107 protein-coding genes, 2 tRNA genes and 3 rRNA genes (2 of these 112 only partly in view) are annotated in these 115343 nt (G+C 42.4%); 49 read left to right on the top strand and 63 right to left on the bottom strand.

Translation table 11 applies throughout. The features are described 5' to 3' along the window. From murC to gshB, 3 genes are all read right to left on the bottom strand, one after another. Positions 1 to 1143: the 5' portion of a UDP-N-acetylmuramate--L-alanine ligase gene (murC, locus tag MP622_RS14720; RefSeq protein ID WP_016168843.1), read on the bottom strand. Its footprint begins 306 nt before the window's first position; 1143 of the gene's 1449 nt are visible here — the first part of the coding sequence; the start codon lies at positions 1141 to 1143; its stop codon lies beyond the left edge, outside the window. A gap of 12 nt (positions 1144 to 1155) precedes the next feature. Continuing rightward, a complete protein-coding gene (gene murG / locus MP622_RS14715) occupies positions 1156 to 2253 on the bottom strand; it encodes an undecaprenyldiphospho-muramoylpentapeptide beta-N-acetylglucosaminyltransferase (protein WP_243791604.1) in 1098 nt (365 codons plus the stop codon). 306 nt (positions 2254 to 2559) lie between these two features. Then, positions 2560 to 3507 carry a glutathione synthase gene (gshB, locus tag MP622_RS14710; protein ID WP_243791602.1) on the bottom strand — a complete coding sequence of 316 codons (948 nt, stop codon included), beginning with the start codon at positions 3505 to 3507 and terminating at the stop codon, positions 2560 to 2562. 122 nt (positions 3508 to 3629) lie between these two features. Between gshB and MP622_RS14705 the strand changes: the two genes are divergently transcribed. Continuing rightward, a complete protein-coding gene (locus tag MP622_RS14705) occupies positions 3630 to 3842 on the top strand; it encodes a DUF3565 domain-containing protein (protein WP_243791601.1) in 213 nt (70 codons plus the stop codon). 67 nt (positions 3843 to 3909) lie between these two features. Here MP622_RS14705 and MP622_RS14700 read toward each other — a convergent pair whose 3' ends face one another. Then, positions 3910 to 4566, bottom strand: coding sequence for a DUF3761 domain-containing protein (locus tag MP622_RS14700; RefSeq protein ID WP_243791599.1), 657 nt, complete (start codon positions 4564 to 4566; stop codon positions 3910 to 3912). 543 nt (positions 4567 to 5109) lie between these two features. Beyond that, a complete protein-coding gene (locus MP622_RS14695; RefSeq protein ID WP_151505051.1) occupies positions 5110 to 5412 on the bottom strand; it encodes a hypothetical protein in 303 nt (100 codons plus the stop codon). 188 nt (positions 5413 to 5600) lie between these two features. Here MP622_RS14695 and imm45 point away from each other — a divergent pair, with 188 nt between their 5' ends. Then, entirely contained in the window at positions 5601 to 5918 is a 318-nt protein-coding gene (gene imm45 / locus MP622_RS14690; RefSeq protein ID WP_151505052.1) for an Imm45 family immunity protein, read from the top strand. 248 nt (positions 5919 to 6166) lie between these two features. On the opposite strand, the gene pyrE is transcribed toward imm45, so the two are convergent. After that, positions 6167 to 6817 (bottom strand): orotate phosphoribosyltransferase, encoded by a 651-nt coding sequence (pyrE, locus tag MP622_RS14685; RefSeq protein ID WP_131324326.1) that lies wholly within the window; start codon positions 6815 to 6817, stop codon positions 6167 to 6169. 40 nt (positions 6818 to 6857) lie between these two features. Here pyrE and MP622_RS14680 point away from each other — a divergent pair, with 40 nt between their 5' ends. Both MP622_RS14680 and MP622_RS14675 read left to right on the top strand, forming a co-directional pair. Then, complete coding sequence (locus MP622_RS14680; RefSeq protein ID WP_243791597.1) at positions 6858 to 7676, top strand: exodeoxyribonuclease III; 819 nt, start codon at positions 6858 to 6860, stop codon at positions 7674 to 7676. Between the two features lie 475 nt (positions 7677 to 8151). Next, positions 8152 to 8502 (top strand): arsenate reductase, encoded by a 351-nt coding sequence (locus MP622_RS14675; RefSeq protein WP_243791596.1) that lies wholly within the window; start codon positions 8152 to 8154, stop codon positions 8500 to 8502. Positions 8503 to 8570: 68 nt separating this feature from the next. Here the strand turns inward: MP622_RS14675 and MP622_RS14670 are convergent, their stop codons facing one another. Further along, positions 8571 to 9008, bottom strand: coding sequence for a DUF2147 domain-containing protein (locus MP622_RS14670; protein WP_016168852.1), 438 nt, complete (start codon positions 9006 to 9008; stop codon positions 8571 to 8573). A 157-nt stretch (positions 9009 to 9165) separates the two neighbouring features. On the opposite strand from MP622_RS14670, the gene MP622_RS14665 reads away from it, so the two are divergent. Continuing rightward, positions 9166 to 10077: an alpha/beta hydrolase gene (locus tag MP622_RS14665; protein ID WP_243791594.1), complete on the top strand. Its 912-nt coding sequence runs from the start codon at positions 9166 to 9168 to the stop codon at positions 10075 to 10077. 55 nt (positions 10078 to 10132) lie between these two features. Here the strand turns inward: MP622_RS14665 and MP622_RS14660 are convergent, their stop codons facing one another. Then, complete coding sequence (locus MP622_RS14660) at positions 10133 to 10699, bottom strand: NAD(P)H-dependent oxidoreductase (RefSeq protein WP_016168854.1); 567 nt, start codon at positions 10697 to 10699, stop codon at positions 10133 to 10135. Between the two features lie 237 nt (positions 10700 to 10936). Between MP622_RS14660 and MP622_RS14655 the strand changes: the two genes are divergently transcribed. Then, entirely contained in the window at positions 10937 to 12136 is a 1200-nt protein-coding gene (locus MP622_RS14655) for a GGDEF domain-containing protein (protein WP_243791592.1), read from the top strand. A 16-nt stretch (positions 12137 to 12152) separates the two neighbouring features. Here the strand turns inward: MP622_RS14655 and MP622_RS14650 are convergent, their stop codons facing one another. From MP622_RS14650 to MP622_RS14630, 5 genes are all read right to left on the bottom strand, one after another. Next, positions 12153 to 12833 (bottom strand): glutathione S-transferase family protein, encoded by a 681-nt coding sequence (locus MP622_RS14650; protein WP_243791590.1) that lies wholly within the window; start codon positions 12831 to 12833, stop codon positions 12153 to 12155. 2 nt (positions 12834 to 12835) lie between these two features. Next, positions 12836 to 14656, bottom strand: coding sequence for a protein-disulfide reductase DsbD (gene dsbD / locus MP622_RS14645; RefSeq protein ID WP_243791588.1), 1821 nt, complete (start codon positions 14654 to 14656; stop codon positions 12836 to 12838). A 17-nt stretch (positions 14657 to 14673) separates the two neighbouring features. Beyond that, positions 14674 to 15444 (bottom strand): transporter, encoded by a 771-nt coding sequence (locus MP622_RS14640; protein ID WP_243791586.1) that lies wholly within the window; start codon positions 15442 to 15444, stop codon positions 14674 to 14676. Positions 15445 to 15459: 15 nt separating this feature from the next. Next, on the bottom strand, positions 15460 to 16002 hold the full coding sequence (locus MP622_RS14635; protein WP_243791585.1) for an ankyrin repeat domain-containing protein: 543 nt from the start codon (positions 16000 to 16002) through the stop codon (positions 15460 to 15462). A gap of 142 nt (positions 16003 to 16144) precedes the next feature. Next, positions 16145 to 16522: an HPF/RaiA family ribosome-associated protein gene (locus MP622_RS14630; protein WP_016168860.1), complete on the bottom strand. Its 378-nt coding sequence runs from the start codon at positions 16520 to 16522 to the stop codon at positions 16145 to 16147. Between the two features lie 896 nt (positions 16523 to 17418). On the opposite strand from MP622_RS14630, the gene MP622_RS14625 reads away from it, so the two are divergent. After that, positions 17419 to 18144: an outer membrane protein OmpK gene (locus tag MP622_RS14625; RefSeq protein WP_243791583.1), complete on the top strand. Its 726-nt coding sequence runs from the start codon at positions 17419 to 17421 to the stop codon at positions 18142 to 18144. A gap of 72 nt (positions 18145 to 18216) precedes the next feature. On the opposite strand, the gene MP622_RS14620 is transcribed toward MP622_RS14625, so the two are convergent. Beyond that, the gene (locus MP622_RS14620; protein ID WP_044738865.1) at positions 18217 to 18717 is read right to left on the bottom strand and encodes a DUF1877 family protein; all 501 of its coding nucleotides are present in this window, start codon (positions 18715 to 18717) and stop codon (positions 18217 to 18219) included. A 226-nt stretch (positions 18718 to 18943) separates the two neighbouring features. Here MP622_RS14620 and MP622_RS14615 point away from each other — a divergent pair, with 226 nt between their 5' ends. Continuing rightward, on the top strand, positions 18944 to 19687 hold the full coding sequence (locus MP622_RS14615; RefSeq protein ID WP_243793554.1) for a hypothetical protein: 744 nt from the start codon (positions 18944 to 18946) through the stop codon (positions 19685 to 19687). 27 nt (positions 19688 to 19714) lie between these two features. On the opposite strand, the gene urtE is transcribed toward MP622_RS14615, so the two are convergent. The 8 genes from urtE to MP622_RS14575 all read right to left on the bottom strand — a co-directional run bounded on the left by urtE (position 19715) and on the right by MP622_RS14575 (position 28624). Then, positions 19715 to 20413 (bottom strand): urea ABC transporter ATP-binding subunit UrtE, encoded by a 699-nt coding sequence (gene urtE, locus MP622_RS14610; RefSeq protein ID WP_243791581.1) that lies wholly within the window; start codon positions 20411 to 20413, stop codon positions 19715 to 19717. A 10-nt stretch (positions 20414 to 20423) separates the two neighbouring features. Then, a complete protein-coding gene (urtD, locus tag MP622_RS14605; RefSeq protein ID WP_243791579.1) occupies positions 20424 to 21242 on the bottom strand; it encodes an urea ABC transporter ATP-binding protein UrtD in 819 nt (272 codons plus the stop codon). Beyond that, a complete protein-coding gene (urtC, locus tag MP622_RS14600) occupies positions 21239 to 22342 on the bottom strand; it encodes an urea ABC transporter permease subunit UrtC (RefSeq protein ID WP_243791563.1) in 1104 nt (367 codons plus the stop codon). Before urtC ends, urtD begins: the two co-directional genes overlap by 4 nt. Before the next feature lie 5 nt (positions 22343 to 22347). Continuing rightward, the gene (gene urtB, locus MP622_RS14595; RefSeq protein ID WP_243791561.1) at positions 22348 to 23973 is read right to left on the bottom strand and encodes an urea ABC transporter permease subunit UrtB; all 1626 of its coding nucleotides are present in this window, start codon (positions 23971 to 23973) and stop codon (positions 22348 to 22350) included. Between the two features lie 89 nt (positions 23974 to 24062). After that, positions 24063 to 25346, bottom strand: coding sequence for an urea ABC transporter substrate-binding protein (urtA, locus tag MP622_RS14590; protein WP_243791559.1), 1284 nt, complete (start codon positions 25344 to 25346; stop codon positions 24063 to 24065). A 241-nt stretch (positions 25347 to 25587) separates the two neighbouring features. After that, a complete protein-coding gene (locus tag MP622_RS14585; RefSeq protein ID WP_052662051.1) occupies positions 25588 to 26145 on the bottom strand; it encodes a DUF6714 family protein in 558 nt (185 codons plus the stop codon). Next, positions 26145 to 28025 carry a DNA topoisomerase IV subunit B gene (parE, locus tag MP622_RS14580; RefSeq protein WP_243791557.1) on the bottom strand — a complete coding sequence of 627 codons (1881 nt, stop codon included), beginning with the start codon at positions 28023 to 28025 and terminating at the stop codon, positions 26145 to 26147. The genes MP622_RS14585 and parE overlap by 1 nt, the downstream gene beginning before the upstream one ends. 14 nt (positions 28026 to 28039) lie before the next feature. Beyond that, positions 28040 to 28624 (bottom strand): YqiA/YcfP family alpha/beta fold hydrolase, encoded by a 585-nt coding sequence (locus tag MP622_RS14575; protein ID WP_016168871.1) that lies wholly within the window; start codon positions 28622 to 28624, stop codon positions 28040 to 28042. A gap of 244 nt (positions 28625 to 28868) precedes the next feature. Between MP622_RS14575 and MP622_RS14570 the strand changes: the two genes are divergently transcribed. Continuing rightward, a complete protein-coding gene (locus tag MP622_RS14570; protein WP_243791556.1) occupies positions 28869 to 30200 on the top strand; it encodes a GPI inositol-deacylase in 1332 nt (443 codons plus the stop codon). Between the two features lie 61 nt (positions 30201 to 30261). On the opposite strand, the gene MP622_RS14565 is transcribed toward MP622_RS14570, so the two are convergent. Both MP622_RS14565 and gshA read right to left on the bottom strand, forming a co-directional pair. Then, a complete protein-coding gene (locus tag MP622_RS14565) occupies positions 30262 to 30777 on the bottom strand; it encodes a disulfide bond formation protein B (protein WP_104441324.1) in 516 nt (171 codons plus the stop codon). An 18-nt stretch (positions 30778 to 30795) separates the two neighbouring features. After that, positions 30796 to 32373, bottom strand: coding sequence for a glutamate--cysteine ligase (gshA, locus tag MP622_RS14560; protein WP_243791554.1), 1578 nt, complete (start codon positions 32371 to 32373; stop codon positions 30796 to 30798). A 316-nt stretch (positions 32374 to 32689) separates the two neighbouring features. Here gshA and MP622_RS14555 point away from each other — a divergent pair, with 316 nt between their 5' ends. From MP622_RS14555 to MP622_RS14535, 5 genes are all read left to right on the top strand, one after another. Further along, entirely contained in the window at positions 32690 to 33229 is a 540-nt protein-coding gene (locus MP622_RS14555) for a DUF924 family protein (RefSeq protein ID WP_243791553.1), read from the top strand. A gap of 58 nt (positions 33230 to 33287) precedes the next feature. Next, positions 33288 to 33866 carry a hypothetical protein gene (locus MP622_RS14550; RefSeq protein WP_243791551.1) on the top strand — a complete coding sequence of 193 codons (579 nt, stop codon included), beginning with the start codon at positions 33288 to 33290 and terminating at the stop codon, positions 33864 to 33866. 15 nt (positions 33867 to 33881) lie between these two features. Beyond that, positions 33882 to 35186: a DUF445 domain-containing protein gene (locus MP622_RS14545; RefSeq protein WP_243791549.1), complete on the top strand. Its 1305-nt coding sequence runs from the start codon at positions 33882 to 33884 to the stop codon at positions 35184 to 35186. Positions 35187 to 35288: 102 nt separating this feature from the next. Further along, complete coding sequence (locus MP622_RS14540) at positions 35289 to 36443, top strand: methionine aminotransferase (protein ID WP_243791547.1); 1155 nt, start codon at positions 35289 to 35291, stop codon at positions 36441 to 36443. Between the two features lie 128 nt (positions 36444 to 36571). After that, positions 36572 to 37939, top strand: a complete 1368-nt coding sequence (locus tag MP622_RS14535; protein ID WP_016168879.1) for an MATE family efflux transporter — start codon at positions 36572 to 36574, stop codon at positions 37937 to 37939. A gap of 67 nt (positions 37940 to 38006) precedes the next feature. On the opposite strand, the gene MP622_RS14530 is transcribed toward MP622_RS14535, so the two are convergent. Further along, the gene (locus tag MP622_RS14530; protein ID WP_243791546.1) at positions 38007 to 38846 is read right to left on the bottom strand and encodes an SDR family NAD(P)-dependent oxidoreductase; all 840 of its coding nucleotides are present in this window, start codon (positions 38844 to 38846) and stop codon (positions 38007 to 38009) included. A 210-nt stretch (positions 38847 to 39056) separates the two neighbouring features. Here MP622_RS14530 and MP622_RS14525 point away from each other — a divergent pair, with 210 nt between their 5' ends. The 3 genes from MP622_RS14525 (at position 39057) to phoR (ending at position 42044) form a co-directional block, all read left to right on the top strand. Further along, on the top strand, positions 39057 to 39743 hold the full coding sequence (locus tag MP622_RS14525) for a TetR family transcriptional regulator (protein ID WP_016168881.1): 687 nt from the start codon (positions 39057 to 39059) through the stop codon (positions 39741 to 39743). 221 nt (positions 39744 to 39964) lie between these two features. Further along, positions 39965 to 40675 (top strand): phosphate regulon transcriptional regulator PhoB, encoded by a 711-nt coding sequence (gene phoB / locus MP622_RS14520; protein WP_016168882.1) that lies wholly within the window; start codon positions 39965 to 39967, stop codon positions 40673 to 40675. A 10-nt stretch (positions 40676 to 40685) separates the two neighbouring features. Further along, complete coding sequence (phoR, locus tag MP622_RS14515; protein ID WP_016168883.1) at positions 40686 to 42044, top strand: phosphate regulon sensor histidine kinase PhoR; 1359 nt, start codon at positions 40686 to 40688, stop codon at positions 42042 to 42044. An 87-nt stretch (positions 42045 to 42131) separates the two neighbouring features. Here phoR and asd read toward each other — a convergent pair whose 3' ends face one another. From asd to pncB, 3 genes are all read right to left on the bottom strand, one after another. After that, positions 42132 to 42983 carry an archaetidylserine decarboxylase gene (asd, locus tag MP622_RS14510; protein ID WP_016168884.1) on the bottom strand — a complete coding sequence of 284 codons (852 nt, stop codon included), beginning with the start codon at positions 42981 to 42983 and terminating at the stop codon, positions 42132 to 42134. Then, the gene (locus tag MP622_RS14505; protein WP_044738846.1) at positions 42980 to 43828 is read right to left on the bottom strand and encodes a sulfurtransferase; all 849 of its coding nucleotides are present in this window, start codon (positions 43826 to 43828) and stop codon (positions 42980 to 42982) included. The genes asd and MP622_RS14505 overlap by 4 nt, the downstream gene beginning before the upstream one ends. A 109-nt stretch (positions 43829 to 43937) precedes the next feature. After that, entirely contained in the window at positions 43938 to 45146 is a 1209-nt protein-coding gene (gene pncB / locus MP622_RS14500; RefSeq protein ID WP_243791544.1) for a nicotinate phosphoribosyltransferase, read from the bottom strand. A gap of 326 nt (positions 45147 to 45472) precedes the next feature. Between pncB and MP622_RS14495 the strand changes: the two genes are divergently transcribed. Further along, complete coding sequence (locus tag MP622_RS14495) at positions 45473 to 45829, top strand: hypothetical protein (protein WP_044738844.1); 357 nt, start codon at positions 45473 to 45475, stop codon at positions 45827 to 45829. 52 nt (positions 45830 to 45881) lie between these two features. On the opposite strand, the gene MP622_RS14490 is transcribed toward MP622_RS14495, so the two are convergent. After that, positions 45882 to 46076, bottom strand: coding sequence for a hypothetical protein (locus tag MP622_RS14490; protein WP_044738931.1), 195 nt, complete (start codon positions 46074 to 46076; stop codon positions 45882 to 45884). Between the two features lie 255 nt (positions 46077 to 46331). Between MP622_RS14490 and dtd the strand changes: the two genes are divergently transcribed. Further along, a complete protein-coding gene (gene dtd, locus MP622_RS14485; RefSeq protein ID WP_151505074.1) occupies positions 46332 to 46772 on the top strand; it encodes a D-aminoacyl-tRNA deacylase in 441 nt (146 codons plus the stop codon). Positions 46773 to 46836: 64 nt separating this feature from the next. On the opposite strand, the gene MP622_RS14480 is transcribed toward dtd, so the two are convergent. The 3 genes from MP622_RS14480 to serB all read right to left on the bottom strand — a co-directional run bounded on the left by MP622_RS14480 (position 46837) and on the right by serB (position 49652). Then, on the bottom strand, positions 46837 to 47316 hold the full coding sequence (locus MP622_RS14480) for an SCP2 sterol-binding domain-containing protein (protein ID WP_016168888.1): 480 nt from the start codon (positions 47314 to 47316) through the stop codon (positions 46837 to 46839). Positions 47317 to 47686: 370 nt separating this feature from the next. Next, entirely contained in the window at positions 47687 to 48019 is a 333-nt protein-coding gene (gene aciT / locus MP622_RS14475) for a ciprofloxacin tolerance protein AciT (RefSeq protein ID WP_016168889.1), read from the bottom strand. Between the two features lie 412 nt (positions 48020 to 48431). Beyond that, on the bottom strand, positions 48432 to 49652 hold the full coding sequence (gene serB / locus MP622_RS14470; protein ID WP_016168890.1) for a phosphoserine phosphatase SerB: 1221 nt from the start codon (positions 49650 to 49652) through the stop codon (positions 48432 to 48434). 77 nt (positions 49653 to 49729) lie between these two features. On the opposite strand from serB, the gene MP622_RS14465 reads away from it, so the two are divergent. Next, complete coding sequence (locus MP622_RS14465; protein WP_243791542.1) at positions 49730 to 50983, top strand: hypothetical protein; 1254 nt, start codon at positions 49730 to 49732, stop codon at positions 50981 to 50983. A 60-nt stretch (positions 50984 to 51043) separates the two neighbouring features. Here MP622_RS14465 and ppk1 read toward each other — a convergent pair whose 3' ends face one another. The 4 genes from ppk1 to mhpT all read right to left on the bottom strand — a co-directional run bounded on the left by ppk1 (position 51044) and on the right by mhpT (position 56341). Then, positions 51044 to 53107, bottom strand: a complete 2064-nt coding sequence (gene ppk1 / locus MP622_RS14460) for a polyphosphate kinase 1 (RefSeq protein ID WP_243791541.1) — start codon at positions 53105 to 53107, stop codon at positions 51044 to 51046. A gap of 168 nt (positions 53108 to 53275) precedes the next feature. Continuing rightward, positions 53276 to 54250: a bile acid:sodium symporter family protein gene (locus MP622_RS14455; protein ID WP_016168893.1), complete on the bottom strand. Its 975-nt coding sequence runs from the start codon at positions 54248 to 54250 to the stop codon at positions 53276 to 53278. Positions 54251 to 54303: 53 nt separating this feature from the next. After that, positions 54304 to 54939: a bifunctional nicotinamidase/pyrazinamidase gene (pncA, locus tag MP622_RS14450; RefSeq protein ID WP_026440923.1), complete on the bottom strand. Its 636-nt coding sequence runs from the start codon at positions 54937 to 54939 to the stop codon at positions 54304 to 54306. Between the two features lie 184 nt (positions 54940 to 55123). Then, complete coding sequence (gene mhpT / locus MP622_RS14445) at positions 55124 to 56341, bottom strand: 3-(3-hydroxy-phenyl)propionate transporter MhpT (RefSeq protein ID WP_243791539.1); 1218 nt, start codon at positions 56339 to 56341, stop codon at positions 55124 to 55126. A gap of 636 nt (positions 56342 to 56977) precedes the next feature. On the opposite strand from mhpT, the gene dapA reads away from it, so the two are divergent. From dapA to purC, 3 genes are read left to right on the top strand one after another with little or no spacing between them, the layout of a single operon-like run. Next, the gene (gene dapA, locus MP622_RS14440) at positions 56978 to 57877 is read left to right on the top strand and encodes a 4-hydroxy-tetrahydrodipicolinate synthase (RefSeq protein WP_243791537.1); all 900 of its coding nucleotides are present in this window, start codon (positions 56978 to 56980) and stop codon (positions 57875 to 57877) included. 13 nt (positions 57878 to 57890) lie between these two features. Next, positions 57891 to 58499, top strand: coding sequence for a lipoprotein-34 precursor (NlpB) (locus MP622_RS14435; protein WP_044738838.1), 609 nt, complete (start codon positions 57891 to 57893; stop codon positions 58497 to 58499). Between the two features lie 37 nt (positions 58500 to 58536). Further along, a complete protein-coding gene (gene purC, locus MP622_RS14430; RefSeq protein ID WP_016168898.1) occupies positions 58537 to 59256 on the top strand; it encodes a phosphoribosylaminoimidazolesuccinocarboxamide synthase in 720 nt (239 codons plus the stop codon). Positions 59257 to 59383: 127 nt separating this feature from the next. Here the strand turns inward: purC and MP622_RS14425 are convergent, their stop codons facing one another. Continuing rightward, positions 59384 to 59842 carry an Lrp/AsnC family transcriptional regulator gene (locus MP622_RS14425; protein WP_044738837.1) on the bottom strand — a complete coding sequence of 153 codons (459 nt, stop codon included), beginning with the start codon at positions 59840 to 59842 and terminating at the stop codon, positions 59384 to 59386. A 91-nt stretch (positions 59843 to 59933) separates the two neighbouring features. Here MP622_RS14425 and MP622_RS14420 point away from each other — a divergent pair, with 91 nt between their 5' ends. From MP622_RS14420 to MP622_RS14400, 5 genes are all read left to right on the top strand, one after another. Beyond that, positions 59934 to 60548, top strand: a complete 615-nt coding sequence (locus MP622_RS14420) for a LysE family translocator (protein ID WP_243791535.1) — start codon at positions 59934 to 59936, stop codon at positions 60546 to 60548. A 348-nt stretch (positions 60549 to 60896) separates the two neighbouring features. Then, positions 60897 to 61682 carry an ABC transporter substrate-binding protein gene (locus tag MP622_RS14415; protein ID WP_044738836.1) on the top strand — a complete coding sequence of 262 codons (786 nt, stop codon included), beginning with the start codon at positions 60897 to 60899 and terminating at the stop codon, positions 61680 to 61682. A 92-nt stretch (positions 61683 to 61774) separates the two neighbouring features. Next, entirely contained in the window at positions 61775 to 62464 is a 690-nt protein-coding gene (locus tag MP622_RS14410) for an ABC transporter permease (protein ID WP_151505098.1), read from the top strand. After that, positions 62461 to 63174, top strand: coding sequence for an ABC transporter permease (locus MP622_RS14405; protein ID WP_151505078.1), 714 nt, complete (start codon positions 62461 to 62463; stop codon positions 63172 to 63174). Before MP622_RS14410 ends, MP622_RS14405 begins: the two co-directional genes overlap by 4 nt. Positions 63175 to 63185: 11 nt before the next feature. Further along, entirely contained in the window at positions 63186 to 63962 is a 777-nt protein-coding gene (locus MP622_RS14400) for an ATP-binding cassette domain-containing protein (RefSeq protein ID WP_016168904.1), read from the top strand. A 225-nt stretch (positions 63963 to 64187) separates the two neighbouring features. On the opposite strand, the gene MP622_RS14395 is transcribed toward MP622_RS14400, so the two are convergent. From MP622_RS14395 to MP622_RS14385, 3 genes are all read right to left on the bottom strand, one after another. Further along, positions 64188 to 65462 carry a replication-associated recombination protein A gene (locus tag MP622_RS14395; protein WP_243791533.1) on the bottom strand — a complete coding sequence of 425 codons (1275 nt, stop codon included), beginning with the start codon at positions 65460 to 65462 and terminating at the stop codon, positions 64188 to 64190. 82 nt (positions 65463 to 65544) lie between these two features. Beyond that, positions 65545 to 66447 carry an alpha/beta hydrolase-fold protein gene (locus MP622_RS14390; RefSeq protein WP_243791531.1) on the bottom strand — a complete coding sequence of 301 codons (903 nt, stop codon included), beginning with the start codon at positions 66445 to 66447 and terminating at the stop codon, positions 65545 to 65547. 88 nt (positions 66448 to 66535) lie between these two features. Continuing rightward, on the bottom strand, positions 66536 to 66988 hold the full coding sequence (locus tag MP622_RS14385) for a YcgN family cysteine cluster protein (protein WP_243791529.1): 453 nt from the start codon (positions 66986 to 66988) through the stop codon (positions 66536 to 66538). Positions 66989 to 67176: 188 nt separating this feature from the next. On the opposite strand from MP622_RS14385, the gene MP622_RS14380 reads away from it, so the two are divergent. The 8 genes from MP622_RS14380 (at position 67177) to MP622_RS14345 (ending at position 72483) form a co-directional block, all read left to right on the top strand. Continuing rightward, entirely contained in the window at positions 67177 to 67335 is a 159-nt protein-coding gene (locus MP622_RS14380) for a DUF1328 domain-containing protein (protein ID WP_016168908.1), read from the top strand. A 291-nt stretch (positions 67336 to 67626) separates the two neighbouring features. Further along, positions 67627 to 68367: a dienelactone hydrolase family protein gene (locus MP622_RS14375; RefSeq protein WP_243791527.1), complete on the top strand. Its 741-nt coding sequence runs from the start codon at positions 67627 to 67629 to the stop codon at positions 68365 to 68367. 75 nt (positions 68368 to 68442) lie between these two features. Continuing rightward, positions 68443 to 68808 (top strand): HIT family protein, encoded by a 366-nt coding sequence (locus MP622_RS14370; protein WP_016168910.1) that lies wholly within the window; start codon positions 68443 to 68445, stop codon positions 68806 to 68808. Positions 68809 to 68931: 123 nt separating this feature from the next. After that, the gene (gene mutY / locus MP622_RS14365) at positions 68932 to 69960 is read left to right on the top strand and encodes an A/G-specific adenine glycosylase (protein ID WP_243791525.1); all 1029 of its coding nucleotides are present in this window, start codon (positions 68932 to 68934) and stop codon (positions 69958 to 69960) included. Between the two features lie 65 nt (positions 69961 to 70025). Further along, a complete protein-coding gene (locus tag MP622_RS14360; RefSeq protein ID WP_016168912.1) occupies positions 70026 to 70565 on the top strand; it encodes a M23 family metallopeptidase in 540 nt (179 codons plus the stop codon). 19 nt (positions 70566 to 70584) lie between these two features. Next, positions 70585 to 70830 carry a hypothetical protein gene (locus MP622_RS14355; RefSeq protein WP_151505082.1) on the top strand — a complete coding sequence of 82 codons (246 nt, stop codon included), beginning with the start codon at positions 70585 to 70587 and terminating at the stop codon, positions 70828 to 70830. A gap of 25 nt (positions 70831 to 70855) precedes the next feature. Then, entirely contained in the window at positions 70856 to 71419 is a 564-nt protein-coding gene (locus tag MP622_RS14350) for a DNA-3-methyladenine glycosylase I (RefSeq protein WP_243791523.1), read from the top strand. A 26-nt stretch (positions 71420 to 71445) separates the two neighbouring features. Next, positions 71446 to 72483, top strand: coding sequence for an NAD(P)-dependent alcohol dehydrogenase (locus MP622_RS14345; protein ID WP_016168915.1), 1038 nt, complete (start codon positions 71446 to 71448; stop codon positions 72481 to 72483). Here MP622_RS14345 and MP622_RS14340 read toward each other — a convergent pair. After that, positions 72453 to 73895: a PLP-dependent aminotransferase family protein gene (locus tag MP622_RS14340; protein ID WP_243791521.1), complete on the bottom strand. Its 1443-nt coding sequence runs from the start codon at positions 73893 to 73895 to the stop codon at positions 72453 to 72455. The two genes, MP622_RS14345 and MP622_RS14340, sit on opposite strands and share 31 nt — an antisense overlap. A gap of 98 nt (positions 73896 to 73993) precedes the next feature. On the opposite strand from MP622_RS14340, the gene MP622_RS14335 reads away from it, so the two are divergent. Further along, on the top strand, positions 73994 to 74395 hold the full coding sequence (locus tag MP622_RS14335) for a hypothetical protein (protein WP_243791519.1): 402 nt from the start codon (positions 73994 to 73996) through the stop codon (positions 74393 to 74395). Here the strand turns inward: MP622_RS14335 and MP622_RS14330 are convergent. Then, on the bottom strand, positions 74355 to 75245 hold the full coding sequence (locus MP622_RS14330) for a LysR family transcriptional regulator (RefSeq protein WP_243791517.1): 891 nt from the start codon (positions 75243 to 75245) through the stop codon (positions 74355 to 74357). The genes MP622_RS14335 and MP622_RS14330 overlap by 41 nt on opposite strands. 111 nt (positions 75246 to 75356) lie before the next feature. Here MP622_RS14330 and dkgB point away from each other — a divergent pair, with 111 nt between their 5' ends. Both dkgB and MP622_RS14320 read left to right on the top strand, forming a co-directional pair. Then, entirely contained in the window at positions 75357 to 76160 is an 804-nt protein-coding gene (dkgB, locus tag MP622_RS14325; RefSeq protein WP_243791515.1) for a 2,5-didehydrogluconate reductase DkgB, read from the top strand. A 9-nt stretch (positions 76161 to 76169) separates the two neighbouring features. After that, entirely contained in the window at positions 76170 to 77369 is a 1200-nt protein-coding gene (locus tag MP622_RS14320; RefSeq protein ID WP_243791513.1) for an MFS transporter, read from the top strand. Between the two features lie 28 nt (positions 77370 to 77397). Here MP622_RS14320 and MP622_RS14315 read toward each other — a convergent pair whose 3' ends face one another. Further along, on the bottom strand, positions 77398 to 78042 hold the full coding sequence (locus MP622_RS14315; protein ID WP_243791511.1) for an START domain-containing protein: 645 nt from the start codon (positions 78040 to 78042) through the stop codon (positions 77398 to 77400). A gap of 58 nt (positions 78043 to 78100) precedes the next feature. Beyond that, positions 78101 to 78922: a 4-hydroxy-tetrahydrodipicolinate reductase gene (gene dapB, locus MP622_RS14310; protein ID WP_243791509.1), complete on the bottom strand. Its 822-nt coding sequence runs from the start codon at positions 78920 to 78922 to the stop codon at positions 78101 to 78103. Between the two features lie 292 nt (positions 78923 to 79214). Between dapB and MP622_RS14305 the strand changes: the two genes are divergently transcribed. Then, positions 79215 to 79469 carry a hypothetical protein gene (locus MP622_RS14305; protein WP_052662049.1) on the top strand — a complete coding sequence of 85 codons (255 nt, stop codon included), beginning with the start codon at positions 79215 to 79217 and terminating at the stop codon, positions 79467 to 79469. A gap of 53 nt (positions 79470 to 79522) precedes the next feature. Here the strand turns inward: MP622_RS14305 and dnaJ are convergent, their stop codons facing one another. From dnaJ to MP622_RS14285, 4 genes are all read right to left on the bottom strand, one after another. Then, positions 79523 to 80638 carry a molecular chaperone DnaJ gene (gene dnaJ, locus MP622_RS14300; RefSeq protein WP_151505092.1) on the bottom strand — a complete coding sequence of 372 codons (1116 nt, stop codon included), beginning with the start codon at positions 80636 to 80638 and terminating at the stop codon, positions 79523 to 79525. 106 nt (positions 80639 to 80744) lie between these two features. Next, positions 80745 to 81119 carry a hypothetical protein gene (locus MP622_RS14295; RefSeq protein ID WP_016168925.1) on the bottom strand — a complete coding sequence of 125 codons (375 nt, stop codon included), beginning with the start codon at positions 81117 to 81119 and terminating at the stop codon, positions 80745 to 80747. Positions 81120 to 81260: 141 nt separating this feature from the next. Beyond that, on the bottom strand, positions 81261 to 84383 hold the full coding sequence (locus tag MP622_RS14290) for an efflux RND transporter permease subunit (protein ID WP_044738820.1): 3123 nt from the start codon (positions 84381 to 84383) through the stop codon (positions 81261 to 81263). Then, positions 84380 to 85501, bottom strand: a complete 1122-nt coding sequence (locus MP622_RS14285) for an efflux RND transporter periplasmic adaptor subunit (protein ID WP_243791507.1) — start codon at positions 85499 to 85501, stop codon at positions 84380 to 84382. The genes MP622_RS14290 and MP622_RS14285 overlap by 4 nt, the downstream gene beginning before the upstream one ends. 145 nt (positions 85502 to 85646) lie before the next feature. Between MP622_RS14285 and MP622_RS14280 the strand changes: the two genes are divergently transcribed. From MP622_RS14280 to MP622_RS14265, 4 genes are all read left to right on the top strand, one after another. Next, positions 85647 to 86270, top strand: coding sequence for a TetR/AcrR family transcriptional regulator (locus MP622_RS14280; RefSeq protein ID WP_016168928.1), 624 nt, complete (start codon positions 85647 to 85649; stop codon positions 86268 to 86270). Between the two features lie 147 nt (positions 86271 to 86417). Next, positions 86418 to 89108, top strand: a complete 2691-nt coding sequence (gene ppc, locus MP622_RS14275; protein WP_243791505.1) for a phosphoenolpyruvate carboxylase — start codon at positions 86418 to 86420, stop codon at positions 89106 to 89108. Positions 89109 to 89477: 369 nt separating this feature from the next. Then, positions 89478 to 90782: a solute carrier family 23 protein gene (locus tag MP622_RS14270; protein ID WP_243791503.1), complete on the top strand. Its 1305-nt coding sequence runs from the start codon at positions 89478 to 89480 to the stop codon at positions 90780 to 90782. A 119-nt stretch (positions 90783 to 90901) separates the two neighbouring features. Beyond that, positions 90902 to 91825, top strand: coding sequence for a LysR family transcriptional regulator (locus tag MP622_RS14265; protein WP_243793552.1), 924 nt, complete (start codon positions 90902 to 90904; stop codon positions 91823 to 91825). Here MP622_RS14265 and MP622_RS14260 read toward each other — a convergent pair. From MP622_RS14260 to MP622_RS14215, 10 genes are all read right to left on the bottom strand, one after another. Then, positions 91815 to 92540: a sulfite exporter TauE/SafE family protein gene (locus MP622_RS14260; protein WP_243791501.1), complete on the bottom strand. Its 726-nt coding sequence runs from the start codon at positions 92538 to 92540 to the stop codon at positions 91815 to 91817. The genes MP622_RS14265 and MP622_RS14260 overlap by 11 nt on opposite strands. A 166-nt stretch (positions 92541 to 92706) precedes the next feature. Then, on the bottom strand, positions 92707 to 93822 hold the full coding sequence (locus tag MP622_RS14255) for a PQQ-dependent sugar dehydrogenase (RefSeq protein WP_243793547.1): 1116 nt from the start codon (positions 93820 to 93822) through the stop codon (positions 92707 to 92709). 414 nt (positions 93823 to 94236) lie between these two features. Next, entirely contained in the window at positions 94237 to 95595 is a 1359-nt protein-coding gene (locus MP622_RS14250) for an MFS transporter (RefSeq protein WP_243791499.1), read from the bottom strand. Between the two features lie 354 nt (positions 95596 to 95949). Then, positions 95950 to 96064: ribosomal RNA gene (gene rrf, locus MP622_RS14245) — 5S ribosomal RNA — on the bottom strand. 207 nt (positions 96065 to 96271) lie between these two features. Next, a 23S ribosomal RNA gene (locus tag MP622_RS14240) occupies positions 96272 to 99163 on the bottom strand. Between the two features lie 384 nt (positions 99164 to 99547). After that, positions 99548 to 99623: transfer RNA gene (locus MP622_RS14235), tRNA-Ala, on the bottom strand. A gap of 48 nt (positions 99624 to 99671) precedes the next feature. Beyond that, positions 99672 to 99748 (bottom strand) — tRNA-Ile (locus MP622_RS14230). 61 nt (positions 99749 to 99809) lie between these two features. After that, positions 99810 to 101346, bottom strand: a 16S ribosomal RNA gene (locus MP622_RS14225). Together the 16S, 23S and 5S rRNA genes with 2 tRNA genes alongside form the textbook arrangement of a ribosomal RNA operon. A 282-nt stretch (positions 101347 to 101628) precedes the next feature. Beyond that, the gene (locus MP622_RS14220; protein ID WP_243791497.1) at positions 101629 to 101793 is read right to left on the bottom strand and encodes a hypothetical protein; all 165 of its coding nucleotides are present in this window, start codon (positions 101791 to 101793) and stop codon (positions 101629 to 101631) included. Positions 101794 to 101924: 131 nt separating this feature from the next. Continuing rightward, positions 101925 to 103856 (bottom strand): ATP-binding cassette domain-containing protein, encoded by a 1932-nt coding sequence (locus tag MP622_RS14215; RefSeq protein WP_243791496.1) that lies wholly within the window; start codon positions 103854 to 103856, stop codon positions 101925 to 101927. 229 nt (positions 103857 to 104085) lie between these two features. Here MP622_RS14215 and MP622_RS14210 point away from each other — a divergent pair, with 229 nt between their 5' ends. From MP622_RS14210 to erpA, 4 genes are all read left to right on the top strand, one after another. Further along, positions 104086 to 105048, top strand: a complete 963-nt coding sequence (locus tag MP622_RS14210) for a putative solute-binding protein (RefSeq protein ID WP_104442303.1) — start codon at positions 104086 to 104088, stop codon at positions 105046 to 105048. Positions 105049 to 105265: 217 nt separating this feature from the next. Continuing rightward, complete coding sequence (locus tag MP622_RS14205; RefSeq protein ID WP_243791494.1) at positions 105266 to 106276, top strand: putative solute-binding protein; 1011 nt, start codon at positions 105266 to 105268, stop codon at positions 106274 to 106276. 190 nt (positions 106277 to 106466) lie between these two features. Continuing rightward, positions 106467 to 107474 carry a putative solute-binding protein gene (locus MP622_RS14200; protein WP_243793545.1) on the top strand — a complete coding sequence of 336 codons (1008 nt, stop codon included), beginning with the start codon at positions 106467 to 106469 and terminating at the stop codon, positions 107472 to 107474. 126 nt (positions 107475 to 107600) lie between these two features. Continuing rightward, positions 107601 to 107936: an iron-sulfur cluster insertion protein ErpA gene (gene erpA / locus MP622_RS14195; RefSeq protein WP_016168939.1), complete on the top strand. Its 336-nt coding sequence runs from the start codon at positions 107601 to 107603 to the stop codon at positions 107934 to 107936. Positions 107937 to 107998: 62 nt separating this feature from the next. Here erpA and MP622_RS14190 read toward each other — a convergent pair whose 3' ends face one another. Then, positions 107999 to 109129: an anhydro-N-acetylmuramic acid kinase gene (locus MP622_RS14190; RefSeq protein ID WP_243791492.1), complete on the bottom strand. Its 1131-nt coding sequence runs from the start codon at positions 109127 to 109129 to the stop codon at positions 107999 to 108001. Between the two features lie 63 nt (positions 109130 to 109192). Here MP622_RS14190 and tyrS point away from each other — a divergent pair, with 63 nt between their 5' ends. Further along, a complete protein-coding gene (gene tyrS / locus MP622_RS14185; RefSeq protein ID WP_016168941.1) occupies positions 109193 to 110425 on the top strand; it encodes a tyrosine--tRNA ligase in 1233 nt (410 codons plus the stop codon). Positions 110426 to 110486: 61 nt separating this feature from the next. On the opposite strand, the gene MP622_RS14180 is transcribed toward tyrS, so the two are convergent. The 4 genes from MP622_RS14180 to dnaN all read right to left on the bottom strand — a co-directional run. Continuing rightward, the gene (locus tag MP622_RS14180) at positions 110487 to 110858 is read right to left on the bottom strand and encodes a hypothetical protein (RefSeq protein WP_016168942.1); all 372 of its coding nucleotides are present in this window, start codon (positions 110856 to 110858) and stop codon (positions 110487 to 110489) included. A 130-nt stretch (positions 110859 to 110988) separates the two neighbouring features. Then, positions 110989 to 113457, bottom strand: a complete 2469-nt coding sequence (gyrB, locus tag MP622_RS14175) for a DNA topoisomerase (ATP-hydrolyzing) subunit B (protein ID WP_243791490.1) — start codon at positions 113455 to 113457, stop codon at positions 110989 to 110991. A 43-nt stretch (positions 113458 to 113500) separates the two neighbouring features. Continuing rightward, positions 113501 to 114583 (bottom strand): DNA replication/repair protein RecF, encoded by a 1083-nt coding sequence (gene recF / locus MP622_RS14170; protein ID WP_243791488.1) that lies wholly within the window; start codon positions 114581 to 114583, stop codon positions 113501 to 113503. A 14-nt stretch (positions 114584 to 114597) separates the two neighbouring features. Continuing rightward, positions 114598 to 115343 carry the 3' portion of a DNA polymerase III subunit beta gene (dnaN, locus tag MP622_RS14165; protein ID WP_016168945.1) on the bottom strand. Its footprint extends 403 nt past the window's final position, so only the last 746 of its 1149 coding nucleotides appear in the window; its start codon lies beyond the right edge, outside the window; its stop codon occupies positions 114598 to 114600.

Below are 115343 nucleotides of genomic sequence, written 5' to 3'. Positions count from 1 at the left end.
ACGGTGCGGCTGGAACAACATAACCAAACGACGGTCTGGATGGCTAGCACGTGCTGCTTTAATGGTGGCTTCTACTTCTTTCGGGTGATGGCCATAGTCATCCACCAATTTTACGTTGCCTTCGCCCAATTCAAACTCACCCTGAACTTGGAAACGACGCCCCACACCACTGAAACCTTCTAATGCACGCGCAATCGCAGCATCAGATACCCCTTCATCAGTGGCAATACCAATCGCAGCCAGTGCATTTAAAATATTATGTAAACCAGGCAAATTAATCGTTAGACGCAAAGGCTCACGATCTTTACGCAATACGGTAAAGTGTGACTGCATCCCTTCTTGTACTACGTCTACTGCACGGATGTCATTGTCTTCATTAAATCCGTAGGTCACCAATGGACGACCAATACGTGGCATAATTTCACGGATGTTGGCATCATCACCGCACACCACTGCCAAACCGTAAAACGGCATTTTTTGTAAAAACTGGACAAAAGTGTCTTTGAGTACATCAAAGCTGCCACCATAGGTATCCATATGATCCGCATCGATGTTGGTCACAATGGTGGCCATAGGCTGTAAATGCAGGAAAGATGCGTCTGACTCGTCCGCTTCAGCCACAATAAAACGACTTGCACCCAATGCCGCATTAACACCAGTACGATTTAATAAACCACCAATCACATACGTTGGATCGAGGTTTTCTTCAGCCAACATACAAGTGACAAGACTGGTAGTTGTGGTTTTACCATGAGTTCCTGCAACGGCAATCCCATGACGGTAGCGCATCAATTCACCCAGCATTTCTGCACGGCGAACCACAGGTGTACGATGTTCAATAGCTGCCTTAATTTCAGGGTTCTCTGGGTCAATCGCCGTTGAAACCACCAAAACATTAGCACCTTGAATATTTTCAGCGGCATGCCCGATATAGACTTTAATGCCGTTTTCTTCAAGCTGTACCGTGGTTTTTGATGCCTTGATATCTGAACCAGATACTTTATAGCCTTGGTTTTTCAATACTTCAGCAATGCCGCACATCCCAGCACCACCAATACCCACGAAATGGATATGCTTAATACGACGCATTTCAGGGATTTTAATTAACTTTTTTGCTTGATCAGCAGGTGTAGATGGAGACATAGCTTACTCTAATCACAATTCTTGAATTAGCTCAACGACATGTTGAGTTGCATCGGGTTGAGCCTGTTGACGCGCTTTGACTGCCATTTCAGACAATAATGAACGATTCATTAACGGCACTAACAATTCTTTTAAACTTTCAGGCGTCATATTGGCTTGCGGACAAATTTTTGCAGCTCCAATATTCGCTAAAAACTTGGCATTCGCCGTTTGGTGATCATCCACAGCACTTGGCAACGGTACAAATATAGCCGCGACTCCTGCTGTAGCAATTTCTGTCACCGTTAACGCACCCGCACGACAGATAATGAGATCTGCATCTGAATAGGCTTGAGCCATATCTTCAATAAACGGGTGGACTTCGACTTCTAAACTCGTAGGCGCATTGGCATATTGTGCCTGTGTCGCCTCAGCATGGTTTTGACCACATTGATGATAGACACGAAGTGGCACATTTAATTGCTTTAAAGCTTCGGGTACACATTCATTTAGTGCTTTCGCCCCCAAAGAACCACCGACAATTAAAATGCGAAGTGGTTGATTGGCTTTTTCACGCTCTTGATAACGCCAAGACGGATTTAAAATTTCGGTAATTTCTTTGCGTACAGGATTGCCTGTGGTGACAATTTTGGCTTGTTCGGAAAATGTCTGCGGAAAGGCCTGACACACCGTAGTCGCTACGCGTGACAATTGGGTATTGGTAAATCCCGCGATAGCATTTTGCTCATGAATAAGCACAGGAATGCCCAAAACGCGTGCCGCCAAACCACCAGGCCCCGCCACGTAACCACCAAAACCAGCAACAGCATCAATATTCAACTGTTTCATATAGCGCATGGCGCTTAAGGTTGCTTTTAAAATTTTAAAAGGTGCCAATAACTTGCGTACCACACCATTGCCACGTACGCCTTGAATATCAATTTGATAAATTGGAATATTTTGATTTTTTAATAAGCGGTTTTCCATGCCTGTAGGTGTTGCCAACCAAGACACTTGTGTTCCTTGTTGTTGCAATTGTTTTGCAACGGCAAGTGCTGGAAAAACATGTCCACCAGTACCAGCGGCCATCATCATTACGCGTTTGGGCTTTGTTTGCTGTACATCAGTCACGGTTTAATTCTTCAGTTCAAAAAAATAGGCAAAAATTCATTTAAGTTAACAATTGTAATCACAAACGCAGAGGCGCGAAAGTTTATTTACTTTGTTTCACCAAGCGTTTCATTGTTTTTTTCTTCAGTTTTGTAAGTTTAAACAAGTTTTATTATTAATCTAGTATAAAAAACCGCTATCTTTGTTAAAAACCGCAAATCGCTTGTAGTTTTGGAAAGATCTTTTGCTTAATTTTGAGCCTCTAGCGTACTGCACAATCCTCAACCACACGCATGTGATCGAGGCATTGAGTATATTCAAATTTACTTAAACGCTTGGGTGGCCCGCCTCTAATACAGCAAATAAATCGTCCGCAATTTGAGTACCAAATTGGTTGTCAATTTCACGAATACACGTTGGGCTAGTCACATTAATTTCAGTCACGTAATTGCCAATCACATCTAGACCGACGAAAATCAGTCCTTTCTCACGTAAGAAAGGCCCTACTTTTTCTGCAATTTTACGGTCATTTTCAGTCAGCGGACGGGCTTCACCCAAGCCACCCGCAGCCAAGTTACCTCGAACTTCACCATTTTGTGGAATTCGCGCCAAGCAATACGGTACAGGCTCACCATTGATCATCAAAATACGCTTATCGCCTTCGACAATTTCAGGAATATAACGCTGTGCCATAATCGGCTGAGTACCATGGTTGGTTAAGATTTCAATGGTTGAACCAATATTCACACCATCTTGATAGAGGCGGAAAATTCCCATGCCGCCCATACCATCAAGTGGTTTTACAATCACATCACCTTGTTCTTTGATAAATTCACGAATTAAACCTTGCTGTGAAGTGACCAATGTCGGCACTTGCAACTCAGGGAACTGTGTAGCAAATAGTTTCTCGTTACAGTCACGCAAGCTTTGTGGTTTGTTAATAATCCACGCCCCTTCTCGTTCTGCCTGTTCTAAAATATAGGTGGTATAGACAAAGTTCATATCAAATGGCGGGTCTTTACGCATCAACACCACGTCATATGCCGCGATGGATTCTTTCTTCTTTTCACCCAATTCATAATAATGGTCGTAATCTTCAAACACCTTTAAAGGCGCAATTAAACCAAACGCTTTACCCTGCTCGATATATAAATCCTGTTGTAATGCATAACCCAGTTCATGCCCGCGACGGCTTGCCGCCCACAACATGGCCATAGTTGAGTCTTTTTTCAAATTGACACTTTCAATGGGGTCCATCACAACAAGTACGCGCATAATCAAAACTCTTGTTTAAAGATATAATCAGCTAGGAGTATAACGGAGATTATTCGGTTCTATTTCTGAATTTCAATTTTCGCTTATGGATAATTTTGTATAACTTCATTTAGGTTTCCGCTATGCAACAAGCCATTATTGGTTTTCATTTAGATGATGAACAGCATTGGGTGGCAGATTTAGCCTGCGGACATACTCAACATGTTCGCCACACTCCCCCTTGGCAAAATCGACCTTGGGTGATGACTGAACAAGGACGGCATGACAAGTTGGGCATGATGTTGGAGTGTAAAAAGTGTGATGAGAAAGATTTCGTAGATGAGATTTTATGTTAAATAGCCCCTCGATTGATCTGGGGCTATTTTTTTGTCTAGGATCAATATATCAAGAATTGAAACAATCTTATAACCAACTACTAACACCTCCATGTCTAGAACATGTTCCTCTTGTACTTTGGCTAAAAGACCAAGTGCCATCTCTACATTTAGCAGTTGCCCCATTAGGTTTCGTATTAGATTTTCTAGGACTAGGTACATAATTTCCTTTTGAATTTACATATCCCTTTCCACTGATTGTTCCAGAATTATAGCTAGTTGAATTAGCAGTATTTGTTTGTGGAGTAATACGATATTTATTTTCTAAATTATTACTACTCGAATAACTAGTTTTTTTCACCCAACAATTTTGAGTAAAGCAAACATGATTCAGGTCTATCCAATATTCATAGGTTTCATCTGCTGAAATATTAGCCCAGTCTCCTTTAGTATTAAAAATAAATACTTTTTGTCCTCTTACAATATGATTAATCGCTGTTGTTTTTTTGGGGGTTGGGAAAACTTCCGCTAAATCAACACTAATATACCCAATCATTTTTTCGCTTGAGGCTATAGGTTTATTATCAATTCCCTCAATTAAAATATCTATTGGATCAATCTGTGTGGGGGGGGGAATGGGTACAGATGGTTGAACTGGCTTTATAGGGATTGGCGCACACCCTATAAAACTTGAAAATAAAATAAGGAGGTATAAAGAAATAATAATCTTATAGATATTTTCCATAATAAAATTATTTAAAAAAGAACTAATTAATTAATAGATATTACTTTTTGTCAAATTTTATTTTTAACCAATGTAAAAAAGCCCGACATCCTGTCGGGCTTTTTCGTATCGGTGGTTTAGGTATAACTCCTGTCGTACCTCACGTCCTGGTGTCGCACTTATCATTATTGTTTTATGTGTTGGAACATCCTGTTCTCTATGTCCCCATCATATGAAAAATCCAAACAGTGGCCTAGACGCAATGCTCCCTAATTTATGTCAGCTTGAGCTTACAACATTGCTCAAAACTTACCCCAAGGTTTATCCGCAGAAATTGCGGATAGTTTCGGGACTGGATGTATTGAGTTATCAGGGAAAAGTCATAATTTGAATGTTTTTTGATCGATTCTATTGGCTGAAAGTGACAAATTCGTTCAATAAAAAGCCGACTTATTTCAAAGTCGGCTTTTTTGCATTTTTTGGCTAGAGCTAAAATTTTAAGTATTTGATATTTATATTAATATACAAATGCACTTCGTATAACGACCATTATGTTAAATGGATTTAATTTTGCTTAGCCTTATATTTATTAAATGCTTCAAGCATTCCCTCTTTCTTTTCTTTGGAGGCATCTGGATATGAGTAGAATCTTTCATAATCTTTTCTAAATTGGCTGCTTTCAATTCTTTTAGCTAAGCCATCAATAAAACCTTTTCCTTGAGTCTGATACTGCTGAATAGTTTGTTCATCTAGGCAGATAGTTTTCTCCCAAGAAATTGCACTCATATTTATAAGAACATTGAGATATATATTTTCGCTATCCTCATATAGTTCCCAAAAATAAGGTTCTATTTCTATAAGTCGCATTCTACTAGTATTCCTAAACTTTTAATTATTTCTAAAATTAACATAATACACCTTATATGAAATCAAAAAGATAAGTATAACTTATTGTTTTTACTGTATTTTTTAAAATTTAGTATAACGACCATTATGTTAAACAGCCAAGAAATACTATACTTTAATGTCTATTAAAAATAGTTGTAAGTCATAGAATGAAATGGTCTAAATTAATTGATTTCAATGAACAATATTTACAACGTGGATATCTTTTAAAATTCAAGGCTCATTATCCATTTGAAGAAGAAGTAATCATGATGGTATGTGAAGGCGGATGTTGTCAAAAAGGATTAATTACTATAAGTGGATATAAAGCAGGTATTAATATGTATGTTTTATTCCCTGAAGAGGCGAACCCTGATGGTGGTATATCAACTAAATGGCTTATAACTAATTGGACTAAATGGGTTTGGCCAGAAGGTGATGTAAACTCTGTATTAGTACGCTCTCAATTAACTTACGATGAAATATAGTTTAGTTACGCTAAAATTAACATAATGGTCGTTATACGAAGTTCTTTAAATTTTCATATAATAATCAACATCTTAGTCAAAGCCATTCTAGGGTTCAGCACACTAGAACGGCTTTTTATTGATTCTTCACGTTCCACGATTATGATTCAACCCATGTTTTACAAATTTAACGAGATCTACTCAACAATTTAATCCGCTGATAAATGAAAAAAGGAAGCCATCGCTTCCTTTTTCAATTCAATATAGACTTAGATACCGTATTTCACACGGTAGGCTTCCATTTTCGCCAAGGCTTCGCTTTCACCTTTGGCATCTAAATAATTCATTAAATCTTTCATGGTAATTAAGGCATGTACAGGAATTTCCAATTCTTTTTGTACTTCCTGAATCGCAGATAATTCACCCTGACCTTTTTCCTGACGGTCTAAAGCCACCAATACACCTGCAATTTGTGCACCTGCATTTTTCAAAATGGTGACCACTTCACGAATCGCTGTTCCTGCGGTAATCACGTCATCAATAATCCAGACCTTTTTGCCTGCAACCGATGCACCGACCAACACACCACCTTCACCGTGGTCTTTGGCTTCTTTACGGTTAAAGCCCCATGGCACGCTCACACCATGATTTTGCGACAATGCTACAGCCGTTGCTGCAACAAAAGGAATCCCTTTATATGCAGGGCCAAACACCACTTCAACATGGTCACACTGGGTTAATTTATCTGCATAACCAGAAGCCAACAGTGATAGAGCCTCACCATCATTCAATAAACCAGCATTAAAAAAATAAGGACTCACTCGGCCTGATTTTAAAGTAAACTCACCAAATTTAAGCACACCACGTGATAAAGCGAGTTCGATAAATGCTTGTGGGTTAAATTGAGCTGGCGTTGACATGAGGTGCTCCGAAATTCATACATTGAGGTTATGACTGCGCATGATACCAAAGAGTAGCTACCCAAGTGATCAAAAAATTTTACGAGTGGTTTCAATTAACGTAAATGGCTTACGTTCATCCGTGACCAAAGGCTTATTGGAATGGTTAGAAAAGTCCGATGCCGATGTGGTGTGTATGCAAGAAAGTCGCATCACTCATGCACAATGGACGGATAAATTTAAACCAGAAGGCTGGTACACACATTTATTCCCTGCGGAACGTGCGGGTTATGCAGGCACGGCCATTTATAGCCGTTTACCCTTTGTGTCTGTAACAGATGGTTTAGGTTTTGAACTGGCCGACTCTCAAGGGCGCTTTATCAGTGCGGAATTCGATTTAGGTTTAGATCACCCCGTACATATTTGCTCTTTGTATTTACCTTCAGGTTCGTCAGGTGACGAAGCACAAGCACGCAAAGATCATTTTTTAGAAAATTATCAACAGATTCTCAAACAATGGCGCGCTGAAAATAGATCCATCATTGTGTGTGGTGACTACAATATTGTGCATAAGCGCATTGATATTAAAAACTGGTCGGGCAATCAAAAATCTTCAGGCTGCTTACCGCATGAACGTGCATGGCTCGATCATATTTATGATGAACTCGGTTATGTCGATACCTTCCGCGAAGTTCGTAAAGAAGCTGAACTTTATTCTTGGTGGTCGAATCGTGGACAAGCCCGTGCCAAGAACGTCGGTTGGCGTATTGATTACCAAGCCTGTTCACCTGACTGGAAGTCACGTACAGTCAATGCTTGGGTCTATAAAGATGAATGGTTTAGTGACCATGCACCCGTCATTATTGACTATCAAATTTAAATAGTTTGCGCATTTGAGTGAACAAATGTTCACTCAATATTATCTTTTTGCTCACAGAACATGACGCATTTGTGGTCTTTTTATCCTAAGTCAGAAACGGCATCATAGCGGCACGGCACAGGGACATGTCAGGATGACAGCAAAGGGATAGGAAGCCGTAGGATGGAATAAAACACAACTCGTTTTGAGTTTGTTTTCAAGGATGTGACAATGGACGTTGTAATGAGACCCGCATAATCAGGATGATTAAATGCGGGTTTTCTCTTTTTTATTGCTTATTTTTATTTAAGCGCTGATGTTTTGATTGTTTTAACATTCTTGTTTTTCATGAATATAGCATGCCAAGTTTAGATTGCAATTCGATGACAATTCCCATGACATCAACATCTTTCGCCTAATTTTCCTGCAATGCTAGAGAAAGCAGATTTTTTTGTTTACCCTATGCTCAATCATTATCTTCAGGAATGTATTCTGTATGCTAAAAATTTATGGCATTAAAAACTGTAGCTCCATGAAAAAAGCCTTCGATTTGCTAACTGAACTGGGCTTGGCCTATGAATTTCATGATTATAAAAAGCAAGGGATTGATGCCGACACCTTAAAAACTTGGCTAGACCAAGTTGGACAAGAGCTGATTCTCAATAAAAAAGGCACCACTTGGCGTAAACTGACTGAAGCAGAACAACAACACGCCTTGGCTTCACAAGACCAATTAATCGAAACTCTGATGGCACAGCCGAGTTTAATCAAGCGCCCTGTTTTACAAACTGCTCAAGGTTATCTCGTCGGTTTTGATGAAGCGGCTTATCGAGCAATTCCTGCTTAAAAGGCACTTTTTAGATGTAAAAAAGCCTGATAGACAATCAGGCTTTTGATCACATCTTTTTTACCACTTTAGTTCATACGAACCCAAGTTTGGTTACGTCCTAATACAGCTACACCCAAATAACCACGGAGCTCAAGCTTTTTCCCACCCGAAGTCAGTTCACCTTTTAAGCTATAGGTTTTGCCATTTTTCGGGTCTAAAATCGTACCCTCATCATATTTTGTGCCGCCGACATTTTTCAGACCACGAACGATCGTTAGGCCTTTCAATGATTTGTTGTGATATGGACCTTCACATTTACTGCAAGCATTTTCTTCACCTGGTGTCAAAATGCTTTGAATGCTGGCAGTCAAAACACCATTTTTTTGCTCAGTAAATTTCACAACCGCACGTGGTTGCTTGGTTTTATCATCAATAGTTTTCCAAACTGTGCCATTTAATGGATCAGCCGCATTCGCAAGTACGGTTAATCCGAGCAATCCTAATGCAAGTGCAATTTTTTTCATTTTTGTTGATTTCCCTAGTCTGTCTGTAGACGTCTTTAAGTATTGTAAAGCCACAGCAAATTTGCAATTCTTGAATGTGACTGTTTAGTGTACCCTTGTAATTATTGTGGGTAAATATACTACTATTAGGCATAATTTATAACAAAATGGAAGAACCGTGAAGATATCAGCACCGTGGAAACAATTCATTACAGAAAGTCTTTTAAAAACGACCATCCGTACGCCGAGCCAATACAATCTCCCCCCAAATATACTGCGACATGGCTTAGAACAACTCTGTAAGATTTTCCCGACTCAGGCAGATGTCCAAGTTCGTCCTTTACGTTTAGGGCTATTGAATGCCGAAGAACTCAAACCACAAAAGGAATCGACCCAACTGATTTTTCATATTCACGGCGGTGTTTTTTTTCTAGGTTCACTAAATACACATCGTGCATTTTTGAGCCAGATCGCTGCACGAACTCAAATGCAGGTGTTACATGTCGATTATCCACTCTCACCAGAACACCCGTTCCCAGAAGCAATTGATGCACTGTTCAACACGTATTTAAATTTACTGGATCAAGGTATTCTAGCCAAAGATATTATTTTATCGGGTGATTCTTGCGGTGCAAACCTCGCAGTTGCTTTGGCAATTAAAATCCGCCAAGCACAACTCGAACAGGTCAGTGGTTTAATTTTGCTTTCCCCATTTTTAGATTTGACCCTGACCAGTGAATCACTGCGCTTTAATCAAAAGCATGATGCCTTACTTTCTATTGAAGCCCTCGAAGCAGGCATTGATTACTATTTACCTGCGGACATTGATCGTGGAGACCCACGTGTCTCGCCTTTATTCGATGATTTGACAGGTTTACCTCCGACACTGATTCAGGTCGGTTCTAAAGAGATTTTAATGGATGATGGGCAACGCTTTCAGCAACAAGCCGAGGCTGCAGGCGTTCAAGTTGAATTTAAAATTTATACGGGGATGTGGCATAACTTCCAAATGTTCAGCGCTTGGTTTGAAGAAGCCCAACAAGCTTTAGCAGATTTAGCCGCATTCGCGCACCGCCTAGATAAAGACTAAAGTGCCATAAAAAAGGTCAGCATCTGCTGACCTTTCCTGTTCTAAACCTGTAAGCTTAGATAAGTTTAACCTGTGCCAAAGCTGCTTCAATCGCTTTATTTTTAAGTTCTTCACCCATATTGACACCTTCAGCACGTACAACATCTACCTGCTCGACACCAGTAAAGTTAAACACGGTTTTCAAAAAGCCTTCTTGGAAATCCGCTGGACTATTGTCACCATAGACACCGCCACGACTGCTGGCAATATAAACCTGTTTATTGCCAGCCAAACCTACAGGACCATTTTCAGTATATTTAAAAGTTTTACCTGCAACACTAATACGGTCAATCCATGCTTTTAAGGTTGAAGCTAAACCAAAGTTGTACATTGCTGCACCTACAACGACCACATCTGCAGCTAAATACTGCTGGATGATCTGTTCACCTAAGGCTGCTTGCTCAGCATTTTGACCCATTAAGATTTCTGCAGTTAAATGTGGAATCGGCTGTGCGGCCAAATCCAAATACTCAACCTGTACATTGTCGTGCTTCGCTTGTAATTGCTCAACAATCGCTTGGCTTAACTGGCGCGAAACTGATGCTGTACCTAAAATGCTTGAGTCGATATGTAAAACTTTCATGATGCCACCGTAATTTTTGCTCTCTTGGAATAGAAGCAAGTTTAGGCCATCTATAAAAATAGAATAATTACCCATATTAATACACTATGTTCCATTTTTAGAACAAATTTAAATCTCCCTGAAAAAGAGAAATGTAACGCAATCAAAAGTTTGATTAAAATTTATGCTATGGTTAGCAAAAATAATTCTCGCTTTAAAACAACAAAGGAACTGTTGATGTCGAGGGAATAAAAATCAATGACAACCAACTCACCTCCCCCATCTCCAACCTCGCTTCAACATAGACTCAAGAAAATTGTGCTTGAATATGGGGTGATCATGAACTGGAATACATTAAATAAATGTATTCTGATGTTAATTTTAGGCTGTGTGACTCATCTGATTTGGATGTTCTGGAAAATTTTTATTTGGTTGAACCCCAGCCTGTGGAGCATGACCAATTTAGGACTCATTAAACAACAAATTGTACTGAATCTGATTTTTATCGTTGTGCTCGGTAGCCTGATTTATCCTTGCATTTATTGGCAACACAAAGCTTGGGTCAAACGTTTTGTACCTTATATTACCGTGTGGTGTTTTATTACCTCTTTATGCCGAGATGCATATCTAATTGGCGTACTCAGCCCTGCGACCTTAAGCTCTTTTGTCAGTTTACTCACGGTAGGTTTAATTTTATTTCCCCGTTCAGTTGTTTACAGCGCCTTAATTCCTTCAACTTTATATTTATTTGTTTGTGGTTATTTAAGTTTACATGGCATGTTGCCTTATGCCCCCATTTTCAATTTACCCAATGATACCTACGCCAATGCATTTTGGGTCGGAAGCATGCTGTATTTCATTACCCCTGTGGTCATGATCTGTCTGATCTTATTTGAAATTCTACTCAGTCAATGGCGCAATCGTGAACAGCTCATTCAACAACTCAGCAGAATTGATCCACTAACCAATACCTATAATCGGCGTAGTCTGAATCAATATTTAGAGCACATCCAGCGTAAGAAAAATCAAAGCTATGCATTGGTCTTGCTTGATCTGGATCATTTTAAGTCTATAAATGACTGTCATGGGCACCATAAAGGCGATGAAGCCTTGATTCTAGTCGGGCAATTGCTCAAGCAGCATTTACGTGAAACCGATATTGTGGGACGTTTTGGAGGAGAAGAGTTTTTATTGCTGCTGTATCACACCTCGCTCGAACAGGCTCAACACACGGCGGAACGCTGTCGCGCTGCAATTGAACATTTAGAATTGAAGGATGATAATGGCAACCGTATTGCGCTGACTGCCAGTTTTGGAATTTCAACCGCACAATCCCCTTTAACGCCCTTTCAGTTACTGACCCAAGCGGATAAAGCCTTATACTCAGCCAAAGCATCTGGACGTAATCAGGTGCATATTTTCCAAGCACAAATGGAAAATATGGCATCTATCAGCTAGCTTTCTTTGTTCTCACTTACTCAGCTTCGGTTTGATAGGCTTCCAAATAATTGACCCAACGCCCTTCCACCATCGCTGCTTCAACCCAAGCCTGTACTGCAGGATGTTGTAACATACTTTGCATATAACGCTGACTCGATGCAGACACAGGCAAAGCATAAGTTTTAAATCGCATCACGACAGGCGCATAAAATGCATCGGCAATACTGAATGTTCCACATAGGAAACCATCTGGATCTGGACGCTCTGCCCAAATTTGCTCAATGCGTGCTACATCCTGTCTTAACTCGCTATCTTCAGCCCAAAGCCGTTGACCCACTTCAGCTAATTGCGCCCGAATATTCATGCCACATAAGGTTCTTAATTGGCTAAAGCCACTGTGCATTTCCGCACTGATACTTCTGGCTCTGGCACGTTGTGCTTTATCCTTGGGCCAAAGCGCATACTCAGGATATTGCTCTGCCAAATATTCACAAATGGCCAAAGAATCCCATATTTTGACCTCTTGATCATACAAAATCGGCACTTTAGCATTGTCCGAAATAGCCAATAATTTTTGCTTAAATGCTCCAATGGAGCGTTCGCGATCAAAATAAATCATGTGCTCTTGAAAAGGAATTTCAAAGGCTTTGAGCACCAACCATGGGCGCATCGACCAGCTGGAATAATTTTTATTGGCAATATAAAGCTCTAACATGATTAAGGTCCTAGATCTTGTCCGAATTGTTTTAATTGTTGCAACAGCTCAGTTTCGCTAAATGCTCCTGTTAAACGGAGTCCGCGCACTTCCTGTTGTTGAGGGGTTAAAAATAAATAGGTCGGTGGACCTAAAATATCCCATTGATTTAATAATTGTTGATGACTGGTATCGTAATGACTTAAATCCAGCTTAATTAGCGTGTATGGACTGAGTGCTTGCTGAACTTGGGCTGATTTTAAAATGCGATGCTCAATCGGCTGACATGCCACGCACCAGTCTGCATAAACATCAATCACAATAGCGCGATCTTTCGGAGCTTGTGCCAAAATTTGCTGAAACTCTGCGGCGGTTTGCGCCACATGCCACTGCATCTGTTGTTGCCCCTGTTCTACGAAGAAACGCTGGCTTTGCTGATACTGGCTATAAAGCATATAAGGCACCACCAACAGCAAAATCACAAGATATAATGGACGTAAAGGCGATTGTTGCCATAGGGCACGATACAGCGCATAACCGATAAAGCTAAGACCCAATAACAGACTTAAACCCTGCATCCAGCTTTCTGAAAGCAAGGGGCGAATGAAATAAAGCGCTAAGGCCAACATCAGAAAGGCAAATAACACCTTAATCTGGTTCATCCATAAACCTGCTTTTGGCAAGGCTTTAGCCCCAAGAATACTGGCCAGCAATAAAGGTAGGCCCATACCAAAACCCAGCGTAAACAACAGTAAAGCACCTTGCCACTGATTCTGGGTTTGAGAAATAAATAACAAAGCGCCTGCCAGTGGTGCTGTCATACAAGGACCGACCAGCAAAGCGGAAATCATCCCCATAACTGCCGCGCCAATCAGGCTACCGCCTTTTTGCATCGACTGCCAATGATCTAAACGATGTACCACTGCATGTGGCAAACGTAATTCGAATAGTCCGAATAAATTGAGTGCAAACACCACGAACAGCAAACTAAACGCAATTAAAGTTGAGGGCTGTTGTAACCAACGCTGAAAGTTCAAACCTGCGGATGAGGCAACCAAGCCCAACATGGCATAGACCATCGCCATACTGCACACAAAGACCAAAGCAATCATCCATGCTTTGACTCCGCGCCGATCACGTACAATCAAGGAGCTGAGAATTGGGATCATAGGTAAAGAACATGGTGTAAATGCCAACAAAATGCCTAAACCCAAGAACAGCAATAAACCATAAATCGGTGAGCGCTGTGCCAATTGTGTAGACCAGCGTTGGTCCTGAGCAGTTTGTGATGCAGATGTTGCATTAGTCTGGTCTAAAGCATCTGTATTTTCTACGGTAGCACTGTTGTTATTCGAATTTAAATCTAACAATCGCTTAGGTGCTGTAAATTGATTCTGCAAAGCCACCAAACCATCTGCATCGGTTTTAAATTCAATGGTTTGTGGTGGATAACAAATACGGTCTTTGGCACAACCTTGCCAAGTCACTTGATACGTTTGCGAAGCCTGCGTTGGCACATTAAATTGTACCTGCTGATAATAAACTTGAGTTTGACCATAGTTATCATCATGCAAGTCCTCTGCCTTTGGCAGTTTTAAGGGCAAAACATGTTGCCCTTGCCGTACCTCAAATTTATGCTGATACAAATAATAATGTTCGGGGATATCCCAATGTAACTGCACTTCTTGTGCAGTTACAGATTCGACTTGAACAGGAAAAGCCTCTTCGGCCGATAATAAGGCTTGCTGCGCATGTAGGAAGGTTGAACAGAAAGCCAACAAAACAGTACACAGCCAGAGCACACTGCGCCCATAAGATTTTGAAAGCAGCAGAGACTTTTCCATAAACAAGACTGACACCCTTAGAATAAGTACGAAACGCCTAAACCTGATTGATAACTCTTATCTGCGCCACTGAGCACGACTCCCACACTGGCATCGAACTGAGTACGGTCATTCAATGCATAAATCACCCCCGAGCCCAATGAATATTCGTAATCTTGGCTCTCTGCTTTGCGGTATACAAATTCAGAAAAACCAGACCATTTGTCAGAAAGTTTATAGCCAATCGTAGGGATTGCTGTCACAGCCCAATCGCCATTTTGAACTTCATAGCGCATGGTAATCGACGTGTCGACTAAATCGCTTTGCTTATAAGAAACGGCCGTCGCCAAGGCATAAATATCATCTTCTGCGGTAAAGCCATCATTCCCTGTAGCCAACACCGCTTCTAAAAGTACAGCCATGGTCAAGTTGTCATCGTTCAAATCAATTGCACTTTTTAAACCGATGCTCACATCACCTAAACCATCTTCATCAACCGTTTTACCCGCTTGTTTGACTTGGCTCCATGATGGCCCTTGCCAACCCAGTTGTAATTCTAAGTTATGTGCAATCCCCGTACGGAGTAACATGTCGGCATTCAGTGTCGTCGTTTTTTGCTGTACACCATTGACTGTACTTTCTTCATAATTCGCACTTGGTAAACCTTGTTCCCAAGCCAATTGCCCAATTGGGGTAATCCCTGTCCCAATACCCGAACCTGGTCGATCAAAAGAGAAATCTGCCGCAAAAGTTGGACAAGCTGCACCCAGAGTTAGTGCCAATACGCTACATTGTTGTAATTTTTTCATGATTCGCCTCAGTGATTAAGCTAATTCTTTCGACATTTTTGCACCCTGACTACGCAACAATTCTAGGGTTTGACGTTCTTCTGGTAAGGCTTCACTCCAATTAATTTCATCAAAGTCGCAATCAAAGAATAAATCACTAATTGAAGATAAAATAGTCAGCCCTTGCTCATCACGCGTATTTGGGTCAACTTTAATTGCCAATAAGCGCTGCACAGCAGGTACACATGCTGAACTTGCTGCATCCCAAAGTGGACCATACAACTCTTCACTGTCCCATAAATGAAAATTGGCTTTGGCTTGGATTAAGGTTTCCAAAATATCCAAATGAACGGCTAATTCTTGCTGTTTCTGTTCTTCGCTGAGTCCTTGACCTGCCTCATAGGCTTCGCTGACATGTTCCCACCATTGAAATAAACCATCCGACCACACTGAAACAGCAGGTCCTTTTTCAGCATCAATAAAGTTTGGATCTAAACCTTCAGCCAAAAGACGTTGTACTTGTGGCAGGTCTAATTCTTCTATCGCCTGCACAAAGACTTGTTGTTGTGCTGTTAACATGGAACATACTCTTTCATCAGTTTCAGAATATTATGCCGAATTCTCGGTCATTTGTTTTATGTAAATGTATATCTAAAGTTTTTAATTCATATAAAAAAAGCCCCGCAGGGCTTTTTTCTATTTTAGGCTCAATCAGTTGAGCTTAATCTTCATCATCAATCACATCTTTGTCTGCATCAGCATCCGCAAATTCTAATTGCCCACCTCGGGGATTTTCTCTTTTTTCAAACAGATGCTCAAGGCTACGTTTCAAACGATCAATAGCGCCATGCAAAGCGGTATCAACATTATGTCCTTTATGATTCACAACCACAGGTTTTAATCCTGCTGGGCGTGCTTCAATCATACATTTAATATCATCATCGCCGCCTTTATCTCCATTCTCATCACTTAAATGTACGGAGAAATGGGTAATACGTTCACTATGACGTTGGAATTCTTCATTCAGTTCTGCACGCACATAACTAATTAAACGATCATTATTTTGAATGTTTTTATCTGTACGGATTTCAATGTTCATAATCTAATCCTCTTTATCTATCTGAATCTTTTTTGTGCAAAACTTTTTTATCTTGGCACGCTTGTAACTTGCTGTTTACACAGCATTCGAACATCTTTAATCAATTTTGGAACTCATCTCCTCATTGAAATGATGAACACTTTTGAGTCTGCAGAATCGTGTCCTTGTCCTTTGAATATCGGGCTTAACTCAAAAATATGCAAGTGCTATTTTAAAAAAAATAGCAAAAGGATAACCAATTATGACAACTCCTTACTTGCATGGTTAAGAACTCATCAACTCCATACGCACTGCGCCCTATTGCCACAATTTAATTGGCTATTACGGTCAAATTATTCACCCTACATCGTCGCATTAAACCTGTGTCGCAGTGCAATTTGTAGCGAATGGTAAAAACTTTGAAGAAAACGAGCTTGAGTATAAGTTAAGAACTTATTATCAACAGATTGTGTGACACGGTATTTGCCGAGATGACTGTGCATTCATAAGTTTTATTGCATAATCAATAAAGAAACCTTGATGTTGATGAACACCCCCATTCTCTTAAACTGCTAAAAAATAATCTTAATCTTATATATTTTTATAGTGATTCAAAACTCCCCATAATTGACCACTCGGTTAATTATTTATCACAAAATCGGTGCAAATATTTGTTGCATATCATTTTTATATTGATGAATAAATAGCCAGTAAATTTAAATCATATTTTCACTGCCTAAAAAAACCAATAAAACATACACCGATTGGGAAAATGATCAATGTTTTCAATAACATTGACTATCTTTTTAAAAGCTATTTTTCAATGGCTAATTTTTTAAATTATTGGTCAAATTTGGCTTTATTTTTGCTAAAGAATCTGTATCCTTTATACGCTTTCTCGGGGGAGATATTTTTTAATGAAACTGACTCAAATTGCGGCAACATGTGCATTGGCTACTGCAGCAACTTTTACTCAAGCTGCGCCAATCTGGCAAGATTTTAGTATCACAGGTTTATATGGTGAAGATTACCAACTGATTGCACGTGAAGACGAGCAAAGTACGGTAACTTTTGAATATACAGCAAAGTTAAAATATGGTGATTTTTTTGCTTTTGCTGACCGCACCAATAACGATGTGAGTGGCAACGAAACTTATTTCGAAGTTTCACCGCGTTTGAGCCTCGGTGCTGTCTCTGGTCAAAAACTTGAGCTTGGGCCAATTAAAGATGTATTGGTTGCAACCACGTGGGAAGGTGGCGAAGGCTTCAATAACTACTTATATGGTATTGGTGTAGATTTAGCGATTCCATATTTCCAATATGCGCAAGTTAACCTTTACAAAGTAGACAACTACAAAAACACACCTGACGATTACCAAATGACTTTGGTATATGGCGTGCCATTTAAAGTCGGTTCAGAAGACTTCTTGGTTGATGGCTTCTTAGACTGGTCTACTGCTGAAGAAGATGGTCATGCAAGCGAAATGAACTGGACGACACAATGGAAATGGAATGTAGGTAAACACATTTCTCCAAATACACGTTTATACCTTGGTACTGAATGGTCAGTATGGAATAACAAATACAGTATTAAAGGTAAAGACGAAAATAATGTCAGTGCTTTAATTAAATACCATTTCTAAGCATTTAATTAACGCTAAAAAAGCAAGATATCTGTCTTGCTTTTTTTATGGCTAAATGAAAAGTTCCATCGTTTAAATTAAGCGTTTTGGACGTAAATTCTCTGCAATGAGACTAATAACAGCGTGATTTTGTTGCATGGCATTGCGATAAAAGCTTTTTAATTGGGTCAACAATAAGGTCAATTCAGCTTGATCCAACTCAGCCGTGTTATCCCCTAATAACTGAGCGACATCAGACGTAGGACGGTGTTGCCGACAATATTTTTGCAAATCTTCTGTGCTGATTTGTTCGAGTGCCTGTGTTAATTCCATGACATGGACCGCAGGATTATAACGTGCGACGGGTTTTAGTTTTGGATGTTCTGAAATGGGATATTCAGCATAAATTAAATCATGCAAACTCAAACTTGCTGAACTGTGTTGACTTAACACCTGATCTAACACAGGCCATAGTTTCCCCAAATCGATTTGTTGCTGTAAGTTTGGGGCATGTTCTATATCCTTCATGCTGTAGGCATCAAGCATCAAGTTTTCTAAATCATTCGGGGCTATGCTAAAAAGAAACGCGTCCATGATGAGCTCCTTCTTATACTTATTGAAATTAGCTTAGCTCGATTTGTACTGCAAAACACTCGCTAAAATGTGTCAATTCAACAGTAGTTTGTAACTTAAAAATCAAAGGCTTTGATTTGGTTGTATTGAGTCTGACCATGCCTCTACAAACATCGGGAGATTTCAATTAATGCGATTTACCGTAGAATAAACCTGACTCTATTCTTCTACTTGAATAACAATGAATATTCTCAAAATTTTAACACTTGGCTGTACCATGAGCCTCCTGCTTTCATTTTCAAACACTCAAGCTGCTGAATTGGACTACACACAACAATTACAGCAAGGCTGTGGCAAACTAAAACAATATGCGCGTCTAGGTAAGCAATATTACGATCAAAAACAATATGCCAAAGCTCTAACCCAATTTGAAGATCAGGCAGCTTGGTCTCACTTTTGCCGGATCAATGCCGAAGAGAGTGGTGTTAATGTCACAGATCGTGATATCGAAATCGCCAACAATAATGTCGGGCTGACGTATGCCAAACTGGGCAAACCCCTTTGGGCACGGGCATGGTTTCTACGTAACCCCGATTCTAAAATGAGCCAGTTTAATTTGTCCCAATTGCCCAAAATGCAACAATCAACATCATTGGTAGGAACTTATGTGGCAAAAAATGGCTTTGGGCAATGGGACACCATCACCGTAAAGCAACTAAAAAATGATTATCAAATTGAATTTGAAGGCTATTACTTCGGTTTACGCGGTCTAATTTATGGACCAAACCTCGGCAATTTTGATGTAGAAATGCCTTTAAATCAGAAACATGCTGTATACCATTATGAAGATTGTCAGATTGATTTAACCTTTGCCTCACACCCGCAGCAGGGCCAACAAATTGTGGTGGAAGAACAACAAAATACATCGAGCTGTGGCTTTGGGCATAATGTTTCGGCCAATGGCACGTATTTGAAAGTAGAAACCAAGTAAGAAAAGCCTCATCAGAGGCTTTCCTGTTTAAATCGCCACTAAATCTTTAATGCCTTTGTCAGGCATTTCTACACCTCGTCCCTGTGCAATCACTTGACCACGTGCCATCACGGTATAGCCATCTGCCAGTTCTTCAGCAAAGTCATAAAACTGTTCCACCAAGATGATGGCCATATCGCCTCCATCCGCCAGCTTACGAATCACGCGGCCAATATCTTTAATAATGGAGGGCTGAATGCCCTCTGTCGGTTCATCCAAAATTAACACTTTGGGTTCAGAAGCCAGTGCACGGGCAATTGCCAACTGCTGCTGCTGTCCACCCGATAAATCCCCTCCACGGCGATGCTTCATTTCATGAAGTATAGGAAAAATTTCATACAGATATTCAGGTACTTTTTTGGTTTTGGCACCAGAGAACTTCGCCATGCCAATTAAAATATTTTCTTCTACGGTTAAAGTTGAAAAAATATCCCGTCCTTGTGGGACATAAGCTAAACCCGCTCGTACTCGCTGTTCAGGACTCAGTTTCGAAATGTCTTTGCCATCCAATACAATCTGTCCCGACTTAATCGGCAAAATCCCCATCAGACATTTCAGTAAGGTGGTTTTACCGACACCATTGCGTCCTAACACCACCGAACATTCTCCTATCGGCGCTTGGAACGACACATCACGTAAAATGTGGCTACCGCCATAATATTGGTTTACTGCATTCACCTCTAACATGTGCTGCTCCTTAACGCCCCAAATATTTTTCAATCACGTCTTCATTAGCTTGGACTTCTGCCAGCGTGCCCTCTGCCAGAATTGCACCCTGTGCCAGTACCGTGACTTTTTCACTGATGGTGTCAATAAAACTCATATCATGTTCAACCACCACCAAGGTGTGCTCTTTTTTTAATTCCAGACACAGTTCCGCAGTTCGCTCTGTTTCCGCATCCGTCATACCTGCCACAGGTTCATCCAGTAGAATCAGTTTTGGGCGCTGCATCAGCAACATGCCAATTTCCAGCCATTGCTTTTGACCATGAGACAACAAACCCGCTGGTTTCTTAATGAATTCTTTTAAACGAATCTGTTCAAGGGTTTGATCCAGTGCGATCTGCACCTCTGCATCCAATTTTCTGAAAAAGCTTTTTTTAACCCGTTTATCTTTGAGTGCAGCCAATAGTAAATTTTCCAGTACAGTAAAGTTTTCAAATACGGTGGGTTTCTGGAATTTACGCCCAATGCCTGACTCGGCAATTTGTTCGGTACTCATTTTGGCCAAATCATAGGTTTGTCCAAAAAAAGCTGAACCTTCTGTAGGACGGGTTTTGCCTGTAATCACATCCATCAATGTGGTTTTACCTGCTCCATTCGGACCAATAATGCAGCGTAACTCACCTTGTTCGATATATAGCGACAAATCATTGAGGGCCCGAAAAGAATCAAACCAGACACTGACTTTTTCTAAATACAGGGCGATCCCGTGGCTAAAATCGGCACCTTGTTCTTTTGGTCGCCCATAGCCCTCTGAAGCATGTCCACCATGTGGCTGAATGATTTCGCTCATGCATCATGCTCCTTTTTAAAACGGTCAAACAGACCAATCACCCCTTTGGGTAGGAATAAAGTCACCACAATAAATAAACCGCCCAAAATCAGTAGCCACGCTTCTGGATAAGCCACAGTGAAATAAGTTTTCACAGCATTAATCAAACCGGCTCCCAGAATTGGACCGATTAAAGTGCCACGTCCACCCGCTGCCACCCAGACTGCCATTTCAATGGAGTTCACAGGGTTCATTTCACTTGGATTAATAATGCCTGCTTGCGGGACATAAAGGGCCCCCGCGATACCCGCAATGACCGCAGACAAGACCCATGCCGAGAGCTTGTACCAGAGAGTACGGTAGCCCAAATATTGCAAGCGGTTCTCGCTGTCACGGATCGCCCCGAGCACACGACCATAAGGTTGATTCATTAAGTAACGTAGACCTAAATAACACAGCAGCAACACCAATGCCGTTAAAAAGCACAGGGTGGCTCGCATGGATGCCGAGGTAATGTCCATGCCCAAAATGGTTTTAAAGCCTGTAAAACCATTGTTGCCACCGAAGCCTGTTTCATTGCGGAAAAACAACAATGCGGCCGCAAACGTCATGGCTTGGGTGATGATGGAGAAGTACACGCCTTTGATTTTGGAGCGGAAAGCAAAGAAGCCAAAAATGAATGCGATCAGACCTGGAACCAACACCACCAAAATCAAAGCCCACAGAAAATGTTCCGTGCCGACCCAATACCACGGCAATTCAGTCCAGCTAAGAAAACGCATGAAATCGGGCAGTTCTGACCCCGCCGATTCACGCATCAAATACATACCAAACGCATAACCGCCAAGGGCAAAATATAGTCCATGCCCCAAGCTTAAAATGCCTGCATAGCCCCAAACCAAATCTAAAGCCAATGCCACGAGTGCAAGACACATGATTTTGCCAATCAAGGTGACCCAATAAGCGGAAAGATAGAATGCCGATTCAACGGGTAATAGATGTAACCACGGCACAATTAGCATCACTGCGAAACACACTGCAATACTCAAAGTGCCATAGGACTTGATTGTGATGTTCGAGGTACGCTCTGACTTTTCCGCAAATAAAGTTGTAATTTTCATCTGGTTTACTCCACAAAACGCCCTTTCAGAGCAAACAAGCCTTGTGGACGTTTCTGAATAAACAGAATCACAAGCACCAATAGAAGAATTTTGGCCAATACTGCACCTAAACCAATTTCTAGGACCGTACCACTGATCCCTAGACCCAAGGCGGCCAGTACAGCACCCCAGACTTGTCCAACACCGCCAACCACAACCACCAAGAAGGCATCAATAATGTAGTTTTGCCCCAAATCAGGACCGACATTGCCCACTTGCGCCAAGGCACAGCCCGCTAAACCAGCTAAACCAGAACCCAAACCAAAGGCCAACATATCAATGCGTGCCGAACGAATGCCGACCGCACGCGCCATCTGGCGGTTTTGCGTTACAGCACGGACAAATAAACCAAAGCGGGTTTTATTCAGGAGATAGACCAACAGCAAGAGCACTGCGACGGTAAAGACAATGATGGCAATGCGGTTATACGGCAGCATTAAACTTGGCGTTAAGGAAATACCACCTGAAAGCCATGCAATATTGGAAACTTCGACATTTTGTGCACCAAAAATCATCCGCACCAGTTGCATTAAAATCAGGCTGACCCCAAAGGTCGCCAGCAAAGTTTCCAGTTGTCTGCCATATAAGGGACGAATCACGGTGCGTTCAATCAACATACCAATTAAGGCACTCACCAAAAAGGCAGCGGGAATCGCGACCAGTAAGTACCAATCCACATATTGACCTAAATGGGTTTTAAAGAGGCTTTGCACCACATAAGTGGTATAGGCACCGATCATGATCAACTCGCCATGCGCCATGTTGATCACGCCCAACAGACCATAAGTAATGGCTAGACCCAACGCCGCCAACAGCAAAATACTGGCAGTACTGAGTCCTGAAAAGACATGCCCCGCCCACTCACTGGCTTGTAATCGAGTTTTAATACTGCTCTTTGCAGCCTGCAAAGCTGCTTCAAGTTCAGGATTTAAGTTTGCTTGACTGAGTTCTTGTTCAATCACGGCTAAGACATCGGGACGATCCGATGCAGATAAAGTCTGCACAGCCTGTAGCTTGACCAAAGCATCAGGGCTGCTGAAATCCATACGCGCTTTCAACTGTTGCAAACGTGCTTTGACTTTATTGTTTTGTTCTTGCAGATAGAGTTGACGAATCCAGACTGGATCAAGTTCGTCTAAATTATTTTCTAAAATATCAATGGCGTCTAAACGTTGTTTCGTTTCATCCGACTTCAATTTCATTTTGGCTTGCCCAAAACTGAGTGCTTTACGTAACGTATTCACCAAAGTAACTTGAGACAAATCGGCAGGCCACGTACTCAGCTCTTGCATGGCAGGATATTGATACAACTTCTCATCATTTTTTAAGATATAAGTTTGACCTGCACTATCTCGATACAGTTCATTTTGATCAATATACGCCACCAACTGATCGAGGCTTTCAATACTGGCAGGCCATTGGTTTAACATGGCACGACGTTGAGCAAAATCAGCTTTAACAAAACGCTGAATCGGATCAGCCTGCTGAACTTGCAGTTGTACATCCTGTACAGAAGTTTCGGCCCAAACAGGATGGAAGAATACTTGTAGGCATGCGCAAAATAGCGCCAGAAAATAGCTCTTAATCGACATGAAAAAACTCCCCCTCACAAGACCAATGGTCGGTTATCGGGATAAATAAAACGAAAAGACCTGCTGCCATCACAGCAGGTTGAGGGGAATTATTTTGGAATGTACGGGCTCCAAGGCTCCGCTTTAATGGTACTGGCCGTTTTATACACCACATCAAACTGCCCATCTCCACGAATCTCACCAATCATCACAGGCTTATGTAAATGATGATTGCTTTCATCCATTTTTAGGGTGTAGCCCGATGGTGCAGCAAAGGTTTGACCTGCCATGGCATCCCGAACTTTATCAACGTCGGTTGTACCTGCTTTTTCTACCGCCTGCTTCCACATATTGATGCCGACATAGGTTGCTTCCATTGGGTCATTGGTCACTAATTTATCTGCATTTGGCAACTTGTATTCCACCGCATACTGCTTCATCTTGTTCACGAATTCAGTATTTTTCGGATTTTTCACCGACATGAAGTAGTTCCATGCCGCCAAATGACCCACCAATGGTTTGGTGTCGATACCGCGTAGTTCTTCTTCACCCACCGAGAACGCCATGACTGGAATATCCGAGGCTTTAATGCCCTGATTACCCAATTCACGGTAGAACGGCACATTTGAGTCACCATTAATAGTGGAAATGACCGCGGTTTTCTTGCCCGCGGCAAATTTCTTGATATTGCCTACAATGGTTTGATAGTTGCTATGACCAAATGGCGTGTACTCTTCCATAATGTCGGCGTCGGCAATCCCTTTTGACTTTAAGAAGGCACGTAAAATTTTGTTGGTGGTACGTGGGTAAACATAATCGGTGCCTAACAATACAAAGCGCTCCGCTTTGCCCCCCTCCTCACTCATCAAGTATTCCACGGCTGGAATCGCTTGCTGATTCGGCGCTGCACCTGTATAGAAAATATTTTTCGACTGCTCTTGTCCCTCATACTGTACGGGGTAGAACAACAGACCATTTAGTTCTTCAACCACAGGCAAGACAGATTTACGCGATACCGATGTCCAACAGCCAAAAATCACCGCCACTTTATCCTGAGTCATTAACTGACGGGCTTTCTCTGCAAACAGCGGCCAGTCTGAAGCAGGGTCAACCACCACGGGTTCTAATTTTTTCCCCAATACCCCACCGTTAGCATTAATTTCATTAATCGCCATCAATGCCGTATCTTTCAGCGAAGTCTCGGAAATGGCCATAGTGCCTGACAAAGAATGTAAAATTCCCACTTTAATGGTATCGCCACTGGCTGCGGGTGCTTTGGCTTCAGATGTGGCTGGTTCACTTTTTTCTGCGGGTTTTGAACAACCTGTTAATGCCATACTCCCTGCTATCGCTGCCGCCAAAAGGGTCTTGGTCAATAATTTTTGTTGGAACATCTTCAGTTCTCCAAGCATTTTATGTTTTTGGTTATGTCTGCCCTGAGTATTCAATTTCCATGCCAATTGAATAACATATTGTTTTTATTATTTTATTTTTAAAAATTTAATTTATTTTGTTAATCTTGTATACATCATTGCATACAAAAAATGCTTGCCGACCTAAAATGATGCAAATGTGTCCATCTTTCCATCATAGGATTTATTGATAAAGAAATGCTTTTGATTCTTAAAAATAGCTTTACTCTCCTTGCCAATATTGCGCTAAAGCTTCCAAGATGTCTGGATAGTGATAAACCTCATCTGGTTCATCCAGTAAGAATAAAAGATAAGATCTGACAGCAGAGCGCTGCTCAGCGTTGAATAAGCTAAATTTTCTGTCCGTATGAGGATCTAGTTGTGTTAGCGTAAAAATTAAGTCAAATCGATACTCATCATTTAAACTTGCCAATAAAAAGGCAGGCAAATGAAACAACATACCCTGAGCATCAAAAAAAGATAGGCTACTGTTACAGCGATTCAAATCATCAATCGAAATATTTTTCCAATTTAATTTTTCATCTTTAGCACGATAAGCCAAGCACTGTGCTTGGCTGGCATAATCATCTATCCCTTGTGCCTGATATAAGCCAACACCCTCTTGTAAGGTGACTCCAGCAAAAGCACTACAAATCTTTTGTTTCACTTGCTCTAACTCTTGCCAGCGTGGCAAGAGTTCTTCAGCCTCTATAATTGTGATCAGATCATAGCCATTTTTACGCATTTCCTGAATATCATCAGGTGAAGGATACTTTCTCATCAGACCGCAATATCTGCCAGATTGCCTTTTTGCTCTAACCAATGTTTACGGTCACCTGAACGCTTCTTGGCCAACAATTTATCCAATAAGCTCGCAGTGAAATGGCTATCGTCTAAATCCAATTGCACCAGACGACGGGTATTCGGGTCCATCGTGGTTTCACGTAATTGGCTGGCATTCATTTCACCCAAGCCTTTAAAGCGGGTTATTTGCGGATTCTTGGTTTTGGCTTTTTTCAGAATCGACTCAAGCTCATCTTCATCTAATGCATAATGCACGTCTTTACCATCGTCAATACGGAACAGCGGTGGCATGGCTACATATAAATGCCCTTCTTCCACCAAAGTTGGAAAATGCTTCACAAACAGCGCACACAACAGCGTGGCAATATGTAAACCATCCGAATCGGCATCCGCCAAAATACAAATTTTGCCATAACGCAGTTCAGATAAATCATCACTGCCTGGATCGACCCCAATCGCGATCGCAATATCATGCACTTCTTGGGAAGCCAATACTTCATCAGAAGAGACTTCCCAAGTATTTAAAATCTTGCCGCGAATTGGCATGATGGCTTGGAAATTTTTATCACGTGCCTGTTTGGCTGAACCACCCGCAGAATCACCTTCCACAATAAACAGTTCTGAATCTTCTCGGGTTTGCCCGACACAATCCGCCAATTTCCCTGGCAAAGCAGGTCCCGACACGATTTTCTTACGCTCTACTTTCTTGGCAGCTTTTAAACGACGACCCGCTTTGGAAATCGCCATTTCTGCCAGTTGCATGGCAATTTCAGAATGCTGGTTCAACCACAATGCAAAAGCATCTTTGGCAATATTTTGTACAATACCCGCAGCTTCACGACTGGAAAGTCGCTCTTTGGTTTGTCCTGAAAATTGTGGTTCTTGGAATTTCAGCGACAAAATATAGTTGACGCCATCCCAAACATCTTCCGCAGACAGTTTCAAGTTACGTGGCAATAAGTTACGTAGCTCACAGAACTCACGTAAAGCATCCGTGACCCCTGAACGCAAGCCATTGACATGCGTTCCGCCTTGCGCAGTCGGAATCAGGTTGACGTAACTTTCTTGAATTTGCTCACCACCTTCTGCATTCCAGCAAATGGCAAATTCTGCACTGGCGCGTTCAGCATCTCCAGTAGCGACAAATGCAGGTGCAGGCACTATCTCACGGTCTTCCAGCTCGTCCATTAAGTAATCGACCAGACCATTTTCAAATTGCCATTCGATTTTCTCATCGTTGATTTCATCAACGTAGATAATCTGTAGCCCTGCCGCTAAAACCGCCTTGGCTTTTAAATTATGTTTGAGTGCTTTTAGGGCAAATTTAGGTGAATCGAAATATTTCGCTTCTGGCCAAAAACGTACCAAAGTTCCTGTAGCCCGTTTAGGTGCTTTACCCTCTAAAACGTTTAAAGGTGCAACAGGTTCACCCTGCTCAAATACCATTTGGTAGAGGTTACCCTGACGCTGTACTTCTACTTCTACACGGGTCGATAAAGCGTTCACGACAGAAATACCCACACCATGTAATCCCCCCGAAAACTGATAGTTATCGGTACTGAATTTTCCGCCTGCATGTAGCTTGGTCAGAATAATTTCAATCCCGCTTTGCCCATATTCAGGATGAATATCCACGGGCATGCCACGACCATTATCGGCCACAGCCAAAGAGCCATCTTTATACACCGTTACCGTAATTTTATTGGCATGTCCCGCCAGTGCTTCGTCCACCGCATTATCAATGACTTCCTGAGCCAAATGGTTCGGACGAGACGTATCGGTATACATCCCCGGACGACGACGGACAGGGTCCAAACCAGATAAAACTTCAAGCGATTGAGCGGTATATTGAGACACGTTGTACGATTTCCTTATAATCTGGAAGACGAAAAAAATTGTAAAATCATGGGGATTTTAGCAGCAAAATCATCCATTGCATGGTTGCCATGCGCTTCGGTCATGACCCATGCGCGAGGCTGCTGCGACGCATAATAACGTTCCGCTTCACGATAATCTAAAACATCGTCGCCTTGTTGTAATAACACCAACACTTTGTCTGCTTGCTGAACATTTGGCACAGCAATCTGTTCTAAATAGTCCAATTGTGCCTCATCTAAGATCCATTCAGGATGAACCTGATAAGGTAACTGTTGTTGCCCAAATAAATCACGGAACAGTTGCCATGGTCGCATAGCGGGGTTAATCAAAACAGCGGGCAGAGCATGCCTTGCGACCAATTGTGTCGCATAAAAGCCCCCCAGACTACTGCCGATCAAAGCGACATCTGGATAGTTCAGCACCAAATCCTGTAACACTTGCAGGGCTTGCTCAGGCGGCATATTTAAGTCGGGCACATGGACAGTCAATTCATCATCTTGCGCACAATACTGTTGTAACTGCTGTGCTTTGATTGATTTTGGACTACTTTGAAAGCCATGGATATAAATAATATTCATATTTTCTGGTTACGTAGGTTATTCTCGTCATCCATTTTTCATCTTTCTGACGCAGGATTATTCTAAATTCGTCGAAAGCCTCGAATTGTTAGACAAAATAAGCCCTATTTCATGATATTCATCGGTATTTTAAAATTATTCGAGTGGTACTCGATATGATGAAAACTGAAAAAAGTTATACCTCTATCTTAATCAAAATGAAAGCGTTGAGATGAGACAAACAAAGCATCAAGGATAACAACAAATGCCGAGTTTAACACCGCTGCATGAAACTTATTGTAAATGGGACCGCACGCCACCCAGCCAAGCCGACTTACTGGAAGGTCTAGCCCAATTACTCAGTACGCCACTTAACAATGTGGTGCAAGATTTTATGCGTACTATTCAGCGGGAAATCTTCTCAAGTATTTTTGGTCTTGATGAACAAGAATTCAAAAATTTGCAAAATCGACCACAAATTGCTCGGTTTAACCGCTTAAGCATGAGTTTGTTGGAAAATTATGGACATTATTTTTTAGCGCCAGGCCTACGCCAAATTATTGAAAAATACCCAAAACTACATGAAAAACCACTTACTCCGACGCTGCATTTTTTAGTCGGTGCGGTGAATGGCGTCTTGGGTGACTATTTGCTGAAATATCATAATCCGATGGCACTACCGATGGTGCTCTATGATCACTACGGTGAAATCCAACGTGGAGATTTATCGGGTCGGGTAGTCCTTTTTGTGCATGGTTTGTGTATGAACCATCTTGACTGGACCAACCGTAATAATGGCGGTTTTGGAGAAAAACTGCTAGCACAACGGGACCACAACACCATGTTGTATTTAAACTACAACACAGGACGTCGTATTTCAGCCAATGGACGCAGCCTCGCCAATACCTTAGAAGATCTGATTCAGCGTAACCCGCGCATTACCAGTATTGATATTATTGGACATAGTATGGGTGGACTGGTTGCCCGCAGTGCTTTGTTCTATGGCAAACAAAATATGCATCAATGGCTGCACATGGTCGAAAATTTAGTTTGTCTAGGCTCTCCACATCATGGTGCGGTACTGGAGCGGTTTGGTTTTGCAGTTCAAGAAAAATTGGGGCGTTTTCCGATTGTGAAATTGGTCGGGCATCTGGTGAATATTCGTAGTAATGGCATTTTAGATTTACGTTATGGCAGTGTGCGCGATGACGATTGGGAGCATAATGAAGCACGGATTGGTTTCTTTGACGATAACCGTAAACCTGCTCCCCTACCTTCGCATATCAATACCTATTTGGTCGCGGGCACACTCGAATTCGAACACCGTAAAAACAAAACCCTAAAAGTGATTGGCGATTATTTGGTCAGTGTAAAAAGTGCCTTAGGTGAACATCCCAATCCGCGTTTTCAATTGAAATTGCCCGAATCACATAAAGCCATTTTTTACGGTCTGAATCATTTAGAAATTCAATATCACTCCAGTGTCGCAGAACAAATCGTGCATTGGTTCTATCCTGAAAAAGCACAACATCACCAACTGCATGCTCATGAACATATGATTGGTTTAGATGATTTTGAAGGCATTGCCCTGACCTGATACCACATAAAAAAAGCCAACAACTGTTGGCTTTTTTTATGTCTATTGGACAAAGTCGCTATTATTTTTTCGCTTTCGCTGCAGTTGGATAACGGCGCACCAATTGCCACAGACTCACCACGGTCAATACCACGAAAAATAACAATGACCATACAGGCAAAGACTGTCCCAAGAAGGTCCAGTCAATCACTGCACACTCACCTGAACCCGTCAGCACTTGCGCCAAGACGCTTTTCAGCGGCAAGGCATCAATCAGATAATTTAATCCTGGACCACAGCTCGGCACCTGATCGGGCGGCAAATTCTGTAACCAAACATGGCGTGCTGCAACACCTGCCGACCATAAAATAGACAAGCTACCGAGTAAGGCATAAATGCGTTTTCCCACCGTAGACTTTGGATTATGAATCAATGCAATCAGGGAAATAAAACCTAACCCGATTAAACCCACTCGCTGAAAGACGCACAATGGGCATGGAGACAAACCTTGGACATGTTCGAGATACAGCGCAAACGCCATACCCACAATACTGGCAATCACTAAAAACCCGCTCACGAAGCGAAAACTCCATTGCATGGTCAAACCTCTTAATTTTTATCGATAATGTGCAAGATATTCGTCAAAACTGATGTCAGTATCTTGTTCAAGTTGTTGTTGCTGTTGTAGCGATGTCTGTGCCAGTTCATCAAAATAGGCCTGTGTTTCAGGGTTTAATTGATGCTGTTCATACACTGCCGCATGTTGTTGAGCCATCACGCTACCAAAATTCCACGTTCCACCATGGGTCAAAGTATCTGCGATCACCTGTGCTGAAAGGGTATGATCAACCTCATCAATACGTTGTTGCATCAGTTGTAAAGCTTGAACATACAACTGCGTGGTATTGGCTTGATCTAGCAATTCTGCGAAGGGTTGCATCGCATCCAGATGTTTTTGACACCAAGCTTCAATCTGGTAATCCTGTCCATCTTCCACAATGTGTGCATTCGGTGCACGCCCCCGATTGACCACTTCAGTTTGATTCTGTTCAATCTGTTCTTGCTCAGCATCTAACAGCGCAGGACTGTCTTGTAATAAACAATACAATGCCAACACTTCCAGAAAACCAGCGCTGCTTTCATCAATCCCAATCGGACTATATGGATTCACATCCACCGCACGCAGCTCGACATAACCCACACCACGATTCGCTAAAGCTTCCGAAGGCGTTTCACCTGCCTGAGGCACCTGCTTTGGTCGCACTAGACTGTAGTACTCATTTTCAATTTGCAAGACATGGTCATTAATTTGGGTTGGCTCACCTTGCGCATCATTTAACCCTAAACGGCTAAAGTCTGCATACGGAGTTTTGACCGCTTTTTGTAAACCGTCTAAATAGCCCTGAATGTCATTATAGTGAATGCCCAGTTGCTTCTGCGCTGAATTCTGATAACCAAAACGCCCCATGCGTAAAGCAGTGGCATAAGGCAAATATAACGTCCCTTTTAACAACGGCAGCAAATGATGCTCACGCCCCGTCATAAAACATTTACACACGGATGGGCTCGCACCCAGCAAAAACATCACCAACGGCGTTAAACGAATGAAATTGCGAATTAAGCCAAAATAACGATGGCTACGGTAATCTTGTGCAGAGAGTTGGCGTAAATGAGGATCGGTTTCTTGTTGTTGTAATGCACTAAATAAGCTGTCTGGGAAGGATAAATTATAATGTACCCCAGAAATGGTCTGCATACGGCGACCATAACGAATGCCTAAACCATGACGGTATAACGTCTTGAAACGGCCAATATTGGAGCTGCCATATTGTGCCAAACGAATGTTGTCTTCCTCATTATCCAACATGCATGGCATCGACAAAGGCCAAAGTTTTTCTTCGTTCTCTAAGTGACGATGCACCACAGCATGAATATCGGTCAAATAAGACAAGGTTTTGGCAATACTGTCTTGTGGAGGGGTAATAAACTCCATCAAGGCTTCTGAATAATCGGTGGTGATATGCGGATGGGTCAATGCCGATCCTAAAGCTTTAGGATGATCGGCCTGCGATAAAAAACCATTACTTTGCATACGCAAACTTTCACGTTCTATACCACGCAACATCCCTTGTAACAGCGAAGAATCCACCCAAGTCGGAAGTACAGCTTGAGAGGTCGATTCGGGTTGATTCATTATCATCTCGCTTTTTGGAAGAACTACTAAAATAAAATCATCAGTTTATATCAGTCTACTGTGATTTGATGCCACCACATGACACGCTGTCTATTTTTCAAACAGATTCGCAACATTTGCTGCTTCTGTCAAAAAGATCCACTAAATCAGATCAGTAGCATTAATATGGGTAACATCGCTTATGTTCAACGGGTCAATATAAAAATTTCTGAAAAAGTGCACCTATTGCGGCAATTTTTTATCACAAAGTTACTCTATAAGACACCCAAAAAATATGATTTTATGGAAGAATAAGTGCTAAGGATCTGTAATAAAAATGAATTATCAGGATATTTTAAACTTTTGGTTTGCCCCCGAAACCCAACCGCACTGGTTTGCCAAAAGCAGCGAATTTGATCGAATGTTAGCAGAAAAGTTTGGCCAGATACATCAGCAAGCTGCTTTAGCTGAACTGTGGGAATGGCGTCAACAGCCTGAAGGGCGTCTTGCCGAAGTGATTATTCTAGATCAATTTTCCCGCAATTTATTTCGTGATCAAGCACAGGCCTTTGCGCAAGATGGACTTGCGTTAGGGTTGGCACAAGAAGCCATTTTAGGTCAACATGACCTAGAACTCAGCCCAGAACACCGTTATTTCTTATATATGCCTTTTATGCACAGCGAGTCGCAACGTGTACATGAATTTGGGTTAAAATTATTTGAACAATTGGGACATCCGATTGCCTTAGAATTTGAACGACAACATAAAGCTATTATTGACCGATTTGGACGCTATCCACACCGAAATCACATTCTAGGACGATCATCTAGCGCTGAAGAATTAGAATTTTTGACACAACCAAATAGCCATTTTTAACCCTGAGTGGTGTGTCTTCTTTCTCCCCTATTTCATCAGCAGTCTGCGGAGTATACACATGAAAACTAAGCTTATTGCCCTGACACTTATCACACTTGCACTGGCGGGCTGTGCTTCTACACCATCCAAACCTCGAACCTTTGATCAGTTGGGACAGTTTAATACCTATCCCATGAATACACAGACCTATCGGATCAGTTTTGAAGCCGACCCCAATATGAACTATGGCGTCGCAGAAGAAATTACCTTGGTCAAGGCAGCTCAAACTACAGTCAAAAATGGCTTTCGTTATTTTAAAGTCCTAGATGACCCCAGTAATTTGACCAATAAACCACCTCGTCAAGCGGTAGTCTATCGCTCACCGTCTTTTTACCCTTATGGTTACTATCCACGTGGCTATTACCGCCGCTATCCAGGATATTGGCCTGACCCATTCTACGACACACCACAGGTGGTGAATATTGACCCTGTGCAAGTCTCGTATACCATTAAGTGTTTTAAAGAAAAAGACAAAGTACCTAGCGATGCTTTTGATGCCACACTCATCTTACAGTCTTTGGGAAAAAAATATGGACTGACCTCTACAGGCGAGGTCATTCAACCACAACCCGAAGTATCTGCTCCAACCCAAAAATAAGATTAGGACAATTCTATGCATGTAGCGACCACCAGTTCTGAAAGCTTGCAACGAAGTAAACGCTTCGCAAATATTGCTTTATTGCTGGCGGTCATGACATGGATTGTGCTCATGGTGCTCGCCAAATTCATGCCCGAGTATGCATGGCTGATTCATATTTTCATGTTGTCTGCAGAAGCTGGTGTTGTCGGTGGGTTGGCAGATTGGTATGCCATCACCGTATTGTTCCGCAATCCTTTTGGCAAAATGCCAATTCCCAATTTTTTGCGTGACCATACCGAAATTATTCCACGTAACAAGGCGCGTATTGCCGAGTCTATGGGGCGTTTTGTCCAAGAGAATTTTCTTTCCCCTCAAGTGGTCGAACGCAGTCTCAAAAATATCGACTTGAGTCTGGCAGTGGGTCAATGGTTAGCCAATCCTCACAACAACACGCAAGTCACGCAAGTGATTCAGCAAACCGTCCCGAAAATCTTTGACTTTGTTGGGCAAGAGCAGATTGGTCGCTTTATTCAAAACAATAGTGTGCAATGGGTGCGCAATACCAATATCAACATGCTGGCCAGTGAAATGCTGCGTGCGGTCATTGAAAATGACTTCCACCAAGATGTATTGCAACGTGGCCTAGATATCGTGCATGACTGGATGATCAACCATCCAGAGCAAACCCGCGAACTCACGCAAAAGCTGTTTAAAGAACTTGGGGTCTCTAAATTGGCCAAAGGTGCCAGTTGGATTGGGATTGATGTGCAACAACGCACCATTGACTCACTGATTGAACGGGTAGAATCCATGCTCGCCAATCCAGAGCACCCTTGGCGACAACAGATTGAAGAAACTGCCCAAGAACTGATGCTGCAATTAACCGATCGGAACAGTGTCGCAAGCCAACGCTTAAATCAAGGTAAAGATGCCTTACTGGATAGCCCTCAAGTGCTGAATTTTATTCGTGGTGCGGTGGTGATTTTATGTGATGCCATTAAAGCCGATTTAATGCAGCCTGATTCAGGCATTGCAGCCAATCTACGCGTGGCAATTCAACAGGTTGGAGAGAATATCATTGCCAATCAGGCTGTCCGCCAGTTATTGAATGATCGCATGAGCAGTCTGGCGGTTAATTTGAGTGATCAATACAGTGAAAAAGTGATTCGTTTTATTAGTGAACGCATTCATGAATGGGACTCACGCGAGATGATTGGTAAAATTGAAAATGAGGTCGGTGGCGACCTGCATATGATTCGTGTGAATGGCGTGGTGGTGGGTGCCTTTATTGGTCTCGCACTGGGGATTATTCGGGCTGTGGTCGATTATTTGCTCTAGTTTACGACACGGTTCAGACAGAGAAATAAATAGATTTAAACTTGTACAAACCTTGCAACATGCTAAATTAAATCGGTTTATTCATCCGATAGGTCTGTGGTCATGCTTGAAATTCATTCCAAACTTCCTGCCCAAGGGGTCACGATTTTTAGCCAGATGACGGCCATGGCGCAACGGCTGAATGCACTCAATTTATCACAGGGCTTTCCTGACTTTGCTCCCCCGCAAGCCTTGGTTGAAGCCTTAAGCCATGCGACTTTACATGGTTCCAATCAATATGCAGCAGGTGATGGCTTACTTAGCTTACGCCAGCAAGTGGCTGCGCAATTTCTTCAGCGTGATGAGCTGGTGATTGATCCCATCCAAGAAATAACCATCACACCAGGAGCGACCATTGCCCTGTTTAGTGCCATTCAAGCCATTGTGCATGCGGGTGATGAAGTCATTGTGTTTAATCCGAGTTATGACAGCTACGCACCAAGTATTGCTTTGGTCGGTGCAAAAGCAGTTCATATTCCTTTAATGGCACCGCATTTTCATGTGGACTGGAACCGAGTTGCCAACGCAATTAATGCCAAAACCCGCATGATTATTGTCAATACACCACATAATCCAACGGGGGCGATTTGGTCGAAGCAAGATTGGCAACAGCTGATTCAACTGATCCAAAATCGCAATATTGTGGTGCTCTCAGACGAAGTCTATGAACACTTGGTATACGATGAACAACAGCACTATTCGGCCTTGTCTTTTCCAGAGCTACGTGAACGGTGTTTTGTGGTCGGTTCATTCGGAAAAACCTTCCATGTGACTGGTTGGAAAACAGGGTATTGTGTGGCTGCGCCTGAGTTGATGCGGGTCTTTCGTCAAGTTTATCAATTTGCCAATTTTTGTGGGGTCACTCCAGTTCAAGTCGCTTTAGCACAGTACATGCAAGAATATCCTGAACATATTCAGCAGCTTGCTCGTTTTTATCAGCAAAAACGTGATTTATTTAATGCAGGATTAGCAGCTTCCCGATTTACATTGACGCCCTCTCAAGGCACCTATTTCCAAAATCTGGATTATCGTGCGATTCGCCCCGATTTGAATGATGTTGACATGTGCCACTTCCTTGCAGAACAGCATGGCATTGTGGCGATTCCCATTTCCGTGTTTTATCAGCAACCACCTGAAGATTTAAAACTAATTCGCTTCTGCTTTGCCAAAACTGAACAGACCTTGACCCAAGCCACCCAAATTCTCAGTACGGTATAAAGCCAATCCAAGCGTAAAAAACAACTGATGAAATATGGCTTTGCTTACTGAAATACATCCATTTTTTATATGCTAACTGTGCTAGGGTAAGCTGAAACAATACGATAAAAAAGAGCACAGGATCATCTATGTCGGCACACAACCCTTTGGTGCAACATCAAAAGCTATGGAAAGCATTTTTTATTTTCCTGATGCCGTTGATTGCCACCAATATTCTGCAAAATCTATCAGGGACAATTAATACGGTCTTTGTCGGGCAGATGATGGGGGTACAAGCGATTGCCGCAGTGGCGGTATTTTTTCCGATTTTGTTCTTTTTAATGGCCTTTGTGATTGGTTTGTCCGCAGGTTCAACCGTACTGATCGGACAGGCATGGGGTGCACAGAATATAGAAAAAGTGCGGGCGGTGGTTGGCTCGACCCTATTTATGACCCTGATTGGTGGAAGTATCATTGCCCTACTAGGGGTAGTATTTTCCCGCCATGTGTTATTGGCATTGGGTACGGATGAAGCCGTCATGCATTTGTCCTTGCCTTATGTGCAGTGGATGCTCGCAGGTAGTCCTTTATTATTTATCTATATTATTTATACCTCCATTTTACGCGGTGTGGGCGATAGCACTACCCCTTTAATCGCTTCAGGCATGACCATTTTAGTAGGCCTTTGCGTGACTCCTGTCTTGATTGCAGGCTATTGGGGCTTTCCTCGACTGGGAATTGTTGCACCTGCGATTGCATCTACCCTAGGTTTTGTTTCTGTTCTCATTTTCTTATATTTTTATCTGGGCTATAAACGACATCCACTTCGACTCGACGCGCAGATGCTGCGTCATATTCGTTTTGACCGCCAACTGTGTCAAATTATTTTACGCCTCGGTATTCCAACTGGGATACAAATGGTCACGACTTCGGTTGCTGGTTTGGTGATTGTAGGATTAGTCAATCGTCATGGTGCTGATGCGACTGCTGCCTATGGAGCTGTGAATCAGGTTCTGAATTATATTCAGTTTCCTGCACTTTCGATTGCGATTGCTGCATCGATTTTTGCCGCTCAAGCGATTGGCGCTGGAAAGTCAGAATTACTCTCCAAAGTTACACGTACCGCACTCGGGATGAATATTGCGATTACAGGATTATTGGTGGTCTTGGGCTATTTATTTTCAAAATATCTGATGGCACTTTTTATTACAGATCATGCTGTGGTCGAACTGGGTCAACAGCTTTTATTTATTGTGTTATGGTCCATTTTATTCTTTGGTGCCAGCGCAATTTTCGCATCGATTATGCGTGCCAGTGGTACTGTCACCGTTCCGATGATCATCAACATTGTTGCCATTATTGCTATTGAAGTTCCCTGCGCTTATTTATTTAGTGACTGGTGGGGACTGCAAGGTATATGGTATGCCTATGCACTTGCCTTTGTCTGCCTATGTGTGATGCAAGGTCTGTATTACCAATTTGTCTGGAAAAAGAAAACCGTAGAAAGTTTAATTTGATAAACCATACACAAAAAAGCAGGTGTTGATCTGAAGATCGATACCTGCTTTTTATTTACTCTGCTTGTTATTTAAAACGCTTGCTGAATGACGTCGCCATAGCCGTCACTTTTTGATAGCCTGTTGGCAAAATACGCTGAATCAGATCTAAAGATTTAGCATCATTGCCAATCAATACACGACGCTTATCCTTTTGTACCGCAGCTAAAATTTGACGTGCCGCTTCTTCTGGTGGAATACGTAATAACTTATTAAATGCGCGTGCCGATTTTTCTGGATTCATCCCCAAGCTACGTAAGCTGTCATTCATACGCGCATCATTGGCAATATTGGTACGAATACCACCTGGATGTACACACAGCGCGCTAACGCCACAGTTTTCAATATCCAGTTCCTGACGTAGGGATTCGGTAAAACCACGAACCGCAAACTTGGTGGCATTATAAGCCGATTGGGTGGGTTGAGCCGTTAAACCGAATAAGCTAGAAATGTTGATGATATGACCATCGCCTGTTTGCTTAATCAACGGCAAAAATTCTTTGGTTCCGTACACAACTCCCCAAAAATTAATCCCTACAATCCATTCTAGTTCATCATAACTCGCACCTTCTACTGTCGAGCCCAACGCCACCCCAGCATTGTTAAAAATCATATTGACTGAACCATGATTTTGTACCGTTTCTTCTGCCCAAGTACGCATGGCTTCACGGTCAGATACATCTAGTTTTTTGGTGGTCACTCGCACATTGCTGTCTTTGAGTAATTCCACGGTTTTTGCCAAACCTTGTTCATTAATATCACTTAAAGAAAGATGGCAACCTTGCTTGGCTAAAAGCAATGCCAACTGTTGACCAATCCCTGAACCCGCACCTGTTACGGCGGCGATTTTATTGTTAAATGTTTTCATTTTCTATCCTTATTGGTTCCTAAGGCGGTATGACAAAGCTACCCCCATTATTTTATGCATGATGCAAATGACACTCTCAATATAAATTTGACAATACTCATTGTCAATAATTGTCTGACGAATCTCCTTTGAGCCGAATCCTGCGTTTAATTTAGGCATTTGCAGCAATTGTTGTTAAACTATAGGCGGTCTTTGCTACGTTTTATCTTTATGACTTATTCCAATACCAACGATGCAGGAAAAAATAACCAACCGTTAAAAAATAAAGAACGCCAGTTTAAAGGACTCTCTTTGACTGAACGTCAACAGGCACGTCGTGAAAAACTCATCGAGGCAGGTATTGAAGTTTATGGCACACATGGTTTCTTTGCCGTCACAGTCAAAGACATTTGCAATGAAGCCAAACTGACCGAACGCTATTTTTATGAATCCTTTAAAAAAAGTGATCAACTTTTCCAAACCATCTTTTTAAAACTGATTGATGAACTGCAACAAAATGTCATGCAAGCGATTATGCAAGCCTCGAACAGTCATGAAAAAATGGTCGATGCTGGCTTAACTGCTCTACTCACCACGCTCAAAGACAACCCACGTATGGCACGTATTATTTATATCGATGCTATGCTGGTACAAGAACTACATAACCAAGCCACCATTCACGAAACCATGTTGCGTTTTGACCGTATGATTCATGCTTTTGTCATGTTAATGATGCCGAATATCCCGCATTCAGAACGTGAAATTTCATGGGTTTCTACAGGCTTAAATGGTTATGTTACCCAGATCGCGATTCGTTGGGTCATCAGTGGCTTTAAACAGTCTCTGGACGATGTATTGGCATCATGTCGAGTGGTTTTTTTAGCTCTACTCGAATCATTTTCTGAGAAAAAAAATTAAATTACAGCAATTTAATTTTTACAAAAGAATTGAACCAGATTTTAAGGCAGCCATTAAGTTTGTCTAAAATTGTTCACGAATTCGACTAAAAATTGTCACAAAACTTTGCGAAAATTGGGATTCTGCCCTATTCTGCAATGATACTGTCATAATTAATCTTTGTAATAAGCCTGTCATAAATAAAAAACGGCCTACCGTTATCATCAATAGGATATTGCGTTGTGAAAGATGACTACATACTAATCGTCGATGACGAACTTCCAATTCGAGAGATGATTCATACCTCTTTGGATATGGCAGGCTTTCAATGCTTACAGGCAGAAGATGCAAAACAGGCGCATCAAATGATTGTCGATCAACGCCCAGCGTTAATTCTGCTCGACTGGATGATGCCTGGTGGTGTCAGCGGTGTCGATCTCTGTCGTCGCCTTAAACGCGATGAAAATTTATCTGAAATTCCTGTGATTATGCTCACTGCACGCGGAGAAGAAGACCATAAAGTCCAAGGTCTCGATGCAGGTGCAGATGACTACATGACCAAACCTTTTTCGACACGTGAATTGGTATCGCGCATTAAAGCTGTTCTGCGTCGCGCCAATGCTCTGAGTGGAGAAAAAACCATTGATGCCAATGGTTTATTGCTTGACCCAGTCAGCCAACGCGTGAGTTTTGGCAATAATATTCTAGAAATGGGTCCAACTGAATATCGTTTATTGGCCTTCTTCATGACACATCCTGAGCGTGCTTATACCCGTGCGCAACTGCTTGATCAAGTTTGGGGTGGAAATGTCTATATTGAAGACCGTACTATTGATGTCCATATTCGCCGTTTACGCAAAGTCTTAGAACCCTATGGTGCAGACCGTTTTGTTCAAACCGTGCGTGGAACGGGTTACCGCTTCTCCACTCGTGCTGATGTAGCTTTAGGTTAATTTTAGTTTTATGTATGAACCCTACCCTGTCCCCGAACTGGCGCGTGAGCATCAAAAATTCCGTTACAGCAGTTTATGGATATTTGCCAAACAAGATTTACGTTTACTGGTTTTTCTATTGCTGATTGCAAGCTTGATCGGGTTTGGCATCGGGTATTTTTGGGTTTGTATTTTTACTGCTTTTACCATTTTCTTCGGTTTCCAACTGCGCTCTTTGTACTTGGTCAATGAATGGATTTCTAACCGTCCTTATGATGTTCCGCCCAATTTAAATGGCATCTGGGGAGCATTATTATTTAATGTCTATCGTGCACAGCGCCAAGAACGTATTGTTCAAGCCGAAATGGTTGGCTTGATTGACCGTGCACAATCCTCTTTGGTGGCACTGGCAGAAGCCGTGGTGTTAATTGATGAGTCACATCAAATTGAATGGTGGAATCCCGCGGCAGAAAAATTATTGGGCATTCAGGCGCTAGATCGTGGTCGCAATATTATGACCATTCTACGCCAGCCGAGTTTTATTGAATATTTCAAACAAAGCGATCAAATCCCTGATGGGATTAAAATGAAATCCTCAGTGTTTGAAGATCATTACGTACAAATCAAAATGACTCGCTTTGGCGGTGAAAGCCGTCTTTTAGTAGCATATGATGTGACTCGGATGCATAACTTGGAGCAAATGCGTAAAGATTTTGTCGATAATATTTCACATGAATTACGTACGCCTTTAACAGTACTCAGTGGTTATATTGAAACCTTTACCGATCAAGAAGATTTAAACCCACGTTGGAAGCGTGCGTTTGAGCAAATGCAGGCACAGACTAAACGTATGAATGCCTTGGTCAATGACCTCTTGCTGTTATCCCGTTTGGAAAATAATAAGCAAATTGCCAAAAACCAGATTATTGAAATGCCAAGCCTGATGAATCAGTTATTCGATGATGCGCAGGCCTATAACGTGGATTATGGCCATACCCTGAATTTGGACATCGACAGTCATTGCGACCTCATTGGTTCAGATACCGAGTTGGCCAGTGCGTTTAGCAACCTCATTACCAATGCGATTAAATACACCCCGAAAGGCGGTACTATTACCATGGGTTGGCATGATGATGGCGAACATGGTTATTTCACGGTTGAAGATACGGGTATTGGTATTGATCCGAAACATTTGCCACGCTTAACCGAACGCTTTTATCGTGTGGATAGCGCACGTAGTCGTCAAACAGGTGGAACGGGTTTAGGACTGGCAATTGTGAAACACGTACTGATGCAGCACAATGCACATTTAGAAATTGAATCCAAAGAAAATCAAGGCTCGACTTTTAAAGTTGTATTTCCCAAAGAACGCCTGTACCACTTGAGCTAAAAATTGTTTTACTCAGCAATGATTATTATATGATTTAAAAAATAAGGATTGAGATGGTTGCATCTAACAACCATCTCAAAGCCATCATTACAGGGTATGCCCCAATGCTTCGCCCATCACTACTGTCGAATTGGCTTTAAACTGGGCATCCCACTGCATTTTATTTTGTTCAAACAAGACAATTGCCGTCGAACCTAAGTAAAAACGTCCTAGCTCTGCACCTTTTTCAAGGAATAGATTGTGCTGGTTCAACTCTAAACGCCCCGTTGGTTTCACTTTGCCTGTCGCAACCGTTTCGATGCCTGCCACAATCATCGCACCGACTAACACCACTGCCATACGCCCCAATTCGGTATCGAACAGGCACACCATACGCTCATTACGTGCGAACAAACCTGGAATATTTTCAGCCGTTGTCTGGTTCACAGAGAACAATTCACCCGGCACATATAAAGTTTCGGTGAGCGTACCTGCAAACGGCATATGTACACGGTGATAATCGCGCGGAGATAGATATACCGTTGCAAATTCACCGTGTTTGAATGGCTCTGCTAATTGAGGATCAGCAATCAGCTTTTCAACCGAAAAACTTTGCCCTTTGGCTTGGAACACTTCACCAGATTCAATATGCCCCAATTGTGAAATTGCCCCATCGGCAGGAGATACAATGCTTGTCTCATCGGCATCAATCTCACGTACACCCTCTTGCAAAGCTCGGGTAAAAAATTCATTGAATGACTTGTATTTCAACGCATTTTTTTGCTCTGCAATTGACATATCAATGCCATATTGCGCTTTAAATGCAGAAATTGCCGTGTTTTTAATCAATGGATGTTCACTGGCAGCAATCTTACCTACCACACGCGAGAGTTGATGTTGTGGCACAACACGTTGCGCCTGAATAAAGAATTGTTTTGTTAAACGCGAGGTGAGGCTCAAGACGGTAACTCTCCAGTAACGATTGGACTATCGAGGCGATTGCCCCATTCACTCCACGCACCATCATAAGCTCGAATATTCCAACCCAATACACGACCCAAAATATAAGCCAAACCTGAACGATGATGTGACTGACAGTACACCACGACAGGTTCTTGTAAATTGAAACCTTGTTGTTCTAAGCGTTGTTGTGTGCGTTCTAAAGCATGCAATTTTAAATGATTTTCACGGTTAAGTGCAGTACTCCATTCAAAATGGCGCGCATTTGGAATATGACCACCGCGTCGTGCTGCTAATCTTAAACCCGTATATTCATCTTCAGTTCGACAATCCCAAAGCTGAATGGCCTGTTGCTGTACCAAAGACAACAACTCGGGATATTCAATACGGACTTGATCTTGTGCAGCCAAATTGACTTGCACTAAGGATTCTACAGGAGCGAATTGCTCCTGTTCTGAAGTCGTGGGCAAACCTTGCCCTAACCATGCATGAATACCGCCATTGAGCAGCGAGGTATTATAAAAACCCAAGCAATGCAAATTCCAGATCAATCGCCCTGCCCAAGCGCCACCTTCATCGTCATAAACCACCACACGATGTTCAGGACTAATATTTAAATACTGAATCAGTGCCTGCAAACCTTCAGCATGAGGTAACAAGCCCGTTGCATTTTCTTCTTGACGCAACAACTGCGCGGGTTTAAGCGGAATCGCATGTGGAATATGCAACTGCTCATAGACTGAACTTCGACTTAAATCCACAATACGTAATTTTTCATTGTCTAAATGTGGAAGTAGCTCTTCCACCTCGATTAATAAACCCAAATTTAGCGTAGATTCCGTCATCTTTTTTACACGTTTTGTTCTGGCAACAGCTTGATCTTAGCATAAGCCCATGTCTACCAACTGCCGATTTTCCTAGAGATCATTGCAGAAAATCAGCAATATAAATCAATTAATGCTCAAGCTCTGTAATTTGAAAAACCTGACGTAAATAGGCCAAGAAAGTATCATTATCGGTCATGGTTTTACCCGGACTATCTGAAATTTTCGCCACCGATTGTCCATTACATTCCACCAACTTCAATACAATATTCAATGGAGTCTGCCCCATATCATTGGTCAGATTGGTGCCTATACCGAAGCTCACTTTGAAACGGTCTTTGAAATATTGATGTAATGCCCACGCTTTTTGTAAATTCAAACCGTCACTGAAAGTCAGCATTTTGGTTCTGCTGTCAATTTTTAAGGTTTTGTAATGTTCATAGGCTTTGTCTCCCCAAACAAAAGGGTCACCACTGTCGTGTCTTAAGCCATCGAACAATTTGGCAAAATACAAATCAAAATCACGCAGGAAAGCATCCATTCCCACTACATCAGTCAGGGCAATACCCAAATCACCTCGATATTCCTGTACCCAAGTCTCTAATGCGGCTTTTTGGAAATCGCGCAGACGCACATCTAAAGCCTGAAAGGCCTGTAAAAACTCATGTGCCATGGTGCCAATTGGTGAAATTCCTAATTCTTTTGCCAACAGCACATTGCTGGTCCCTCGGAAAACATTCGGTACTGCTTGGTGAAATGCCTGAATGACCTGTCTTTGCCAAGTCAAACTATAGCGACGACGGGTGCCAAAGTCAGACACCAGAAACGGGGGATCTTCTGGTTGTTGCTGCTGTTCACACTGTTGAATGAATTCAATTTTGGCTTTAAGACGACGCTTACCTTCTTCAAGTATTTCTGGTGTACGAATGCGTTGAAAATACAGTTCGTTGACAATCGCCAAGACAAAAATCTCGAACATCATCGCTTGAACCATTGGACCTTCGACCCAAATATCCAAACGGCCTTCACTGTCTATGCCTGTATGAATGAAACGGCGTTTGAGTTGAAATAATTCCAAATAATCAACAAAGTCACTTTTAATAAAACGTAAGCCACGCAAATATTGCAATTCATCTTCTTTAAATCGAAGCTGACACAAATAATCTAACTGCTCATTCAAATCTTGCAGGATATCCACCAAGGGATAGACCGTCTCGTCCAAATTGCGGCAACGAAAATGGTAAACACTGTGCGTTTGTGGGAACTTGTGTAACACCACTTGTAGCATCGTAAATTTATATAAATCAGTATCCAGCAAGGATTGAATTATTGGTTGCATAGCCTATCCGTTCGGAATGTTCTTCATTCACGATAAATCACAGAATCCATTGTTACATAACATCCAGTGTCATTTATTCTTTTTTCTTATCCTTTTAACAAAAAAATAATGATTCCAGTTATGGAAGGCCAATAGATCGCCGCGACCAAATGTGCATATTATTATCATAATATTATAATAAAATACATTTTTAATGAATTTATATTAACATTCATTGCAATTATATTTGCTTTAAATTAACATCAAATTTCAAATAAAAAGTAATATTATTCACCATTAAAATTAATAATATTACCCAATAAATCATGCTGGTATGGAGAATAACAATGGCTAAGTTAGATTTAAAACCGTTAGTTGAAATCGACGGTTTTGTTGCTGCTGCACTCGTTGATAGTTCAAGTGGCTTATCTTTATCTGGGGTAGGTTCTGGAATAGATTTAGAACTTGCAGCTGCGGGAAATACAGAGGTTATTCGTGCAAAGCGAAAGGTCGCGAGTGCTTTAAATTTAAAAGATAATATTGAAGATGTATTGATTAGTTTAGGTAAGCAATATCACATTTTACGCCCATTAGACCGCAATGATGAACTGTTTCTCTATCTAGTCTTAGACCGTCACAAATCAAATCTTGCGATGGCTCGCCATGAATTAAAAGCGTTTGAAAAAGAATTAGATTTCTCATAATTTTTGCGATGAGCAAAAAAAAAGCCATCTTTCATAGATGGCTTTTTTGGTATCATTTTTCCGATGAATTTTGCACATTATTTTTCAATTTTGTTGCGTAATCTACACCATGCGTATTTAAATATTCACGAATAAGCTGTCGAACCACTTGTGAGGGTTTTAAATCTTGCTGACTACATAACACTTCAAAAGCTTCTTTTTTTATAGGGTCAATCAAAATTGTCAATCTTGCAGTTTTATTTTCCATAGCCATTTTCTATCATATTATTAACATAAAATGATAATATCATCATCATTTTATTATTGTAAGGCAAGATTTAAATTCATCCATGCCTTTCTTTAAATTGAATAGTGATTTAGCATAACTTAATCTGCAAAATAAAACCATATTACTTTTAAGGTTTTAATGATCACTTATTTTAATCTTTCTCAGCATAATATATGAAATCGGTTATCTGCTTTTGATAAACTGATTTTGAGTGTTTTGATATCAGTTTTTTATATGCGTGCATTATTACAACGAGTACTTGAAGCCAAAGTGATCGTCGACGGTCAAGTCACGGGTGAAATTCAACATGGGTTGCTGGTCTTTTTAGGGCTAGGGAAAGAAGATCAACTGGAAAAAGGCAAAAAGTTGATTGATAAAATCCTCAAGTACCGAATTTTTGATGATGAACAAGGTAAAATGGGCTGGAACGTGGCACAAGCTCAAGGTGGTTTATTGTTGGTGTCGCAATTTACCCTCATGGCGCAAACGCAAAAAGGCTTACGCCCAGATTTTGGCCCTGCAATGCCGCCTGATGCTGCCAAAGTTTTGTATGAACAATTGGTGGACTATGCCAAATCCCAATTTGAACAGGTACAAACAGGCATTTTTGCAGCAGACATGAAAGTCCATTTAATTAATGATGGTCCTGTGACTTTTCAACTTGAAGTTGAATAAAATATTCCGCAATAAAAAAGCCTACAGTGAATTGTAGGCTTTTTATTGCTTCGCAGTGAAAGACTTATCGGCCTGTCTTTTCTTTTAAGAATTGACGTGCCAATTGAATTTTCTCTTTCACTGGTTTTGGTAATTTTGGTGGAATCAATTTTGCAACTTTGTTAAACCAAACCAACAAGCTGAAGTCACCTTCCATTTTGATGCTGCCATTTTGCATCCCAGTCATAAATGCAGAAGGGTCTCCTTTCAACAAGGTTTTCACCCCTTGCTCGCTGTCTGCAAATTGCAAGATAAAATCAGCTTTCTCTGCATCGCCTGAAACTGTATCAATTTGTCCATTGTCGACAATAATTTGACGCGCTACGCCTTGATCTGTCCCAATTTGAATACGGAACTGACGCTCATGAATTAACTCGATAAATTTTGGACTGGTACGAGCCAGTTGTTTCATGCGCAATACTAAACTTGCCACTAAAAGATCAAGTGGATCCGTGCTCACATCGACCAATGGTAGTTTGACAACTGGAATTGAAGACAGTTTCATGACGTTTGAAGCCTATTGTAATTGTAGAAAAATTGACTGCTCCATCCTACCATAACTTAATTCTGATGGAAGCTAGGCTTTGTATAACAATCCTGATCCGACCACCAAAGTCACAAACAAAATTTTTATTCTCATCATAAAAAGGCTGTCTTTTTACTAATACTTAAATCAGCAATTACAGCCTGTATAAGTGAAATGGATTCAATCACAACCATAACATTAAAAATAAAAAAGCACTTGAGGCGACAAACCTACTCTAGTATCAGCCATATCGACCTATATAAGGTAGTTTTATGGATATTTTCTTAGGCTTTCGGCTTCACCGAAACTGAGCTCCTTCCCACCTTGGCTGAAAAGGAGCAATAAACGCTTAACGACTACTGTACTGCTGATCGTCCTCATACACAGGGGTATGTTCAATATAGCGACGTTTAGATAAAGCACGTTCAGCACGACGGTCTTCTCGAAACAATAATAGCGTCACCATCGTCATGGCTAAACTCACCGCTGCCAAATAGCTATACGCCATGGGTACATCAAATACGACCTGAATGCTGAGTCGAATCATTTCTAACAAGCCCCAGAACATCATACCTGCGAACATAAAGCTCAGCCAACGGCGATAAGGCGAGAAGAAAACAGCAATCAATGCAACAGCCACACAACTCAAGCCAATTATGGTTGCTAAATTCGCTGTGACCATAAAAACCTCCGTCTTCAATGGGAATCGTGTCTGGGCAGATACTCAACCCTTAATTCTCACGACCTATATTAATTTTGTGAAATTTGTTTATCTGCATCTCTATGCAAGCATTATGAGCAGTTTTAAACAGAAAAAAAGGCATGCTTTTTTATTAAACGACATACATTGTCGCAATATTATTTTGTCATTACATTTTTTGTCATTTCGACTTGAATGGAAGCAAGATATGCCATGAGTTGGCGTGTCATTACAAAAAAACAACGGGTTTTTTCACTGAAAAAAATATTTTTTAGATAGCCGATATGAAGCAGATTGTGCCCAATCGTTAGATGATTTTTTAATACAAAAGTCACGCAGAAGAAAACAAAAAACGCAATCCTAAGATTGCGTTTTTTTCATGAAACTGTAATGGTTACGCGCAGTTAAGATCTTTATCATGCACACCCAACAAGTATAAAACTCCATCGAGTCCTACACTTGAAATCGCCTGATTGGCATTCTGACGGACTAAAGGTTTCGCACGGAAAGCAACCCCTAAGCCTGCCAAAGACAACATGGGTAAATCATTGGCACCATCCCCCACCGCAATGGTTTGCTCTGGTGAAATACCCATATTATCTGCCAGTTCACTCAACAAAAATGCCTTACGTGCACCATCGACAATATGTCCTTTGACTTCACCTGTGACGTAACCATCTTGTACATCTAGTACATTGGCATGCACTTCATCAATCCCGAGTTTGGCTTGTAAATACTCTGCGAAGTACTGGAAGCCACCCGATAAAATTGCTGTTCTATAACCTAATGATTTTAAGGTTGTAATTAAGCGTTCTGCACCTTCTGTAATGGTCAAGCGTTCCGCAATTTTAGGCAATACCGAAGCATCTAAACCTTTCAATAACGCCACACGCGCACGGAAACTTTGTTGGAAATCCAGTTCCCCTTGCATAGCACGTTCAGTAATTTCTGCAACTTGCTCACCCACACCCGCTTCAATCGCCAATTCATCAATCACCTCTTGTTCAATGAGGGTCGAATCCATGTCAAAACAGACTAAACGGCTGTTACGACGATAAGCATTGTCTTCTTGCACCGCAATATCGATACTGAGTTCAGAAGACAAACGTAAACAAGCCGCGCGCATTGCTGTTGCATCTAACATTTGTCCACTTAGACCAAACTGTACGCAAGAGCGTTTTGGCCCTTCCAACTGATTTTGTAGTTGCGGACGGCCTGATAAACGGGTCACTGTTTCGATATTAAAACCTTGGTTCGACACAATATTGGTAACAGCTTGTAAATGTGCAGCCGTCAGTTCAGGCGCCAAAGCCGTAACAATATAGCGTGTCCGTCCACCTTCACTTACCCATTGATCATATTCTGTTGCAGAGATCGGTTTAAAGCGCACTGTTAAGCCGATATCATGTGCTAGAATCAGAATTTCCTTCATGGCTAATGCTGTTGCAGTCTGGTCATCTGACGAAACAACAATACCTAGAGTCAGTTGATTATGGATGACGGCTTGTCCAACATCTAGAATTTGTAAGGAATGAGTGGACAAAACCCGCATTAATCGAGTGAATTGATTAGGCTGGTCGGGTCCCAAAAATGATATAAGAATGATTTCTCGCATGAATTGACTCGGGTCTGAGCTACAACTATTGTGAGAATCATAATCGAATTTGAATAGAATTGCCTTGGAAGTTTACGTTGAATGCGCCTAGACAAGGGCTATTTGCTAGCCTACTGATAATAAGTTTTGCACTTCATACCTTTTTATTGGTGATTGCAACCACTCACCAACTGAATGAGAACCGTGCGAATCAGGGACAGTTGATGACCAGCCAATTGGTCACAGACAGCTTATCTGAGCTTGAACCTGCCAATACGGTATCACTGGCCTTGTTGGTGAATCGTTATGCCACCAATCCAAGTGTCGCCTCTATTCGAATTTTGGACGGCGCCAATCAGGTTTTGGCAACAGGTGGTTTATCCAAAACACGTGATGGTGAAGTTTTTGTTCGTGATGCCCTACAAAATGAGAAAAAAGTCGGCACCATTGAAATTACCCTGATCAAACCTAGTATTGGGGAAATTTTACGGACTCAATGGTTAGCGATTTTGTTCTCGTTCTTTATTCATGGTCTGTTATGGTTAGGTTACCGCGCGATTGCCCGCCCAAGCCGTACCGAATATTTAGCACGTATTAATAATGAATCACGCTTAAAACACGAAATTCAGGCCTTAACTCAAGCACTGGAGCAAGAGAAACATAATGCTGCGTTAACCATTGCGCAAGCCCAACAGCAGTTCCAGAATAAAAATAAAGTCAAAGAAATTAAACCTGTGATTTTGGATGATTGCTCAGTCGCATTGAACATTCAATATTATGATCCGAAGCAGCTCCTCGATTCCGTCAATCAGACCGTATCTGTACCCTATTTCAATTTGTGCCAGATTTTCTTAAATAAAAGTATTGAACTTGCTATTCAGCACTATAAATTAAATCGCTCCGACATTACCACAGTACAACAATTCAGTGCGCAAGGGGCAACCATCACCTTATCGGCAGACATGCCTAATGCCGTGCCTTGTCTAGTGATGATTAGCTCAGTGTTCCAATTATTGTCGGAAGTTTTATATAAACGCTACCGTGAAGAAAAACGTTTCGTGTTACAAACACGCAGTGCTATTTCTTCATCGGTAGAAGCAATGCAGTTGTCTGCGGTTCAAGCGGCTGAACGTCTGGTCCATCAACTTTCTGCCAAAGAAAGTGCGGTTCATCTAAACAATGAATTGTTAAAGGATATCAGCGAACACTATGACTTGGTGTCCTTACCGAATCCGACCAATGTATTGACTCGTCATGCCTTTATGGTCAATGGGATGGATAGCAGTACAGCCGAATTGGCACAAAGTTTAAGAACTGAGATTTTGAAAGGCAAACAATCTAAAGCCTCATAAGCTTGCTGTAATAAAAAAAGCCTGACTCCTGTCAGGCTTTTTTATTGCTGTTTTAAAAGATTAAATTTTTTGTAAGCTCTTGCTGATTAAGAACTCTTGCGCGGAATGGGGTACTTCATCTGGAGCAACGTAGGCTTGAATCCATTCTCCTGTGGGTTGTAGCTCCCACGTGCCTTTTTGATCCGACAAATAATTGAGTAAACCATCTTGCAGAATACGCTTTTTGATCTTCGGGTCTAAAATAGGAAAGCAGGTTTCGACACGTGAAAATAAATTACGTCCCATCCAGTCTGCACTGGCACAGTACAGTTTCTTTTCTCCGCCCTGTTCAAAATAATAGACTCGGGTATGCTCCAAGAAACGTCCCACAATCGATCGCACTCGAATATTTTCGGACAAGCCCTCCAGTTGTGGAACCAAGCAGCAAATCGAACGAATAATCAGGTCAATGTTCACTCCTGCCTGTGAGGCGCGATATAAAGCAGCAATCAGTTGTGGCTCGGTCAGTGCATTGACCTTAATAATAATGCGCGCGTTTTTTCCCGCTTGTGCGTATGCAATTTCCTGATCAATCAACTTCAGCAATTCTGTATGCAAAGTAAAAGGCGCATGTAGCAAAGTCTTTAATTTTGCCATCTTCCCCATGCCCGTCAGTTCTTGGAACATCAGGTGTACATCTTCACAAATGTCGGGTTGCGTGGTCATCAAGCCATAATCGGTATATATTCTGGCATTACCTGCATGATAATTGCCTGTGCCTAAATGTGCATAACGCACCAATTGCTGATCTTCACGACGTACGATTAAAATCATTTTGGCATGGGTTTTATAACCCACAATGCCATATACCACTACTGCCCCTGCTTCTTGCAAGACATTGGCTACGGTAATATTCGATTCTTCATCAAAACGTGCCCGCAGTTCAATCACTGCCGTGACTTCTTTGCCATTACGCGCCGCTTCTGCTAAGGCTTGCACAATTTCCGAATCTGCTCCACTGCGATAGAGCGTTTGTTTAATGGCCAATACATTCGGATCTTTTGCCGCTTCACGCAATAAACTGATCACAGGTTGGAATGAGTCAAAAGGATGATGCAGTAACACATCTTCTTTTTTCAAAATTTCAAAAATGGACTGTTGCTTGCGAAAGGGCTTCGGAATAACAGGATTAAACACAGGATATTTTAAATCTGGGCGATCAAAACTGGTGGTTAAGCGCGATAAATTGATGGGCCCCGAAATCGAATACAAATGCTCTTGATCTAAATCGAATTGATTCAGCAAATAATCCGTAATTTCACGAGGACAATCATCTTCAATTTCTAAACGCACCGCGCGACCAAAACGCCGAGAAGACAGCTCATCTTTTAATGCCACCGCCAGATCGTCGACATCTTCAGATAAAATTAAATCCGCATTGCGTGTGACGCGGAAAGCATAACAACCTGTCGCTCTCATGCCAGGAAATAAATCGCTGATATGTTGTTGAATAATAGCGGTCAGGAAAATCTGTTCTTGATGGTTCCCTACCACACTCTCAGGCAAATGAATCAAACGTGGTAAAGAACGCGGTGCAGGCACAATCGCCATTTCGATTTCACGTCCAAAAGCATCTTTACCTTCTAGGCTGACAATGAAATTCAGGCTTTTATTCACCAAACGCGGAAAAGGATGTGATGGATCCAAACTGATTGGGGTCAACACAGGCTGCACTTGTTTAGCAAAATAGTGGGCAATCCACGGCTTATGCTTTTCTAAAATATCTTGATATTGAATGAAATGAATCCCAAAGTCTTGTAGCTGCGGCAAAATGGAATGATTGAAAATCTCGTACTGCTCTTGTACCGCCTGATGCACAATAGTCGAAAGTTCAGACAAAACTACATCGGTTGGAATACCGTCAGGCATTCGGGTAATGGCGTTTAAATCCTGTTGCTTCATTAGCCCCGCAACTCGAATTTCAAAAAATTCATCCAGATTGCGGGAGAAAATAATCAGGAAGTTAAGGCGCTCTAAAATGGGTAAATCAGGATTTCTCGCTTGAGCTAGAACACGCCGATTAAATTCAATGAGCGCCAATTCACGATTGAAATACGTTGCTGATGAATGCTGAAAATTTTTCATTTTGACTCAATATGGTTGATTTTTTAATCAACTCTTTACCCTCTGTGCCTGCATGTTATGTAGTGTTTATGACATTTTTATTACACGCTTGAACTCAGCTTGAATATGCGAACTCACTGTTTACTTTATAAACACTTGGTCAAATTTTTATTAAAAATCACACTGATTTCATTCAGATTTTCGAGCGTCTAACTCTGACTCAGCAACCGATTTATGCTGTCGACTTGCCCAATAGGTCGCCAAAATCGGCCCAGAAATATTATGCCATAAACTAAAAATTGCACTGGGTAAGGCGGTTAATGGCGCTGTTGCAAAATGAACTGCGGCTAATGCCACGCCCAGACCTGAGTTTTGCATCCCGACCTCAATCGCCACAGCCTTACTGTCTGCATAATTTAAATGGAATAAACGGCTGCACCCAAATCCCAACAGATATCCTAGGCCATTGTGTAATGCCACCACCAGAAAAATCAATAAACCTGAATGTAACAGCTGTGCTTTACTGCCACCAATAATGGCCGCCACAATCAACACGATAGCCAACACCGAAATCAGCGGCATCACAGTGATGTACTGCTGAATCCGTTGTTTCAATAAACGTCTTAAAATTAAGCCCACCACAATCGGCAATAGCACCACCTGTAAAATAGAACTCAGCATCGACCACGTATTAATTTCAATCCATTGACTCGCAAGCAGATAGAAAATAAATGGGGTAAGTATTGGAGCCAATAAGGTCGAAACCGCAGTGCAAGCGACAGATAATGCCGTATTGCCCTTTGCCATGTAAGTAATGACATTCGAAGCGGTTCCCCCAGGACAACAGCCCACTAAAATCACCCCAACTGCCAGCTCTGTAGGCAATTGAAAAATCAAACATAGGACATAAGCCAACAATGGCATCACCACAAATTGTGCGATTACTCCAATACAGACCGCTTTCGGCGTTTGTGCTATCGCTTTAAAGTCCTCCAGTTGCATGGTCATCCCCATGCCCAACATAATAATTCCCAACATCCATGGGATATAAGCTTTTAACCACACAAAGGCTTCAGGCAGAATTAATGCAATGGCTGCAAACAGCACCACCCACAAAGCAAAAGTTTTCTGAATCAAACGGCTCAATTGCAATAATGCAGACATCGTCAGTCCTCAATGGGTAGGCAAACTAGAGAAGGTGAAGCGAGATAAGAGAGTTATGCAGACATGGCTGTAACAATATCTTTGATGTAGACCCGTCGCACACCAGCAGCCAACATATCTTGCCAAGCATGTTGCAACGAACCATTTAAATCAATTGCTTTGGTTGCATCGGCAATCACATAGGTTTTAAAACCTAAACGACAGGCATCTATCGCTGTCCATGCCACACAGAAGTCCGTTGCAATACCCACGATATACACCGTATCTATGCCGCGTGCATTTAAATAACCTGCCAAACCTGTCGTGGTTTTTCGGTCTGCTTCCATAAATGCTGAATAACTGTCGATATTTACATGCATGCCTTTACGGATAATCAATTGGGCTTGGGGTAAGGCTAAATCAGGATGAAAATCGGCATCATGGCTACCTTGTACACAATGCACTGGCCAAAGCACCTGTGTGCCATAAGGCAGTTCAATCTGATCGAAGGCTTGTTTACCCACATGATTGTCGGCAAAAGAAATATGCTGTGCGGGATGCCAGTCTTGGGTCAGAATAATTTGTTCAAAATAATTCCCCAATTGATTTATTTTGGGGATAATTTGGTCGGCATGGGCAACCGCAAGATTTCCTCCTGGGGTAAAACCATTTTGTACATCCACCACAATCAACGCTTTTTTGTTTTGTATCTGTTGCATGTCCGTTTCATTCACTGTTCTTTTTAATTGTTCGCTAGCATATAACAAAAGTTCAAGGATGTAGTGAGCGCATCAGTCTCACTGACTTGATCTACAACAATTCCTGCTGTTACCGATTGTTTATTGCCCATAAAAATAGCCCGTATTAACGGGCTACTCATAGACTATAGGCTGTTTAAACGGTGACTTTCTGTAGACGTTGTACCAGAATTAACATCAATACGGCAGAAATCACAATACAAGGAATCGCTGCTGAAACAACACCTGTCGCGCCAAAACCTGCTGCCAAAAGCTGTCCCGCAATGGTCGGGCCCAACATCGCCCCAATACGCCCAACAGCCGAAGCCATCCCTACACCCGTGCCACGTAGCTCAGTGGGATAAACAATACTCCCAAACGCATAGAGCACACCCTGACAACCAATCACAAAAGCCCCAACCAGTGCTGATGCCAAATACATTTGTGTGAGTGAAGCTGCAGCATTTAAAGCAAATAAGCCTGCCAAAATTCCGCCATACATCAACACAATCACATAAGCCTTTTTCCAGCGGTCTGTCAGCATACCCAAAATCACCGTTCCTACGGTTGCACTGAGCATGAAGTAGAATTGCGCTGTACTGCCTTCCTTACGCGAGAAACCAAGCTCCATAAATAACGAAGGTAACCAGCTCAGCATGATATAAACCACCATTAAGGTGAAGAAATAACTAAACCAAATCAATCCAGTACGCATTAAATTATGGCGATTAAACAAATCCTGAAAAGAGACATTCTGCTCGACCTCTGCGGTTTCAACACGTGTTTGGGCCTTTAAGAATTCACGCGATTCAGGCAAAAACTTGATCATTATCGGCAGCACAATAATAGGTAACAAGCCACCCAGATAAAAAATATTTTTCCAGTTCGAACCGAAATCTAAACTGGCAATGTAGGACAGAATCGCAGCTCCGACAGGCATACCACAATACATTAACCCCACCGCTTGCCCACGCTTTGCAGGAGTAACCGCTTCCGATGCTAGCGTAATTAACAACGGCATCGCAGCACCTAAGCCAGCGCCAGCCAAAAAGCGAACCAGTAATAAACTGTAAAAACTATTTACCCAGACGGTACATAAAGTGAATATCGCAAATACAGCGACAGACCAGACCAAGACTGTTTTACGTCCTATGCGGTCTGCAAAACGTCCACCCACCAATGCGCCAGGTAATAATCCTAAAATTCCTGCGCTAAAAAATACTCCCAGTTGTGAACTGTCCAGTGCAAAATATTCTCGAATTCCTGCCGCAGCAATACCAGCAGCCTGAATATCCAAGCCTTCAATCACGGCGATTAAAAAGCAAATTGCCACCGTAATCACGGAGTGCTTACGCGCTGAAGAAGATGCCTTCATTTCAACTCCTTGTTTAAACATCGTCCAAAATGAAGCCCATCATCTGTGAAGCAGAAATTTTAATTAACCCACCTTAAGTTGAAGATTTTTGATAATTTTTTATAAATTATGAGATAAATCACATTTTCAATACATCTGACCGATAGTCTTAAAAACAATTAATCCGAACGAAATTTGACTAAAATAGTCAACAATTCATTTAAACTTTAAATACTTAACCATAGCTCAAATTAAGCGATGCTCAATCAGTTATTGTTCAGATCAATAATTGACAGCGGCTTTTATTATGAAGCCTCATATTTTCTTGCACGTTACCTAGAGTTATAAGCTCTTTAGTAAGTTTTATAAGCTCTTAATCTTATTTATCTTTCCTACTCAATTATGTAAATCTACGTCTTTTTTTGACCTTCTGAAGTGCAAGATACGTCCCCTCACTACGAGTTAATTTTCACTTTTTTAAAGTTTTGAATTGCTTTGACTAAAGCATATTGTTCTTCATCGCTTGTTCAGTCATAATTTGCGTAAGCATTATTCAATTCGACAGATTCTAATTGAACTGCTATAAATCAAAATGCGCACCCATCCAACCTCATTTTTTTCACTTCACTGGATGGACAAATAGGATATTTTTTCAAAATGACTCAGCAAGCACAGATCATTCAAGGCTCAATAGTCGCAATCGTCACCCCAATGTTTGAAGATGGCAGCGTAGATTGGAAGGGTCTTGAGAAGCTCGTTGAGTGGCACATAGAACAGGGAACAAACAGTATTGTTGCAGTTGGAACAACTGGTGAAGCTTCTACATTAAGCATGGCTGAACATACACAAGTGATTAAAGAAGTCGTTCGTGTAGCCAACAAACGTATTCCAATTATTGCTGGTACTGGTGCAAACTCAACGCGCGAAGCAATTGAACTCACAAAAGAAGCAAAAAAACTCGGTGCTGATGCAGCCCTATTGGTCACACCATATTACAATAAACCGACACAAGAAGGCTTATATCAACACTACAAAGCGATTGCTGAAGCTGTTGATTTACCTCAAATTCTGTATAACGTACCGGGTCGTACTGGCGTAGACATGGCGAATGAAACGGTCATCCGTCTGGCTGATATTCCGCAAATTATCGGCATTAAAGATGCAACTGGCGATGTTCCACGTGGTCAAGCACTGATTGAAGGCTTACGTGGTAAAGACATGGTGGTTTATTCAGGTGATGATGCAACCGCTTACCAGTTAATCGAACATGGTGCGAAAGGTAATATTTCAGTAACTGCGAATGTTGCACCTAAACAAATGAGCGAAGTATGTGCGGTTGCGATTGCAGGCGATGCTGCACGTGCAGAAGCACTAAATGCTCAAGTTGCAAATTTACACAATATTCTGTTTTGTGAATCGAACCCAATTCCTGTGAAATGGGCACTACACGAAATGGGCTTAATTGGTACTGGCGTTCGCTTACCATTAACACCTCTTGCAGAACAATACCGCGCACCGCTGCGTGAAGCGTTGGTGGCGGCAGGTATAATCAAATAAAGAGCACTATATTATGCAGTTACGTTTAGGTTTAACCCTTGCACTTTCAGTATTGAGTTTAGCGGGTTGTAGTTCACTTGCAGTTAGCAACAAATCTTTGAACTATAAAGAGACAGCAACCCTCGAACCGCTACAATATCCTGAAGGGTCAATGGTTCGTCCAGCAACGCCACTGTATCCAGCACCAACGGTTGATCCCCTTGCAATTCAGCACGCGCCAAAGCTCGAAAATAGCAAAGGCAACCGTTTTGCTTTACCCCGCCCAGATGTTGCTGTACCCAACAGCGCAGCAACTGCTGCTTCTGAACAAAGCACTGCGGTAGGTCGTCCTCAATTACTAACTGATGGAAATCAAAATCCATTGCTCAAAATTGACGGAAATTCTGATACAATTTGGCAGTATACACTTGCCACGCTCAGCAGCCTGAACCAGAACATTGTGGGTCAAAGTAAAAACCGTTACGAAGTAACGCTTAAAATCGATCAGCAGATCTACGTACTACGACTAACATCAGTAGGTTCAAGTCATAATTTGGCAGTGTTTAATGCCGATAACAGCTTTGCAGATAAACAAAAAGCTGCAGAACTGTTAACCCAGATTTACCAAAACTGGCCGGCCTAGATCATACTAGGCATTTTTTTTTGCAAAAGGTTCCCCCATGTTAAAACAAACCTTGCTCTATACTGGTAAAGCGAAATCTGTGTATGAAACAGATAATCAAGACCACCTGATTTTAGTATTTCGTGATGATGCCTCTGCGTTCAATGGCGAAAAAATCGAACAACTAGATCGTAAAGGCAAGGTGAACAACCGTTTTAACGCCTTTATCATGGAGCAACTGGCTGCTGCTGGCATTGAAACTCATTTTGAAAAATTACTTTCTCCAACCGAAGTGTTGGTAAAGAAATTAGACATGATTCCTGTGGAATGCGTGATTCGTAACTACGCGGCTGGTTCATTGTGCCGTCGCTTAGGGGTTGAGGAAGGTAAAGAACTAACTCCTCCTACTTTCGAATTGTTCTTCAAAGATGATGCGCTTGGCGATCCAATGGTAAATGAATCTCAAGCCATTGCTTTAGGTTGGGCAACTGCTGCACAACTTGAAAAAATGAAAGAACTCACGTATCAAGTAAATGATGTATTAAAAGCATTGTTCGACAAAGGCAACATGATTTTGGTTGACTTCAAACTTGAGTTTGGCGTATTCCATGACCGTATCGTGTTGGGTGACGAATTCTCTCCAGACGGTTGCCGTCTATGGGATAAAGACACTAAGAAAAAATTAGACAAAGACCGTTTCCGCCAAGGTTTAGGTGGTGTGGTTGAAGCTTATGAAGAAGTTGCTGCACGTATTGGCATCGACCTTTCAGACATCTAATTTGCTCTGAAACTTCAAAACAAAAAAACCGAGTCTGATGGCTCGGTTTTTTATGCTCTGAAATAATGATTTTCCAATATCTATACCTTGAATTAAATTGGATCCTTTAAGTAAATTTTCCTGTTGTTCATACTTGAACACGCAAATCTTTGGTGGTGTCCATCACCAATAAACTGGTGATGGAGGAAATGGAAGGAATCGTGCCTAAGACATCGGTATGAAATTTTTTATAGGATTTTATATCAGTCACCTCGACTCGAAGTAAATACTCCACTGCCCCAGTAATAGTATGACACTCGGTGACTTCGGGTGCAGCCTCAATCACTTCCTCAAAATGCTTTAAAGATGCCTTGGAATGACTAGACAAGCCAATGGTCACATAGACAATTAATCCAATACCCAAAAGTGATCGATCAATAATGGCTTTGTAACCCTTAATCACCCCAATTTTTTCTAATTCCTGTACCCGACGCAAACATGCTGATGCGGATAAACCGACACGTTCAGCCAATTTAAGATTGGTTAAATGCGCATCGGCTTCCAACTCACACAATATTCTTCGGTCTAATCTATCTAGCTCAATCATTTATTGCAAAACTATCTATTTTTAAGATCAATATACAACCAAATTGCGTAATCTGAACAATAAAATGTTTTTTATTTATGATGCAAAACACATGTCTCCTTCTCTATTTATCTCTTATTTACTTTTTTGTTTGGTCATGACCAGTACACCAGGTCCGAATAATGCCCTTGTGCTAATTTCAGGAGCGCGCTTTGGGCTCCAGAAAACCCTACCTTTAATTCTAGGGATTGCCTTTGGTGTTGCCTTCCAACTTATGGTAATTGGTCTGGGACTTCATCAAGTATTTCTACATTTTCCCCAATTCCAGTCCATCTTAAGTCTGATTGGGTCCGCCTATATTCTCTGGCTGGCATGGAAAATTGCGTCCAGTGGTCCACTCAACGCGCGTCTAGATGAAAAACCTGCTATGGGATTTTTACAAGGCGCTGTTTTCCAATGGCTAAATCCTAAAGCATGGATGATGTCGATCAGTACCGTCTCAACCTACTTTGCTGCCAGCCAACAATTCATCGACATTGCCTATGCCGCCTTAATTTTGATGTTGATCTCGATTCCGTGTGTTGGTGTTTGGGCAATCGCAGGAAAATTTTTACGTCAATTGTTAATACAAGCTAAATTTGCCTTCATTTTTAATCTCAGTATGGCAATTGCATTACTCATCGCAGTTTTGCCCGTATGTTTTCAATTCATCACATTACAGCCTTAATATTCGGTCTAGGTTTTTCTAAACCCGAACCATTGTGAAGAAAAACTGTAAAAAAAAGCAGCAACTGTGTACGCCATAGCGCACAAAGCTTCCCGAGTTTTTCCACTATGTGCTATGGAATATTTTAAATATGATCAAGGATTGCGAATAGGATATTGCAATACAAAATTATTCTGGCCGTAGAAAATACCCAAATTTCCACCGTTACAACGGCGTAAAGCTGAATAAATCACCAATAAATGGATATTTTGGTATATATGTTGCTTTTATTTCAAAGCAAAAGGTGGAGTAAATTTGTCTTCGTCTTATTTTTTGAAATTTGATTTTTTACGGATGCTAATATTTACGATGAAAAGCTGGCAAAAGAAAGTATTACTTTCAACAACGTTAATGCTGACAGCGCTTGGCAGCACAGTGCAAGCCAAAGAATGGAAAGTCATTCGTTTCGGTACGGAATCTGCTTACGCCCCTTTTGAATATAAAACCCCTGACAACAAATTGGTGGGTTTTGACATCGACCTAGGTAATGCCATTTGTGCCAAATTAAAAGCCAAATGTGTTTGGGTGGAAAATTCTTTTGATGGGATGATTCCTGCGCTCAAAGCGAAAAAATTCGATGGCATTTTATCTTCAATGACGGTCACTGCGGATCGTTCAAAACAGATTGCTTTCAGTAATAAAATTTACAACACTCCAACCCGCATGGTCGCGAAGAAAGGTTCTCCGTTATTGCCGACCCCTGCATCCCTGAAAGGGAAACGTGTGGGTGTACAACAGGGCACCATTCAAGAGAGTTATGCAAAAGCCTATTGGGCACCTAAAGGTGTCAATGTAGTGCCTTATCCAAACCAAGATGTCCTTTATCAAGATATGGTGTCTGGACGTCTAGATGCAACATTACAAGATGCCATTATGGTTGATGGTGGCTTCCTTAAATCACCAAAAGGTAAAGCGTTTGGCTTTGCAGGTGGCAACGTAGTCGATGCGAAAACCCTTGGCGTAGGTGCCGCGATTGGCTTACGTAAAGAAGATGCTGATCTGAAAAAAGCCATTGATGGTGCTTTAGCCGCCATTATTGCCGATGGAACATACAAAAAACTCGAGAAAAAATACTTCTCCTTCAGTATTTATTGATGACAAAAATGTCGGTTTTAAACCGACATTTTTTATATACGACTGAATTTCATCAATATTCTATTTATAGTTTTTGTTCGGAGTAGATGAGTATGTTTTTGTCTGGTTATGGTCCCGTGTTGCTTGAAGGCACTTGGATGACCATACAGCTTGCATTGTTATCACTGTTACTATCCATCATGATTGGATTAGTGGGTGCAAGTTCTAAACTCTCTAGTCTTAAAATTGTCCGCTATGTTGCGACAGCCTACACCACGCTCATTCGAAGTGTTCCCGATCTGGTCATCATGCTGCTGCTATTTTATAGCCTGCAACTGGGACTAAACTCGATTACTGAATCACTGCAAATGGAACAAATTGATATCAATCCGTTTGTTGCAGGCGTAATTACCTTGGCATTTATTTATGGCGCGTATTTCACCGAAACGTTTCGGGGTGCATTTCAGGCGGTACCCAAGGGACAAATTGAAGCTGCTTATGCCTATGGTATGACTTCATTTCAAGTCTTTCGTCGTGTTTTATTTCCACAAATGATGCGTTTTGCCTTACCAGGTATTGGCAATAACTGGCAAGTCCTGATTAAAGCTACCGCACTGGTCTCACTCATTGGTTTAACCGATATTGTGAAAATTACCCAAGATGCAGGTCGTAGCACCATGCAGGTGTTTTACTTCAGTGTCATTGCCGCAGTGATTTATCTGGCGATCACTACCATTTCAAATTTAATTTTGATGTGGTTAGAACGTCGTTACTCGGTTGGTGTGAAAAAGGGACAACTATGATTGAAATTCTTCAACAATATTGGCAGTCATACCTTTGGACCGATGGTTTTCAAATGACAGGCGTGGCCATGACCGCATGGCTCTTGGTGCTCTCAATTGCGATAGGCTTTGTAGTGGCAGTCCCTCTATCGATTGCGCGTGTATCAGAAAATCCATTTTTACGCCTGCCTGTTTGGTTTTATACCTATGTATTTCGTGGCACGCCACTTTATGTACAACTACTGATTATTTACACGGGTATTTATAGCCTCGATTATATTCATGCCCATGAGCGTCTGGATGAATTCTTTCGCGAAGGACTCAACTGTACCATTTTGGCTTTTGCGCTGAATACCGCAGCCTATACCACGGAAATTTTTGCAGGTGCGATTCGTTCTATTCCGTATGGCGAAATTGAAGCCGCCAAAGCCTTTGGCATGTCTCCATGGAAACGTTATACCCGTATTATCATTCCATCCATGTTACGCCGTGCATTGCCATTTTATGGTAATGAAGTCATTTTAATGCTGCATGCCACCACCATTGCCTTTACCGCAACCGTGCCTGATATTTTGAAAATTGCACGAGATGTGAATGCGGCAACCTATGCCACGTTTGATGCTTTTGGCATCGCGGCAATCTTATATGCATGTTTGGCATTTATCTTGATTTGGATTTTTCGTAAATTGGAACAACGCTGGTTGGCATTTTTAAAACCATCGAATCATTAGGAGAAACATAGATGGAAAACTCAGCAAAACTGGTGATTCGTGATTTACATAAAACCTTCGGGGACAATGAAGTCCTAAAAGGTGTATCTCTAAATGCTAACGCAGGCGATGTCATTAGTATCATTGGTTCTTCGGGTTCAGGAAAAAGTACATTCCTACGCTGTATCAACTTCTTAGAACAACCGAGTCAGGGTTCCATTCAACTGAATGGCGAGCAACTCAATACCGTACTGGACAAATCAGGCAATTTAAAAGCGACCAGCCCAAAACAGTTACAGAAAATGCGCACCCAACTGATGATGGTGTTTCAGCATTTTAATTTATGGTCACATATGACTGTGTTGGAAAACATCGTGGAAGGGCCAATTCATGTTTTGGGTTTAAAACGTGCGGAAGCTGAAGAGCGTGCGCGCAAATACTTAAGAAAAGTGGGACTGGCTGAAAGTGTAGAAGGTAAATATCCATCCTTCTTATCGGGTGGGCAACAGCAGCGGGTAGCGATTGCACGTGCATTGGCGATGGAACCCGAAGTCATGTTGTTTGATGAGCCGACTAGTGCTTTAGACCCTGAACTGGTGGGAGAAGTATTGAAGGTCATGCAAAGTCTGGCAGAAGAAGGCCGAACCATGATTGTGGTGACCCATGAAATGGGCTTTGCTCGGCATGTCTCCAACCATGTGATTTTCTTGCATCAAGGTAAAATTGAAGAACAAGGTGACCCTAAAGAAGTCCTGATCAATCCCAAAAGTGAACGACTGAAACAGTTCCTTGAAGGCAATTTTAAATAAACACTTTGTAAGTTACAGCTTACAAAGATTCAGGAAGATGTCTTCTAGATCAGGTTGAATTTTTTTCATATGATGGAGGCATAGAGAACAGGATGTTCCAAAACATAAAACAATAATGATAAGTGACACCACCAGGATGTGAGGTACGACAGGAGTTATACCTAAGCAGCGCATACGAAAAAGCCCGACAGGATGTCGGGCTTTTTTTATTTGGACTATACAGCCTTATTGCTGCTGTTGTTCTTGCATCCAACGACGTTGCTGTAAACGCTCACCTTCCACTTCACGTTTATTACGCGCAGATTCGTACAACTTGGTACCTTTCAATTCTGGAGGCAAATATTCTTGCATTACAAAATGTTCAGGGTAGTTATGCGGATATAAATAGTCCACCCCATAGCCTTGCTGCTTCATCAGTTTGGTTGGGGCATTACGTAAATGCAATGGCACTGGCAAATTCGCCGTTCTTTCTGCCAAATCGAGGGCTTTGTTAATTGCCAGATAAGTGCTGTTGCTTTTGGCACTGGTTGCCAAATACACGGCACATTGTCCTAAAATAATCCGTGCTTCAGGCATACCCACGGCTTGCACCGAACGGAAACACTCTCCAGCCAAAAGCAAAGCATTCGGATTAGAATTGCCGATATCTTCCGAAGAGGCAATCAACATGCGACGTGCAATAAATACGGGGTCTTCCCCGCCTTTTAGCATCCGTGCCATCCAATATAAAGCCGCGTCTGGATCACTGCCGCGAATCGACTTAATAAAGGCCGAAACCAAGTCATAATGCTGTTCACCTGATTTGTCATACCGCGCAATATTTTGCTGTGCAACACGCACGACAATGGCATTGGTGATGATATTTTCAACATCTGCTTCAAAGGTACTGGCTATTAGATCGAGTAAATTCAGTGCCTTACGTGCATCTCCTGCGGCAAACTGCAACAAGGCATCAAATTCTTCAATTTGAATAAAGCGTTGTTTTAAAAAATGATCTTGTTGTATCGCTCGTAGCATCAGTTCCTGAATCGCCTCATTACTGAGTGCATTTAAGGTATAAACCTGACAACGCGACAATAAGGCACTGTTCACTTCAAAGGAAGGGTTCTCTGTAGTCGCACCAATCAGTGTAATCTTGCCCTTTTCCACCGCATTCAATAAAGCGTCTTGCTGTGATTTGTTGAAACGGTGAATTTCGTCAATAAACACCACAGGGGTCAGCAAATCACCACTTTCTGCAATGATTTCACGTAATTCTTTCACGCCCGTATTTAATGCAGACAGACTAACAAAAGGACGATCTACCGCTTGTGCCAACAACAAGGCAACGGTGGTTTTACCGACACCGGGCGGTCCCCAGAAAATAATTGAAGGTAAATGCCCTTGATCAATCATCTGGCGTAAAGGTGCCTGCTCGCCCAACAAATGATCTTGCCCAATAATTTCAGACAAATCACGAGGACGAAGACGTTCTGGAAGCGGAATCTGGGTGTCTGACATACGGTTATTTCAGCCAATGAAGGTGATTCTAGTCTACACTGGAATGCCAAGCAGACTGAATACCTGAATGTTTAAGATCCCACTAGAATAGCTGGTAATTTAAAATATCCAACAAAGAGGCTGCAAACATTTGTCCATGACTTAAATTTGGATAAAGCAACAGTTTGCTTTGTACCCCTTGTTGTTGAAAATGTGCAATCACATCTCGATTCTCTTGCACCGTTTTCGGATTAAAATTTGGGCTTTTTGTCGCAGGATGATGTTGTGCTAAATCCCCTTCCATAATCCATAAAGCTTGGGTCTGATCATGCGACACTGCCTTAGTTTGTATATTTTTCAGAATACGGCCATCCGCCCACGACAAAGACGGACTTGCAGCAAAATAATGACTGAAGTATTGAGCATGCATCAAACTATCTAATACAAATAGCCCGCCATAAGAATGTCCCCATAAAGCTTGCCGTTGGGGATCTAATTTAATCTGTCCAGCTACCCAAGGTTGAATTTGGCTGAATAAGACTTCACGGAACTGTATGCTGCCCCCACTTAAGCGCTCAGGTCGACGGGGATCTGCTGTAATTTTTCCAGTTTCATCTGTTGGGGTATAATCCAAAGCACGTGCTGCTGTATCAAAAGGCAAGTCTGTGTCATAGCCAATTGCAACCAAAACTGGCGCTTCACGCGTTGCTAAATGCTGCAATACATCTTCAGACAAATAAGACATCGCCGAATTACCGTCGAGCATGAATAATGCAGGAGAGACTCTTGCTGTTTGTTGGCGCGGAAGCCCTAACCAGACTTTATAACGACGCTGCTGATCGGCAGATTGGAAATACTTCACCTGAAACTGATAGTAGGCGGAGCCCTGTTCTGCAATATTGGCTTTTAAGGGGGCTAGATTCGGTTTTGCCTGTACTTCGGCATGAATCAGCAAGCTAAAACCACATATCAGTAACAGTGCAGACTTGCATGAAAAATGAAACACAACCAGACCTCGAAGACCCACAAAAGAGATCAAATAATATCTGTATTAAGAATCATTATCAATTAAAGCATCTTGTTTTATTTGCAGGTTAACGGACCCAACGCACAATATATTCATCGATCTGTTCTTCATCGACTTCTGTCTCAGAGATACAACGCCCTGCTGCCGACTTTCTGGCTTTAATGACACTCTGCCGCGAACCTGTATTTAAATAATGCCATGAAGGTAAGCTTTTTCCTTCATTTAAACGTCGATATGCACAACTCGCAGGCAACCAGTGAATCTGTCTTAATTTCTCTGGCGTTAATTGAATACAATCTGGGACATAATCTAAGCGTTCAGGATAGTTACTACAACGTGCAGTTGTGCAATCCAGTAGTTTACACGCGACTTTGGTATACGCAACTTCTTGCGTATCTTCATCTTCTAATTTCACCAGACAGCATAAGCCACAACCATCGCATAAAGCCTCCCACTCTTGAGTATTCAGAGCTTCAAGCGGATATTTTTTCCAGAACTGCGGGCGTAATTCACTAGACATGGTGGGCAAAAACTAAAAATAACACGATCATTATATCAATAAATCCCTGCAACAATGCAGCAATCTCTTTTACGTTAAATCATAGACTTACTCCAATATGTGAACATTTTTTAGACAAAAGATCAACATTTTAAAGCGCTATCCAAACCTATACTGAGTGCAAGACAACAACAACATGGAGAAGACTTATGTTCCGTTGGGCGATTATTTTTGCAGTGATTGCATTAATTGCGAGCTTACTCGGCTTTGGTGGTGTTGCAGGGTTATCCAAAGACTTTGCGGTGATCTTATTGGTCGTTGCCGTCATTTTGGCGATCATCGGCTTTATTTCTAGAGGGAAAGCTTAGAATACGGCCATCAAATGTACTTCATAAAAAAGAAGGATTTTTCCTTCTTTTTTATGTTTAAACGGCTAGTTTAAGCATAGAAACCGCACGTTCTGGTCATATTTTTTATTTTCACCCAATCAAAGATTTTTATTCATTTGTTTTACTTTCAGTAATTTAAATAAATCAACCCAAATGTATAGATGTTTTTTTACACTTCTTCAGCACCATGACATGATTTTTTCAAAATCATGGATTATTTTATGCTTTAATCATTCAATTCTCATACTCAATAATACTAAGGACTAAGGAATGACCACCAACATTCAAACGCGTGAAATCGAATATACTGCTGCAGATGGGACGCGCTTAATTGGATATTTTGCTGCACCGAGCACGGCTGAACCTGTTGCAGGTGTTTTGGTTGCACCTGAATGGTGGGGACGCAATGAATATACAGAACAACGTGCACGCGAACTGGCCGAACATGGCTATGCAGCCTTTGCCATTGATATGTATGGCGATAAAAATGTCACTACATCTGCGGCACAAGCCAACGAATGGATGATGCAAACCTTCCAAGCTCCAGACACCATTGTGACTCGTGCGTCAGCAGGTTTAGCGACTTTGGCTGCACAAACCGAAGTAAATGCAGATAAACTGGCTGCAATTGGCTTCTGTTATGGAGGTAAAGTTATTTTAGATTTAGCACGTTCGGGTGCTGAACTGAAAGCTGTCGTGACCTTCCACGCCAACCTGTCAGCACAAGCACCTGCCCAAGCAGGTCAAGTCAAAGCTGAAATTTTGGTCTTACATGGTGAACTCGACAGCATGGTCAGCTTAGATGATGTTGCACATTTCCGTGAAGAAATGTATACCGCTCAAGTCCCACATGAAGTCATTGTTTTTGAAGATGCAAAGCATGGTTTCAGTAACCCACAAGCAGATGAAAGAGCCAAAGCCAATGGTGTAGACTTAGGCTATAATGCTGAAGCGGAACGACAAGGGCTTGAAGCTATGTACGAACTACTACAACGTCGTTTAGCTGAATAAAAAAATAGAAACGTGGATGTTGGCTTTATCCAACATCATTTTTGAATTTGAATGCTTTATTAAGAGGACAAGATAATGACTGAGAACAACTGCCCATACTGCAATTTTGATGAGTTTGATATCATTGATAAAAATGAGTTTGGTGTAATTCTACCTGAGCCAAATGCACTCTCTAAAGGACATTGCGTCATTATCCCTCTACGCCATGTCAGCTCTTTCTTTGATGTCACAGACAAAGAGCGTAAAAGTTTAATGTCGCTTTTAGAACTGGCTCGCAATGAACTACAACTTCGTCATCAACCTACAGGTTTTCACATCGGCTTTAACGATGGCTCGGTGTTTGGTGAAGCATCTGAACATTTGCACATCCACATTATCCCTCGTTACGATGACCAACCGCTAAAACTCGATGCGCGTTGGGGAATGTTAAGCGAAGCTTAATCTGCCACCATAAAAAAATGATGCGATCGCATCATTTTTTTATGCCTAAATTTCCTGTCGGGACTCAGCAAAAATCAGTACGGCTCCGCTATACTAAGTCGCTTGAAATTGTATAGAGTTCACATGTCTTCGTTTTCTTTCTCAGATGCCCTATTAGCTTGGTTCGATCTACATGGTCGACATGACCTGCCTTGGCAAGTAGTAGATAATCCTTACCAAGTATGGGTTTCCGAGATTATGCTGCAACAGACACAAGTCAAAACCGTACTCCAATATTTTGAACGTTTTGTGCAACGCTTCCCCACTGTTGAAGATTTAGGCCGTGCATCATGGGATGATGTTGCTCCTTACTGGGCAGGTTTAGGCTACTATGCGCGTGCGCGTAATCTGCATAAGGCCGCAGCAATTGTGGCACAGCAAGGTCATTTCCCTACCAGCTTAGAAGAATGGATGGCACTGCCAGGCATAGGACGCTCCACGGCGGGTGCATTAATGTCTTTAGGTTTACGGCAATATGGCGTGATTATGGATGGTAACGTCAAACGCGTACTCGCCCGTTTCTTTGCCATTGAAGATGATCTTAGCAAACCTGTCCATGAACGTGCCCTGTGGCAACTGGCGGAACAACTGTGCCCAGAACAACGCAATCATGACTATACCCAAGCCATTATGGACTTAGGGGCAACCATCTGTACTCCCAAAAAACCGCTATGTCTGTATTGTCCCATGCAGCAACATTGCAAAGCTCATCAACAGGGCTTAGAAACAGAACTGCCATATAAGAAACCCAAGAAAGCCGTTCCTGTGAAATCGGCACAAGTCATGGTATTGCAGTGCCAAGATCAATGGCTATGGTTACAGCGCCCCAATACTGGGCTGTGGGGTGGATTATGGAGTCTACCCATCTATGACGACTGTGCTGAATTGACTCGAACCACACAAATGTTAGGTCTAAAACCAAACAGTAAGAATGCGCAAATTTCACATAGTTTTACGCATTTTACTTGGTTACTTGATGCGATTTGTTTCCACGTGGAACCAGAACAAAAAGAGCATATTGCAATTGAACTCTCAGGCACATGGTACACGCCACAAAAAGCTACACAAATGGGACTACCTACAGCCATGAAAAAATTGATCTCTGCCTTATAGATATGACATAGTCAGGAACTGAAAGTTTAGCTTCTTGAAAATCACAATAATCAAAAGGAAAAATTGTGCTTCGTCAGTTTGCGATTAGCAGTTTAACAATCAGTTTTTTGGTACTCACCGCCTGTACTTCGACACCCAAGAAAACAGGCTCTGGGCTGCCGCTCTCTACCGTTCAAGACCTACAACGCACACCGCTTAAATCGAACTTACCCATTCCTGTGCAAAATATTAAAACCAAACAATTGACCGATACATGGGGTGCTTCACGCAGCCAAGGGCGTCGACATGAAGGTATCGACATTTTGGCTCCACGTGGAACCAAAGTGTATAGCACTACCGATGGATTAATTGCTGACTTACGCGATAACAATTTGGGTGGTAAAGTAATTTGGGTGTTGGGGCCAAGTGGCTCTTGGCATTATTATGCACACTTAAATGAGCACAAACGTGGACTGGCCGTTGGGGATTATGTCAAAAAAGGCGATCTGATTGGCTATGTAGGCAACACCGGAAATGCTCGACATACTGCACCCCATTTGCATTATGGCATCTATTTAGAAGGCAAAGGCCGCGGTGCGGTCAATCCTTTTCCATATTTACGTTAATTTTTTTTAGGAAATACACATGTCTGAAGTGTTGATGAATCGTCTGGTTGAATTTGCAGAATCAGGCAATCAACAAAAAATTGTGGTTGCGGGACAAAGCTATCAGGGCTGGGTCATGGAAATTACCGAAGATGCCCTGTTGATTAGTACAGGTTTTGCAGACAAATCAGGCAAAGATTTCTGGATTTCGTTTAACGACTTACAACAAGCGTCCTTATCTTATTGGGATAACAAGACAGATCAATGGGTAGACTTCACTTTATAAATCGACAACAACATAGAGAGGAACAATGAATAAACAACGCTGTGGCTGGTGTACCGAGGATCCTCTCTACATTGCCTATCATGATCATGAATGGGGACAACCTGTGCATGATGAACAACATTTATTTGAAATGCTTTGTCTCGAAGGACAGCAAGCGGGGCTCTCTTGGATTACCGTACTGAAAAAACGGGAAAGCTATCGCCAACATTTTTTTCAGCACCCGATTCAACAGATTGCCGAGCTGAGCGATGCTGACCTAGAAGCCAAATTACAAGATGCTGGACTCATTCGACACATTGGCAAACTACAAGCTATTCGAGAGAATGCACGAGCTTGGCAAAGCCTAAAACAACAAGAAAATGTCGTGGATTGGTTGTGGAGTTTTGTCAGCCACAAACCTATTTTGAATGCTGTACCGAACTATAAAACGGCACCTGCACAAACGGAAATTAGCCAACAAATGTCTAAGGCCTTAAAGAAAAAAGGCTTCAAATTTGTGGGGCCAACGACCTGTTATGCCTTTATGCAAGCCGTGGGTATGGTCGATGATCACGAAGATCATTGCCCCGCCAAAAATACAACAAAATAGTCCCCATAAAAATAGAGGATGCCATCATGAGTAATAATCTGATCAATAGCTATGCTGCCCTACATGCAGGCGAGGCACTGGTCCCCTTTCAATTTGATGCAGGCGAACTTCAAGCCCATCAAGTTGAAATTAAAGTGGAATATTGTGGACTCTGTCATTCTGATGTTTCGGTGATTGAGAATCAGTGGGGCAATGCTGTTTATCCTGTAATCGCAGGGCATGAAGTGATTGGCACCATCTTAAGAATGGGTTCTGAAGCCAAAGGATTACAAATAGGTCAACGCGTAGGGTTGGGTTGGACTGCGGAAAGCTGTCAATACTGTGATCAATGCGTGGCTGGACAGCCTGTATTATGCAGCAGTGGCAGCACTGCGACCATTGTAGGTCATGCGGGTGGCTTTGCCGATAAAGTCCGAGCAGCATGGCAATGGGTCATTCCACTGCCTGAAGATTTAGACCCTGAAAGCGCAGGGCCTCTGCTCTGTGGCGGGATTACCGTTTTTGATCCTTTACTCAAGCACAATATTCAAGCCACGCATCATGTCGGTGTGATTGGCATTGGTGGCTTGGGGCATATGGCAATTAAATTACTTAAAGCTTGGGGTTGTGAAATTACCGCCTTTACTTCAAGTCTGGACAAGACCGATGAACTTAAAGCGATGGGCGCAGACCATGTCGTAAATAGCCGCGATGTAGATGCACTGAAAACCCAACGAGGCAAATTTGACCTGTTGCTTAGTACGGTTAATGTCACGCTGAATTGGCCTGCTTATATCAGTACACTGGCACCAAATGGCACCATACATCTGTTAGGTTTACCACTAGAACCCATCAAGTTTAATGTGGGTAGTCTGATTGGCGGAGCAAAGTCAATCACAGGCTCACCTACAGGTTCACCTGCTGCATTACGTCAACTGCTCAAGTTCGCTGCACGTAAAAACATTGCGCCACAAATTGAATTGTTCCCGATGTCACAACTCAATCAGGCGATCGAGCGTTTGCACTCAGGCCAAGCCCGTTATCGGATTGTGCTTCAAGCCGACTTCGAATCCAGCACAACATAATCCAATTGTCGCCGAGTCCAAGCCGCCAAGCATTCAATCGCTTGGCGAATCTCAGCGGATAATTCATGACCTGCATTTAAGCGTATGCAATTTTTATAACGCTGCTCTTCTCCAAAAACGATACCTGGCACAATGCTAATGCCTTGCTGTTGGGCATAACGATACAAATCCAAACTATGAATGGCTTCAGGCAACTGTAACCACAGCGCATAGCCGCCTTTGGGTTGATTCAAGCGAATGTCTATACCTGAAAAAGCCTGTATTAAAAATTGCCGATATTGCTCGACCTGTTGCATTAAACAGGGTTTTAAACGGTTTAAATGCTCTCGATAGGCGCGGCTATAAATCAGATCAGCCAAGCCCAATTGCAAGGGCGTATTCACCGCAACATGTCGAGTCAGAAGTTGTGCACGTAAATGGTTTAAACGTGACGGCATGCAAAACCACCCCACCCGATAAGCAGTAGATAAGGATTTGGAAACCGAACCACAGTAAATGACATAACCCTGTCGATCCCAGTATTGAATCGGCAATGGACGTTTTAAATCAAAACTGCATTCGGCATAAATATCATCCTCGATCACATAGCACTGATATTGAGCTGCCAACTGAGCAATTTTTTCCTTTTCTGTGGGGCTTAAACAAAAGCCCAGAGGGTTCTGAAAATTGGCGGTGAGTAAGCACGCTTTCGCCCCCGAATCACGCATCGCCTGTTCAAATCGATTCAGGTCAAAGCCATTGGCATGCGCTGGAACTTCAACAATTTTACGATTCAGACTCGCCAACAATTGCAACTGCCCGTTAAAGTTGGGTGTCGGTACAATAATGCTATCGCCTTCTTGGGTCAGGGTTTGAATCACCACCGACAAAGCTGGCATGCAACCATTGCTGATATAAATATCTTCAGCTGCCATGTAAATGCCATCTTCTGCCCAATGCGCCGACAATGCTTCTCTTAAACGTCGATGCCCCTGTTTATCACTATACAAAAAATCTTCAGGTTTACTGTGCTTCAGCGCACGTTGAATAGAACGGCGGAGTGCCTCTACAGGCACTAAATTTGGCGAAAGCTGAATAGATCCCAAATGAATCATTTGGTCATGAATGGAGGCCTCTTGAATTTCTATTTGTAGTTCTAAATTAGACACTTCTCGGGCAGTCACTGCAAAATCGACATGCTGCGGAACAGCGACTGCCAAAGCTTGTGGTTGCACAAAGTAGCCCGCTTGAGGCTTGGCCGTAATCAAGCCTTGCGCCTCTAATAGTTCATAACAACTTTTGGCGGTATTGAGACTGACCTGTTGCGACTGGGCAAACTGACGTAACGAACTCAAACGCTGCCCTGCTCCCAACTCTCCTGCATAAATTTTCTGTGCTAACTGGTGTGCCAAATCACGATACTGAATGCCCATTACTGTACTCATTTTTTAATATATTTTGTATCTGTAACCAAGAATACACCTTCCCTATGCTAGGCGTACAGTTCATTTTTACCTAGGGGGAAATCAACATGTATCGTTTTAGCTTGGTCGCACTCGCACTGTGTCTTTCCGCTTGCCAACCGAATACCTCAGTTTGGCAACAGCAACGTGATTTTATTTGTCAGTCTTTAATTGACGGTTTTTTAAAAGCATCTGGACAGCAGAATTTTGAGCTCGCGCAGAAAAGTGATGTCGTGGACAGCGTCATCCCGCAGCGCCTGTTTAGCTATCAATCTGGCTCAACACGCACCACCTTAATTGGTGAAACACAGCGAAAAGAGTTACGCTTTGTCTGTTGGAACGATGCACAGCATTTTGCGATTGCTCAACATGATCAGAACCAAGCACCACGACAAGCCTTGCTCACTGTGCAGCTTCACTTGCCTAAAGCTACAGATAAATTGCAAGTTTCTGCGCCAAAAACTCAATGAACAAGCGAACCCGTTTCGGTAAGTGTTCTTGTTGATAGTACACCGCATGGATTTTTTGATATTGCAGTTCAATCTGATCTTCAAACAGGGCCACCAAACGTCCTGCACGGAGATCATCTTGAACCAAAAAACGCGACAAACAGGTAATCCCAGTACCGTTAAGCACCAACTGACGTACGGTTTCCCCATTCGATGCCTTGATTTTTGGATGAATATTAAGATGTTGTCCCTGCAACATTAAGGGCCAAGTATTTAAATGTGTAGGCTGGGTAAAACCGATCAAGGGGTGCTGCAACAACTGCTCAGGCTGGTTGGGCGTGCCATGTTGGGCTAAATAATCAGGACTGGCCACAATATATAGGCGGCTACGGCACAACAGTTTGGCATGTAAGCTGGAATCATTTAACTCGCCAAAACGAATCGCCACATCGGTTTTATGTTCCAGTAAATCAATAATCTGATCGTGATTATTCAATTCAATTTCAATTTTCGGATATTGCTGCATAAACTCTTGAATCAGTGGCACAATCACATGCAGCACAAAGGGCGTCGCAGAATCGACCCGAATGAGACCTGAAATATCATGATCAGATTTTAATAAAGCATCTTCAGCTTCGGTCAAATCATTCAAAATCTTACGCGATTTTTCCAGAAACAACTGCCCTTCTTGCGTCAGTTTCAACTTGCGCGTAGTCCGTTCCAACAGGGTCACATTGAGTTTACTTTCCAAGCGCTGCAAGGCACGACTAACACCCGATGTGGTTTGTCCTAATTGCTCCGCAGCTTTCACGATCGAGCCACTTTCGACAATCTGAACAAAAGCATTTAATTCTTCAATGGTCGATTTCATCGTCATTTTATTGATTATTGGTCAACAATATTTTGCAAATTCCTAGATTTTTCCACAACAGTTATTTCAGCAAAATAGCTCCATCTTTAAAAAAGTTCGGTTGAGAAAAACATGATTGTTCCAAAAATGGGAATGGGTACCTTTCGCTTGACGGGTGCAACGGTAATTGACGCGGTTCAGACTGCACTTGAGGTCGGCTATCGTGCCATTGATACGGCACAAATTTATGGCAATGAAGCTGAAATTGGTCAAGCCATTGCCAACAGTGGTGTACCACAACATGAATTATTTTTGACCACCAAAATTTGGACTGAAAATTACGCTCCAGAGCAATTGATTCTGAGCTTAAAACAGAGCCTACAAAAATTAGGCACGGATGCTGTGAATTTGACTTTAATTCATTGGCCTGCCCCTCAACTGGGCATTCAAATTGAGGAAGTCATGCAAGCCTTGCTGCATGCCAAGCAATTAGGACTGACCGAACATATCGGTATCTCAAATTTTAATATCGCCCTAACCCAACAGGCAATTAACAGTATTGGACTTGAGCATATTGCCACCAATCAAATTGAACTGAGTCCTTATTTACAAAATCGTCCCTTGGTCGGTTATCTGCAACAGCAACAAATTGATGTGACTTCTTACATGACTTTGGCCTATGGCAAAGTGCTGCAAGATTCTGTCTTACAGACGATTGCCCAGCAAATCAATGCCAGTTCCGCGCAAGTGGCATTGGCGTGGGCGCTACAACAAGGTTATGCCGTCATTCCATCTTCTACACAACGGGCACATTTGTTGGCAAATTTAAAAGCCCAAGATTTACAGCTCACTCCTGAACAGATACAGGCAATTACTGAGCTCGACCGAAACTCACGTGAGGTCAATCCTGAACAACTCGCTCCCGAGTGGGATTAGGGCTATCAAATGAAAATGAATTACCCGTTATTGGCGCTGGCAATAGGCGCCTTTGCCATTGGGACGACTGAATTTTCCCCCATGGGCTTTTTACCTGAAATTGCCCGTGATCTGAGTATTTCTATTCCACAAGCAGGTATGCTCATCAGTGCCTATGCGATTGGGGTGATGTTGGGCGCCCCGCTGATGACACTGTGGTTTAGCCGCTATTCCAAACGGCGTGCCCTGATCCTGCTCATGGTCATTTTCACACTAGGTAACCTGCTGGCTTATTTTGCCCACAGTTATTCGAGCTTAATGCTGGCACGCATCTTGACCAGCTTAAATCATGGTGCTTTCTTTGGCATTGGTTCCGTGGTCGCCGCCAGTGTGGTACCCAAAGAAAAACAAGCCAGTGCCGTCGCAGCCATGTTTATGGGACTGACTCTGGCCAATATTGGCGGCGTTCCCTTTGCCACTTGGGTCGGGCAACATATTGGTTGGCGCATTGCTTTTCTGGGCATCACGCTACTGGGTGTAATCACCATGCTGTCTCTCTGGAAAGCACTGCCCGAAGGTCAAGCCAGTGCTCGTCCCAATATTGCTCATGAACTCAAGGTACTCCGTCGTTTACCTGTGGTTTTGGCATTATTGACCACAGTCATGAGCTCAGGCGCGATGTTCACACTGTATACCTACATTGCACCCAGTTTGCAAAACTTCACTCAAGCTACACCCAGCCTGATCACGTTCATGTTGGTTCTGGTCGGGATTGGCTTTTCAATTGGCAATCATCTGGGGGGAAAATTCGCAGATCGCTCACTGGATCAGACGCTATTGGGTTTTCTCAGCCTACTCAGCATCATGATGCTACTGTTTCCGCTACTGGCACAAACCGCCTTTGGCGCAGCCATTGCTTTAACCCTCTGGGGTACAGCCGCATTTGCTGTGGTTCCTCCCTTACAAATGCGCGTCATGTCAGTTGCGCATGAAGCTTCTGGACTTGCCTCTTCGGTCAATATTGGCGCCTTTAATTTAGGCAATGCCTTGGGTGCACTGGCGGGTGCCAGCGTACTCAGTTTTGGACTCAGCTATACGGCGGTGGCATGGATCGGTGCACTATTAAGTGGTCTAGCCTTGCTGTTGGTCGGCTTACAAAAAATGTTACTGAACAAACAGCTTGTGCAAAGCCAAATACAGAAAATAGAACCTCAATGTCTTGAACACTAAATCCATGTCGATTTTGACATCGCATTGACTAGCGCAATGCGATTGGCAAAGCTGCATAATTCCGCGGTTTTGCCAACTCATCCTTCATTTTTAACAACATTTGATACGGCTGCTGCTCCACAAATAAATTCACAGCGCTAAGTGGAATAGAACCTTCTGGATCGGCATAGCCATAGGTCGAGACTTTCACTTTCTGCTTCCCCAGTTTCTGAAAAGTCCAATCACCTTCATAACGGCTTAAACGTACATAATTTGGATTTAACGGATAGCCTTGATTCACAGCCTTGTTTTGAATATGAATCATGCCTTGAGCATCTTTGCTCATTTTCCCCTTTACCACCAAGTCTCGGTCTTTTAAAGGAAAGGGAAAATCCAGCACCATATACAACAGAAACTCGCCTTTGCTGTCATCGCGAGATAAGACTTTGACGCTGCCCATATAAGGCACCCATCTTGGCGCTTGTTCCACATCCAAAATCAGGGCAGCGGCCTTTTCAATCGGCACATCAAAATGAGTTTCGGCTTTATACAACACCACAGGGTTTGTACTGTTTTGATAGGTCCAAACTTTAATATTCTGCTTGTTAATACTGAGTTTGGCATTGTCGATAGACTTGGCCTGTGCTGTAGCCAATAAGGCTACAGCGCAGCAAGTGATTAGTTTTATTTTCATTTAATTCAGCTTTTTATTTTAATTTTATGCAAATGTTTTCGCAAATTCAGACCGTGTTTTACACCTGAATATCGTTAAAACCGAGTACATCTTTCATGTCATATTTACGTGCTTCACGCCCAACCACCCATGCTGCGGCACGAACTGCACCCGAAGCAAAATTCATGCGGTTGGTGGCTTTGTGAGTAATTTCTACACGCTCACCTTCACCAATAAACATTGCAGTGTGTTCACCCACAATGTCACCGCCACGAATGGTTTGAAAACCAATGCTTTGGCGTTCACGTGGACCAGTATGGCCTTCACGGCAATACACAGCATCTTGTTTCAAGTCGCGACCTAATGCATCTGCAATGGCTTCACCCATCATTAAAGCAGTACCCGATGGAGCATCAACTTTATGGCGGTGATGCGCTTCAATGATTTCAATATCAACTGTATCGCCAAAGACTTTTGATGCCAGTTCCAATAATTTAATCGATACATTCACGCCTACAGAATAGTTGGCTGCATAGACGACTGGCGTATGAGTTGATGTTTCATCAAGAAGTGCTTTTTGCTCATCATTCATGCCAGTGGTGCCAATGACCATGGCAACACCCGCGTCACGGCACAGTTTCAAGTGCTGTTCGGTAGCAACAGGTGCGGTAAAATCAATCACTACATCACATACAGGTAAAATTTCTTGCAGACTGCCCACAATCTTCACACCAATGTGACCAATGCCTGCAAGCTCACCTGCATCTGAACCCACTAAACTGCTTTCTGGTCGCTCAACCGCAGCAGCCAGTTGATAGCCCGCTTGTTGTACCGCCTGAATCAGAATGCGACCCATACGACCGCCTGCACCCAATACCCCAATACGTGGACTTGTAGACATAATCCGTTCCTAATCTCGAATTTAAAATTGCCTTTACTATAGCAAAACTCTGGAACACGACTAAGTTGTAATCTAATTTTTTCGCAAAAATCTTGGTTGAATCGATTTAAACTTCAAATTGCCCAATCTCAACGCATCGAGATAGTGAAGAATTAGATCATGGCGTAGGTTTATATCGAAAAAAATCTTTAAAAATGAAAATGAAGCCTCTCTTTTTTCACACAATTTACATCTTGCTTACGCAGACTAGCCATCACGAATCATCAAGATAAAAATTGTCAGGAGACTTTCTATGCATTCGAAAAAAATAATACTCGCTTTACTGTGTACTGTTGCTGCTCATGTGTATGCTGAACCTGCTGCCCAATCTGGCGACAGCATTGACAGTTTGGCAGGGGTTAAAATTATGACCACCGTTAATGGTCAACCTGGAAGCCTTGCCGAACGTGTGGCAACGAATGCTACTCAAACATCCGCGAGTGCAACGCAACAATCTGTTGAAGAAACGGTGAGTATTGAAGCGATTGATGCACCTATCGCACAATAAAACAGACATAAAAAAAGGGCATGTTTTACACGCCCTTTTTTTATTACATTGAATTAGTCAAACAAACGATCAAAGAATGACTTTTTCTTTGGTGAAGAGTTATTGTCTTCACCATCTAAAGTCACTTGCAGTTCTTTCAACAGTTCACGTTGACGAGCCGTCAAGTTCACAGGTGTTTCCACCACAATACGGCAGAGTAAATCACCCTGCATGCTGGTACGTACAGGTTTAACCCCTTTGCCACGTAAACGGAACATTTTTCCAGTTTGCGTACCTTCAGGAATTTTCAAACTTACACGACCTTCTAGCGTTGGAATCTCAATCTCTTTACCCAAAGCAGCATCAGCAATGCTTACTGGTACATCCATATACAGATCTGCACCATCACGTTGGAAAATTTCGTGTTCACGTACCACAACTTCTACATAGAGGTCGCCAGCTTGACCATCACGAATGGCTTCACCTTTACCGCTTAAACGCACGCGATCGCCATTGTCTACCCCAGCTGGAATCGTCACTTCTAGGGTTTGCTGACGGTCAGAAACCCCCGAACCATGACATTTCTGACAAGGGTTCTTAATGATTTTACCTTGTCCACGACATGTACCGCAGGTTTGCTGTACTGAGAAAAAGCCTTGCTGCATACGGACTTGACCTGCACCATGACAGGTTTTACACGTTTCAACATCATTCGGGTTTTTAGAACCTTTACCGTCACAGCTCTCGCATGGTGCTGGCGCAGTAAAGGTAATGGTCTTTTTCACCCCTTTTACTGCTTCTTCTAAAGTGAGTTCCATCACATAACGTAAGTCAGAACCACGGCGCTGACGCTGTTGACCACGACCGCCACCACCAAAAGCACCACCGAAGATATCACCAAACTGGCTGAAAATGTCTTCTGCACTAAAACCGCCGAAGCCACCACCGCCGCCACCGAAACCACCTTCAAATGCACCATGTCCCATACGGTCGTACATGCTGCGCTTTTCGCTGTCGGAAAGAATTTCGTAAGCTTCAGAGGCTTCTTTAAATTTTTCTTCTGCTTCAGGGTTGTCTGGGTTACGGTCTGGATGATATTTCATCGCCAACTTACGGTAGGCTTTTTTAATTTCATCATCACTAGCGGTTTTAGCGACACCTAAAACCTCATAATAATCACGTTTAGCCATAGCTGGCGATGCTCCTCACGGAATTTCATTTCATACTGAATAATGCTCTGAAATTGGGGGTGAAGCGTGATTTTACAAGGGCAAAATGTTAAAAAATTTACAAATTCTAGAAAACTGCTTTATTTTTTATAAACTTAGAAAGGCCTTTAATCCAAGCATTGAGTAAATATAAAAAGGCAATCAATGCGAATACCACACCTGCAACGGTACATCCTGTAACCCAAAGTGCACTATTCCAAGTGAAGAAACATAAAGGAATAAACCACAATGCAGCAAATAAACTGAGTACGGTATAAATAATGATATTTCGCATAACCCAAAGGGCTTGGGCTTGTAACCAGACTTCAGTATCCACTTGGGTCACTTTACGGGCAAACCAATAAGCAAAAATACCGCTGATGACGGTAAATAATGCCAAAAACATGAAGACATAAGAAATCGCGATAGAGCGGCGATACTTGGTTAAACTGTCTTGCTTCATGTGCGATTAAACCTCATTACTACATCTTTGTTTTTTTTAGTATGTAGCAAAATTCCTAAACTGAAATTTAATAAAAATATAAGGTGCTACTATATTGAAATTTTCAAACTTTCGCACCTGATATTACTAAAATATTTTGTACTAAACGGTCTTTTTCACCTTAAACCATTGCGCATACAAAGCAGGTAAAAAGAATAGTGTGAGCAAAGTCGCAACTATTAAGCCACCCATAATCGCCACCGCCATTGGCCCAAAGAAAATACTGCGTGATAATGGAATCATGGCCAAAACTGCGGCCAGTGCAGTTAACAAGATTGGACGGAAACGGCGGACCGTCGCTTCAATAATTGCCTCCCAGGTAGCTTGTCCTGCGGCACGATCTTGTTCAATTTGATCAATCAAAATCAAAGAATTTCGCATGATCATGCCTGAAAGGGCAATTGTACCTAGCATCGCGACGAAACCAAACGGCTTATTAAACAACAGCAAGAATAATACTACGCCAATTAAACCGAGCGGTGCCGTGAGCAAGACCATGGTGGCACGGGAAATACTTTTAAGTTGAATCATCAGCAAGGTCATGACCACAGCCAAGAACAGCGGCATCCCCGCATTCACTGACTTTTGCCCACGGGCCGATTCTTCCACTGTGCCTCCGACTTCTAGCAAATAGCCCGCAGGCAATTCTGAACGGACTTGTTGCATACGATCTGACAATTCAGCCACCACCGTTGCGGGTTGTAATTTGGTCCGAATATCCGCGCGTACCGTAATGGTCGGTAAGCGATTACGGTGCCAAATTAAACCCTCTTCAAAACGATATTCAATTTTGGCAATCTGGGCCAACGGTACGAAAGTGCCTTGGGTGGTCGGTACAGCCAAACTAGCGAGAGATTCAACACTCAAACGCTCTGCCTCATCACCACGTAACCGAATATCAATTAACTCGCGCTTTTCACGGTAGGGATGCAATACAGCGCCCTGAATTGAACTATTCAGAAAATTGGCTAAATCTACGCTCGAGACTCCCATTTGGCGGGCACGGTCTTGATCAATCTGCAATTGAATAATCTTGCTGGGTTCACCCCAATCCAAGTGCACATTTGTGGTATTTGGATTCTCTCCCACTACAGCAGCAACTTTTTGCGCCCATTGGCGAACCGAATTAAGATCCTCTCCCGAAATACGGTATTGAATTGGATAACCTACCGGCGGACCATTTTCCAATAAGGAAACCCGTGTCCGCACTTCAGGTAGTAATTGACGAATTTGCTGTTCCAGAGAATGGCGAATGTCATTGCGATCATCCAAAGAAGATGCGAGAACCACAAACTGAGCAAAACTGGCTTGGGGTAATTGCTGATCTAAAGGTAAATAAAAACGCGGCGAACCTGTCCCTACATAAGCCACATAATTTTCAATTCCCTGTTGTTTCGAAAGAAAATGCTCGACCTTTTTCACTGCCGCCTCTGTGGCTTTAAGAGAAGCGCCTTCTTCAAGTTTTAAATCTACCAAAATTTCAGCGCGGTTTGATGGCGGGAAAAATTGTTGTGGCACCAATTTAAACATCAACACTGAAAGCACAAACATACCCAAGGTCGTGGCAATCACGGTTTTACGATAGGTCACACACCAGTTTACCCATGCACGAAAACGTTGATAAAACTGGGTCTGATAAGGATCATGTTCAGTACTATGCAACTTGATGGGCTGTGGCTCAGGTTGTTTTCTGAAACGAGCCCAAAGCCTTTGATACCAAGGTGCTCTAGTTGGTTGCTGCTGAAAATCAGGCAATAACTTATCCCCCAAATAAGGGACAAACAATACCGCAGCAAACCAAGACACAATTAAAGCAATGGTCACCACCTGAAAAATGGAACGGGTATATTCTCCAGTGCTAGAAGCGGCTGTGGCAATCGGCAAGAATCCTGCTGCGGTAATTAAAGTCCCCGTCAGCATTGGAAAGGCCGTGGTTTTCCACGCAAACCCCGCAGCTTGCAAGCGGCTATAGCCTTGTTCCATACGTATAGCCATCATTTCGATAGCAATAATGGCATCATCGACCAACAAACCGAGGGCTAAAATCAGGGCGCCTAAAGAAATTTTATGCAGTCCTACATCAAATAAATTCATGCCTGCAAAGGTCATAGCCAGTACCAGCGGAATGGAAAATGCCACCACCAAGCCAGTACGAAAACCCAAAGAAAAGAAACTTACCAACAATACAATAATCACGGCCTCAGCCAAGACTTTCATGAATTCATGCACACTGCGTTCAACCGCAACGGGCTGATCAGAGACTTTTTCTAGCTTCATCCCCAAAGGTAAGCTTTTCTGTAAGGTTGCAAACTCGGCCTGTAAGTTTTCCCCCAAAGCCAGGATATCTCCCCCCTTACGCATCGAAACCGCAATCCCAATGCCATTTTCACCCATAAAACGCATGCGTGGCTGGGCAGGTTCACTAAAGCCACGGTAAACCTCTGCCACATCCCCCAGTTGAATGGTTTGACCATTCACCAATAAGGGCATTTTTTTCAGATCTTCGACGTTATGCAACTGACCGCTCACGCGAATTTGAATACGATCGGTCTGAGTTTCAAAATAACCTGCACTGGCTATGGCATTTTGTTGCTGCAAAGCCTGCTGAATCGCAGTGATAGGAATGCCCAGTTGTGTGGCTTTGGTATTGGATAAATCAATCCAGATTTTCTGGTCTTGTAACCCAATCAGATCGACCTTGCCCACATCTTGGACCCGCTGTAATTGCAGTTGTAAGCGATCGGCATATTCTTTGAGTACCGCATAGTCAAAGCCCTTGCCCGTAAGTACGTAAATATTGCCGAAGGTATCGCCAAACTCGTCATTAAAAAATGGGCCTTGTACATCACTCGGTAGTTCATGCCGAATGTCATTGATCTTTTTACGTACGTCATACCAGACATCAGGAATTTGTGCAGAGCGCAACGAATCTTTCGCGAAAAAAGTCACCAACGACTCGCCTGGACGCGAGTACGCCATAATGCGCTCATAATTGCCCGTACTCATGAGTTCTTTCTCAATACGGTCAGTCACTTGCAGAGACACTTGCTTCGCTGTTGCACCTGGCCAATAGGTTTGCACCACCATGACTTTAAAGGTAAATGGCGGATCTTCGCTTTGCGACAACTTGGAATAGGACACCATACCAACGATGCCAAGCAAGATCATGAAATACAGGATTAAGCCTTTATTTTTCAATGCCCATTCTGACAGGTTGAAATTCATGATTTCGCTCCTGTCGCAGACTTGGTACTAGATAGTTGCACTGCACGATTTTCCCGATCGATCGGGCGAATTTTTTGCTGCTCTCTTAACAGGTGTACACCACCCACCACAATATAGTCTTCAGGCTTTAACCCAGACAATACAGGTACGCTGTCACGCCCGTAAGCACCTAAGGTGACAGGAACTTTATGGACACGTGAGTCTGGATGCACCACCCAAACAAAGGCCTGCTGCTCATTCGCAGACACACTGGATAAGGGCACACTTAAGATATTGTGCTGCAAACTGCTAAAAAAGACTCGTGCACTTTGCCCCAACTGAATGTCTTGGCTCTGGCTCTTTAAGGCAACTTTCACACTAAAAGTACGCGACTGATCCGCTGCTGGGGAAATCTCACGCACATAAGCTGCAAATTTATCTTGTGGTTTTGACCACAAAGTCACCCATGCTTCCTGCCCAATGCGTAAATCATTAATGGCTTGTTCAGGTACACCAATGACCACCTCACGTTCGCCTGCAATCGCCAATTGATAAGCCGCTTGCCCTGCTGCAACCACCTGCCCCACTTCAATATTACGTGCGGTAATCACGCCACTTTTGTCTGCAATAAGCTGATTGTAGCGAGTCTGGTTTTGACTAACTTCATAGTTGGATTGTGCCTGTTTTAGACTGGCCAATGCAGCTTGATACTGATTATTCATCGCATCATATTGTGAACGGCTCACGGCATTCATCGGCAATAATTGCTTAAAACGCGTTAGCTCCTGTTCAGCCACTTTTGCTGCTGACTGAGCACTTTCCAATTGTGCGCGGGAAGCATTTAATTGTAATTGAGCATCTTTCACGTCCAGCTTTGCCAAAACCTGCCCAACCCGAACCTGATCACCAACATCGACAAAACGTTGCATAACCTGCCCAGACACCCGAAATGCCAAATCCGTTTGTTGTCGAGCCTTGACTTCCCCCGCATAACTTTTTTGCTCAGTTAAAGCGGTGGATGGTTGTACCACCATGACAAAAGGGACTTGTTCTGTTGTTGTCTGTTCTCGATTACACCCCCAAAGGGTCAAACTGGATAAAATTATAAGACTGGCGATTAGGGTCTTGGCAAGGTTCATTCGTCGTGCTCTTATCTAAATGTCATTTTTAAGGCAAAATACAATGCTGTTCTTTGAACAATTTTTAATTAATATACCACGCGGTACATTAATTAAAAGCCCTGTTTGAAGTAAATGACTTAATTAAGCGAAAGTGGAAAATTTTGTGCAAACGAATGTCGGTCGGCCCAAAGATTTAGAAAAGCATAAGCAAATTCTGCTAGCTGCTAGAAACCTGTTCCTCAAATATGGCTATCATGGTTCGAGCATGAATCAAATTGCCCAAGAAGCTGGGGTCACCAAGCTAACGATTTATAATCATTTTCAGGACAAAGCCACGCTTTTTACCTGTGCGATTGAACAAACCTGCGAAAATTTAATGGAAACACGTCCCTTTGAATTGAATGCAGACAGTGATTTTCTTGAGGCTTTTGCTCAAGCTTGCCAAATCGCATTAAACATTGTGTACCTACCCGAAGCAGTGAAGTTGGAACATTTGCTGATTGAACTGGCTGCCGAACAAAATCCCTTAGCATTACAGTTTTATAATGCATCCCATCAAAAAATGTGTGATGGCTGGGAAGAGTTTTTTCAGCAAGCTGCCACCTTGGGTTTTATTCAACATGGGGATGTCGAACAGCAACGCCTATTGCTACTGTCCTTACTGCTTGGACTACGTCATTTAGAAATTTTACTGGGTGTACGTGCTATTCCAACCTCTCAACAACAGCAGGAAATCATCCAACAAAGTATCGAACTGTTCATGCTGAAATATGGCTCGCATGCCTAGTGCCTCTTTTCCTTGATCCTTCCAACGCCATTCCATTATCCAATTGCTAGTTTTATCAACAAAAGCTTGCGACTTTTGTAGCCCTGCTACTTGGCATTCGATTAAATCGGGGTATAGTCAAAAAGAATAAGAACTGGAGAATGGAAAATGATTCAACAAATTGATGCTCCACTACGCGAAGACGTACGGTTACTTGGTAATTTATTAGGGGAAACCTTAAAACAACATGCCGGGCAAGATTTGTTTAATCAGATAGAACAGATTCGAGCACTTGCCAAAGGTGCACGTGATGGACAAGTTGAAGCCGAAAAACAACTAGAGCAGCTCTTTCTCAGTCTAGAAGATGATGAGATTCTTCCGCTCACCCGTGCATTTACGCACTTTTTGAACTTTGCCAATATCGCCGAACAGTACCATGTGGTACGTAGCCGTCGCCAAAGTGAATTTGATCCTGAAGCCCCATCACCAAATCCACTCGATCATCTGTTCCAAAAATTCAAAACCCATCAAGTCTCAGCAGAACAGCTCTATCAACAACTGTGTGAACTTAAAATTGAACTGGTGTTGACCGCACACCCTACAGAGGTGAGCCGTCGTACCCTCATTCAAAAATATGATGGCATTAATGACTGTTTATTTAAATTCGATCAGCAAAAACTCACCCCGCGTGAACGCCAAGCCGTACTAGAAGACTTAAAACAGCTGATCTGTTCTGCATGGCAAACCGATGAAATTCGTCAACATCGTCCAACCCCTATCGATGAAGCCAAATGGGGTTTCACCACCATTGAACAAACCTTGTGGAATGCAGTACCCAAGTTCATGCGTGAACTGGATAGGATGGTAGAAGAACATTGTGGACAACGTTTACCGCTACATGTGGCTCCCGTGCGTTTTGCTTCTTGGATGGGTGGTGACCGTGATGGCAACCCGAATGTCACCCACAATGTGACCCAAGAAGTGCTGTGGTTGTCACGCTGGAAAGCGGCTGACTTATATTTACGTGATATTGAAGACCTGCGTTGGGAATTGTCGATTCAAAACTGTAGCAATGAATTAGTTCAGGCTTTGGGAGCACCTCATCCTGAACCTTATCGTGAATATTTACGTGACACTCGCGAGCGCTTAAAAATCACCCGAGAATGGTTGGCCCATAAGCTTCAGGGACAAGATCAGGTCTTGGATGACAGTCGCATCATCAAAAGTAAACAGGAACTATTACAGCCTTTATTACTCTGTTATCGCTCTCTCATGTCGTGCAACCTACCTGAAATTGCCAATGGAAAATTATTGGACTTTATTCATCGGGTCAATTGCTTTGGTATCGAATTATTAAAGTTGGATATTCGTCAGGAATCAGGGCGTCATCGCCAAGCCATTTCTGCTATTACCGAATATTTGGGTTTAGGCAATTTTGAAACTTGGACGGAACAAGCCCGTCAAAACTTCTTATTACAAGAATTACAAAGCAAACGCCCGTTGCTGCCCAAGCATTTGAATGAACCCGAACAAAGCCTGATTTTACACCCCGATGTACAAGAAGTATTTGCCACCATGCGGACCTTGGCAGAACAGCCTGCTGAAAGCCTCGGTGCCTATATTATTTCCATGGCGGAATATCCAAGTGATGTGCTTGCTGTTCTACTCTTACAAAAAGAAGCTGGCATTCAACAGCCTTTACGTGTAGTTCCCCTATTTGAAACTTTGAAAGACTTGGATGGTGCGGCACATACCATGCAAACCCTGTTCAATATGCATTGGTACAAACAGCATATTCAGGGCAAACATGAAGTCATGATTGGTTATTCAGACTCGGCCAAAGATGCTGGCTTTATGTCTGCCAATTGGGCGCAATACCGAGCGCAAGAAGAGTTGACTGCCATCGCTAAACAACATGCGGTACAACTGACTCTGTTTCATGGTCGCGGTGGTTCTATCAGTCGTGGCGGTGCTCCAACCCAACAGGCGTTATTTTCTCAGCCTCCAGGTTCCATTTCTGGTGCTATTCGTGTCACCGAACAAGGCGAAATGATCCGTTTTAAATTCGGACTGGAAGGCATTGCGCTACAAAATCTGGAAATTTATACCGCAGCCACACTGGAAGCAACCTTACTTCCACCGCCAGAGCCGAAAGCCGAATGGCGTGAACTGATGCATCGCATGACTGACCTTTCGGTACAGGTTTACCGTCAAACGGTACGTGAAAATCCGCACTTTGTGAAATATTTAAGAACCGTCACACCTGAACTGGAACTGCAAATGTTGCCATTGGGTTCTCGACCTGCCAAACGTAAAGTCAGTGGCGGGATTGAATCCTTACGTGCTATTCCTTGGGTGTTTGCCTGGACGCAAATTCGTCTGATGCTCCCCGCTTGGTTAGGCACAGGTGCGGCTATTAATCAAGTGATTGAACAAGGACATAAAGCAACCTTAGAGGACATGTTGCAGCAATGGCCTTATTTCCAAACCCTGATCGATATGTTGGAAATGGTCCTGTCCAAAGCTGATGGACATGTGGCTTTATACTATGAAACCCACTTGACCCAAGATGAAGACTTAAAAGCTCTGGGCACCACATTGCGCCAACGTCTACAAGATGCAGTGGGAACCCTGCTCACCTTAAAAGATGAATCCAAATTGCTCAGCAGCAACGAAGTTTTGGATCAATCGATGCGGGTTCGTAAACCTTACTTACTGCCTCTACATTTGCTGCAAGCTGAACTGATGAAACGACGTCGTTTATATCTGGCAGAACGTCAAGCTGAACATACCCCAGTCGATCATGCCTTAATGGTCAGTATCGCAGGTATTGCAGCAGGTCTTCGCAATACGGGTTGATGTAAGTATTCTCAATTGGCAACTCAGCCGTATGCTGGGTTGCCAAAACAGCATTTTGTTTGAATCGATTGGCAAAATATTTCTTGCCACCTTCAATTTTCAGCAGTTTTTTTATATTGTTAAAAAATTTTTGAAAGATTGATAAAAAAAATTTATCGCTAAGCAAAGCGAACAAACAGCTTTTATTGACTATAATTTATAGAATAATATATTGATTTATTGTTAATTTAAAAATCAAAACATTTTACCACTTGGTATAAAATTATTATAAATCAGAGTTCTACTTAATCTAAAATTAAAAATCAATGATTAAATCACTCGAAAAGAAAGAGTATGATGTGCACAATTTATTTTTAAAGCGATCAATTTATGTCCAATTGGTTTCCCAAATGGCGTCCTTATACAGGCAATGTCGAGACGCAGCCTGTCGGCACAAATGAGTATCTTCCTCCTGTACAAAGTGCTGTGTTGGGTATTCAACATGCCTTTGCCATGTTTGGTGCGACAGTTCTTGCCCCATTCTTGATGGGTTTTGACCCCAATCTTGCGATTTTTATGTCGGGCATCTGTACCATTCTGTTTTTTTTAATGACAGGTGGACGTGTTCCAAGTTATCTCGGCTCAAGCTTTGCTTTTATTGGCGTGGTCATTGCTGCCACAGGTTATGCCGCTTCTGGAACGGGTGCACCGAATGCCAATTTAGCCGTCGCTGCTGGCGGAATCATGGCATGTGGCGTGTTGTACGCACTGTTTGGTCTGATGGTCATGGCAACGGGCACCAAATGGATTGAAAAACTCATGCCACCAGTAGTAACTGGTGCTGTGGTGATGATTATTGGTTTAAATCTGGCACCTGTGACAGTAAAAGGTGTAGCGGGCAATCCCTTTAATATGTGGATGGCGCTGGTGACGGTGCTTTGTATGGGGTCAATTGCTGTCTTCACTAAAGGTTTATTGCAACGCTTACTGCTTTTAATCGGCTTATTACTGGCGTATCTCCTCTATTTCATCGTTTCGAATGTCATGGGATACGGTACACCTATTAATTTTACTCCAATTCAACAAGCAGCGTGGTTTGGCTTTCCAACCTTCCATTCACCACAGTTTGATGTAAATGCCATGTTGATTATTGCTCCAGTAGCGCTAATTTTAGTGGCAGAAAACTTAGGTCATATTAAGGCAGTCAGTGCCATGACGGGTGAAAACTTAGACCCGCAAATTGGTAAAGCCTTTTTGGCAGATGGTGTTGCAACTACGCTTTCTGGCGGTGTCGGTGCACCAGGTATGACCACCTATGGCGAAAACATTGGAGTGATGGCTGTTACGCGCGTTTACTCAACTATTGTATTTGTGATTGCAGGTGTGTTTGCCATTTTCTTGGGGCTATCGCCAAAATTTGGTGCCATTATTCACACCATTCCAACTGCAATTCTCACAGGTGCTTCTATTGTAGTCTTTGGTTTAATTACCATTGCGGGTGCCAAAATCTGGATTGAAAACAAAGTCGATTTTTCTAAAAATAAAAACCTGATGGTTGCAGCAGTGACCATTATTTTAGGTACAGGTGATTTTGCCTTGCAGTTCGGCAATTTCAATTTGGGTGGCATTGGAACGGCTACCTTCGCAGCCTTGGTTTTAAACTGGTTCTTCAGCTTAAAAGATAAAAGCGAATAAATATTGCTCCATTTATAGCAGCCTACGGGCTGCTTTTTTTATATTTTCAGGCTTTAACATTGCCTCTTGGTGATCAAGTTTTTAAGATGGAAAACTCAATATAAGATGAATTTATGGCTATGCGCCTCGACTTTTTTGACTTAACGTTATTCTTGAATATTGTCGAAACAGGCAGTTTCACTAAGGGTGCAGAATGTTCTGCAATATCCTTACAAGCCGCCAGTGAACGGATTAAAAAACTCGAACAACAGTTCTCTGTCTCGCTGTTTACCCGCCATGCTTCTGGCGTCAAACTCACACTGGCAGGTCAAATGTTTAATCAACATGCCCAAACTTTAATTCAACAACATCAGAAACTTGAACAGGCCATGCAGCCTTTTTCTCAACGACAACATCGCAGCATGACCCTGTGGTGTAATTCTTCAGCTCAGAGTGAATATTTACCTTTGCTTCTACCAGCTTACTTAATGGAAAATCCGCATTTACATATCGAATTGCAAGAAGCAGAGTCCAATGACATTATTCAAGCATTAAGCAAAGGGATCGCACAACTGGGCTTAATCTCGAGTTTTTTTAATGCGCACCCCTTACAAACCCTAGAATTTGCAGATGATCCTCTGGTATTGATCTGCCCACGCCACCATCCTTTAACCCACCATCCTGAACTAAGCTTGGTTGATACCTTGGAACATGCCTTTGTCGGGTTAATGCAATATCACTCCTTACAGCAATCGATTGAAGCACAAGCCAAATTACTGGGCTATAGCATTCAGTATCGTCTTCGTCTTCCTAATTTTGGTGCAATTGCACAGGTCGTTGCCAATGGCATTGGGATTGCCATCATTCCGAAACGGGCTGCCCAACGCTTACAACAGTTGTACGCATTCCAACAAATTCAATTAAAAGGTGCATGGGCAAACCGAAAGTTACTGTTGGCTGCACAAAATTTTGATACCTTAACTTTAGATTATCAACATTTTAGCCAATATTTAATTCAACAACGTCCTCAGCTTGACAGTATACCCAACACAATTAATGACTAAGCAGCATATACCCACCTAAAGCCATCAAACCACAGAAAAAGACTTTGCGAAATTTCTGCTCTGCAATTTTATAGCGTATCCGCGTGCCCAACCACATGCCAAGTAAGGCAGGAATCAAAGCCATCACTGACCATAGATAATCAATCTCGAGATGAGCCACAGGATTCTGCTGTAAAAATATAGCCAAACACATGGTCGATACGGTAAATGCCAGACCTAGGGATTGAACCAGATCATCCCGCTGTAAATGTAAAGACTGCAAATAAGGCACCACGGGAATGACTACAACGCCAGTTGCCACAGTCAATGCCCCACCCAAATACCCAATCAATGGAGATAAGATCCAAGCATAACGCGACAAGTTTGGTATTTGTTTGGCAACTAAACCATATAAGCCGTAAAGCAATAACATGGCGCCTAAAAGCGCTTCACTATGAAATTCACTTTGACCTAGGCGGGGAAAAATACTCCAGATTGAACCGACAATAATTCCCAGCAAAAGCGTCCAGAACCGAGCTAAAACCCGCAATACCTGCCCTTCAGCAAATAACTGCCAAATATTGGTAACCATAGAAGGTACTATCAGCAATGCTGCCGCTTGATAAGGGCTAATCAACATGGTCAATAGTCCCATCGATACGGCAGGCAAACCTAAACCAATCATGCCTTTTACCATCCCTGCCAACAGAAAAACCACCACAATAAAACTCAGCACTGCTCTCGTCCTTAAAACATCCCAGTGCTATGCTAAGGCGCTTCAGTACAAAGAAAAATCAGGCTTTTTTGTACTAAGCCTCAGGTTTTTCCTGAGGGTTACTCAAAGTTGGCATATCTAAAGTATAATTTGCATAAACAGATAAAGATGAAATAGACATTGCACCTTACGGTTTAGGCGCAGTTAATTGGAATAAGGTGGCATGTTTGCCATCTTCTATTCCCCAAATTGAACCATCCTCTGCTTCAACCAAACCACGAATTCGCTGTTTCATAGCTAAACGTTGTACCTCTTGTACAGGCACAGTTTGCGTATCTACTATAATAATTGCTTGTGAAGATAAGCCGCTAATGAGTGCTTTATTGGTCCATTTCGGGAATTTAGAACCTTGATAGAACATTAAGCTCGATGGAGAAATGACTGGAGTCCAACTAATCTCAGGAGCTTGAAACTCAGGACGAGTCGTATGATCAGGAATATCTCGCCCACTATAATGATCACCATTCGACACAATCGGATATCCATAGTTTGCAGCTTTATAAATACGATTTAACTCATCGCCACCACGAGGCCCCATTTCAGCAACCCAAAGCTGTCCTTGTGCATCGAAAGCCATCCCCAAAGGATTTCTGTGTCCTAGACTCCAAATTTGAGCCGCAATCGGACATTGAGCTATAAATGGGTTGCCTATTGCTGGCGAACCGTCATCATTCAAGCGCAAAATTTTACCTAAATTGCTCTGCATATCTTGTGCAGGCTGAAACTTCTGTCGTTCGCCTGAACTAATCCATAATTTTCCTGCTGAATCAAAGGCCAAGCGATGTGCATAATGACCTTGTCCCGAAACTTTAGGTACTTGTCGCCAAATCGGTTGTAAGTCCATTAATCGTGGTTGATTGGGTAGCTGCTCATCTAAAACAGCACGCACAACTACTGCACCATAGCCACCCTGACCTTGTTCGGCATAACTGAAATAAATTCTATGATTCTGCTTAAAATCTGGATGCAGCACCACATCGCCCAAACCACCTTGGCCACCATAGGCAACCTGCGGAACGCCCTCTACAGCTATTTTTTGCTGCGTTTGGGGATTAAAGACAAACAGCTTCCCTGCTTTCTCAGTAATCAATAAGCGCTGATCGGGCATGACTGCTAATGCCCAAGGTTCATTAAATTCAGTTATTTTTTTAATTTGATAAGGTTGTGAAAGTGGAGCAATTGCTGCTTGTTGGTGTTGTTCATCGACTGTTTTATCTTGTGCATGACAAGCGGAAATAGACATTGGGCTGAGAAAGCTGAGCCACAAAAGGAAACCACATTTTGAATACTTCATCATGCTCTCATTGTTTGTCTTATTTCTATTCAATCTAACCAAACTCTCTGCTGATAAATAGATTCAATATGTAGCATTCAAACCTATTTAAGAGTGAATCTATGTCAGCCAAAGCGTACAGAAAATACCGCTAATACGCCTATCCTCGCATCCAATTTCAGGCTAAATTGAATGCATACAGAAACAGGATGTTTCTTAGAATAACAATAAAGAGTCGACAACAGGATGTTGAGGTATTACAGGAGTTTTACCTTTCATGAAATACGAAAAAGCCTCGATAGGATATCGGGGTTTTTTTATTTTTGTCATTTTCTATTTGAATAAAAAGAGCCTCATCTAGAGGCCCTTATTCACAGGAATAGCTTAACTATATGATCTTTGTTTGGTCGCTTGGGATGTAGGCACTTCAGCGACTTCTTCTGCAGGATTCGTTTTAATTAAAGAAACCGCAAAAGCCGCAATAATCGCAGGAATTGCAACGGCAATGAAGTTCATTTTATGTGGAAGTTCCATGCCTAATAACATACCAATCACAATCGGACCTACAATCGCCCCGACACGACCAATACCAGATGCCCATCCCAAACCTGTTGAACGAACTGCCAATGGGTAATATTGCGCAACATAGCTATACAACAAAATACTACAACCAATTGAAGCTGCACCTGCCAATGCCACCAATAAATAAATCACAGGCTGTGGAGAGTTAAAACCTAAACCAACCAGTGCCAATGCACCTACTATAAGCATACTGATAATAACTGGTTTTAAATGGAAACGATCGGCAAGAATACCACCACCTGCGGTACCAATAACTGCACCAATGTTCAAAGAAAGCAAGAACATTAAGCTACTGCCCAATGAATAACCCGCTGCCATCATGAGTTTTGGTAACCAACTACCTAAGGCATACACCATGAGCAAGCACATGAAGAAACAGCTCCAGAATAAAATGGTCCCCATTGCACGACCATTTTTAAACAGTGCCACAACCGAAGCATCTGGAACTTTCGCTTCATTCAGGACCAATACAGTATTTTGGGTTACGGTTTCAGCAGGAACAAGACGTTGAATAATATGGCGTGCTTTTTCTGTTTGCTGAGCCTTAACTAAAAAAGTGACCGATTCAGGTAAGAATTTCCATAAAATTGGCACAAATAACAGCGGGATACCAGCAATGAAAAACATAATTTTCCAGCCAAATGTAGGGGTAAATGCTGCTCCCAATAATGCTGCCATAATTCCACCCATCGCATAGCCACTAAACATAGCAGTCACTAAAGTACTACGGAATTTTTGTGGAGCATATTCTGAAGTCAGGGCAACTAAATTAGGCAATACACCACCAATCCCTAACCCCGCAATAAAGCGTAAAATACCAAATTCAGTTGGGTTAGATGCAAAACCACCCGCAAAGGTGAAGCCACTAAACAAGGTAACACAGATAATAATGACCTTTTTACGACCAATTTTGTCTGCCAACATACCAAATAGCATGGCTCCAAACATCATGCCAGCTAATGCAGTACTGGCTAACATTCCCGCTTGAACTGCAGTCATCCCCCACTCTTTCATCAATAAGGGTAATGCCACACCATTGATTGCCAAATCATAGCCATCAAACAAAACTACAAATAAGCACCATAAAACTACCGTTAAATGAAAAGGTTTAAATTTAGCCTGATCAATCACAGCATTTACATTCATTGTTGTCGCTGTCATTTTACTCACCTCCAATTGTGAGATTTTTTATTGTCAACATACAATGAATAGCCGTTCATTTTTTGTCTAAAACCTCAAAGGTATAAAAAAATACCTTTAAAGTATTTAATACTTAAAATGGAACATTCCGTCAGCAATTCGGGTAGCTATTAGCACTTAATATGTAGTAAAAACGTTACTTATATCGAAATAAATAATAATTAATTATTTAAAATCATTAGGTTAATTTTTAATTATTCAACAATAAGACCAAAGTTAGCTTGCTTTAAAAAATGATCATTTTATATAAATTTAAATAAATATTTATATAAAAAAACACCCCCTTCTTATTAGAAGGGGGTGTTTGAATTAATGAGCTGGCGATGACTTACTCTCACATGGGTAACCCCACACTACCATCAGCGCTAAGAGGTTTCACTTCTGAGTTCGGGAAGGGATCAGGTGGTTCACTCTTGCTATTGTCGCCAGCACAACTGTTTATGGATACTTGCTTGGTCTTAAGTTTACATTTCTGTATGTGCCAAGGTTTTTTCCAAATGAGTTATTAACGGATTAGTTAACTGAGTCGAATTTTATGTTCTAGCTTTCACTAAATCAAGTTTTTTGTTTCAGATCAGGGTTAACTGATCTTTTATGAATCGATTATAAGCTTTAAATACAACTGCTTGGGTGTTGTATAGTCAAGCCTCACGAGCAATTAGTATTGGTCAGCTTCACATATCACTATGCTTCCACATCCAACCTATCAACGTCGTAGTCTTCAACGGCTCTTTAGAGGACATAAAGTCCTAGGGAAATCTTATCTTGAGGTAGGCTTCCCGCTTAGATGCTTTCAGCGGTTATCCCTTCCGAACATAGCTACCCGGCGATGCGACTGGCGTCACAACCGGTACACCAGAGGTTCGTCCACTCTGGTCCTCTCGTACTAGGAGCAGATCCTCTCAAATTTCCAGCGCCCACGGTAGATAGGGACCGAACTGTCTCACGACGTTCTAAACCCAGCTCGCGTACCTCTTTAAATGGCGAACAGCCATACCCTTGGGACCTGCTTCAGCCCCAGGATGAGATGAGCCGACATCGAGGTGCCAAACACCGCCGTCGATATGAACTCTTGGGCGGTATCAGCCTGTTATCCCCAGAGTACCTTTTATCCGTTGAGCGATGGCCCTTCCATACAGAACCACCGGATCACTAAGACCTACTTTCGTACCTGCTCGACTTGTGGGTCTCGCAGTTAAGCGCGCTTTTGCCTTTATACTCTACGCGTGATTTCCGACCACGCTGAGCGCACCTTCGTACTCCTCCGTTACTCTTTAGGAGGAGACCGCCCCAGTCAAACTACCCACCAGACATGGTCCTCGTCCCGGATAACGGGACAGAGTTAGAACCTCAACATTACCAGGGTGGTATTTCAAGGACGGCTCCATTGGAACTGGCGTTCCAACTTCAAAGCCTCCCACCTATCCTACACAAGTAAGGTCAAAGTTCAATGTCAAGCTGCAGTAAAGGTTCACGGGGTCTTTCCGTCTAGCCGCGGGTACACTGCATCTTCACAGCGATTTCGATTTCACTGAGCCTCTGCTGGAGACAGCGCCGCCATCATTATGCCATTCGTGCAGGTCGGAACTTACCCGACAAGGAATTTCGCTACCTTAGGACCGTTATAGTTACGGCCGCCGTTTACTGGGGCTTCGATCAAGAGCTTCGCTTACGCTAACCCCATCAATTAACCTTCCAGCACCGGGCAGGCATCACACCCTATACGTCCACTTTCGTGTTTGCAGAGTGCTATGTTTTTAATAAACAGTTGCAGCGGCCTGGTTTCTGTGGCTGCCAATAGCTCAGGGAGCAAGTCCCATCACCGTCAGCAGCGTACCTTCTCCCGAAGTTACGGTACCATTTTGCCTAGTTCCTTCAGCAGAGTTCTCTCAAGCGCTTTGGTCTACTCGACCTGACCACCTGTGTCGGTTTCGGGTACGATTCCTGTGTAACTGAAGCTTAGAGACTTTTCCTGGAAGCATGGTATCAGCCACTTCACTGTACAAGTACAGCTTGCTATCAGTTCTCAGCATAGAGTACCCCGGATTTGCCTAAGATACATGCCTACAACCTTCCACCTGGACAACCAACGCCAGGCTGACTTAACCTTCTCCGTCCTCTCATCGCATTACACAGAAGTATTGGAATATTAACCAATTTCCCATCGACTACGCCTCTCGGCCTCGCCTTAGGGGTCGACTCACCCAGCCCCGATTAACGTTGGACTGGAACCCTTGGTCTTTCAGCGAACGGGTTTTTCACCCGTTTTGTCGTTACTCACGTCAGCATTCGCACTTCTGATACCTCCAGCATACTTCTCAATACACCTTCATCGGCTTACAGAACGCTCCCCTACCACTTGACTAATGTCAAATCCGCAGCTTCGGCACATAGTTTTAGCCCCGTTACATCTTCCGCGCAGGCCGACTCGACTAGTGAGCTATTACGCTTTCTTTAAAGGGTGGCTGCTTCTAAGCCAACCTCCTAGCTGTCTATGCCTTCCCACATCGTTTCCCACTTAACTATGATTTTGGGGCCTTAGCTGGCGGTCTGGATTGTTTTCCTCTTGACTACGGACGTTAGCACCCGCAGTCTGTCTCCCGGATAGTACTCATAGGTATTCGGAGTTTGCATCGGTTTGGTAAGTCGGGATGACCCCCTAGCCGAAACAGTGCTCTACCCCCTATGGTATTCGTCCGAGGCGCTACCTAAATAGCTTTCGGGGAGAACCAGCTATCACCAGGCTTGATTAGCCTTTCACCCCTATCCACAAGTCATCCCCTGGCTTTTCAACGACAGTGGGTTCGGTCCTCCAGTTAGTGTTACCCAACCTTCAACCTGCTCATGGATAGATCGCCTGGTTTCGGGTCTACACCCAGCAACTAAACGCCCTATTAAGACTCGATTTCTCTACGGCTCCCCTATACGGTTAACCTTGCTACTGAATGTAAGTCGCTGACCCATTATACAAAAGGTACGCAGTCACCGAACAAGTCGGCTCCCACTGCTTGTATGCATGCGGTTTCAGGATCTATTTCACTCCCCTCACAGGGGTTCTTTTCGCCTTTCCCTCACGGTACTGGTTCACTATCGGTCAGTCAGGAGTATTTAGCCTTGGAGGATGGTCCCCCCATATTCAGACAAGGTTTCACGTGCCTCGCCCTACTCGACATCATCATGTAAGCCCTTTCGTGTACAGGACTATCACCCACTATGGTTGCACTTCCCAGAGCATTCCACTAAAACTTACATGACTTAATGGGCTTTTCCCCGTTCGCTCGCCGCTACTGAGGGAATCTCAATTGATTTCTTTTCCTAAGGGTACTGAGATGTTTCACTTCCCCTCGTTCGCCTTGCAACACTATGTATTCATGTTGCAATACCTACCTTATAGTAGGTGGGTTCCCCCATTCAGAAATCTCCGGATCAAAGGATATTTGCCGCCTCCCCGGAGCTTATCGCAGGCTATTACGTCTTTCATCGCCTCTGACTGCCAAGGCATCCACCACATGCACTTAATTACTTGACTATACAACCCCAAACAGTCGCTAACACATACAAGTGAGTGTTATCGTTGCAAACTTAATTGCTACTGATTTGTTGTCTGTGCACTTAAGCACTGTACAGCTTCAATCTAAATTCATATACCAAAACGCTTGATTCAGTGTTTTTGCTAGTTCTCAATCAACTTAGATCAAAGAATTACTTCTTCTTTCTTCGTCATTGAGTGAACAATTTATTTCAGACTCAATTTTCTAATCTGTTAATGATTAACTACAGCCTCGTCAGCTTGCAGTAAACTGTGATAAATCACAGAAGTTAACAAGACGCGCATATTACGCTAACTTCTTATTAATTTCTATAATCTAATACTTCGTTTGCTTGTTTCTTAGCTCATTGCAATGCAATGTGATGGTGGAGACTAGGAGAGTCGAACTCCTGACCTCCTGCGTGCAAAGCAGGCGCTCTACCAACTAAGCTAAGTCCCCAGCTTATCAATAAGTCAATGTTTCTGATCTTCCGTACTTCGTCAGTAGTGGTGGGTCTGACAAGACTTGAACTTGTGACCCCACGCTTATCAAGCGTGTGCTCTAACCAACTGAGCTACAGACCCTCAGATACATCGTCATGAAGAACAACTTGTTGTGGATTCTTACCAATCGTCAATCTTTCGTTAAGGAGGTGATCCAGCCGCAGGTTCCCCTACGGCTACCTTGTTACGACTTCACCCCAGTCATCGGCCACACCGTGGTAACCGCCCTCTTTGCAGTTAGGCTAGCTACTTCTGGTGCAACAAACTCCCATGGTGTGACGGGCGGTGTGTACAAGGCCCGGGAACGTATTCACCGCGGCATTCTGATCCGCGATTACTAGCGATTCCGACTTCATGGAGTCGAGTTGCAGACTCCAATCCGGACTACGATCGGCTTTTTGAGATTAGCATCCTATCGCTAGGTAGCAACCCTTTGTACCGACCATTGTAGCACGTGTGTAGCCCTGGTCGTAAGGGCCATGATGACTTGACGTCGTCCCCGCCTTCCTCCAGTTTGTCACTGGCAGTATCCTTAAAGTTCCCACCCGAAGTGCTGGCAAATAAGGAAAAGGGTTGCGCTCGTTGCGGGACTTAACCCAACATCTCACGACACGAGCTGACGACAGCCATGCAGCACCTGTATGTAAGTTCCCGAAGGCACCAATCCATCTCTGGAAAGTTCTTACTATGTCAAGACCAGGTAAGGTTCTTCGCGTTGCATCGAATTAAACCACATGCTCCACCGCTTGTGCGGGCCCCCGTCAATTCATTTGAGTTTTAGTCTTGCGACCGTACTCCCCAGGCGGTCTACTTATCGCGTTAGCTGCGCCACTAAAGCCTCAAAGGCCCCAACGGCTAGTAGACATCGTTTACGGCATGGACTACCAGGGTATCTAATCCTGTTTGCTCCCCATGCTTTCGTACCTCAGCGTCAGTATTAGGCCAGATGGCTGCCTTCGCCATCGGTATTCCTCCAGATCTCTACGCATTTCACCGCTACACCTGGAATTCTACCATCCTCTCCCATACTCTAGCTGACCAGTATCGAATGCAATTCCTAAGTTAAGCTCAGGGATTTCACATCCGACTTAATCAGCCGCCTACGCACGCTTTACGCCCAGTAAATCCGATTAACGCTCGCACCCTCTGTATTACCGCGGCTGCTGGCACAGAGTTAGCCGGTGCTTATTCTGCGAGTAACGTCCACTCATCAAGGGTATTAACCTTAAGAGCCTCCTCCTCGCTTAAAGTGCTTTACAACCAAAAGGCCTTCTTCACACACGCGGCATGGCTGGATCAGGCTTCCGCCCATTGTCCAATATTCCCCACTGCTGCCTCCCGTAGGAGTCTGGGCCGTGTCTCAGTCCCAGTGTGGCGGATCATCCTCTCAGACCCGCTACAGATCGTCGCCTTGGTAGGCCTTTACCCCACCAACTAGCTAATCCGACTTAGGCTCATCTATTAGCGCAAGGTCCGAAGATCCCCTGCTTTCCCCCGTAGGGCGTATGCGGTATTAGCATTCCTTTCGGAATGTTGTCCCCCACTAATAGGCAGATTCCTAAGCATTACTCACCCGTCCGCCGCTAAGCTAAGGTGCAAGCACCCTCGCTCCGCTCGACTTGCATGTGTTAAGCCTGCCGCCAGCGTTCAATCTGAGCCATGATCAAACTCTTCAGTTTAAAATCAATAGTGCTTTATTCTAAACACCAAATCTGGCTCATCAATTTTCTGACATTAATTTCTCAAATAAACTTCGAGTAATTTCTACCATCAATCAATGAAAATAATTTCGATCAATCAATCAGTAAAAATCCACACAAGTTGTTCTTCATAATCTCTTAATGATCTTCTCGATGATTCGTCATCATCAAGCTAGGTCGGCTATGTTACTCTAATCTAAATCAAAGTCAACAGGTAATTTCGATATTTTTAAAACTCATTCAATCAATCTAAAAATTTAACTACCAAGCTAAATCCTTGTTAATCAACAAGTTTTTATCTGCATCACCGCCGATGGATGTGCATTCTACAGCATTTCTGATCGCTTGCAATACCCTTTTTAAATTATTTTGCACATGTGTTGGTTTTTTCCACAAAATAATGCAAATAACTCGTTTTTCATTCATTTTTTAATCGTTTTCGAACCTAAATCGCATATTTATTTTCATTTAATGTGTTTTTCGGCTTTTGTTGTGAGCGTGAAATGTAAAAAAGCACAACTTTAATATTGTGCTTTTCTTTTTTTTCATTCGACGTATTAGAACGAGCTTTCTAATGCTTCTAATTCCATCATTAACGTCAGGATTTCTTCTTCAATTTGCTCTAATTTTGCTTTTAACTGATTTTGTTCATCCATCAATTTCAGCAAATCTTGTTTACGCTCCGCTTCGTATAAACTGCTATCTCCCAACAGAGTTTCAATTTCTTGTAGACGTGGCTGTATTTTTTCCATCTGCGATTCGTATTTTTCAATATTTTTACGAATGGGGCGACTGAGTTCACGTTGACGTGCTGCTTCTTTACGTTGCGCCTCTTTGTCCAATTTTGAAATAGCGGGTTTTACTTTAACTTGGGATTGAACTGGAGCAGAGGGTTGTTGCCCTGTCTTCATCATGTCGATCCGTGCTTGGCGTAACCATTCGGCATAAGCTGTCAAATCACCATCAAATTCACGACAAGTTCCTTTGTGTACTAATAGAAGTTCGTCACAAACGCTGGCAATGAGCTGGCGTTCATGCGAAACAAGAACAACGGCACCTTCAAAATCTTGGAGTGCCATAGTCAGTGCATGACGCATATCTAAGTCTAAATGGTTGGTAGGTTCATCTAGAATTAAAACATTTGGACGTTGCCACACAATCAGCGCCAAAGCCAAACGCGCTCGTTCCCCCCCAGAGAAACTTTCACTTGGTGTGTCCATTCGCTCACCACTAAAACCAAAACTGCCCAAGAAAGAGCGTAAGCTGGCTTCACTGATTTTTTTGTCGGCGATACGTGCCAATTGCAACATTGGGCTGGCATTCCCATCCAAAGCATCCATTTGATGCTGAGCAAAGTAACCAATATTTAATAGTTCAGAGTCTTTACGCGTCCCTTGTAATAATTTTAGATCGCCGACTAGTGATTTAATCAGGGTTGATTTACCAGCGCCATTCATGCCCAATAAACCAATTCGGCTGGTTGGGGTAATTTGCAAATTAACATTGGTTACAATCAGTTTTTCACCGTAACCAATATCGGCATTTTCAAGTTCCAATAAAGGTGAACTCATTTTTGACGGTTCACGAAAACTAAAGGTAAACGGCGTATCCACATGTGCGGCAGAAAGTTCCTGCATACGTTCTAATTGCTTAATTCGACTTTGTGCTTGTTTGGCTTTGGTCGCTTGTGCCTTAAAACGGTCGATATATTTTTGCAAATGGGCACGGGTTTCTAGTTGCTTTTCATAAGCTTGTTGTTGTTGTGCTAAACGCTCGCTGCGGGTACGTTCGAAGGTCGAATAATTACCTGTATATAGTGTCAGCTCTTGATTTTCAATATGTAGAATATGGTCGGTAATGGCATCCAAGAAATCTCGGTCATGCGAAATTAGAACCAAAGTTCCTTCATAGGCTTTCAACCAATCTTCTAACCATAGGATTGCATCTAAGTCTAAATGGTTGGTTGGCTCATCCAGTAACAGTAAATCTGAACGACTCATAAGGGTACGCGCAAGGTTCAGACGCATACGCCAACCGCCCGAGAAACTTGAAACATCGAGCTGGGATTGATGTTCGAAGAAACCTAAACCAGCCATAAGTTGCGATGCTTTGGCAGCGGCTGAATAACCATGAATTTCATCAAAGCGACCATATAAATGAGCAAGTTCATCATTACTTAAGTTTTCTGGATGATCCAGTTTGTGCTGAATTTCCCAAAATTCCTCATCACCAGATAAAACAAAATCAATGGCTTTCATATCTAAAGCTTTGATTTCTTGTGCCATATGGGCCACGGTCCATACCGCAGGACGGGTTAAAGATCCTCCGTCAGATTCCATTCCCCCCAAGAGCGCAGAAAATAATGTGGATTTACCTGCACCATTGACGCCCGTTAAACCAATTTTCCAACCTGGATGCAATTGCATCGAGGCTTTTTGGAAGAGTACGCGTCCTCCACGACGTATTGAAAGTTGGTCTAATTGGATCATTACACACACTGGCAGATAAAAAGTTAGCGCTATTCTAAAGGAAGTCGCTTAGAAAAGAAAAAGGACCAACATCCTGCACACCGAAATGTTATCGGTCGGAAATAGAGTAAAAGCTCTATTTTATTCAAAAAAAACATGTTTATATAAATTTGTTCCAGCAAAATCAAAAAAATGAGGTGAAATAATGAAAAAAGCCTTTTTTGTCTTGTCTACAGCAACCCTATTCAATATGCCTAATTTAGCGCATGCAAATATTAATGTTTGTGTTTTCGATTTGCTTGCCAAATCTGGGGAATCTTATAAGTTTCTTGAAGAATGGGCATTGGCCAGTAAAAACTGGGGCGCCAATATCGACCTGACGGCTTACAAAGATGAAGCCAAATTAGACCAAGACTTCAAAGCTGGAAAATGTGACGGTTTTTATATGACCTCCATGCGTGCCCGTAATTATAATAAATTTGCAGGTTCAATTGATGCATTGGGTGGGGTACCCAATAACGCGATTGCTCAAAAAGCCATTACTTATGTTTTAGACAAACGAAATCAAAAGCGTCTCATCACCAAATCAGGCAAAGAGACTTATGAAGTTGCAGGGATTGGTCAGATTGGTCCAGCCTATTTATTTGTACGGGATAAGTCCATCAATACCGTTGAAAAACTCAATGGCAAAAAAATTGCAGTGATGGAGTTTGATCAGGCACAAAAAATTATGGTGAAACGCGTGAATGCTGTTCCTGTGATGTCTGAAATTTCCAATTTTGTGAAAAAATTTAATCAGAATGAAGTCGATGTCGTACCCGCACCAGCTTATGCTTTTAAACCTCTTGAGATTTATAAAGGGCTGGGCAATAACGGTGCGATGGTCAATTTTCCCGTATTAAATGTCACAGCAGACCTAATTATTCGACCAGAGCAATTTCCAGAAGGTTTTGCAGCTCAATCTCGTCAATGGTTTGTCCGTCAATTGCCTAAAAGTTTTGCCATGGTACAGCGTGTAGAAGCCACTATTCCAAGCAAATATCGTATGGAACTCGATAAGGATGCTAAAGAGAAATATCAAAAACTGTTACGTGATGCACGGATGGATCTAACCCAACAAGGCATCTATGACCCCACCATGATGACGGTATTGAAAAAAGCCAGATGTACTATTGAGCGCACCAATTTTGAATGCTCACTTGGTGGGGAATAATTTAATGATAACTTTTTAAGCCGAAAATCCTTTTAATTCACTGATTTTATTTAAAACACAGCTTTGGATTGGACAATTTGACAGCAATTTTGCAGCGCGTGTCATTTTTTTATTTTAAATTGGAGTAAATACTCTATTTATAAATACAAAACTTGCTTAATATTGTTTGCGTGTAAGGACACTTAAAACAATAACCAATCTGAAAAGGATGAACACAATGAAAAAAGTCATGTTAGGTTTAGCTGCTTTGACTGCTGTGGGTCTTTCTACGACTACACAAGCAGCCAAAGTCGATATCTGTGTATTTGATTTGCTTGGTAAGTCAGGTGAGTCTTATCAAATGGCGCAAGAATGGGCACTAGCAGCAAAAAGCTGGGGGGCAGAAGTCAACCTCATTCCACGACAAGATGAAGCTGTCGCAGACAACGATTTTAAAGCAGGTAAATGTGACGGCGTTTTTATGACTGCAATGCGCGCACGTCAATACAATAAATTTGCTGGTTCAATTGATGCCCTAGGTGGTGTACCCAGCAATGCAATTGCGCAAAAAGCCATTAGCTTTGCCTTAGACCAGCGCAATGCCAGCAAAATGGTGACCACATTGAGTGGCAAAAAATATGAAGTGGCAGGCATTGCTCCCCTTGGCTCTGCTTTTATATTCGTCCGTGACAAAAACATCAATTCCATCGAAAAGGCTGCTGGCAAAAAATTCGCAGTCTTGGGCTATGACCAAGCACAAAAAATTATGGTACAGCGTGTTGGTGCCCAAGCTGTGATTTCAGATGTTTCAAATTTCGTGGCTAAATTTAATAATGGTCAAGTGGACATGGTGGGCGCCCCAGCCTATGCATATAAACCTCTCGAAATTTATAAGGGTTTAGGCAATAACGGCGCAATGTTTAACTTTCCAGTTCTACAAGTGACTGCTGACTTTGTGATTCGTCCTGAACAATTCCCTGCTGGTTTTGGACAAAAATCTCGAGACTGGTTTGTGAAGAATTTACCAAAAAGCTTCTCGATGATTAATCGTCTTGAAGCGGGTATTCCTGCAAAATACCGCATGAATTTAAATGCTGAAGATAAAATTAAATACCAAAAAATGTTACGTGATGGTCGTATCGATCTCACCAAGCAAGGTATTTATGATGCAGGCATGATGAGTGTTTTGAAAAAGGCACGTTGCTCTGTTGATAAAGCCAATTTCGAATGTTCGATGGCAGGTGAATAGACCATAAATCAATAACTAAGGCCTAGATTACTCTAGGCTTTTTTATTTAAGTTTTAGTCTAAAGTGCCAATGTTCAAGGATAAAAACACGCTAATCTTGAACTCAGGAAAACGGATTGCTTTACCACTTAAAATGATGAAAAACATCATCCCAACAATATAAAAAGAACGGAATAAGGAAAATTCATATGATGAAACGATCATCAATACAACTTTTGATCGGACTCGGGCTGTGTACTGCAACCAGCCTTGTACAAGCCAAACAAGTGGTCTGCGTATTTGACTTGGTCGGTAAAAGTGGTGATGTCTATGCGCTAATGAAAGATTATCAATTGGCCGCCAAAAACTGGGGGGCAGATATTGAATTACGAGTTGCCCAAAATGAAGCGGTGATTGCCGAAGATTTTAAGGCAGGGAAATGCGATGGCATTAGTGTGACTGGCATGCGCGGACGTCAATTTAATGATTTTACTGGCTCACTGGATGCGATTGGAGCCATTCCCAATCTAAAATTAGCAGTTAAAGTCATGCAAGGTTTAGCCAATCCCACTTTTAGCAAATATATGGTGAAAGGCAAATATGAAGTTGCAGGCGTCATTCCAGTGGGTGATGCCTATCTGTTGGTCAATGATCGTAACATCAATACTGTTGCTAAAGCCGCAGGCAAAAAAATTGCCGTACTGGATTATGATCAAGCGCAAAAAATCATGGTGCAACAAGTTGGTGCCCAAGCCGTCAGTTCAGATGTCACCAATTTTGGCAGCAAATTTAATAATGGTCAGGTCGATATTATTGGTGCCCCTGCAGCGGCCTTTAAACCACTCGAATTACACAAAGGTTTAGGCAACAAAGGGGCAATTGTGAACTACCCAATTTTGCAAGTTACTGGCAACATCATTATCCGCCCTGACCGTTTCCCTAAAGGCTACGGACAGCAATCACGTGAATGGGTGAAATCACAGCTTCCTCGTGCCTTTGGCATTTTAGGCAAGATGAAAGCCGATATTCCAACTAAATACTGGATGGAAGTTTCCGCAACCGACAAACCTGGCTATCAAAAAATGATGCGCGATGCGCGAATTAATTTGACTCAGCAAGGCGTATACGACAAACGCATGATGAAACTGCTGTGGCAATTCCGCTGTAAAGAAGATGCCAAAAATTTTGAATGCGGCTTACAAGATGAAAACTACAAATAATCTTGATAAAATTACTCTGCTTTGACTTTTAATCTTCGAATATTGACCATATATTGAGTATGCTATACTAGACATATGGTCTTTTTCATTTTTAAAAGACCCATGAACCGAACAGAGGAATCTATCATGACTGCTCCAGCGCTTGTGTTGACCGACAATGCTGCAAATAAAGTACGCCAATTGCGCGATAGTGAAGGCAACCAAGATCTCATGTTACGTGTCTATGTAACGGGCGGGGGCTGTTCTGGCTTTTCTTATGGTTTTAACTTTGCCGATAATATGAATGAAGATGATGCAGAATTCATCAATGGTGATGTGAAAATGCTGGTTGACTCACTGAGCTATCAATATCTCGTCGGTTCAGTGGTCGATTATATTGAAGGTCTTGAAGGTTCACGCTTTATTGTACAAAATCCGAATGCAACCACCACTTGTGGCTGTGGATCATCTTTCTCGATTTAAATCGATTATAGATAAAAAAACCTCCTATTCAGGAGGTTTTTTTATGCATGTGTTCTGGACGTTTAAACTGCAGTTATGCTACCTAAAATACGATAACCGTCAGCGCCAGTTACCGCAGGTAAATTACCACTCAAATGTTCAACAAAACGCATAGCCAACCAAGCAAAAGCTGTGGCTTCGACCCAAGTCGGACTTAAGCCCAAATCTGCGGTACTTTGGACTGTCCATTGGTGCTTGCGTAAACGCCAACGTAATTGTTCTAATAGTTGTGAATTATAAGCACCACCACCGCAGACATAGACCTCGCCTGTCTCCATTCCTGAGCGATAAATGGCTTTCTTAATGGCACGTGTGGTGAGTTTTAATAGAGTCGCTTGGACATTTTCAGGTGTATCTTCCAATTCATCATAAGCCAGCTCGTCATTGCGCCAGTCCATGATTTGGTCATCTAGCCAATCCAGATTAAAATCTTCACGTCCCGTACTTTTAGGTGGCTCTTTGGCAAAAAAATCATGGGCCTGTAAACGCTCTAACAAGCTGCGAATTGGCTGACCATAAGCTGCCCAGTTACCATTTTCATCATAAGGTTGTCCGGTATAACGATGGCACCATGCATCCATCAGAATATTGGCTGGTCCTGTATCAAAACCCGAAACTTGCTCTGGTGCACCCGCAGGTAAAAGGCTGACATTTGCAATGCCCCCTAAATTCAGAATCACACGGTGAATGCTTTCATGCTGAAATAAAGCTTGATGAAAAGCAGGGACCAAGGGTGCACCCTGCCCACCCGCAGCCATGTCGCGACGACGGAAATCAGAGACCACAGGAATTTGAGTGATTTCAGTAATAATGTTGGGATCGCCAATCTGTAAAGTAAAGCCATGCTCTGAGCGATGTCGAATGGTCTGCCCATGCGAACCAATCGCTTTAATTTGGCTACGATCAAGTTGATGCTGTTCAATCAGCGTATTGATGCCTTCACCAATCATTTTTGCCAAAGCCACATCAGCCTTGCCCATACGATCTATTTCGTTATCATCAGGCAAAGTGAGTGCCATCAGTTCATTTCGTAAATCGGGGTCAAACGCTAAGGTAAGCGTGGCATGCAACTGCAATGGGTCGAATGAAGCGGCCACAATATCTACCCCATCCATGCTGGTGCCGGTCATTACCCCAATATAGATTGCTGTCATGATTATTCTAAAGCCTGCAATGTGCTGAAAAAGTGTTAGTATATCGCACAAATTGAATAACTGATGTGTTTGGGTTTTGTGATGTCAAATTTCCTGCCGGCTGAAGAACAACTTGCCCTCATTCAACGAGGCACTCATGAAATTATCTCTGAAGAGGATCTATTAAAGAAACTCAAAGAGAATCGTCCTTTAAAAATTAAAGCGGGCTTCGACCCGACTGCACCTGACTTACACTTAGGTCATACCGTGCTGATCAATAAATTAAAAACGTTCCAAGACCTTGGTCATGAAGTGTTTTTCTTGATTGGTGACTATACGGCAATGATCGGTGACCCTACGGGTAAAAGTGCGACTCGCCCACCATTGTCACGTGAACAAGTCTTAGAAAATGCCAAGACCTATCAAGAACAAGTGTTTAAAATTCTTGACCCGAACAAAACCAAAGTAGTGTTTAACTCGGAATGGTTTGCGACTAAAACTGCGGCTGATTTAATTCAGTTGGCTTCACAGCAAACTGTGGCGCGTATGTTAGAACGTGATGACTTCACTAAGCGTTATAATAATCAACAACCGATTGCCATTCACGAATTCTTGTATCCACTGGTACAAGGCTATGATTCTGTTGCCTTACATGCCGATGTGGAACTTGGTGGGACAGATCAAACCTTTAACTTGCTGATGGGTCGTACCTTGCAAGGTCGTTATGATCAAGAAGCGCAAGTATGTATTACCGTGCCAATTCTTGAAGGTTTAGATGGCGTCAACAAAATGTCTAAATCTTTAGGCAACTACATTGGGGTATTTGATACGCCTGGGGCAATGTATCAAAAAGTACTTTCCATGCCAGATGCTTTGATTGAACGTTATTTTGATCTGCTCAGCTTTAAATCACTTGAAGAAATCAAAGTCTTGTTGAAAGAAATTGAAGATGGTCGTAACCCACAAGAAGTGAAGAAGATTCTTGCACTTGAGTTGGTCGAACGTTTCCACGGTGCTGAAGCAGCTGCCAATGCGCATAAAGGTGCTGGCAACATCATTACCGAAGGTGAATTACCAGAAGGAACACCTGAAATTACGATTTCACGTGCCGAGTTTGGTGGTGAAATGTTTATTGCTTCGATTGTACGCGCTGCGGGCTTAACCAAAAATGCGGCTGCTGCCAAAGACGCTGTTTCACGTGGAGCCGTTAAAGTCGATTGGAATGTGGTCGATGCCGGCTTCTCTGTGAAAGAAAATATCACGGTGATTGTTCAAGCAGGTAAAAAAGCCATCGCGAAAGTGACTTTCACTGACTAAGACCAATCCCCAATAAATTAAAAGCAGGTCACACGACCTGCTTTTTTATGCTGAAATCAATTCAATCACATAGATCAACCAGTTTCTTTTTGCAAAACCGTAGTTCAATAATTTGCCATGCATCGGCTTGAAAGGACCAAGTTTCTTGAACGACCTGTCCAGGCTGCGCGAGATGGAGCAAGATTCGGCATTCAGTTTGTGTCGGGTTAAACTCAAATATTTCAGTTTGAATGTCTAAATGACGAGGCTTCCAGACGCCGTTTTGAACTGCATGCTCAATACATGCATAACGACTCAAATTACTTTCTACCTTCCCTTGTGCCTCATATACCACTTTAAATTCTGGATGCTCGTACACCATTAATTCCTGTACTTGTCCCGTATAAAAAGCATTCAGCCAATGATCTCGACACTGTTCCAAACTTAAATCCATATGCTTTCCGCTCAGTTATTTTTAGTCAGCATGCCAGAACAATACGACAGTTTAATAACCATCACTAAAAACCAACAAAGTCTATGCAATAAAAAAGCAGCCCATAGGCTGCTTTCAAGGTGACATGCTGTTAGGCATCAATATCGGCATTTAAAGCATTCTCTTCAATGAAGGCACGACGTGGTTCGACATCATCCCCCATCAAACAAGAGAACATGCGATCAGCCTCAATCGCATCATCAATTGTCACTTGCAACATATTACGATTGTCAGGGTCCATCGTGGTTTCCCAGAGCTGCTCGGCGTTCATTTCACCCAAACCTTTATAACGTTGGATCATCATGCCGCGACGCGAGTCTTGTAAAATGTGTTGCCATACTTGATGGAAATTGTTGACCGCAATCTTGCGTTCGCCCTTCTCTAAATATGCACCTTCTTCAAGCAAGCTAAACCAACTCTTCGAGTTTTTCAGCAAACGGACATACTCACCCGAAGATAACAAGCCTGCATCAAGCAAATAGCTGTGCGGAAGGTTGTGCACATAAATCGTGATACGTGGGAAATACACCACTACCTTCTGACCATCAGCCAGCTCTTTATCAAAAGCTTCCAAGGTCAATTCAGGACGCAAGCTCGGCTGAGTTTTTTCAACAGCAGCACGCAATTGCTCACCCCACTGTTGTACATAAGCCAAATCTTGTGAATGATCAAACTTATAAGCATCCATTGAGATCAGACCATCCAACAAGCTTGCAGGATAACGCTGAGTTAAACGCTGTAGACTCTTTTGCGAGGTTTGATAATCCGCAATCACGTTGGCTAAAGCTTCGCCACGAATCGCAGGCGCTTCAGCACTAATATGCAAAGCCAAATCATCAATCGCATTTGAAATCAGGAAGGTTTCCAATGCTTCATTATCTTTGATGTATTGCTCTTGCTTACCTTTTTTCAACTTATACAATGGTGGTTGGGCAATATAAATATGACCACGTTCCACCAATTCTGGCATTTGACGGAAGAAGAAAGTTAACAACAAAGTACGAATGTGTGAACCATCGACGTCGGCATCGGTCATGATAATAATTTTATGATAACGTAACTTATCAGGATTGTATTCTTCACGCCCAATACCACAGCCCAAAGCGGTGATCAGCGTCCCCACTTCCTGAGAAGAAATCATCTTGTCAAAGCGTGCACGTTCTACGTTCAAGATTTTACCTTTCAAGGGTAAAATGGCCTGCATTTTACGGTTACGCCCTTGTTTCGCCGAACCACCCGCAGAGTCACCCTCGACCAGATACAATTCAGACATTGCAGGATCTTTTTCCTGACAGTCTGCCAATTTACCTGGCAAACCAGCAATATCTAAGGCACTTTTACGACGCGTCATTTCTCGGGCTTTACGAGCCGCATCACGAGCACGAGCCGCATCAATAATTTTGCCAGCAATTGATTTTGCAGCAACAGGATTCTCAAGCAAATACTCAGAGAACGATTTGTTCATCGCCTGCTCAACCGCAGGTTTCACCTCACTCGATACCAATTTTTCTTTGGTTTGTGAAGAGAATTTTGGATCTGGCACTTTCACTGAAATAATTGCAGTTAAACCTTCACGCGCATCATCGCCCGTAACTGCTACTTTTTCTTTTTTCAGCAGACTCTCATTTTCCATATAGCTGTTTAAGCCACGGGTCAGTGCTGCACGGAAGCCTGCTAAGTGTGTACCACCATCTTTTTGTGGGATATTGTTGGTGAAGCAACGGACATTTTCTTGATAAGTATCATTCCATTGCAACGCTACTTCCACTCCAATGCCATTTTCAGCTTGAGTGGTAAAGTGGAAAATGTCATTCAGATGGTTTTTGCCCTGATTAATGTATTTAACAAATTCAGATAAACCACCTTCATAGTCATATACATGTTCTAAATTAATTCGCTCATCACGCAGAACAATACGCACACCTGCGTTCAGGAAAGATAATTCACGTAAACGACGCGCCAAAATATCGACATTAAAAATCGTTTGGCTAAACGTTTCTGCACTTGGCCAGAAACGTACAATCGTACCTGTAGTTTCTGTATTACCAATGACTTTAAGTGGGTACTGTGGGTCACCGTGACGATATTCTTGTTGATGAATATGCCCAGCACGATGAATGGTTAACTCGAGTTTGCTCGACAAGGCATTTACAACGGAAACACCTACACCGTGCAAACCACCTGAAACTTTATAACTATTATCGTCAAATTTACCGCCAGCGTGCAGAATCGTTAAAATAACTTCTGCGGCAGAAACCCCTTCTTCAGGGTGAATATCGGTTGGAATACCACGACCGTTATCAGAAACACTGACCGACTCATCTTCATGAATCGTCACCAAGATTTCATCACAATGACCAGCTAAAGCTTCATCAATGGCGTTATCCACCACCTCGAACACCATGTGATGCAAACCTGAACCATCATCAGTATCGCCAATATACATACCTGGGCGCTTACGAACGGCATCCAAACCACGCAACACTTTGATGCTAGAGGAATCATAAGCCTTTTCGTTGCTTTGTTCTGTTTGAGTGACAGATTGGTCTTCTGAACTCATGGTTACTCCCTAGTGAAAAATCGGTCTATCCAAAGATGGGAAATCATTGCACAACACATGCTACTTGGCCATTTTCCACGTGGAACAATTGGTGGGAAATAGACAAGTCATGTAAATGTTTTTGCACAGATTCATGCTCTAAAGTGGTAATAAAAACTTGACTACCAAGTTGGCTTAATCGCTCAATTAAACGTTGTTGTGCGGCTAAATCTAATTCTGCTGTCAGATCATCTAATAATACCACAGTTTCCTTATTACAGGCATGTAGCATTGCAATCTGTGAGAGTTTTAGCGCTATAATCAGTAGCTTTTTTTGGCCGCGGGATAAAACAATATCCGCCTCCCCGTTGGGAGTTTTCAGACGTAAATCGGCACGATGTGGACCATATTCTGTATATCTTCGGTCAACATCTTTTTGATGGTGAATGCATAGGTCTTGTAGCAATCCATGTTCAGTATGAAAGCCAGCAATATATTGCAGCTCAACACTTAAGTTAGGCAGCAGATAGTGTAGATCTTGCTGAAAAAATACATTCCACTGTTCCACAATCGCAACCCGCTGTGAATGCAAAATTTCACCATATTCACCCAACATTTTATTCCACGGTTCTAAGCTTTCTAGACTTAAATACCGCTGTGACTTTAATAGGCTATTGCGTTGTTTTAAGGCACGCGAATAATATTGCCACGCATGATAAAACTCTGGTTCCACGTGAAACATTAGCCAGTCGAGTAACTGTCGTCTTGGCTTGGCACCTTGATCAATAATATCGGTACTTTGCGGATCGATATGCTGTAAAGGTAGTAGTTTGGCCAACTGCCCTTGTGTGGCAATATGATCTCCATTCACTTTCATGACCTGCTCGCCATTAATATGCTTTTGCATTCCAATTTTTTCACTGGAAGATTGGGCAAAAACAACAGCATTCTGAGCATCATGCAGAATATAGTGTTTGGGAATATGGGTGCGAAAGGAACGACCCGTCGCCAGCAAATGAATCGCCTCCAAAATTGAAGTTTTTCCCGAACCATTCGCACCATAAAAGACGTTAAACGGCTGCAACTCAGAGAGTGCAACCGTTTTTAAATTACGAACACGTTCGATGTTTAAACGCGTAATCTGCATAATAAATCTAGCGATTACACACGCATTGGCATAACAACATAGGTCTGATCAGCATGTGCAGGATCATGAACCAATACTGATTGGTTGGCCTCACTCATGGTCATCGATACATCATCACCATCTAGGACACCAAGCACATCCAGTAAATACTGTGCATTAAATGACATTTCTAACGGTGCATCGTTGTACTGAATTGCCAAATCTTCAATCGCTTCATCTTGCTCAGGGTTATTGGCACGCAATTGCAAAGTATCTGCACTGAAATTCAAGAATACGCCACGCAGTTTTTCATTACTTAAAATCGAAACACGCTGTAAAGACTGCTTAAACACATCATGAGCAATTAATACATTTTTATCACCACCACGAGGAATGACACGGCGATAATCTGGAAATTTCCCATCGATCAGTTTCGTGGTAAAACGAACAGTAATGGTTCCCTGCTCTTTATCGCGGCTTGGTGTATTAATGGTCACATTCAGTAGTTCACGACCAATTAATAACGACAATTGCTCATCTTCAATGCTCAGTAAACGTTGTAATTCACCCACGGCTTTACGCGGTACAATCGCTTGAATCAACTGTTGCGTATTTGAAGAAGCCAATGTTTCACACAAGGCCAAACGGTGACCATCTGTTGTGACTGCACGCAATTGATTTTCATCAATTTCTAGTAAAGTACCTGTTAAATAAAAACGAACATCCTGTACAGCCATTGCAAAGGCCGTTTTTTCAAATAAACGTTTTAATTCACGCTGAG

The sequence above is a fragment of the Acinetobacter sp. PK01 genome (assembly GCF_022819285.1).
In the GTDB taxonomy this organism is placed as follows: Bacteria; Pseudomonadota; Gammaproteobacteria; order Pseudomonadales; family Moraxellaceae; genus Acinetobacter; species Acinetobacter tandoii.
Note: the sequence above shows the minus strand (reverse complement) of the source record. Positions and strands in the feature narration are given on the sequence as shown.

What these genes read in the sequence shown, in the direction of transcription:
- gshB (WP_243791602.1), bottom strand. Translation starts at nt 3,507, where the DNA reads ATGCGCGTACTTGTTGTGATGGACCCCATTGAAAGTGTCAATTTGAAA.
- MP622_RS14705 (WP_243791601.1), top strand. Translation starts at nt 3,630, where the DNA reads ATGCAACAAGCCATTATTGGTTTTCATTTAGATGATGAACAGCATTGG.
- MP622_RS14700 (WP_243791599.1), bottom strand. Translation starts at nt 4,566, where the DNA reads ATGGAAAATATCTATAAGATTATTATTTCTTTATACCTCCTTATTTTA.
- MP622_RS14695 (WP_151505051.1), bottom strand. Translation starts at nt 5,412, where the DNA reads ATGCGACTTATAGAAATAGAACCTTATTTTTGGGAACTATATGAGGAT.
- imm45 (WP_151505052.1), top strand. Translation starts at nt 5,601, where the DNA reads ATGAAATGGTCTAAATTAATTGATTTCAATGAACAATATTTACAACGT.
- pyrE (WP_131324326.1), bottom strand. Translation starts at nt 6,817, where the DNA reads ATGTCAACGCCAGCTCAATTTAACCCACAAGCATTTATCGAACTCGCT.
- MP622_RS14680 (WP_243791597.1), top strand. Translation starts at nt 6,858, where the DNA reads ATGATACCAAAGAGTAGCTACCCAAGTGATCAAAAAATTTTACGAGTG.
- MP622_RS14675 (WP_243791596.1), top strand. Translation starts at nt 8,152, where the DNA reads ATGCTAAAAATTTATGGCATTAAAAACTGTAGCTCCATGAAAAAAGCC.
- MP622_RS14670 (WP_016168852.1), bottom strand. Translation starts at nt 9,008, where the DNA reads ATGAAAAAAATTGCACTTGCATTAGGATTGCTCGGATTAACCGTACTT.
- MP622_RS14660 (WP_016168854.1), bottom strand. Translation starts at nt 10,699, where the DNA reads ATGAAAGTTTTACATATCGACTCAAGCATTTTAGGTACAGCATCAGTT.
- MP622_RS14655 (WP_243791592.1), top strand. Translation starts at nt 10,937, where the DNA reads ATGACAACCAACTCACCTCCCCCATCTCCAACCTCGCTTCAACATAGA.
- MP622_RS14650 (WP_243791590.1), bottom strand. Translation starts at nt 12,833, where the DNA reads ATGTTAGAGCTTTATATTGCCAATAAAAATTATTCCAGCTGGTCGATG.
- dsbD (WP_243791588.1), bottom strand. Translation starts at nt 14,656, where the DNA reads ATGGAAAAGTCTCTGCTGCTTTCAAAATCTTATGGGCGCAGTGTGCTC.
- MP622_RS14640 (WP_243791586.1), bottom strand. Translation starts at nt 15,444, where the DNA reads ATGAAAAAATTACAACAATGTAGCGTATTGGCACTAACTCTGGGTGCA.
- MP622_RS14635 (WP_243791585.1), bottom strand. Translation starts at nt 16,002, where the DNA reads ATGTTAACAGCACAACAACAAGTCTTTGTGCAGGCGATAGAAGAATTA.
- MP622_RS14630 (WP_016168860.1), bottom strand. Translation starts at nt 16,522, where the DNA reads ATGAACATTGAAATCCGTACAGATAAAAACATTCAAAATAATGATCGT.
- MP622_RS14625 (WP_243791583.1), top strand. Translation starts at nt 17,419, where the DNA reads ATGAAACTGACTCAAATTGCGGCAACATGTGCATTGGCTACTGCAGCA.
- MP622_RS14620 (WP_044738865.1), bottom strand. Translation starts at nt 18,717, where the DNA reads ATGGACGCGTTTCTTTTTAGCATAGCCCCGAATGATTTAGAAAACTTG.
- urtE (WP_243791581.1), bottom strand. Translation starts at nt 20,413, where the DNA reads ATGTTAGAGGTGAATGCAGTAAACCAATATTATGGCGGTAGCCACATT.
- urtD (WP_243791579.1), bottom strand. Translation starts at nt 21,242, where the DNA reads ATGAGCGAAATCATTCAGCCACATGGTGGACATGCTTCAGAGGGCTAT.
- urtC (WP_243791563.1), bottom strand. Translation starts at nt 22,342, where the DNA reads ATGAAAATTACAACTTTATTTGCGGAAAAGTCAGAGCGTACCTCGAAC.
- urtB (WP_243791561.1), bottom strand. Translation starts at nt 23,973, where the DNA reads ATGTCGATTAAGAGCTATTTTCTGGCGCTATTTTGCGCATGCCTACAA.
- urtA (WP_243791559.1), bottom strand. Translation starts at nt 25,346, where the DNA reads ATGTTCCAACAAAAATTATTGACCAAGACCCTTTTGGCGGCAGCGATA.
- MP622_RS14585 (WP_052662051.1), bottom strand. Translation starts at nt 26,145, where the DNA reads ATGAGAAAGTATCCTTCACCTGATGATATTCAGGAAATGCGTAAAAAT.
- MP622_RS14575 (WP_016168871.1), bottom strand. Translation starts at nt 28,624, where the DNA reads ATGAATATTATTTATATCCATGGCTTTCAAAGTAGTCCAAAATCAATC.
- MP622_RS14570 (WP_243791556.1), top strand. Translation starts at nt 28,869, where the DNA reads ATGCCGAGTTTAACACCGCTGCATGAAACTTATTGTAAATGGGACCGC.
- MP622_RS14565 (WP_104441324.1), bottom strand. Translation starts at nt 30,777, where the DNA reads ATGCAATGGAGTTTTCGCTTCGTGAGCGGGTTTTTAGTGATTGCCAGT.
- gshA (WP_243791554.1), bottom strand. Translation starts at nt 32,373, where the DNA reads ATGAATCAACCCGAATCGACCTCTCAAGCTGTACTTCCGACTTGGGTG.
- MP622_RS14555 (WP_243791553.1), top strand. Translation starts at nt 32,690, where the DNA reads ATGAATTATCAGGATATTTTAAACTTTTGGTTTGCCCCCGAAACCCAA.
- MP622_RS14550 (WP_243791551.1), top strand. Translation starts at nt 33,288, where the DNA reads ATGAAAACTAAGCTTATTGCCCTGACACTTATCACACTTGCACTGGCG.
- MP622_RS14545 (WP_243791549.1), top strand. Translation starts at nt 33,882, where the DNA reads ATGCATGTAGCGACCACCAGTTCTGAAAGCTTGCAACGAAGTAAACGC.
- MP622_RS14540 (WP_243791547.1), top strand. Translation starts at nt 35,289, where the DNA reads ATGCTTGAAATTCATTCCAAACTTCCTGCCCAAGGGGTCACGATTTTT.
- MP622_RS14535 (WP_016168879.1), top strand. Translation starts at nt 36,572, where the DNA reads ATGTCGGCACACAACCCTTTGGTGCAACATCAAAAGCTATGGAAAGCA.
- MP622_RS14530 (WP_243791546.1), bottom strand. Translation starts at nt 38,846, where the DNA reads ATGAAAACATTTAACAATAAAATCGCCGCCGTAACAGGTGCGGGTTCA.
- MP622_RS14525 (WP_016168881.1), top strand. Translation starts at nt 39,057, where the DNA reads ATGACTTATTCCAATACCAACGATGCAGGAAAAAATAACCAACCGTTA.
- phoR (WP_016168883.1), top strand. Translation starts at nt 40,686, where the DNA reads ATGTATGAACCCTACCCTGTCCCCGAACTGGCGCGTGAGCATCAAAAA.
- MP622_RS14505 (WP_044738846.1), bottom strand. Translation starts at nt 43,828, where the DNA reads ATGACGGAATCTACGCTAAATTTGGGTTTATTAATCGAGGTGGAAGAG.
- pncB (WP_243791544.1), bottom strand. Translation starts at nt 45,146, where the DNA reads ATGCAACCAATAATTCAATCCTTGCTGGATACTGATTTATATAAATTT.
- MP622_RS14495 (WP_044738844.1), top strand. Translation starts at nt 45,473, where the DNA reads ATGGCTAAGTTAGATTTAAAACCGTTAGTTGAAATCGACGGTTTTGTT.
- MP622_RS14490 (WP_044738931.1), bottom strand. Translation starts at nt 46,076, where the DNA reads ATGGAAAATAAAACTGCAAGATTGACAATTTTGATTGACCCTATAAAA.
- dtd (WP_151505074.1), top strand. Translation starts at nt 46,332, where the DNA reads ATGCGTGCATTATTACAACGAGTACTTGAAGCCAAAGTGATCGTCGAC.
- MP622_RS14480 (WP_016168888.1), bottom strand. Translation starts at nt 47,316, where the DNA reads ATGAAACTGTCTTCAATTCCAGTTGTCAAACTACCATTGGTCGATGTG.
- aciT (WP_016168889.1), bottom strand. Translation starts at nt 48,019, where the DNA reads ATGGTCACAGCGAATTTAGCAACCATAATTGGCTTGAGTTGTGTGGCT.
- serB (WP_016168890.1), bottom strand. Translation starts at nt 49,652, where the DNA reads ATGCGAGAAATCATTCTTATATCATTTTTGGGACCCGACCAGCCTAAT.
- ppk1 (WP_243791541.1), bottom strand. Translation starts at nt 53,107, where the DNA reads ATGAAAAATTTTCAGCATTCATCAGCAACGTATTTCAATCGTGAATTG.
- MP622_RS14455 (WP_016168893.1), bottom strand. Translation starts at nt 54,250, where the DNA reads ATGTCTGCATTATTGCAATTGAGCCGTTTGATTCAGAAAACTTTTGCT.
- mhpT (WP_243791539.1), bottom strand. Translation starts at nt 56,341, where the DNA reads ATGAAGGCATCTTCTTCAGCGCGTAAGCACTCCGTGATTACGGTGGCA.
- dapA (WP_243791537.1), top strand. Translation starts at nt 56,978, where the DNA reads ATGACTCAGCAAGCACAGATCATTCAAGGCTCAATAGTCGCAATCGTC.
- MP622_RS14435 (WP_044738838.1), top strand. Translation starts at nt 57,891, where the DNA reads ATGCAGTTACGTTTAGGTTTAACCCTTGCACTTTCAGTATTGAGTTTA.
- purC (WP_016168898.1), top strand. Translation starts at nt 58,537, where the DNA reads ATGTTAAAACAAACCTTGCTCTATACTGGTAAAGCGAAATCTGTGTAT.
- MP622_RS14425 (WP_044738837.1), bottom strand. Translation starts at nt 59,842, where the DNA reads ATGATTGAGCTAGATAGATTAGACCGAAGAATATTGTGTGAGTTGGAA.
- MP622_RS14420 (WP_243791535.1), top strand. Translation starts at nt 59,934, where the DNA reads ATGTCTCCTTCTCTATTTATCTCTTATTTACTTTTTTGTTTGGTCATG.
- MP622_RS14415 (WP_044738836.1), top strand. Translation starts at nt 60,897, where the DNA reads ATGAAAAGCTGGCAAAAGAAAGTATTACTTTCAACAACGTTAATGCTG.
- MP622_RS14410 (WP_151505098.1), top strand. Translation starts at nt 61,775, where the DNA reads ATGTTTTTGTCTGGTTATGGTCCCGTGTTGCTTGAAGGCACTTGGATG.
- MP622_RS14405 (WP_151505078.1), top strand. Translation starts at nt 62,461, where the DNA reads ATGATTGAAATTCTTCAACAATATTGGCAGTCATACCTTTGGACCGAT.
- MP622_RS14400 (WP_016168904.1), top strand. Translation starts at nt 63,186, where the DNA reads ATGGAAAACTCAGCAAAACTGGTGATTCGTGATTTACATAAAACCTTC.
- MP622_RS14395 (WP_243791533.1), bottom strand. Translation starts at nt 65,462, where the DNA reads ATGTCAGACACCCAGATTCCGCTTCCAGAACGTCTTCGTCCTCGTGAT.
- MP622_RS14385 (WP_243791529.1), bottom strand. Translation starts at nt 66,988, where the DNA reads ATGTCTAGTGAATTACGCCCGCAGTTCTGGAAAAAATATCCGCTTGAA.
- MP622_RS14380 (WP_016168908.1), top strand. Translation starts at nt 67,177, where the DNA reads ATGTTCCGTTGGGCGATTATTTTTGCAGTGATTGCATTAATTGCGAGC.
- MP622_RS14375 (WP_243791527.1), top strand. Translation starts at nt 67,627, where the DNA reads ATGACCACCAACATTCAAACGCGTGAAATCGAATATACTGCTGCAGAT.
- MP622_RS14370 (WP_016168910.1), top strand. Translation starts at nt 68,443, where the DNA reads ATGACTGAGAACAACTGCCCATACTGCAATTTTGATGAGTTTGATATC.
- mutY (WP_243791525.1), top strand. Translation starts at nt 68,932, where the DNA reads ATGTCTTCGTTTTCTTTCTCAGATGCCCTATTAGCTTGGTTCGATCTA.
- MP622_RS14355 (WP_151505082.1), top strand. Translation starts at nt 70,585, where the DNA reads ATGTCTGAAGTGTTGATGAATCGTCTGGTTGAATTTGCAGAATCAGGC.
- MP622_RS14350 (WP_243791523.1), top strand. Translation starts at nt 70,856, where the DNA reads ATGAATAAACAACGCTGTGGCTGGTGTACCGAGGATCCTCTCTACATT.
- MP622_RS14345 (WP_016168915.1), top strand. Translation starts at nt 71,446, where the DNA reads ATGAGTAATAATCTGATCAATAGCTATGCTGCCCTACATGCAGGCGAG.
- MP622_RS14340 (WP_243791521.1), bottom strand. Translation starts at nt 73,895, where the DNA reads ATGGGCATTCAGTATCGTGATTTGGCACACCAGTTAGCACAGAAAATT.
- MP622_RS14335 (WP_243791519.1), top strand. Translation starts at nt 73,994, where the DNA reads ATGTATCGTTTTAGCTTGGTCGCACTCGCACTGTGTCTTTCCGCTTGC.
- MP622_RS14330 (WP_243791517.1), bottom strand. Translation starts at nt 75,245, where the DNA reads ATGAAATCGACCATTGAAGAATTAAATGCTTTTGTTCAGATTGTCGAA.
- dkgB (WP_243791515.1), top strand. Translation starts at nt 75,357, where the DNA reads ATGATTGTTCCAAAAATGGGAATGGGTACCTTTCGCTTGACGGGTGCA.
- MP622_RS14320 (WP_243791513.1), top strand. Translation starts at nt 76,170, where the DNA reads ATGAAAATGAATTACCCGTTATTGGCGCTGGCAATAGGCGCCTTTGCC.
- MP622_RS14315 (WP_243791511.1), bottom strand. Translation starts at nt 78,042, where the DNA reads ATGAAAATAAAACTAATCACTTGCTGCGCTGTAGCCTTATTGGCTACA.
- dapB (WP_243791509.1), bottom strand. Translation starts at nt 78,922, where the DNA reads ATGTCTACAAGTCCACGTATTGGGGTATTGGGTGCAGGCGGTCGTATG.
- MP622_RS14305 (WP_052662049.1), top strand. Translation starts at nt 79,215, where the DNA reads ATGCATTCGAAAAAAATAATACTCGCTTTACTGTGTACTGTTGCTGCT.
- dnaJ (WP_151505092.1), bottom strand. Translation starts at nt 80,638, where the DNA reads ATGGCTAAACGTGATTATTATGAGGTTTTAGGTGTCGCTAAAACCGCT.
- MP622_RS14295 (WP_016168925.1), bottom strand. Translation starts at nt 81,119, where the DNA reads ATGAAGCAAGACAGTTTAACCAAGTATCGCCGCTCTATCGCGATTTCT.
- MP622_RS14290 (WP_044738820.1), bottom strand. Translation starts at nt 84,383, where the DNA reads ATGAATTTCAACCTGTCAGAATGGGCATTGAAAAATAAAGGCTTAATC.
- MP622_RS14285 (WP_243791507.1), bottom strand. Translation starts at nt 85,501, where the DNA reads ATGAACCTTGCCAAGACCCTAATCGCCAGTCTTATAATTTTATCCAGT.
- ppc (WP_243791505.1), top strand. Translation starts at nt 86,418, where the DNA reads ATGATTCAACAAATTGATGCTCCACTACGCGAAGACGTACGGTTACTT.
- MP622_RS14270 (WP_243791503.1), top strand. Translation starts at nt 89,478, where the DNA reads ATGTCCAATTGGTTTCCCAAATGGCGTCCTTATACAGGCAATGTCGAG.
- MP622_RS14265 (WP_243793552.1), top strand. Translation starts at nt 90,902, where the DNA reads ATGCGCCTCGACTTTTTTGACTTAACGTTATTCTTGAATATTGTCGAA.
- MP622_RS14255 (WP_243793547.1), bottom strand. Translation starts at nt 93,822, where the DNA reads ATGTCTATTTCCGCTTGTCATGCACAAGATAAAACAGTCGATGAACAA.
- MP622_RS14250 (WP_243791499.1), bottom strand. Translation starts at nt 95,595, where the DNA reads ATGACAGCGACAACAATGAATGTAAATGCTGTGATTGATCAGGCTAAA.
- MP622_RS14220 (WP_243791497.1), bottom strand. Translation starts at nt 101,793, where the DNA reads ATGAATGAAAAACGAGTTATTTGCATTATTTTGTGGAAAAAACCAACA.
- MP622_RS14215 (WP_243791496.1), bottom strand. Translation starts at nt 103,856, where the DNA reads ATGATCCAATTAGACCAACTTTCAATACGTCGTGGAGGACGCGTACTC.
- MP622_RS14210 (WP_104442303.1), top strand. Translation starts at nt 104,086, where the DNA reads ATGCCTAATTTAGCGCATGCAAATATTAATGTTTGTGTTTTCGATTTG.
- MP622_RS14205 (WP_243791494.1), top strand. Translation starts at nt 105,266, where the DNA reads ATGAAAAAAGTCATGTTAGGTTTAGCTGCTTTGACTGCTGTGGGTCTT.
- MP622_RS14200 (WP_243793545.1), top strand. Translation starts at nt 106,467, where the DNA reads ATGAAACGATCATCAATACAACTTTTGATCGGACTCGGGCTGTGTACT.
- erpA (WP_016168939.1), top strand. Translation starts at nt 107,601, where the DNA reads ATGACTGCTCCAGCGCTTGTGTTGACCGACAATGCTGCAAATAAAGTA.
- MP622_RS14190 (WP_243791492.1), bottom strand. Translation starts at nt 109,129, where the DNA reads ATGACAGCAATCTATATTGGGGTAATGACCGGCACCAGCATGGATGGG.
- tyrS (WP_016168941.1), top strand. Translation starts at nt 109,193, where the DNA reads ATGTGTTTGGGTTTTGTGATGTCAAATTTCCTGCCGGCTGAAGAACAA.
- MP622_RS14180 (WP_016168942.1), bottom strand. Translation starts at nt 110,858, where the DNA reads ATGGATTTAAGTTTGGAACAGTGTCGAGATCATTGGCTGAATGCTTTT.
- gyrB (WP_243791490.1), bottom strand. Translation starts at nt 113,457, where the DNA reads ATGAGTTCAGAAGACCAATCTGTCACTCAAACAGAACAAAGCAACGAA.
- recF (WP_243791488.1), bottom strand. Translation starts at nt 114,583, where the DNA reads ATGCAGATTACGCGTTTAAACATCGAACGTGTTCGTAATTTAAAAACG.